The sequence below is a fragment of the Streptosporangium sp. NPDC002721 genome, from assembly GCF_042888905.1.
GTDB lineage: Bacteria > Actinomycetota > Actinomycetes > Streptosporangiales > Streptosporangiaceae > Streptosporangium.
The window spans coordinates 114,808-230,150 of the sequence record NZ_JBIAQI010000012.1; the positions used below are offsets into that span (position 1 = coordinate 114,808).

Annotated in this window: 93 protein-coding genes (2 of these 93 only partly in view); 64 read left to right on the plus strand and 29 right to left on the minus strand. The window is 71.5% G+C overall.

Going from position 1 to position 115,343, the window contains the following annotated elements:
• The 3 genes from ACFYWM_RS18815 to ACFYWM_RS18825 all read left to right on the plus strand — a co-directional run.
• Window positions 1-695 carry the 3' portion of an ABC transporter ATP-binding protein gene (locus ACFYWM_RS18815; RefSeq protein WP_389916256.1) on the plus strand. It extends 91 nt beyond the left edge of the window, so the window shows 695 of its 786 coding nt (coding positions 92-786); the start codon falls outside the window, past its left edge; the stop codon is at window positions 693-695.
• A gap of 122 nt (window positions 696-817) precedes the next feature.
• Entirely contained in the window at window positions 818-2,443 is a 1,626-nt protein-coding gene (locus ACFYWM_RS18820) for a hypothetical protein (protein WP_389916258.1), read from the plus strand.
• Between the two features lie 181 nt (window positions 2,444-2,624).
• Entirely contained in the window at window positions 2,625-5,261 is a 2,637-nt protein-coding gene (locus ACFYWM_RS18825; protein WP_389916260.1) for a phosphoenolpyruvate carboxylase, read from the plus strand.
• Between the two features lie 166 nt (window positions 5,262-5,427).
• Here ACFYWM_RS18825 and fdhD read toward each other — a convergent pair whose 3' ends face one another.
• Window positions 5,428-6,510 carry a formate dehydrogenase accessory sulfurtransferase FdhD gene (gene fdhD, locus ACFYWM_RS18830; protein ID WP_389916262.1) on the minus strand — a complete coding sequence of 361 codons (1,083 nt, stop codon included), beginning with the start codon at window positions 6,508-6,510 and terminating at the stop codon, window positions 5,428-5,430.
• Between the two features lie 153 nt (window positions 6,511-6,663).
• Here fdhD and ACFYWM_RS18835 point away from each other — a divergent pair, with 153 nt between their 5' ends.
• From ACFYWM_RS18835 to ACFYWM_RS18875, 9 genes are all read left to right on the plus strand, one after another.
• On the plus strand, window positions 6,664-7,488 hold the full coding sequence (locus ACFYWM_RS18835) for a biotin--[acetyl-CoA-carboxylase] ligase (protein WP_389916264.1): 825 nt from the start codon (window positions 6,664-6,666) through the stop codon (window positions 7,486-7,488).
• 33 nt (window positions 7,489-7,521) lie between these two features.
• Window positions 7,522-8,040: a PH domain-containing protein gene (locus ACFYWM_RS18840; RefSeq protein WP_389916266.1), complete on the plus strand. Its 519-nt coding sequence runs from the start codon at window positions 7,522-7,524 to the stop codon at window positions 8,038-8,040.
• Between the two features lie 3 nt (window positions 8,041-8,043).
• The gene (locus ACFYWM_RS18845) at window positions 8,044-9,081 is read left to right on the plus strand and encodes an adenylate/guanylate cyclase domain-containing protein (RefSeq protein WP_389916268.1); all 1,038 of its coding nucleotides are present in this window, start codon (window positions 8,044-8,046) and stop codon (window positions 9,079-9,081) included.
• 75 nt (window positions 9,082-9,156) lie between these two features.
• Window positions 9,157-10,242 (plus strand): S-(hydroxymethyl)mycothiol dehydrogenase, encoded by a 1,086-nt coding sequence (locus tag ACFYWM_RS18850; RefSeq protein WP_389916525.1) that lies wholly within the window; start codon window positions 9,157-9,159, stop codon window positions 10,240-10,242.
• Window positions 10,239-10,856, plus strand: coding sequence for an MBL fold metallo-hydrolase (locus ACFYWM_RS18855; protein WP_389916270.1), 618 nt, complete (start codon window positions 10,239-10,241; stop codon window positions 10,854-10,856). The genes ACFYWM_RS18850 and ACFYWM_RS18855 overlap by 4 nt, the downstream gene beginning before the upstream one ends.
• Before the next feature lie 210 nt (window positions 10,857-11,066).
• Window positions 11,067-11,246, plus strand: coding sequence for a (2Fe-2S)-binding protein (locus ACFYWM_RS18860; protein ID WP_329425877.1), 180 nt, complete (start codon window positions 11,067-11,069; stop codon window positions 11,244-11,246).
• 15 nt (window positions 11,247-11,261) lie between these two features.
• On the plus strand, window positions 11,262-11,744 hold the full coding sequence (bfr, locus tag ACFYWM_RS18865) for a bacterioferritin (protein WP_350975370.1): 483 nt from the start codon (window positions 11,262-11,264) through the stop codon (window positions 11,742-11,744).
• Between the two features lie 251 nt (window positions 11,745-11,995).
• On the plus strand, window positions 11,996-12,664 hold the full coding sequence (locus ACFYWM_RS18870; RefSeq protein WP_012888073.1) for a response regulator transcription factor: 669 nt from the start codon (window positions 11,996-11,998) through the stop codon (window positions 12,662-12,664).
• A 3-nt stretch (window positions 12,665-12,667) separates the two neighbouring features.
• Window positions 12,668-13,945 (plus strand): ATP-binding protein, encoded by a 1,278-nt coding sequence (locus ACFYWM_RS18875; RefSeq protein ID WP_389916273.1) that lies wholly within the window; start codon window positions 12,668-12,670, stop codon window positions 13,943-13,945.
• A gap of 58 nt (window positions 13,946-14,003) precedes the next feature.
• Here the strand turns inward: ACFYWM_RS18875 and ACFYWM_RS18880 are convergent, their stop codons facing one another.
• Complete coding sequence (locus ACFYWM_RS18880) at window positions 14,004-14,561, minus strand: GtrA family protein (RefSeq protein ID WP_389916275.1); 558 nt, start codon at window positions 14,559-14,561, stop codon at window positions 14,004-14,006.
• Between the two features lie 295 nt (window positions 14,562-14,856).
• On the opposite strand from ACFYWM_RS18880, the gene ACFYWM_RS18885 reads away from it, so the two are divergent.
• The 3 genes from ACFYWM_RS18885 (at window position 14,857) to purE (ending at window position 18,031) form a co-directional block, all read left to right on the plus strand.
• Window positions 14,857-15,801, plus strand: coding sequence for a hypothetical protein (locus tag ACFYWM_RS18885; RefSeq protein ID WP_389916277.1), 945 nt, complete (start codon window positions 14,857-14,859; stop codon window positions 15,799-15,801).
• A gap of 373 nt (window positions 15,802-16,174) precedes the next feature.
• Window positions 16,175-17,287: a 5-(carboxyamino)imidazole ribonucleotide synthase gene (locus ACFYWM_RS18890; protein ID WP_389916527.1), complete on the plus strand. Its 1,113-nt coding sequence runs from the start codon at window positions 16,175-16,177 to the stop codon at window positions 17,285-17,287.
• A 240-nt stretch (window positions 17,288-17,527) separates the two neighbouring features.
• Window positions 17,528-18,031: a 5-(carboxyamino)imidazole ribonucleotide mutase gene (gene purE / locus ACFYWM_RS18895; RefSeq protein WP_389916279.1), complete on the plus strand. Its 504-nt coding sequence runs from the start codon at window positions 17,528-17,530 to the stop codon at window positions 18,029-18,031.
• Between the two features lie 278 nt (window positions 18,032-18,309).
• On the opposite strand, the gene ACFYWM_RS18900 is transcribed toward purE, so the two are convergent.
• Complete coding sequence (locus ACFYWM_RS18900) at window positions 18,310-18,456, minus strand: hypothetical protein (RefSeq protein WP_389916281.1); 147 nt, start codon at window positions 18,454-18,456, stop codon at window positions 18,310-18,312.
• Window positions 18,457-18,632: 176 nt separating this feature from the next.
• Between ACFYWM_RS18900 and ACFYWM_RS18905 the strand changes: the two genes are divergently transcribed.
• Entirely contained in the window at window positions 18,633-18,869 is a 237-nt protein-coding gene (locus ACFYWM_RS18905; RefSeq protein WP_389916283.1) for a DUF397 domain-containing protein, read from the plus strand.
• A gap of 811 nt (window positions 18,870-19,680) precedes the next feature.
• Here the strand turns inward: ACFYWM_RS18905 and ACFYWM_RS18910 are convergent.
• Window positions 19,681-21,006: a UDP-glucose dehydrogenase family protein gene (locus tag ACFYWM_RS18910; protein ID WP_389916285.1), complete on the minus strand. Its 1,326-nt coding sequence runs from the start codon at window positions 21,004-21,006 to the stop codon at window positions 19,681-19,683.
• 145 nt (window positions 21,007-21,151) lie between these two features.
• Here ACFYWM_RS18910 and ACFYWM_RS18915 point away from each other — a divergent pair, with 145 nt between their 5' ends.
• Window positions 21,152-22,315, plus strand: a complete 1,164-nt coding sequence (locus ACFYWM_RS18915) for an acyl-CoA dehydrogenase family protein (protein ID WP_389916287.1) — start codon at window positions 21,152-21,154, stop codon at window positions 22,313-22,315.
• A gap of 956 nt (window positions 22,316-23,271) precedes the next feature.
• Here ACFYWM_RS18915 and ACFYWM_RS18920 read toward each other — a convergent pair.
• The gene (locus ACFYWM_RS18920; RefSeq protein ID WP_389916289.1) at window positions 23,272-23,520 is read right to left on the minus strand and encodes a hypothetical protein; all 249 of its coding nucleotides are present in this window, start codon (window positions 23,518-23,520) and stop codon (window positions 23,272-23,274) included.
• 12 nt (window positions 23,521-23,532) lie between these two features.
• Window positions 23,533-24,000, minus strand: a complete 468-nt coding sequence (locus ACFYWM_RS18925; protein WP_389916291.1) for a hypothetical protein — start codon at window positions 23,998-24,000, stop codon at window positions 23,533-23,535.
• Between the two features lie 967 nt (window positions 24,001-24,967).
• Between ACFYWM_RS18925 and ACFYWM_RS18930 the strand changes: the two genes are divergently transcribed.
• The 3 genes from ACFYWM_RS18930 (at window position 24,968) to ACFYWM_RS18940 (ending at window position 27,654) form a co-directional block, all read left to right on the plus strand.
• Window positions 24,968-25,363 carry a hypothetical protein gene (locus tag ACFYWM_RS18930; protein ID WP_389916293.1) on the plus strand — a complete coding sequence of 132 codons (396 nt, stop codon included), beginning with the start codon at window positions 24,968-24,970 and terminating at the stop codon, window positions 25,361-25,363.
• Between the two features lie 332 nt (window positions 25,364-25,695).
• Window positions 25,696-26,124 (plus strand): YchJ family protein, encoded by a 429-nt coding sequence (locus ACFYWM_RS18935; protein ID WP_389916529.1) that lies wholly within the window; start codon window positions 25,696-25,698, stop codon window positions 26,122-26,124.
• A 306-nt stretch (window positions 26,125-26,430) separates the two neighbouring features.
• A complete protein-coding gene (locus tag ACFYWM_RS18940) occupies window positions 26,431-27,654 on the plus strand; it encodes a glycosyltransferase (RefSeq protein ID WP_389916295.1) in 1,224 nt (407 codons plus the stop codon).
• A 293-nt stretch (window positions 27,655-27,947) separates the two neighbouring features.
• On the opposite strand, the gene ACFYWM_RS18945 is transcribed toward ACFYWM_RS18940, so the two are convergent.
• Window positions 27,948-30,953 (minus strand): discoidin domain-containing protein, encoded by a 3,006-nt coding sequence (locus ACFYWM_RS18945; protein ID WP_389916297.1) that lies wholly within the window; start codon window positions 30,951-30,953, stop codon window positions 27,948-27,950.
• 366 nt (window positions 30,954-31,319) lie between these two features.
• Here ACFYWM_RS18945 and ACFYWM_RS18950 point away from each other — a divergent pair, with 366 nt between their 5' ends.
• From ACFYWM_RS18950 to ACFYWM_RS18960, 3 genes are all read left to right on the plus strand, one after another.
• Complete coding sequence (locus tag ACFYWM_RS18950) at window positions 31,320-32,669, plus strand: DUF1996 domain-containing protein (protein ID WP_389916300.1); 1,350 nt, start codon at window positions 31,320-31,322, stop codon at window positions 32,667-32,669.
• Window positions 32,670-32,914: 245 nt separating this feature from the next.
• Window positions 32,915-35,401 (plus strand): glycoside hydrolase family 3 C-terminal domain-containing protein, encoded by a 2,487-nt coding sequence (locus tag ACFYWM_RS18955; RefSeq protein ID WP_389916302.1) that lies wholly within the window; start codon window positions 32,915-32,917, stop codon window positions 35,399-35,401.
• A 7-nt stretch (window positions 35,402-35,408) separates the two neighbouring features.
• The gene (locus tag ACFYWM_RS18960) at window positions 35,409-36,458 is read left to right on the plus strand and encodes a LacI family DNA-binding transcriptional regulator (protein WP_389916304.1); all 1,050 of its coding nucleotides are present in this window, start codon (window positions 35,409-35,411) and stop codon (window positions 36,456-36,458) included.
• A gap of 110 nt (window positions 36,459-36,568) precedes the next feature.
• On the opposite strand, the gene ACFYWM_RS18965 is transcribed toward ACFYWM_RS18960, so the two are convergent.
• The 3 genes from ACFYWM_RS18965 to ACFYWM_RS18975 form a co-directional block, all read right to left on the minus strand.
• Window positions 36,569-36,964 (minus strand): STAS domain-containing protein, encoded by a 396-nt coding sequence (locus tag ACFYWM_RS18965; RefSeq protein ID WP_389916306.1) that lies wholly within the window; start codon window positions 36,962-36,964, stop codon window positions 36,569-36,571.
• Between the two features lie 341 nt (window positions 36,965-37,305).
• Window positions 37,306-37,674 carry an STAS domain-containing protein gene (locus tag ACFYWM_RS18970; protein WP_389916308.1) on the minus strand — a complete coding sequence of 123 codons (369 nt, stop codon included), beginning with the start codon at window positions 37,672-37,674 and terminating at the stop codon, window positions 37,306-37,308.
• A 57-nt stretch (window positions 37,675-37,731) separates the two neighbouring features.
• Window positions 37,732-39,174, minus strand: coding sequence for an LCP family protein (locus ACFYWM_RS18975; RefSeq protein WP_389916310.1), 1,443 nt, complete (start codon window positions 39,172-39,174; stop codon window positions 37,732-37,734).
• 129 nt (window positions 39,175-39,303) lie between these two features.
• Between ACFYWM_RS18975 and ACFYWM_RS18980 the strand changes: the two genes are divergently transcribed.
• A complete protein-coding gene (locus ACFYWM_RS18980; protein WP_389916531.1) occupies window positions 39,304-40,335 on the plus strand; it encodes a glycosyltransferase family 2 protein in 1,032 nt (343 codons plus the stop codon).
• A 111-nt stretch (window positions 40,336-40,446) separates the two neighbouring features.
• Here ACFYWM_RS18980 and ACFYWM_RS18985 read toward each other — a convergent pair whose 3' ends face one another.
• On the minus strand, window positions 40,447-41,880 hold the full coding sequence (locus tag ACFYWM_RS18985) for an SDR family NAD(P)-dependent oxidoreductase (protein ID WP_389916312.1): 1,434 nt from the start codon (window positions 41,878-41,880) through the stop codon (window positions 40,447-40,449).
• Between the two features lie 155 nt (window positions 41,881-42,035).
• Between ACFYWM_RS18985 and ACFYWM_RS18990 the strand changes: the two genes are divergently transcribed.
• From ACFYWM_RS18990 to ACFYWM_RS19020, 7 genes are all read left to right on the plus strand, one after another.
• On the plus strand, window positions 42,036-43,790 hold the full coding sequence (locus ACFYWM_RS18990; protein ID WP_389916314.1) for a CDP-alcohol phosphatidyltransferase family protein: 1,755 nt from the start codon (window positions 42,036-42,038) through the stop codon (window positions 43,788-43,790).
• 236 nt (window positions 43,791-44,026) lie between these two features.
• Window positions 44,027-44,650 (plus strand): DUF5941 domain-containing protein, encoded by a 624-nt coding sequence (locus ACFYWM_RS18995; RefSeq protein ID WP_389916316.1) that lies wholly within the window; start codon window positions 44,027-44,029, stop codon window positions 44,648-44,650.
• 106 nt (window positions 44,651-44,756) lie between these two features.
• On the plus strand, window positions 44,757-45,491 hold the full coding sequence (locus ACFYWM_RS19000) for a sugar phosphate nucleotidyltransferase (protein WP_389916318.1): 735 nt from the start codon (window positions 44,757-44,759) through the stop codon (window positions 45,489-45,491).
• Window positions 45,492-45,496: 5 nt separating this feature from the next.
• The gene (locus ACFYWM_RS19005) at window positions 45,497-46,537 is read left to right on the plus strand and encodes an iron-containing alcohol dehydrogenase family protein (protein WP_389916533.1); all 1,041 of its coding nucleotides are present in this window, start codon (window positions 45,497-45,499) and stop codon (window positions 46,535-46,537) included.
• Window positions 46,515-47,282: a CDP-alcohol phosphatidyltransferase family protein gene (locus tag ACFYWM_RS19010; protein ID WP_389916320.1), complete on the plus strand. Its 768-nt coding sequence runs from the start codon at window positions 46,515-46,517 to the stop codon at window positions 47,280-47,282. Before ACFYWM_RS19005 ends, ACFYWM_RS19010 begins: the two co-directional genes overlap by 23 nt.
• A 213-nt stretch (window positions 47,283-47,495) precedes the next feature.
• The gene (locus tag ACFYWM_RS19015; protein WP_389916535.1) at window positions 47,496-48,377 is read left to right on the plus strand and encodes a glycosyltransferase family 2 protein; all 882 of its coding nucleotides are present in this window, start codon (window positions 47,496-47,498) and stop codon (window positions 48,375-48,377) included.
• Window positions 48,378-48,390: 13 nt separating this feature from the next.
• Window positions 48,391-49,266: a sugar kinase gene (locus tag ACFYWM_RS19020; protein ID WP_389916322.1), complete on the plus strand. Its 876-nt coding sequence runs from the start codon at window positions 48,391-48,393 to the stop codon at window positions 49,264-49,266.
• A 151-nt stretch (window positions 49,267-49,417) separates the two neighbouring features.
• Here the strand turns inward: ACFYWM_RS19020 and ACFYWM_RS19025 are convergent, their stop codons facing one another.
• The 5 genes from ACFYWM_RS19025 to ACFYWM_RS19045 form a co-directional block, all read right to left on the minus strand.
• Window positions 49,418-50,155 carry an acetoacetate decarboxylase family protein gene (locus tag ACFYWM_RS19025; RefSeq protein WP_389916324.1) on the minus strand — a complete coding sequence of 246 codons (738 nt, stop codon included), beginning with the start codon at window positions 50,153-50,155 and terminating at the stop codon, window positions 49,418-49,420.
• The gene (locus ACFYWM_RS19030; protein WP_389916326.1) at window positions 50,140-51,216 is read right to left on the minus strand and encodes a glycosyltransferase; all 1,077 of its coding nucleotides are present in this window, start codon (window positions 51,214-51,216) and stop codon (window positions 50,140-50,142) included. The genes ACFYWM_RS19025 and ACFYWM_RS19030 overlap by 16 nt, the downstream gene beginning before the upstream one ends.
• Window positions 51,217-51,316: 100 nt before the next feature.
• Entirely contained in the window at window positions 51,317-53,464 is a 2,148-nt protein-coding gene (locus ACFYWM_RS19035) for an acyltransferase family protein (RefSeq protein WP_389916328.1), read from the minus strand.
• Window positions 53,465-53,970: 506 nt separating this feature from the next.
• Complete coding sequence (locus tag ACFYWM_RS19040; protein WP_389916330.1) at window positions 53,971-55,593, minus strand: LCP family protein; 1,623 nt, start codon at window positions 55,591-55,593, stop codon at window positions 53,971-53,973.
• A gap of 154 nt (window positions 55,594-55,747) precedes the next feature.
• Window positions 55,748-57,118, minus strand: a complete 1,371-nt coding sequence (locus tag ACFYWM_RS19045) for a hypothetical protein (protein WP_389916332.1) — start codon at window positions 57,116-57,118, stop codon at window positions 55,748-55,750.
• Between the two features lie 400 nt (window positions 57,119-57,518).
• On the opposite strand from ACFYWM_RS19045, the gene ACFYWM_RS19050 reads away from it, so the two are divergent.
• From ACFYWM_RS19050 to ACFYWM_RS19070, 5 genes are all read left to right on the plus strand, one after another.
• Complete coding sequence (locus ACFYWM_RS19050; RefSeq protein WP_389916334.1) at window positions 57,519-59,636, plus strand: hypothetical protein; 2,118 nt, start codon at window positions 57,519-57,521, stop codon at window positions 59,634-59,636.
• Window positions 59,637-59,759: 123 nt separating this feature from the next.
• Window positions 59,760-59,909 (plus strand): hypothetical protein, encoded by a 150-nt coding sequence (locus ACFYWM_RS19055; protein WP_389916336.1) that lies wholly within the window; start codon window positions 59,760-59,762, stop codon window positions 59,907-59,909.
• Window positions 59,910-60,095: 186 nt separating this feature from the next.
• Window positions 60,096-60,962 (plus strand): permease-like cell division protein FtsX, encoded by an 867-nt coding sequence (locus ACFYWM_RS19060; RefSeq protein WP_389916338.1) that lies wholly within the window; start codon window positions 60,096-60,098, stop codon window positions 60,960-60,962.
• Window positions 60,963-61,062: 100 nt separating this feature from the next.
• Window positions 61,063-61,956 (plus strand): glycosyltransferase family 2 protein, encoded by an 894-nt coding sequence (locus ACFYWM_RS19065; protein ID WP_389916340.1) that lies wholly within the window; start codon window positions 61,063-61,065, stop codon window positions 61,954-61,956.
• The gene (locus ACFYWM_RS19070; protein ID WP_389916342.1) at window positions 61,956-63,044 is read left to right on the plus strand and encodes a glycosyltransferase family 4 protein; all 1,089 of its coding nucleotides are present in this window, start codon (window positions 61,956-61,958) and stop codon (window positions 63,042-63,044) included. Before ACFYWM_RS19065 ends, ACFYWM_RS19070 begins: the two co-directional genes overlap by 1 nt.
• Before the next feature lie 70 nt (window positions 63,045-63,114).
• On the opposite strand, the gene ACFYWM_RS19075 is transcribed toward ACFYWM_RS19070, so the two are convergent.
• Window positions 63,115-64,059, minus strand: coding sequence for a lysylphosphatidylglycerol synthase domain-containing protein (locus ACFYWM_RS19075; RefSeq protein ID WP_389916344.1), 945 nt, complete (start codon window positions 64,057-64,059; stop codon window positions 63,115-63,117).
• Window positions 64,060-64,267: 208 nt separating this feature from the next.
• Between ACFYWM_RS19075 and ACFYWM_RS19080 the strand changes: the two genes are divergently transcribed.
• From ACFYWM_RS19080 to ACFYWM_RS19115, 8 genes are all read left to right on the plus strand, one after another.
• Window positions 64,268-65,107 (plus strand): methyltransferase domain-containing protein, encoded by an 840-nt coding sequence (locus ACFYWM_RS19080; RefSeq protein ID WP_389916346.1) that lies wholly within the window; start codon window positions 64,268-64,270, stop codon window positions 65,105-65,107.
• Between the two features lie 103 nt (window positions 65,108-65,210).
• The gene (locus ACFYWM_RS19085) at window positions 65,211-66,128 is read left to right on the plus strand and encodes a lysylphosphatidylglycerol synthase transmembrane domain-containing protein (protein ID WP_389916348.1); all 918 of its coding nucleotides are present in this window, start codon (window positions 65,211-65,213) and stop codon (window positions 66,126-66,128) included.
• A gap of 91 nt (window positions 66,129-66,219) precedes the next feature.
• Window positions 66,220-67,341: a glycosyltransferase family 4 protein gene (locus tag ACFYWM_RS19090; RefSeq protein WP_389916350.1), complete on the plus strand. Its 1,122-nt coding sequence runs from the start codon at window positions 66,220-66,222 to the stop codon at window positions 67,339-67,341.
• Window positions 67,342-67,358: 17 nt separating this feature from the next.
• Window positions 67,359-68,453, plus strand: a complete 1,095-nt coding sequence (locus tag ACFYWM_RS19095; RefSeq protein WP_389916352.1) for a sugar phosphate nucleotidyltransferase — start codon at window positions 67,359-67,361, stop codon at window positions 68,451-68,453.
• A 23-nt stretch (window positions 68,454-68,476) separates the two neighbouring features.
• Entirely contained in the window at window positions 68,477-69,373 is an 897-nt protein-coding gene (locus ACFYWM_RS19100; protein ID WP_389916354.1) for a DNA-3-methyladenine glycosylase family protein, read from the plus strand.
• Window positions 69,374-69,792: 419 nt separating this feature from the next.
• Entirely contained in the window at window positions 69,793-72,402 is a 2,610-nt protein-coding gene (locus ACFYWM_RS19105) for a bifunctional FO biosynthesis protein CofGH (protein WP_389916356.1), read from the plus strand.
• A gap of 148 nt (window positions 72,403-72,550) precedes the next feature.
• Entirely contained in the window at window positions 72,551-74,281 is a 1,731-nt protein-coding gene (locus tag ACFYWM_RS19110; RefSeq protein WP_389916358.1) for a substrate-binding and VWA domain-containing protein, read from the plus strand.
• A 95-nt stretch (window positions 74,282-74,376) separates the two neighbouring features.
• A complete protein-coding gene (locus ACFYWM_RS19115) occupies window positions 74,377-75,237 on the plus strand; it encodes a tetratricopeptide repeat protein (protein WP_389916360.1) in 861 nt (286 codons plus the stop codon).
• Between the two features lie 36 nt (window positions 75,238-75,273).
• On the opposite strand, the gene ACFYWM_RS19120 is transcribed toward ACFYWM_RS19115, so the two are convergent.
• Window positions 75,274-76,593, minus strand: a complete 1,320-nt coding sequence (locus ACFYWM_RS19120; protein WP_389916362.1) for a coenzyme F420-0:L-glutamate ligase — start codon at window positions 76,591-76,593, stop codon at window positions 75,274-75,276.
• Window positions 76,590-77,591: a 2-phospho-L-lactate transferase gene (gene cofD, locus ACFYWM_RS19125; protein WP_389916364.1), complete on the minus strand. Its 1,002-nt coding sequence runs from the start codon at window positions 77,589-77,591 to the stop codon at window positions 76,590-76,592. The genes ACFYWM_RS19120 and cofD overlap by 4 nt, the downstream gene beginning before the upstream one ends.
• A gap of 251 nt (window positions 77,592-77,842) precedes the next feature.
• Here cofD and ACFYWM_RS19130 point away from each other — a divergent pair, with 251 nt between their 5' ends.
• From ACFYWM_RS19130 to ACFYWM_RS19145, 4 genes are all read left to right on the plus strand, one after another.
• Window positions 77,843-80,299 carry a hypothetical protein gene (locus ACFYWM_RS19130; protein ID WP_389916366.1) on the plus strand — a complete coding sequence of 819 codons (2,457 nt, stop codon included), beginning with the start codon at window positions 77,843-77,845 and terminating at the stop codon, window positions 80,297-80,299.
• Between the two features lie 228 nt (window positions 80,300-80,527).
• Window positions 80,528-80,788, plus strand: a complete 261-nt coding sequence (locus tag ACFYWM_RS19135) for a WhiB family transcriptional regulator (protein WP_037969494.1) — start codon at window positions 80,528-80,530, stop codon at window positions 80,786-80,788.
• Window positions 80,789-81,184: 396 nt separating this feature from the next.
• A complete protein-coding gene (locus ACFYWM_RS19140; RefSeq protein WP_389916368.1) occupies window positions 81,185-84,058 on the plus strand; it encodes a glycosyltransferase in 2,874 nt (957 codons plus the stop codon).
• Entirely contained in the window at window positions 84,055-85,470 is a 1,416-nt protein-coding gene (locus tag ACFYWM_RS19145) for a DUF5719 family protein (RefSeq protein WP_389916370.1), read from the plus strand. Before ACFYWM_RS19140 ends, ACFYWM_RS19145 begins: the two co-directional genes overlap by 4 nt.
• 111 nt (window positions 85,471-85,581) lie before the next feature.
• Here ACFYWM_RS19145 and ACFYWM_RS19150 read toward each other — a convergent pair whose 3' ends face one another.
• Window positions 85,582-86,037 (minus strand): metallopeptidase family protein, encoded by a 456-nt coding sequence (locus tag ACFYWM_RS19150; RefSeq protein ID WP_329090497.1) that lies wholly within the window; start codon window positions 86,035-86,037, stop codon window positions 85,582-85,584.
• A gap of 240 nt (window positions 86,038-86,277) precedes the next feature.
• Here ACFYWM_RS19150 and ACFYWM_RS19155 point away from each other — a divergent pair, with 240 nt between their 5' ends.
• The 5 genes from ACFYWM_RS19155 to ACFYWM_RS19175 are packed head-to-tail and all read left to right on the plus strand — an operon-like array spanning window position 86,278 to window position 90,307.
• On the plus strand, window positions 86,278-86,646 hold the full coding sequence (locus ACFYWM_RS19155; protein ID WP_389916372.1) for a DUF3499 domain-containing protein: 369 nt from the start codon (window positions 86,278-86,280) through the stop codon (window positions 86,644-86,646).
• A 47-nt stretch (window positions 86,647-86,693) separates the two neighbouring features.
• Window positions 86,694-88,049, plus strand: a complete 1,356-nt coding sequence (locus tag ACFYWM_RS19160; protein WP_389916374.1) for a phosphomannomutase/phosphoglucomutase — start codon at window positions 86,694-86,696, stop codon at window positions 88,047-88,049.
• A gap of 4 nt (window positions 88,050-88,053) precedes the next feature.
• Complete coding sequence (locus ACFYWM_RS19165) at window positions 88,054-88,227, plus strand: Trm112 family protein (RefSeq protein ID WP_389916376.1); 174 nt, start codon at window positions 88,054-88,056, stop codon at window positions 88,225-88,227.
• A complete protein-coding gene (locus ACFYWM_RS19170; protein ID WP_389916378.1) occupies window positions 88,224-89,330 on the plus strand; it encodes an SIS domain-containing protein in 1,107 nt (368 codons plus the stop codon). The genes ACFYWM_RS19165 and ACFYWM_RS19170 overlap by 4 nt, the downstream gene beginning before the upstream one ends.
• Before the next feature lie 47 nt (window positions 89,331-89,377).
• Window positions 89,378-90,307: a cation diffusion facilitator family transporter gene (locus tag ACFYWM_RS19175; protein ID WP_389916380.1), complete on the plus strand. Its 930-nt coding sequence runs from the start codon at window positions 89,378-89,380 to the stop codon at window positions 90,305-90,307.
• Window positions 90,308-90,444: 137 nt separating this feature from the next.
• Here the strand turns inward: ACFYWM_RS19175 and ACFYWM_RS19180 are convergent, their stop codons facing one another.
• Window positions 90,445-90,786 carry a MerR family transcriptional regulator gene (locus ACFYWM_RS19180; RefSeq protein ID WP_389916382.1) on the minus strand — a complete coding sequence of 114 codons (342 nt, stop codon included), beginning with the start codon at window positions 90,784-90,786 and terminating at the stop codon, window positions 90,445-90,447.
• A 222-nt stretch (window positions 90,787-91,008) separates the two neighbouring features.
• Here ACFYWM_RS19180 and ahcY point away from each other — a divergent pair, with 222 nt between their 5' ends.
• Both ahcY and ACFYWM_RS19190 read left to right on the plus strand, forming a co-directional pair.
• Window positions 91,009-92,436 (plus strand): adenosylhomocysteinase, encoded by a 1,428-nt coding sequence (ahcY, locus tag ACFYWM_RS19185; protein ID WP_389916384.1) that lies wholly within the window; start codon window positions 91,009-91,011, stop codon window positions 92,434-92,436.
• Between the two features lie 121 nt (window positions 92,437-92,557).
• Window positions 92,558-93,808, plus strand: coding sequence for an adenosylhomocysteinase (locus tag ACFYWM_RS19190; protein WP_389916385.1), 1,251 nt, complete (start codon window positions 92,558-92,560; stop codon window positions 93,806-93,808).
• A 156-nt stretch (window positions 93,809-93,964) separates the two neighbouring features.
• Here ACFYWM_RS19190 and ACFYWM_RS19195 read toward each other — a convergent pair whose 3' ends face one another.
• The gene (locus tag ACFYWM_RS19195; protein ID WP_389916386.1) at window positions 93,965-94,594 is read right to left on the minus strand and encodes a DUF305 domain-containing protein; all 630 of its coding nucleotides are present in this window, start codon (window positions 94,592-94,594) and stop codon (window positions 93,965-93,967) included.
• Between the two features lie 182 nt (window positions 94,595-94,776).
• Here ACFYWM_RS19195 and ACFYWM_RS19200 point away from each other — a divergent pair, with 182 nt between their 5' ends.
• Together ACFYWM_RS19200 and ACFYWM_RS19205 are read left to right on the plus strand one after the other, a co-directional pair.
• Entirely contained in the window at window positions 94,777-96,195 is a 1,419-nt protein-coding gene (locus ACFYWM_RS19200; RefSeq protein ID WP_389916388.1) for an LVIVD repeat-containing protein, read from the plus strand.
• A 286-nt stretch (window positions 96,196-96,481) separates the two neighbouring features.
• Entirely contained in the window at window positions 96,482-97,876 is a 1,395-nt protein-coding gene (locus ACFYWM_RS19205; protein ID WP_389916390.1) for an LVIVD repeat-containing protein, read from the plus strand.
• A 329-nt stretch (window positions 97,877-98,205) separates the two neighbouring features.
• Here the strand turns inward: ACFYWM_RS19205 and ACFYWM_RS19210 are convergent, their stop codons facing one another.
• Window positions 98,206-99,426, minus strand: coding sequence for an RDD family protein (locus ACFYWM_RS19210; RefSeq protein WP_389916392.1), 1,221 nt, complete (start codon window positions 99,424-99,426; stop codon window positions 98,206-98,208).
• 37 nt (window positions 99,427-99,463) lie between these two features.
• Here ACFYWM_RS19210 and ACFYWM_RS19215 point away from each other — a divergent pair, with 37 nt between their 5' ends.
• Window positions 99,464-100,459 carry a stage II sporulation protein M gene (locus tag ACFYWM_RS19215; RefSeq protein ID WP_389916394.1) on the plus strand — a complete coding sequence of 332 codons (996 nt, stop codon included), beginning with the start codon at window positions 99,464-99,466 and terminating at the stop codon, window positions 100,457-100,459.
• A gap of 66 nt (window positions 100,460-100,525) precedes the next feature.
• Here the strand turns inward: ACFYWM_RS19215 and ACFYWM_RS19220 are convergent, their stop codons facing one another.
• The 5 genes from ACFYWM_RS19220 to ACFYWM_RS19240 form a co-directional block, all read right to left on the minus strand.
• Window positions 100,526-101,908: a DUF58 domain-containing protein gene (locus ACFYWM_RS19220; protein WP_389916395.1), complete on the minus strand. Its 1,383-nt coding sequence runs from the start codon at window positions 101,906-101,908 to the stop codon at window positions 100,526-100,528.
• 2 nt (window positions 101,909-101,910) lie between these two features.
• On the minus strand, window positions 101,911-102,834 hold the full coding sequence (locus ACFYWM_RS19225; RefSeq protein WP_389916537.1) for an AAA family ATPase: 924 nt from the start codon (window positions 102,832-102,834) through the stop codon (window positions 101,911-101,913).
• Between the two features lie 128 nt (window positions 102,835-102,962).
• On the minus strand, window positions 102,963-104,318 hold the full coding sequence (locus ACFYWM_RS19230) for a DUF4350 domain-containing protein (protein ID WP_389916397.1): 1,356 nt from the start codon (window positions 104,316-104,318) through the stop codon (window positions 102,963-102,965).
• Window positions 104,315-104,956, minus strand: coding sequence for a DUF4129 domain-containing protein (locus ACFYWM_RS19235; protein WP_389916399.1), 642 nt, complete (start codon window positions 104,954-104,956; stop codon window positions 104,315-104,317). Before ACFYWM_RS19235 ends, ACFYWM_RS19230 begins: the two co-directional genes overlap by 4 nt.
• Window positions 104,941-106,242, minus strand: a complete 1,302-nt coding sequence (locus tag ACFYWM_RS19240; protein WP_389916401.1) for a hypothetical protein — start codon at window positions 106,240-106,242, stop codon at window positions 104,941-104,943. The genes ACFYWM_RS19235 and ACFYWM_RS19240 overlap by 16 nt, the downstream gene beginning before the upstream one ends.
• 331 nt (window positions 106,243-106,573) lie before the next feature.
• Here ACFYWM_RS19240 and mtrA point away from each other — a divergent pair, with 331 nt between their 5' ends.
• The 6 genes from mtrA to ACFYWM_RS19270 all read left to right on the plus strand — a co-directional run bounded on the left by mtrA (window position 106,574) and on the right by ACFYWM_RS19270 (window position 113,987).
• Window positions 106,574-107,251 carry an MtrAB system response regulator MtrA gene (mtrA, locus tag ACFYWM_RS19245; protein WP_030907316.1) on the plus strand — a complete coding sequence of 226 codons (678 nt, stop codon included), beginning with the start codon at window positions 106,574-106,576 and terminating at the stop codon, window positions 107,249-107,251.
• A gap of 25 nt (window positions 107,252-107,276) precedes the next feature.
• Window positions 107,277-108,998, plus strand: a complete 1,722-nt coding sequence (mtrB, locus tag ACFYWM_RS19250) for an MtrAB system histidine kinase MtrB (RefSeq protein WP_389916403.1) — start codon at window positions 107,277-107,279, stop codon at window positions 108,996-108,998.
• A gap of 124 nt (window positions 108,999-109,122) precedes the next feature.
• A complete protein-coding gene (locus ACFYWM_RS19255; RefSeq protein WP_389916405.1) occupies window positions 109,123-110,871 on the plus strand; it encodes an LpqB family beta-propeller domain-containing protein in 1,749 nt (582 codons plus the stop codon).
• A gap of 433 nt (window positions 110,872-111,304) precedes the next feature.
• A complete protein-coding gene (locus ACFYWM_RS19260; RefSeq protein ID WP_389916407.1) occupies window positions 111,305-112,009 on the plus strand; it encodes a ComF family protein in 705 nt (234 codons plus the stop codon).
• Window positions 112,010-112,528: 519 nt separating this feature from the next.
• A complete protein-coding gene (gene hpf / locus ACFYWM_RS19265) occupies window positions 112,529-113,188 on the plus strand; it encodes a ribosome hibernation-promoting factor, HPF/YfiA family (protein ID WP_389916409.1) in 660 nt (219 codons plus the stop codon).
• 94 nt (window positions 113,189-113,282) lie between these two features.
• On the plus strand, window positions 113,283-113,987 hold the full coding sequence (locus ACFYWM_RS19270) for a response regulator (RefSeq protein ID WP_389916411.1): 705 nt from the start codon (window positions 113,283-113,285) through the stop codon (window positions 113,985-113,987).
• A gap of 263 nt (window positions 113,988-114,250) precedes the next feature.
• Here the strand turns inward: ACFYWM_RS19270 and ACFYWM_RS19275 are convergent, their stop codons facing one another.
• Window positions 114,251-115,343, minus strand: partial view of a winged helix-turn-helix domain-containing protein gene (locus tag ACFYWM_RS19275; RefSeq protein ID WP_389916413.1) — the 3' portion only. The gene runs 104 nt beyond the window's last position; 1,093 of the gene's 1,197 nt are visible here — the last part of the coding sequence; its start codon lies beyond the right edge, outside the window; its stop codon occupies window positions 114,251-114,253.

Sequence of the window (115,343 nt, forward strand, 5' to 3'; positions counted from 1 at the left end):
CGCGGGGCGGTTTCGCCGGGCTGGTCGGCCCCAACGGCGCCGGGAAGACCACCACGCTCAGCATGGTCACGGGCCTCCTGCGCCCCGACGACGGCTCGGTCCACATCGGCGGCGCCGACGTCTGGCGCGACCAGGTCGCGGTCAAGGGCCGCATCGGCGTGCTCCCCGAGGGGCTGCGCCTGTTCGAGCGGCTGTCGGGCAGGGAGCTGCTCTCCTACAACGGCCAGCTCCGCGGCATCCCCAGGGCCGAGGTGGGGCGGCGGGCCGAGGAGCTGCTGAAGGTCATGGACCTGACCGAGTCGGCCGACAAGCTCGTCGTCGACTACTCCACCGGAATGCGCAAGAAGATCGGCCTGGCCGCGGCGCTGCTGCACAACCCCGAGGTGCTCTTCCTCGACGAGCCGTTCGAGGGCGTCGACCCGGTCAGCGCCAACACGCTCGTCGAGGTGCTTCGTCGCTACACCGCCTCCGGGTCGACGGTGGTCTTCTCCAGCCACGTCATGGAGCTCGTCGAGCGCCTGTGCGACTGGGTCTCGGTGATGGACCGCGGGCGGATCGTCGCCCAGGGGCCGCTGGACGAGGTCAGGGCGGGCCGCAGCCTCAACGAGGCCTTTCTCGGCCTGGTCGGCGCCCGCGACGGCGACGGCCCGCAGGGACGGGAGGGCCTGTCGTGGCTGGGCGCGACCCCCTCGTGAGCGCGCCGGACGGGACCGGACGGCAGGGGGACGGAAGGGACGACGGGGTGAGCGCGGGCGCGCGGGGAGAAGCCGCCCCTGCGGGTGCGGTGGGCGAGACAGGCACCGGAGGCGCGATAAGCGTGACAGGCGCGGCGGATGTGGCAGGCGCGGGAGGCGCGGCGGGCGCGGGTGCCGTGCGGGTGGGGCCCATGGTGTTCGTACGGCTCAAGCTGCGGCTCGTCGCCGGGAACCTGAGCGGCAGCACCGAGCGCCTGCTGGGGTTCGTCTTCACGGTGATCGCCGCGTTCCTCTTCGGCTCCATCGGTTTCCTGCTGACGGCCACGCTGCGCCTCGCGCCCGCCGACGTCGCGCTGGACGCCGCGATCGTGGTGTTCACCGTCTTCCTGGTGGGCTGGGCGGTCGTGCCGCTGCTGGCGTTCGGGCTGGACGACACGCTCGACCCGTCGCGCCTGGCCCTGTTCCCGCTGCGGACCGGCCAGCTGGCCGCCGGCATGTTCGCCGCCTCGGTCACCGGCGTGTGGCCGCTCGCCTCGCTGGCCGTGACGGCCGGGGCCGTCGTCGGCCTGGCCACCGGGATCGGCGGGGTGATCCTGGGCCTGGTCGCGGTGCTGCTCCACTTCGCGCTCTGCGTCGTGCTCTCCCGGCTGGTCACCACGTCGCTGTCGGGGATCCTGCGCACCCGCAGGGGCCGCGACGTGCTGGCCGTCTCGGTGATCTTCTTCATCCTGGCGGCCCAGCTGCCCAACCTGCTGCTCAACGGCGGCCTGGCGGCCGACCCGATGGCCGTGCTGCACGGTCTCGCCTCGGTGCTGAGCTGGACCCCCTCCGGGATCGCGGCCCGCTCCGTCGCCGACGGCGGCCTCATGGCGGTCGCGGGGGCGGCCCTGCTCGCCGCCCTGGTCGCCGGGGCCGGATGGCTGTGGATCGCCGCGCTGCGCCGCGCCCTGGTCTCCTCCGACGCCTCCACCCAGGGCGCGTCGGTGCGCAACTCCCAGGGCCTGCTGGACAGGATCCTGCCCGACGGCCCGCTCGCCGCGGTCGCGGGCAAGGAGCTCAAGTACGCCCGCCGTGACCCGCGCGGCAGGGTCGGCTGGTTCGCCGCCGTCGCGGTCACCGGCGTCATGGCCTTCTCGATGCACGGGAACGACGCGGGCGCGACCGGGAGCTTCCTCGCGATCCTCCCCGCCTGCATCGGCGCGCTGATGATCAGCATCCAGGGGTGCAACGCCTTCGGCATCGACGGCCGCTCCCTGTGGACGAACGCCGTCGCCTACGGCACCGACCGCGACTGGCGCACCGACATCGCCGGGCGGCACCTGGCCATGGCGACGATCGCGGTCCCGCTGCTGCTCGTGCTCGCCACGGTCGCGGCGCTGCTGGCCGGGAACGTCACCTGGGCGGTCCCGGCCACGCTCACCGCCTGGGGGGTCCTCGGGGCCGGGCTCGGCGTGGGCGCGCTGACCAGCGTGCTGACGCCGTACACCGTGCCCGAGCGGCTGAACGCCTTCACCGGCGCGGCCCCCGGGCAGGGCGGCATCGCCTTCGCGGCGTCGTTCGCCGCGCTGATCGGCACCGGCCTGCTCGCGCTGCCGATCGTCCTGCCGGTCCTGTTCGGCCTCACCTGGGTCGGCGTGCCGGCGGTGGCGTACGGGCTGCTGCTCTCCTGGGGCGGCCGCAGGGTGGCGGGGAAGATCGCCTTCGCCAGGTATCCGGACCTCCTGAAGGCGACCTCCGCGGCCACCTGAGACCCCGCCCGGCGGGCCGTCCGGACGGCCCGCCGGGGGAGGTCCGAACAGTCCGCCGGGGGTGGTCTGAACGGCCCGTGAACGGCCTCCCGAATGGCCCGTGAACGGCCTCCCGAATGGTCTAGTCCAATGGGTGAGACCGGTCTCCGCTCGACAAAACGGACTGGGTACGCTGGCGGGCATGCCCGCCACCGTGTCCCATCAGGCAGAGCGTTCCACCGCTGTCACCGAGATGCCCGACGAGCTGCGCGCGGACGTGCGACTGCTCGGTGAGCTCCTGGGGCAGGTCATCGCCGAGCATGGCGGCGATGACCTGCTCGCCGATGTCGAACGGCTGAGAAAGGCCGTCATCGGGGCCCGCAGAAAGCAGGTGTCGGTCGACGAGATCACCGCGATGGTGGCCGAGTGGCCGATCGACCGCGCGGTGCAGATCGCCCGCGCGTTCACCTGCTACTTCCATCTGGCGAACCTCGCCGAGGAGCACTTCAGGATCCGCACCCTGCGGGTTCGCGACACCGGCGAGGAGCCGCTGCCCGAGTCCCTGGCCCAGGCGGTCCAGGAGCTCGGCGACGGCAAGGTCGCCGACCTGGTCGAGGGGCTGCGCCTGCACCCCGTGCTGACCGCGCACCCCACCGAGGCCCGCAGGCGCGCCGTGGTCACCGCGATCCAGCGCATCAGCGGCCAGCTCTCCGCGTACAACAGCTCAGACAGGGGCGCGGCCGAGCGGGCGGAGACCCGGCGGCGGCTGCTGGAGGAGATCGACCTGCTGTGGCGGACCGCCCAGCTGCGGTCCACCAAGCTCGACCCGCTGGACGAGGTCCGCACCGCGATGGCGGCCTTCGACGAGACCCTCTTCCGGGTGGTCCCGCTGGTCTACCGCGCCCTGGACGCCGCGCTCGGCGGCGGGGCCGGCACCGGCAGGCCGCGGGCCCGCGCCTTCATCAGGTACGGCAGCTGGATCGGCGGCGACCGCGACGGCAACCCCAACGTCACCTCCAAGGTGACCAGGGACGCCGTGCTCATCCAGGCCGAGCACGTGCTGATCGCCCTGGAGAACGCCACGCTCAGGATCGGCCGCTCGCTGACCCTCACCGCCGACTACACCCCCGCCTCCGCCGAGCTGCGGACCGCGCTGTCGAGCGCGGTGAACGACCACCCCGACGTGGTCTCGGAGATGGCCACCCGCTCCCCGAGGGAGCCGCACCGGCAGTGGCTGATGTTCGTCGCCGCCCGCATCGCGGCCACCCGCCAGCGCGGCCTCGACCTGGCCTACCGCTCCCCGGAGCAGCTCCTGGCCGACCTGCGCACGGCCCAGGACTCGCTGGTCGGGGCGGGGGCGAACCGGCAGGCGTACGGGGAGCTGCAGCACCTCATCTGGCAGGTGGAGACGTTCGGCTTCCACCTGGCCGAGCTGGAGGTCCGTCAGCACTCGCAGGTCCACGCCGCCGCGCTGGAGGAGATCGCCGCCGGGCGCGCCTCCGAGCGGACCGAGGAGGTCCTGGCCACGATCCGCACGATCGCCTGGATCCAGGAGCGGTTCGGGGTGACCGCCTGCTCCCGCTACGTCGTCTCCTTCACCCGCTCGGCCGACGACATCGCCGCGGTCCACGCGCTGGCCGCGCACGCGATGGGCGACCGGGCGCCGCTGCTCGACGTGGTCCCGCTGTTCGAGTCGGGCGCCGACCTGGCCGCCGCGCCGGCCGTCCTGTCGGGGATGCTGGAGATCCCGGCCGTACAGGCCAGGCTCGCCGCCGACCGGCGCCTGGAGGTCATGCTCGGCTACTCCGACTCCGCCAAGGAGCTCGGCCCGGCCGCCGCGACCCTGAAGCTGTACGAGGCCCAGGAGGCGCTGGCCGCCTGGTCGGCCGAGCACGACGTGCCGCTCACGCTGTTCCACGGCCGGGGCGGCGCCCTGGGCCGGGGCGGCGGCCCGGCCAACCGGGCCGTGCTCGCGCAGGCCCCCGGCTCGGTCGGCGGCAGGTTCAAGGTCACCGAGCAGGGCGAGGTCATCTTCGCCCGCTACGGCCACGACGCCATCGCCCGCCGCCACATGGAGCAGGTCACCTCGGCGGTGCTGCTCGCCTCCACCCCCTCCATCGAAGCCCGTACGGCCGAGGCGGCGGGGCGCTTCCGCGGGGTGGCCGAGCGGGTCGCCTCCGCCTCGGAGAGGGCCTACCGGGGGCTGACCGAGGCGCCCGGCTTCCCCGAGTGGTTCTCCCTGGTCAGCCCGCTGGAGGAGATCGGCTCGCTCCGCCTGGGCTCACGCCCGGCCCGGCGTGGCCTCGGCGCGCCCCGCTCCCTGGACGACCTGCGGGCCATCCCGTGGGTGTTCGCCTGGGCCCAGACCCGGGTCAACCTGCCGGGCTGGTACGGCCTGGGCAGCGGCCTGGAGGCGGTCATCTCCGAGGCGGGCCTGGACGAGCTGCGCGCCGCCTACCGCGAGTGGCCGCTGTTCGCCTCGCTGCTGGACAACGTGGAGATGTCGCTGGCCAAGACCGACCGCGACATCGCCGCCCGTTACCTCGCGCTCGGCGCCAGGGACGACTTCGTCGAGCAGGTCCTGGCCGAGTACGACCTGACGCGCCGCCTGGTCCTGGAGATCACCGGCCATACCCGGCTGCTGGAGGACCGAAAGGTCCTGTCCCGCGCGGTGCAGCTCCGCGACCCGTACGTGGACGCGCTCTCCCACCTGCAGCTGCGCGCCCTGTCCACCCTGCGCGCCGACGAGGGGCTGTCGGAGGGCGAGCGCGAGCGCCTGTCCACGCTGCTGCTCCTGTCGGTCAACGGCGTCGCGGCGGGCCTGCAGAACACCGGATGACCCGCGAGCCCGCGGCCGGGACCTCCCCGGCCGCGGGCGGACGGCCCAGAAGCCGTTATGGGCGATTCGTGACAGGAGTGGACTTCCGCCACCTGGACGGACGCCCGGGGGCCTCAGCGGGCCGCTCAGGGGCCGGTACGGGGTGTTCCGGGATGGTCTGAGAGTTTCAGCGGCCGATGCGGTGCGCCCCGGCGTAGAGGTTGAAGCGCTCCTCGCGCAGGAAGCCGACCAGGGTCATCCCGAACTCCCTGGCCAGGTCGACGGCGAGCGAGGACGGCGCGGAGACCGCGCAGACGACCGGCAGGCCCGCGGTGAGGGCCTTCTGCATGATCTCGTAGCTGGTCCGCCCGCTGACCATGAGCACGTACCCGGCCAGCGGCAGCCTCCCGGTCATCATCGCCCAGCCGACCAGCTTGTCCAGGGCGTTGTGCCGCCCCACGTCCTCGCGGACCGCGAGCGGCTCGCCCCCGGCGGTGAACAGGCCGGCCGCGTGCAGCCCGCCGGTCTTGCCGAAGATCCCCTGGGCGCTTCTCAGCCTCTCGGGGAGGCCGTACAGGACCTCGGGGGAGACCAGCACGTCCTCCTGATCAGGCAGTGGTGAGCAGCGGCCGCGCAGGGCGTCGAGGCTCGCGGTGCCGCAGACGCCGCACGCGCTCGACGTCACGAAGTGCCGGTCGAGCGAGGGCAGGTCGGGCAGCCCGCCGCGCAGCCGTACGGTCACCGTGTTGTAGCGCGCCTCCGGTGGCACGTCCTCGTCGACGCAGTAGGCGATGGAGGCGATGTCCGCCGGGGCCGCGACGCCCTCGCCGTACAGGAACCCGGCGGCCAGCTCGAAGTCGTGGCCGGGGGTGCGCATGGTGATCGCGACCGTGCGGCGCTCCTCGCCCGCCTGGACGCGGATCTCCAGCGGCTCCTCGGTGGCCAGGTCGTCGCGGCGCTCGTGGATCGTCCCCGAGCGCATCTGCCCGACCCGCGCCCGGGTGGTCGGCCCCGGCCTCCGCACGGCCTCCACCACCTCGAAGCCCGGCTCCACCGCGGGTCCCGGCTCCACCGCGGGTCCCGGCTCCACCGAGAGTTCCGGGTGCGCCGTGAGCTCCGGCTCCGGCGCGAGCTCCGGCTCCACCGCGGGTTCCGAATTCGCCGTGAGCTCCGGCGCGAGGTCCGGCTCCTCCGCAGGGCGCGGGCCCGCCGCCGGGCCCGGAGCGTCCTCCACGTCGGCGCCGTCGCGTGCGGGGAGATGTCTGCTCATGCGCTCATCATTTCTTTTCGCGGCCGTCCGGACGGTTCACCACCCCGCCCGAAAGCCGTTCCTTGCCCGCCGCCCCGGACTTCGACAACAGTATTCCCTGGCCATTGGATTAATTCGGTAACAGGGGGTCGTTAGCGGAGGCAAGATGGCTAAGTGCTCGACTCGCCCTTCACTGATCTCGACCGCCCGCCGCTCTCCCAGGCGGCGCTCACCCGCGCGCTGGTCCGTCCCGGTGGACTCTGGTCCGGCATCTCCGTGGTCGACAGGACCGGCTCGACCAACGCCGATCTCGCGCACGCCGTCCGCGACGGCGCGCGGCAGGGCGCCGTCGTCGTCGCCGAGTCCCAGTTCGCCGGACGCGGCAGGCTCGGCCGTGTCTGGAGCGCTCCGCCGCGTTCGAGCCTGACGTTCTCGATCCTCCTGCGGCCCGACCCGCCCCTGTCCGAGCAGGGGTGGCTGCCCCTGCTCGTCGGCCTGGCGGTCGCCTCGGCCGTGCGGAAGGTCGCCGAGGTCGACGTACGGCTCAAGTGGCCCAACGACCTGCTGATCGGCGAGCGCAAGCTCGCCGGGGTGCTCGCCGAGCGGATCGACAGCGCGGTGATCGTGGGCGTCGGGCTCAACGTGAGCGTGCGCCCCGAGGAGCTGCCGGTGGAGACCGCCACCTCCCTGGTCATCGAGGAGGCCGCCTGCGTCGACCGCGACCCGATCCTGCGCGCGGTGCTGCGGGAGATCGAGACCCACTACCGCGAGTGGTCGGAGGCGAACGGCGACGTCGAGGCCTGCGGCCTGCGGGCCGCCTACCTCGCGAGCAGCGCCACGGTCGGGCGGGAGGTCAGGGTGGAGCTGCCCGGCGAGCGGGTGCTCACCGGCACCGCCACCGGTGTCGACCGCGTCGGGCGCCTGGTCGTCGACGCCAAGGGGGAGGAGCACACCCTCAGCGCGGGTGACGTCGTGCATGTTCGACCTCACAGTTCATGACGGGGGGCATGAAGGCGTGCCACGATTTGCCCCATGGGTCTACCCGATCACCACATGACGGAGGGGGAGCGACGGATCAGGTCGTTCCACCCTCACTGGAAGCGACTTATCGGCCCGTTCCTCGCGTTGATCCTGATCATCGTGGGCTCCGGTGCCGCTCTTTTCCTCATGCCCGACTTCGAGTACCGGTCCTACGCGCTCGTCGCGGTGGCCGTGGTCGCCGTCGGCCTGCTGACCGTGTGGTCGTTCATCCCGTACCTGCGCTGGAAGAACACCTCCTACGTCCTCACCTCGCACCGTTTCACCATCGGCACGGGGGTGCTGAACACGTCCGTCGACGACATCCCGATGGCCAAGGTGAACACGGTCAGCGCCGACCAGACCCTCGTGGAGAGGCTCTTCGGCTCAGGCACGCTGGTCGTCGAGTCGGCGGGCGACCACGGCCGGATCACGCTGCGGGACATCCCCCGGATCCAGGAGGTGCGGGCCGAGCTGTTCCGCGCGATCGACGACGCGGCCGACGGGGAGCCCTCGGAACCCGGCGGGCGGTGACCCATGGGACCTGATCTCCTGGGCCTGGGGGAGGGCGGGGACGAGGCGGAGGTCCCCGCCGGGCGCCCGACGGCCGCGCAGATCAAGCGTCTCTTCGTCGGCGCCCCGCCCCGCTACACCCGGATCCAGGTGGCGAGCCTCGCCCGGCTGCCGCAGGAGCTCACCGAGCGGATCTGGCGCGCGCTGGGCTTCGCCACGCTCCCCGACGACACCGTGGCCTTCACCGACGCGGACGTGGCCGTGCTGGAACGGGTCCGGGCGATGATGGAGGGCGGCCTGCTGGACGACCGGACCGTCATCCGGATGGCGAGGGCACTCGGCCAGACGACCGCGAGGCTCGCCCAGTGGCAGGCCGAGATCATGATCGGCGCCATGCTCGACCCCGGGCGCCGGCCCACCGACGAGGACCTGGCGGCGGTCATGGAGACCTCGGGCAGGCTGCTCCCCGACTTCGAGCAGATGCTGCTCCATGTCTGGCGCGCCCAGCTCGCCGCCGCCGGGACCCGCCTGCTGACGCTCGCCGACATCAGCGACGACCTCGCGCCGACCCGGATCACCCTCGCGGTGGGCTTCGCCGACATGGTCTCCTTCACCCGTGTCTCCCGCGAGCTGGACGAACGGGGCCTGGCCGAGCTGGTCGAGGGCTTCGAGTCGCGGGCCTCCGACGTCGTCGCCGAGCACGGGGGACGGATGGTCAAGACGCTCGGCGACGAGGTGTTCTTCACCGCGGCCGACCCGAGGACGGCCGCGACGATCGCCTTGGACCTGGTCGGCGCGATCCGCCGGTACGGACCCGACGTGCGGATCGGGCTGGCGTACGGCCCGGTGCTGCCGATCATGGGAGACGTCTTCGGCACCACGGTGAACCTGGCGGCCAGGCTCACCGCCATCGCCCGTCCGGGCACCGTCGTCGCCGACGACAGGCTGGCCGAGGCGCTGAAGGACGCGCCCGGCGTCGAGGTCGGCCGCATCCGCCAGCGCCCGGCCCGGGGCCTGGGGGTGGTGCAGCCGTACGTGTTGCGCCGGGCTGGTAATCATTGAGGCCGGGCGCCCAGGACCGCTCAACCGGTAAGCGGGCCCGCGAGGGCCGAAACCATGACAGATGAGGTGCAGGACATGCCGTACACCGTGCAAGGCGTGGTCGCGCGTGGCAAGGGCGAGCCCGTCTCGCTGGAGACCGTTATCGTGCCCGATCCGGGCCCCGGCGAGGCCGTGGTGACGGTCCAGGCCTGTGGTGTCTGCCACACGGACCTGCACTACCGCGAGGGCGGCATCAACGACGAGTTCCCGTTCCTGCTCGGGCACGAGGCCGCCGGGGTGGTCGAGGCCGTCGGTGAGGGCGTCACCGAGGTGGCGCCCGGCGACTTCGTGATCCTGAACTGGCGGGCCGTGTGCGGCGACTGCCGGGCGTGCCTGCGGGGCCGTCCCTGGTACTGCTTCAACACCCACAACGCCAAGCAGAAGATGACCCTGGAGGACGGCACGCCGCTCAGCCCGGCCCTGGGCATCGGCGCCTTCATCGAGAAGACCCTGGTCGCGGCCGGGCAGTGCACCAAGGTCGACCCGTCGGCCCCGGCGAAGGTGGCCGGGCTGCTGGGCTGCGGCGTGATGGCCGGCATCGGCGCCGCGATCAACACCGGCGGGGTGACCCGCGGCGACAGCGTGGCGGTCATCGGGTGCGGCGGCGTCGGCGACGCGGCCATCCTGGGGGCCCGGCTGGCGGGCGCCTCGAAGATCATCGCGGTGGACGTGGACGACCGCAAGCTCGGCTGGGCCAAGGACTTCGGCGCCACCCACACGGTCAACTCCCGCACCGCCGACGTGGTCGAGACGGTCAAGGAGCTCACCGGCGGCAACGGCGCCGACGTGGTCATCGAGGCGGTCGGCCGCCCCGAGACCTACGAGCAGGCCTTCTACGCCCGCGACCTGGCCGGGACCGTGGTCCTGGTCGGGGTGCCCACCCCGGACATGAAGCTGGAACTGCCGCTGCTGGACGTCTTCGGCCGGGGCGGCGCGCTGAAGTCCTCCTGGTACGGCGACTGCCTGCCCAGCCGCGACTTCCCGCTGCTCATCGACCTCTACCTGCAGGGACGGCTCGACCTCGACCGCTTCGTCTCCGAGACGATCGGCATCGGCGACGTCGAGGAGGCCTTCGCCAGGATGCACCGCGGCGAGGTCCTGCGCTCGGTGGTGATCCTGTGATCGACAAGGTCGTCACCTCAGGCACGTTCTCGCTGGACGGCGGGACGTGGGACGTCGACAACAACGTCTGGATCGTCGGCTCGGCCAGCGAGGTCCTCGTCGTCGACGCCGCGCACGACGCCGCCGCGATCGCCGAGCGGGTCGGTGACCGAGAGGTCAAGGCGATCGTCTGCACCCACGCGCACAACGACCACATCGACGCGGCGGCCGACCTCGCCGCGCGGACGGGCGCGCCGGTCCTGCTCCACCCGGCCGACCAGGTGCTGTGGGAGATGGTCTACACCGACCTGCCGTACACCCCGATCGAGGACGGGCAGGTGCTCTCGGCCGGGGGGATCGAGCTGACCGCGCTGCACACGCCCGGCCACGCCCCGGGCGCGGTCTGCCTGTACGGGGCCGACATCGGCGCGGTCTTCACCGGCGACACCCTGTTCAACGGCGGCCCCGGCGCGACGGGGCGGTCCTTCTCCTCCTTCGGCACGATCATCGAGTCGATCAAGGGGCGGCTGCTGACCCTGCCGCCGGGGACGGCCGTGCACACCGGTCACGGCGACTCCACCTCCATCGGCGCCGAGGCGGGCCACCTGGAGGAATGGCTGGCCAGAGGCCACTGAGTCGCGTCCCGTCACGCCTCACCCGATCATGCGCCCCGGCCCCGGCCGGGGCGTTTTCGTGTGTTCGAGAAGGAATTTCCTAGACGAGCGCTTCATGCTCGTGACGATGAAATTAAGGCTTTGTGTCTTAGTTCACATAGGCAAGCCTTACCAAATGAGCTAATTTAGGTGTGCCTAACCTATGGTAGTCTCCAGAGAGGTCACGCCCCCGTGTACGTATGCGTCTGCCGCGCGGTCACCGAGAACGAGGTGCACGACTGCATCTCGGCAGGTGCGAAGAGTGCGCGCCAGATCCGCGATGCCACGGGTGCCGGCGGCGACTGCGCTTCTTGCGTGCGAAAAATCTGTGCGATCCTAAAGCGGTCCGAAGATTTGATGCCGACCGCATAGCACGAGGAGCCCGCCATGCAGGGCGACAAGAAAATCATCGAACTGCTCAACGAGCAGCTGACCGCGGAGCTGACCGCGATCAACCAGTACTTCCTGCACGCCAAGATGCAGGAGAACTGGGGATATACCAGGCTGGCCAAATACACCCGCGAAGAGTCCATCGACGAGATGCGCCACGCGGAGAAGCTGACCGACCGCATCCTCTTCCTCGAGGGCCTGCCCAACTACCAGAAGCTGGGCACCCTGCACATCGGCCAGACCGTCGCCGAGCAGCTCCGCGCCGACCTGGACGTCGAGCTGGAGGTGGTCACCCGGCTGAAGCCGGCCATCACCCTGATGCGGGAGAAGGGCGACGCCACCTCGGCCCGCCTCTTCGAGGAGATCCTCGCCGACGAGGAGCACCACATCGACTACCTGGAGACCGAGCTGGGTCTCATCGGGAGCCTCGGGGAGCAGCTCTACCTCGCCCGCTACACCGAGCCGCCGTCGGCGTCTTGAGGTGAATCGAGCAGAACACGCCCGCCGGATCCCTTCCGGTAGGGCGTGTTCTGTTTTGTCGGTCCAACCTTTGGTGAGCCTGTGCTTTCCAGGGACTTCCAATGCGGGAGACCTACTCCGTGGCCCCCGGCCGTTGCGGGATGACTATCCGGGATTTATCAGTGTTTGCCCAGGTCAATGGATAGGTCAACGACGAGTCAAACCGCGCGCTGTACCGGGGAAACGATCCCCTAAGGTCCTACGATCGCAACATGACCTGTGTACTACTCGCCGAGGATGACACCTCGATTTCCGAGCCACTGGCGCGAGCCCTGCGCCGAGAGGGTTATCAAGTAGAGGTGAGCCCTGACGGCCCGCAGGCTCTGGAGCGGGCTCTGTCAGGTGGCATCGACCTGATCGTTCTCGACCTGGGCCTGCCCGAGATGGACGGCCTGGAGGTGGCCCGGCGCATCCGCGCCGAGGGCCACGGAACTCCCGTGCTGATCCTCACCGCCCGCGTCGACGAGGTCGACACGGTGGTGGGCCTCGACGCGGGGGCCGACGACTACGTCACCAAGCCGTTCCGCCTTGCCGAGCTGCTGGCGCGCGTCCGCGCGCTGCTGCGGCGCGGCACGTCCGAGACGCCCGTGGTCCAGGGCGTGCGCATCGACGCCGACTCCCGCCGCGCGTGGATGGGAGACAAGGAGCTGCATCTGACCACGAAGGAATTCGACCTGCTCAGGGTCCTGGTCCGCGACGCCGGAAAGGTGGTCACCCGGGAGCAGATCATGCGCGAGGTGTGGGACACCAACTGGTGGGGGTCGACCAAGACCCTGGACATGCACATCTCGTGGCTACGCCGCAAACTCGGTGACGACGCCGCCAAGCCCCGATACATCACAACCGTTCGAGGAGTCGGCTTCAGGTTCGAGCGCGAGTAGGAGATGCGCCGCCGCCTGCTCTCCTCAACTCTCCTCGTCGCGGTCATCGGGGTGTTGCTGCTCGGTATTCCTCTCGGTGTGGCGGTCAACCGGCTCATCGAGGAGGAGGCGACCCAGGAACTCTCCTCCCATGCCAAAAGCCTGCTGGGGGAGGTCGAGTACGCCCGGATCCAGGACCAGCCCGTCGACGAGCAACAGCTGGAACGCAAGTATTCCGATCTCTACATCCAGATCTATGCGAAGGGGACGCCCCCCCAGGTGATCACGGTGGGCACCGAGCCCCCCGAGAGCCAGAAGATGACCGAGGACGCGCAGTCGGAGAACGGCGTGTACGTCGCGGTCAGCCGGGACAAGACGGGAGTGGAGCGTGAGGTCCGCGCGTGGTTGTTCCTCATCCTGGGACTCGCCGCGGCTGCCCTCGCGGTCGCGGTCGGGCTCGCCATAGTGCAGTCGCGCCGCCTGACGTTACCGCTCAGCGACCTTGCGATGATCGCTGAGCGGCTCGGGTCCGGTGACGCCAGACCGAGCAAGCACCGTTACGGCATCCAGGAGCTCGATCGGGTGGCCGAGGTGCTCGACCGCAGCGCGACCCGCATCTCCGACCTCCTGGCCAGGGAGCGGGAGTTCGCGACCGACGCCTCCCACCAGCTCCGTACCCCGCTCACCGGCCTGACCATGAGACTTGAGGAGATCGTCGCCGCCGCCGACGAGCCGGGGATCGTCAAGGAGGAGGGCGAGGCCGCCATCGTGCAGGCCGAGCGGCTCACCGCCGTGATCGACGAGCTGCTGGCCACCGCCAGACGGCAGCGTCAGGCGCAGTCCGAGATCGTCGAGCTCGACGTGCTGCTCGATCAGCAGTTCATCGAGTGGGGCCCGGCGTTCCGCAGGGCCGGGCGGCGGCTGAGCCTGGTCGGCACGCGCGGCCTCCAGGCGCTGGGCACCGGCGGCGGCATCGGCCAGGTGATCTCCACCCTGCTGGAGAACTCGCTGGAGCACGGCGGCGGCACGGTGACGGTCACCACCAGTGCCAGGGACAGGTCCATCGTGATCGAGGTCGCGGACCAGGGGAGCGGCATCCCCGACGAGCTGGCCCCCAGGGTCTTCGAGCGGAACGTGAGCGGGCGCGGCAGCACGGGTCTCGGCCTGCCCCTCGCCAGGGCGCTGGCCGCCGCCGACGGGGGGCGCCTGGAGCTCGTACGGTCGCGCCCGGCGGCGTTCGCGTTCTTCCTGCGGCAGGTGGGCGAGCCTGGCAGGAACCGCGTCGTGCGCGGGCCCGCCTGAGCGGCGCCTTCGCCGGGGCTCCGGGAGCGCGTGGCCCCCGGTCGCGAGCGGGGGAGGGTCAGCGCGGGCCGGGGGGCGGCGCGTTCTCCTCCGAGGTCTTGTTCAGGAGATACATGTGGCCGTTGACCTGGCTGTTCGGTGCCGCCGGCCGGCTCGGCGGGGTGTCGGGGACGGCCTCGGGCGGCGCGCCGGGCAGGAAGACCCACTTCTTGTACGACCAGAACCTGAACAGGGTCCCGAGGGCGGTGCCGGTGAGCAGGGCGATGTTGTAACTCAGCGCGTCCTGCAGGCCCAGGGTGTAGGTCACGAAACCGATCACCAACAGCGAGATCAGTAGGCCGATGCCGTTGAGGACGAAGAACAGGAAGTATTCGCGGGCCAGGCCGCTCTGCTCGCGGTGCCTGAAGGTCCAGTAGCGGTTGCCGAGGTAGGCGAAGGTGGCCGCGACGATCGTGGCGATGACCTTGGAGGTGAGCGGTCCCCAGTCGAGGCCGAACCGGAGCAGGTTGGTGCCACCGGTGTCGATCACGAAGGCGACCGCGCCGATCGTCCCGAACTTCGCCAGCTCTCGGGCCAGCTCGGCGAGCCGCCGGTAGGCGTGTCGGAGAAACTCCACGTTTCCTGCCCGGTCCTTTCGGGGGTCGGCTGCGCGATCCGCCACGTCGGAGGACCTCGAACACTCTTCGGGCCAGGCTACCGGTGAGGAGACGTGATCCGTGCGAGGTTGACTCGCCGACGTCCATAGCAGTCAGCAGGTACTTTTTCTGCAAATGTCGTATAACCCCGGATAAATAGGGGTGCTGGCGTTACGCTGAGCCCGTAGACCACGGGAAGCCCCGGCAACCTCCGCCTCCCGTGATCGGTCCAGACGGACTGCCGCACGCGACGGCCACTACCCCGGGGATCAACCCTTGCGCCGCCGACTCCTCGCCCTGATCCTCTGTCTGTCGATGACGACCGGCTGCGGCGCGCGGAGCGGCACGCCTGACACCGTCCCCGAGACCGGCCCGTCGCGAGAGGCGTCCGCCGGGGTGGAGCTCGCCGAGGCGTCAAAGGCCTTCGAGCTGCTGGGAAGGCTCGACGACGCCTGGCGCGACCGGGACTGCGCGACCGTCGAGAAGCTCACCACCTGGGCGGAGAGAGCGCTGGGCGGTCGTGCCTGTGAGGCGACCCGGAACGGCCGCCCGGCCCCCGCCAGGAAGTCCTACACCGACGTGGAGATGTACCTGCCCGGCGTCGCCGGCCAGGACCGCTGGTTCGTCGCCCTGGCCCGCGAGCCCGACCCGGCCTACTTCCTGTTCCTCCAGGAGGAGGGCGAGTGGCGGCTCGGCGCCGGTCCCATCCCGGTCCGGGGCGAGCCCCGCGAGCCGACCGAGGGCGCGGTCCCCACCGACGACCCCGTGGCGGGGGTCAAGGCCCGGCTCGTGCCGCAGCGCTACCTGGCCTACCTGACCGACCCCGTCGGGGTGAGCGGGGTGACCTTCCCCAAGGGTGACCCGGTCCGGGGTCTCTTCGACGACCTGTTCGAACGTCCGTCGCGCGTACGGCCCGACCGCCTCACCGCCGACGTCCGCCTGCTCGTCGGCCCGCAGCGCGCGTTGATGCTGCCCACCGGGGGCGCCCTGGTCATCCACGCCCTGGAGATCGAGTACCGGCAGAGGGCCCGTCCGGGCCGCTCCTCGCTGGCCCGTCCCATCTACGGCAGGACCGACCTGCGTGGCTTCACCGGCAGGACCAGGACCGCGAAACTGACCGGGACCGAGGTCGTGCTCGTCGCCACCGAGACCATCGGCAGCGGCTCCAAACTCGCCACGGCGGGCATGCGCCGCGGCCTCGCCACCCTCACGGCGGACTGAGCGTCCCCGGACGGCCGTTCTCGGATTCCCTGCCGGTGTTTCGGTCGTCCCTCGCTCCCGGTCGCCTCCGGGCCGGTTCCGCGTGGCTCGGGTCGCTCCTGGGCCGGTCTCCGGCCGGTCTCGGTCGCCGGTCGTTCATCGGCAGGCTCCCGTGGGCCCTGTTCGCTCCTCAGGTCCCAATCGGCCTCGGCCGGTCCCCGGTACGGCGCCTTCCGACGGCCCGCAGACCGCTCGCGGACCGCCTGCGGACGGCCCGCAGACCGCCCGCGGTCGCCCGTCATCCGCCCACCGCCTGGTCCCGTACCGCGTGACAGTAAACTTGACCCCTGTGAGCAGCCCTTCTTTGGCCGGTCCCATCGGCCCCGTCGTCGGCATGATCGGAGCGGGCCAGCTGGCCCGGATGACCCAGCAGGCGGCCATCGCCCTCGGTGTCGAGCTGAGAGTCCTGGCCAACTCGCCCGACGAGAGCGCCGCCCGCGTGATCGCCGACGTGCGTCTGGGCGACTACCGTTCCCTGGCCGACCTGCGCGACCTCGCCAAGGGATGTGACGCGGTCACCTTCGACCACGAGCACGTGCCCACCGAGCACGTCCGCGCCCTGGCCGAGGACGGCTTCGCCGTGCACCCCGGGGCCGACGCGCTCGTCCACGCCCAGGACAAGGCGGTGATGCGCGAACGGCTGACCGCGATCGGCGTTCCCTGCCCGCCCTGGCGGCGGATCGAGACGGCCGCCGACGTCGAGGAGTTCGCCGCGGAGAACGGCTGGCCGGTCGTGCTCAAGGCGGTCCGGGGCGGCTACGACGGGCGCGGGGTCTGGGTCTGCCGCTCCGCGGACGACGCGACCGAGGTCCTGGCCTCAGGCGTTCCGCTGATGGCCGAGGGGTTCGTGCCGTTCGAGCGGGAGCTCGCCGTGCTGGTCGCCAGGTCGCCGCACGGGCAGGGGGTCAGCTACCCGGTGGTGGAGACCGTCCAGCGCGACGGCATCTGCGTCGAGGTGCTCGCCCCGGCCCCCGGCCTCGACCCCGAATGGGCCGCGGTGGCCCAGCGGATCGCCCTGACCATCGCCAAGGAGCTGGGCGTGACCGGGCTGCTGGCCGTGGAGATGTTCGCCACCTCCTCGGGGCTGGTGGTGAACGAGCTGGCCATGCGCCCGCACAACAGCGGCCACTGGACGATCGACGGGGCCCGCACCTCCCAGTACGAGCAGCACCTGCGCGCGATCCTCGACCTCCCGCTCGGGTCGCCCGCGCCGACCGCCCCCGTGGTGGTGATGGCCAACCTCCTGGGCGGCGACGACCCCGACATCTTCTCCCGGTACGAGCACGTGATGGCCCACGACCCGGGCATCAAGGTCCACTTCTACGGCAAGGAGGTGCGGCCGGGCCGCAAGATCGGTCACGTCACCGCGATGGGCACCGACCTGGACGAGGTCCGCGAGCGCGCCCGGCACGCCGCCGTCTACCTCACCGAGGGAAGATACACCTGAGCCGACGGCTCGACTTTCCGGCCCGCCGAGGCGCCGGGACCACCCAAAGTCCGTAAGTCGCCATGCCCCCGAAAGGGCACCGGGCCGTCCGGAGTCCCCGGAGTCCCCGGAGTCCCCGGAGTCCCCGGAGTCCCCGGAGTCCCCTCCGGGGCCCCGTACCACCGAGAGCGCCGCACCGGCGTGACCACGGCACCACCGCGAACGCGCGCGGCCCCCGGGCCGCGAGGCAAAGGAGACGCAATGACCACCGTCGGCATCGTCATGGGCAGCGACTCCGACTGGCCGGTGATGAAACTCGCCGCCGAGGCGCTGGCCGAGTTCGGGGTGGCGTTCGAGGCCGACGTGGTCTCCGCGCACCGCATGCCCGAGGAGATGATCGCGTACGGCGCGGGGGCGGCCGGGCGCGGGCTGAAGGTGATCATCGCGGGTGCCGGGGGAGCCGCCCACCTGCCGGGCATGCTCGCGTCGGTGACCCCGCTGCCGGTGATCGGTGTCCCCGTCCCGCTGAAGTATCTCGACGGTCTCGACTCGCTCCTGTCGATCGTCCAGATGCCCGCGGGGGTCCCCGTCGCGACCGTCGCCGTCGGGGGCGCCCGCAACGCGGGACTGCTGGCCGTGCGGATCCTCGCCGCCGCCGACGAGGGCCTGCGGGCGAGGATGGAGGCGTTCCAGCTCGCTCTCAAGGATCAAGCCCACGCCAAGGGCGAGAAACTTCGGGCCGAGGCCGCCCAGCTCGGCGCCTGATATCACCACTTTTGACCGATAGCTCGACAGCATCGCGGATAGAAGAGGGCACGGCGGGAAGGGGAAGATCTCCAAATAGCTTGGAGGTCGAGAACCATGAGGAACGCTATCCGCGCCATCCTCGGACTCACGATGGCTGTGCTGGCGGTGTGGGGAAGCGTGGGCGCGGGCGAGAGCCCGAAGCCCGTCGACTCCGCGGTGAGCTCCGTGTCGACGCGCTAGCCCTGTCACCCTCGCCCGGAAGTTGCCGGGAAAGCCGGTGATTGCCGGGGAACGGGTCATTCGGGCCGGGCGAAATTTTCGACGACGTCGACGAAGTCGCGGTCTTTGTCGTTGCGGACGTCGCGAGCGGTCCGGATACTGTGTTCGTGGAGCCCGCCGCCGTTCGTGGAGCCGCCGCCGTCCATGAAGCCGGCACCGTCCATGAAGCCGAAGCCGCTCGTGAAGCCGCCGTTGCCTCTCTGGGGCCCGGTGCCGCTCGTGGGGGCACGGCAGGGGTGGTCACGCCCGGGACGTGGCGCGGGCGTGCCGGTGTCGCGGGACGATCCGCTCGAAGACCCCGCCCGTGGGGCGACCGCCGACATAGCGAAGGTGAGACGACGTGGAAGCAGACCTCAGCAAGGCCGTCTGGCGCAGGGCGGCCCCGGAGGGGGACGAGGGCGGTAACTACGTCGAGGTGGCCGTGATCGAGGCCCCCGAAGAGGGACACAAGGCCGGGTCAGGCTCTCTTTACGTATTGCGCGATTCCAAGAATCCCGACGGGCCGAAGCTGTTCTTCACCCGCTCGGAGTGGGACGCCTTCGTCGGGGGCGTGAAGCTCGGCGAGTTCGACAACTGACCGGCCGGACCGGGACCGACAGGGGGGCCTTCGCCGGTGGCGGGGGCCTTCTCGTCGTGGGTCTCCCGAGGGTTCCCCGGACGGCCGCGATCGGGTCGCGTGCCAGGTCAACCCGCTGGAAGGCGCGGGGTTCGCCCTCACGGCCGCCCGCTCCCCGTCGGGGTGAAAGACCTTTGTCGGACGTGCGGGAAGAAGCGGTTTCGCGGGCTGCCCGCATTTGCCACAACGGTAATGCTCTCACCGTAATAACCATCAAAAACGTTCTATAGCCAACCTAGAAGCGCCCAGCCCGCTTTGTGGCGGTATGTCCCATATCGTAGTAATTGTCATATCCGGGAGATTACTGCGAAAGGGGGCGTCCTCATGGGTAACACGATGTTCCCGGGAGGGGGCTGGCCCGCCCACGATCCGTACTGGCGCCGTCGTCGTCGCCGTCGTCGCCGCTGGCGTCGCTGGTACCGCTGGGACTACTGGTGATGTTCGGAACCGGTGACGCGAGAAGGTCGTGGTGACCGATGTGATTCTGAGAAGTCGACGCTTACCTGACGGGTTCCCGGTGTCAACCGGGAACCCGTCGTCATGTCCGGGGTCGTACGCGAAGGGCACGAAGGGCGCGGTGGGCGTACCGGAGAAGCACGGCGGGTGTACGCGGAGGGCCCGGCGCGGCGGGGCGGACCCGGGCTGAGGGGGCGGCCCAAGGTGCGACGGGTCGGGCTCAGGGCCAAGGTGCGGCGGAGCGGGCAAGGCTCAGGGACGTCCCAGGGCAGGGCGGGCTGGGCTCAGGGACGTCCCCGGGGGCCGCGGGTCGGGCTCAGGGGCGGCCCAGGGCGCGGTAGTGCCAGCCGGAGGCCCGCCACGTCTCGGCGTCGAGGGCGTTGCGACCGTCGACGATCTTGCGGGAGGCCACCACGGAACCCAGCTCCTCGGGGTCCATGGTGATGAACTCCTGCCACTCGGTGAGCAGCAGCACGACGTGGGCGTCCTTGGCCGCGTCGAGGGCGGAGGCGCCGTAGGAGAGCCCGGGATGGGCCTTGCGGGCGTTCTCCTGGGCGACGGGGTCGTAGACGGTGACCCGGCCACCCTGCTCGCTGATCTTGACGGCGACGTCCAGGGCGGGCGAGTCGCGGATGTCGTCGGAGTTGGGCTTGAACGCGGCGCCGAGCACCGCGACCGTGCAGCCGCGGAAGGAACCCCCGGCCAGCTCGCGGGCCAGGTCGACCATGCGGGCCCGGCGGCGCATGTTGATCGCGTCGACCTCCCGCAGGAAGGTCAGCGCCTGGTCGGCGCCGAGCTCGCCCGCCCGGGCCATGAAGGCGCGGATGTCCTTGGGCAGGCAGCCGCCGCCGAAGCCGAGACCGGGGTTGAGGAACTTGCCGCCGATGCGGTCGTCGAAGGACAGCGCCAGCGACAGCTGCTTGACGTCGGCGTGGGCGGCCTCGCAGACCTCGGCCATCGCGTTGATGAAGGAGATCTTCGTGGCGAGGAAGGCGTTGGCGGCCACCTTGACCAGCTCGGCCGTGGGGTAGTCGGTGATGACCATCGGGGTGCCCATCTCCAGCATGGAGGCGTACACCTCCCGCATGATCTTCTCGGCCCTGTCGGAGGCGGAGGCGACGCCGAGCACGATCCGGTCGGGGTGCAGGGTGTCCTTCACCGCGAAGCCCTCCCGGAGGAACTCCGGGTTCCAGGCCAGCTCGGCGCCCGCGCCGATGGGGGCCAGCCGGGCGAGCTTGTCGGCGAGGCGCTGCGCGGTGCCGACCGGGACGGTCGACTTGCCGACGATCAGGCACTCGCGGTCCAGGTGGGGGGCGAGCGACTCGATCGCGGCGTCCAGGTAGGAGACGTCCGCCGCGTACTCTCCCGGCTTCTGGGGGGTGCCCAGGCACAGGAAGTGCACGTCACCGAAGGCCGCGGCCTCCTCGTACGAGGTGGTGAAGCGCAGCCGGCCGTTGGCCAGGTTGCGCCGCAGGATCTCCTGCAGGCCGGGCTCGTAGATGGGCAGATCGCCGGCCCGAAGGCGGTCGATCTTCTCCGCGTCCACGTCGAGGCTGAGGACTTCGAAGCCCAGCTCGGCCATGCATGCGGACGTCGTCGCACCGAGGTATCCGGTTCCCACGATCGTGAGGCGGTAGGCCACTGGTGCTCCTTTCGGTTCTGCCCAATTCTTTGCCGACAGGGTACCGGCATCCGACGCATCCACTTTGCCACCAGGGCAAACGCCGGGGGACATATCACATGGGGTGGAGCGCTCCACGTTTTGTTGGACGTCCTAGTATTTGCCCATGAGCTACCCTCTCTACGCGCTGCCCGAAGAGCACGAGATGCTCCGCGAGACGGTCCGAGCCCTCGCCGACGAGAAGATCGCCCCCCGCGCCGCCGAGGCCGACGAGAACGCGGAGTTCCCGGCGGACAGCTACAAGGCGCTCGTCGCGGCGGACCTGCACGCCGTACACGTTCCCGAGGAGTACGGGGGCGCCGGTGCCGACGCCCTCGCGACGGTGATCGTCATCGAGGAGGTGGCGCGGGCCTGCGCCTCGTCCTCGCTGATCCCCGCCGTCAACAAGCTCGGCACCGTCCCGCTGCTGCTCTCGGCCTCCGAGGAGCTCAAGCGGAGGTATCTCACGCCGGTCGCGGCGGGTGACGCGATGTTCTCGTACGCCCTCTCGGAGGCCGAGGCGGGCAGCGACGCCGCCGCGATGAAGACCCGCGCGGTCCTCGACGGCGACCACTACGTGCTCGACGGCGCCAAGATGTGGATCACCAACGCCGGGGTGTCGGAGTACTACACGGTGATGGCCGTCACCGAGCCGGGTGCCGGGGCCAGGGGCATCTCCGCGTTCGTCGTGGAGAAGGGCGACGAGGGCGTCAGCTTCGGGGCCAAGGAGCGCAAGCTCGGCATCAAGGGCTCCCCGACCCGTCAGGTCATCCTGGAGAACGTGCGGATCCCCGCGTCCCGGATGATCGGCGAGCCCGGCACCGGTTTCAAGACCGCCCTGGCCACCCTCGACCACACCCGCATCACCATCGCCGCCCAGGCCCTCGGCATCGCCCAGGGCGCGCTGGACTACGCGATCGGCTACGTCAAGGAGCGCAAGCAGTTCGGCAAGGCCGTCGCCGACTTCCAGGGCGTCCAGTTCATGGTCGCCGACATGGCCATGAAGCTGGAGGCCGCCCGCCAGCTCACCTACGCCGCCGCGGCCAGGTCCGAGCTGGCCATGCACGGCGAGCCGCAGAAGGACCTCACCTTCCTCTCCAGCGCCGCCAAGTGCGCCGCCTCCGACGCCGCCATGGAGATCACCACCGACGCCGTCCAGCTCCTGGGCGGGTACGGCTACACCAGCGACTACCCGGTCGAGCGCATGATGCGCGACGCGAAGATCACCCAGATCTACGAGGGCACCAACCAGATCCAGCGCATGGTGATGGCCAGGCAGCTGCTGAAGTAGGTCGTCGGCCGGCGCAGACCCCGCAGCGGCGCGAACGCGTGCGGGGTTCGTCCTGCTTGCCGCCGTGTTCACGTTGAACAGCGCTGGTACGCCACGCTGTCGCCGACATCGTGCGGGTCCTCGTGTGCTCTGGACCGGTCGGGGGACACGGCTTGGACACGGGCGAGAGACGGATCACATTGTTACGGGCGTGCTCCAGGTTATGGAGGCCCCGAACGGCGAGTGCTGACGAGAGACGCGCCGCGGCGTGTTCGTGCTCTTTCTCTGCCGTACTCCTGCCGGAATTCCGCTCCCGAACGTCACCTGGGAGCGGAACCCCGTTGTCCGTTTTGGAGCGTAGGAGAGGAGGGCCAGGCTCGCCGAGTGCAGGAGGAAAACGGCGGTTCCCGTGATCGATGTCGTGGGCCGGGGCCGGCAGGGTGTCTCGATCCCAGTGGCCGCGTAATTGTGGAACGGGCTTGTGTCGCCGTGGTGCAGGAAGAACTCCAAAGACCACCATGGACGGCCTCTGTATGATCTTCGACGTGACAGGGCCGACCCGGCGTTCCTCCTTCAACGGGTCACCCTGAGATGATTTCCCGCCCTGTCCCGCCGCTACTCCGCAGATCAGGAGGCGTTGCTGTCGCGAGCTAGGGGGTGAGGCTGAGAGAGGTGACGTCGTCCACGATCGGGGAGTCGACGCAAAGTGCCCTCTCGCCGATGAGAGATTCGGTAATGAGGACTGGGGCTTCGAGGGCGTGGCGGAGACGGCCTATAGGCTTACCCGTGCGGCTCGCTGTCTCGATGTTTCCTGAGAGGTTCACTTACGGGTTGTGGACGCCGGTCTTCGGCGGAACAGACGATTATCGGAGCTCTGCCGGCCGACGTCACGGGCGCCGAACGCTCACCGCGGAGGGCGCGCCGGAAAATCGGACGGCGTAACCTGCGGATCGAACGCTGTGTATCGGCTCGCCTTCTCAAGCATCGTTGGCCGACGTGGTGTCTCCAGGCGAGTGCCTCGCTAGGAACTCTCTCAGGTGGGATTCGCCGTCCAATTGATCGCGCGTCAGGGTGATCTCCTGCCCGTCTTCCGTGTTGATGGTGATGACGACCTCGTCCTCGCCTTCGCGCTGCATTTTTTTCCGCAATCTCGCAATGATTGCGGCAGTCAGGTTGATCATGCTTGCGCCGGCCAGTACGGAAACTATTAGCTCGGCAGGTTCCATGGATACCTCCTGCTAGAATTCCGATAGGATCGCGCACGAAGCGCTGGTTATCATCGCTCCAAGCAGCATGTATATGGAAAGATCCATATATCGTTCCGCTTCGGAAGGTGGCGGGGCGCCCCCGTATGACCCTGCGCAAATAATCGCAAGCAAAACCGATATTGAGACCGCGACGGATTTTGATATCTGGATTCCCGGGCTGTCGGGCACCCTGGCCATGGTCTTCAGTTCAAAGAATAACTCACCAATGCCTGCGGCAATGATTCCCGTTGACACTAGGTAGAGTTCGCCTGTCCCGAAAACCGCAACTTCGAATCCGGTGCTGGGCTTTCCATTTGTGTAAAACCGAGACGCGTTTATTATTACCGGGCTAAGGCCTACCATTATGCTGACGATTAACCATTTTGTCATTCTGGCCCAGATCCTGTGGCCCAGGGAATGTGGTGAGCCTGACGCTCCGCCGGGGGTATGGGGGGTCATATTGATCTCCTGTCAACCTCAACCTATGTACATGGTGCCGCTTCTGAATGTTGATGTCTACTGATCGCTCATTGAGTGTCGCTTTGGTCATGAATTGTCCTTTGATGGATCGCTGTTGCGGTAGATGGAGGTGAATATCGATCTACGGTGGACTGCCTGTTTCGGGATCATGTCTGTGACCTGCTGAATCTCGGGTTGCCTCTCGATAAGATCAACGGATCATGATTATGCTTCGTGTCTGCTCTGGGAGAGCTGGTTTTCCTCCGCTCGCAGGACAAAGGGGCATTGCCGTGAGGAGTGCCTCCCTCCTTTTGGAAAGATCGCCGCGGGTGTGATCACAACTCTGACGGAAGTGCTCTTCGGGCGCACTCGCCCTGGACGGAACCGGCGGTCGCCAACGGCGTGCTGAGTGATATGGGGCGGCACGCGGAGGGCCGGCTCACGATGGCCGTGCCGCGATGTTCGGACGATGATCAGGCACAGGAGTTCGCCGACGTGCTGGACGTGCGCGTACCGGGCCGCGGGAGAGGCCACCCGCGAGGCTGGGGCCCGCTCTCGGACGGACCGGAGATCGGTGAAGCGGCGCTTCCGCGGGTGCCACCGGAGTGAGCCGGAAAGAGCGATGACCTCTCCCCGTCGACAAGTGGGTGGCGGGCCCGGGGCTCGGACGAATGTGACCGCCGATCGTACGACTCACGTTGCGGATAAGTCACGATGTCGACTCTCCAGAGTCACGGCGACGGCCTTTCCGGGTTTCAACGCATCCAAGTGGATGAGTGATGCCATGAAGGGGAACTTTATGCACACAAAAGGATTATCGATGGCGACCGGAACACTCGGGTTGGTGTTACTCGCCCCGGTCGCCGGTTGCGTCACGCCGCCGACCCCGTCCTCAGCCCCTGTCACGGCTTCGGCCACACCCGCCGCGGCCGGTACGGCGCCACCGATCGTATTAGGAGGTGGGCGGGTGAGCTTCGAACTTCCTGCCGGGTGGACCTGGAAACGCTGCCAATTCCCGCCCGCCGATTGTGTCGGGTTGGCTCATCCCGGTCTGCCCGAATACAGCGCACCGATCATGGTCGACATCATCACTCCGGTGGAAGGCATGCCGGCCGACCCCTACCTCACGCGGAAACCTCCGGACATTCCCGGGAGGATGCGCACGTCCTGGCGGCAGACGAAGATCGACGGCCTGCCGGCGCTCAGATTCGAGGACACCGGTGGCGTCGACGGCAGCATCTCGGTATACGGCTACACCCGCGCCGGTGACAGGGTGAACCTGAGCTGCTTCCTGCCCAAGCGTGAGGCGAGAACCCGGCAGGCCTGTAACCACGTCGCCGCCACCCTCAAGATTGAGAACTGACCACGGGCGTCCGCGGATCCCGTCGTGCGCGTTGTCTGTCTGGATTAAGCCCTCATGGTGGAATTCGGCTTCGTCGCCGGACCGGCACTCGTCGCAGCCTGGCCGTTGTTCGGCCTGGCGGCCTCCGCCTTCGTCCTAACGACGGGCATCGTTGCGGTACGTAGCCGATGGCGAGGCGGCACGGCGTCGTGGGGTCCCGTGTTCCGGCGTGGGCTCGCGGCCGGGTCGGCTTGCGCCGCATGGGCGACGATCGCTTACGGGCTTGACTCGGCTGCCGTGTCGCAGGGCCGGGGCGGGCGCTGGAAACGGGCCTGGTGGAGGGCGCGGGCATACTGGGGGACGTGCCACGACGTGATCCACGACCCCGAGTCCGTTCCGCGCTCGCGCCCGACGCCTCGTGCCCGTGCGGGCTGCCTGCGACGTACGGGGACTGCTGCGGGCGGCTGCACCGCGGCGAAGCGTCCGCGACGACGGCCGAGGTGCTGATGCGGTCGCGGTTCAGCGCCTTCGGCGTCGGTGACGGCGAGTACCTCCTGCGCACCTGGCATGCGTCGACGCGTCCATCGGTCGTCGAGCTCGATGACTCGGTCCGGTGGACGCGCCTGGAGGTGCTGGAGACAACCGGCGGCAGTTCCTTCCACACCGAGGGCACCGTCCGCTTCCGCGCCCACTACGTCGAGCGCGGCGAGGAGGGCCACATGGAGGAACACAGCCGCTTCGCCCGGCACGGGGGCGACTGGGTGTACGTCGGAGCGATCTAGGAATCGCGTCCCGCGACGCCGGAGCGCTTTGAGCACCGCTCTGAGAAACGGTGTCTCACCACGTCATGGCCGCGGCGGTCGCGCCCGGCCTGCGGAAACACGCGGTCTCCTCGCCACTTTCAACGTATAGCGGACAGGGGGGCTTGCGGCAAGGCCCCGGTGACGGTCCAGAATTCGGGGCCGTGAGCCGAACCGGCGCGTGGCGAGCGGAGACGGACGCGTGTGCGGGCTCACGCCGACCATGGCCCGGCCGACCGTGGCCGCGGCTGTCGCGAGGAGCGAGAAGCGAAAAAAGGGGGAGTTTCGATGCGTGTTCTGCTGTCGACGATCGGGTCGCGCGGTGACGTCCAGCCGGTGGTGGCGCTGGCGGTGCGGTTGAGGGAGCTCGGCGAGGAGGTCCGGGTGTGCGCGCCCCCCGACTTCCGTAACTGGATCGGCGGCCTCGGGATCCCGTTCACGCCCCTCGGCCCCGAGCTGCGCTCGACCGGGAAGGCCGACCCGGCGGCGGCCCCGCCCTCGCCCGAGCAGCGGCGCCGGATGGTGGAGGCCTCGGTCGCCGACCAGTTCGAGACGCTGCTGGTGGCGGCCGAGGGCTGCGACGTCATCGTGGCGGGCGGGTACCTGGTGGTGGCCGCCCGCTCGGTGGCCGAGCGGATGGGGATCCGCTACGTCTTCGCCGCCTACTGCCCGACGGCCCTGCCCTCCCCGCACCACGCGCCGCCGCCGCTGCCGACGGGAGGCGCGCCGGTGGACGGTACGGCCGACAACCGCGAGCTCTGGGAGCAGGACGCGCGGCGCTGGAACGCCGTCTTCGGCGCCGCCCTCAACTCCCACCGGGCGTCGGCCGGCCTGGCCCCGGTCGACGACGTGCGGAGCCACATGTTCACCGGCAGGCCCTGGCTGGCCGCCGATCCGGTGCTGGGACCCTGGCCCGGGCCAGGGGATCCGGACGTGGTCCGGACGGGCGCCTGGATCCTGCCGGACGAGCGTCCGCTGCCCGTGGAGCTGGAGGCGTTCCTCGACGCCGGTGAGCCGCCCGTCTACTTCGGCTTCGGCAGCATCCGCGCCCCGCACGACCTCGGCAGGACGATGATCGAGACGGCCCGTGCGCTCGGCCGGCGCGCGGTCGTGCTGCGTGGATGGGCCGGCCTGGCACCGCCGGCCGACGAGCCCGACTGCCTGTCCGTAGGGGAGGTCAACCAGCAGGCGCTCTTCCGGCGGGTCGCCGCCGTCGTGCACCACGGTGGCGCGGGCACCACCACCGCGGCCGCGCGGGCCGGGGCGCCCCAGGTCGTCATCCCCCAGAACTTCGACCAGCACTACTGGGCGCGGCGGGTCGACGACCTCGGGGCCGGGGTCGCGCACCCGCCCGGCACGCCGGCCGTCGGCTCGCTGACCGAGGCTCTCGGCCGCGCGCTCCGGCCGGACGTGGCGGCCCGTGCCCGCTCCCTCGCCGGCGAGGTACGCGCCGACGGGGCGGACGTCGCCGCGCGGCTGCTGGTGGCCGTGGACGCTCGCGGCTCGTCCTGAGGCGCTCCTACAGGGGCGCCGACCAGGTAGAAGGCGCGGAGACCCGGCCCGGGAGCAGGTTCCGGGACCGGGTCTCCGCGCGTCTCTGAAAGACCGCGCGTCTTGGGAAGGCCGCGCGTCTTGGGAAGGCCGCGCGTCTTGGGAAGGCCGCGCGTCTTGGGAAGGCCGCGCGTCCCGGAAAGGCCGCGCCCCCGTGGGCAGGAGGCCCCCGCCCCCTGCCCGCGGACGCGCCGCCGTGCTCGAAACGCGCCTGGCCGACGCGCCGCCGTGCTCGAAGACGTACCGGAACGCGCCTAGCTGTAGACCCCGAACTCCCAGAGCGAGTAGCCGTACGCCGTGCCGCGCTGGGTGAGGTTCACCCGGACGTACCTGGCCGACGCGGTGAGGTCGACGGAGTCGAACCCGCCGTCGCCGGTCGTGGTCGAGTGGACGGTGGTCCAGGTCGAGCCGTTGGCGGAGGTCTGGATCTGGTACGACCTGCCGTAGGCGGCCTCCCAGCCGAGCTGGACGTGCCTGATCGCGGTGGTCGCGCCGAGGTCCACCTGGATCCACTGCGGGTCGGCCCACTCACTGGCCCAGCGGGAGGCGAAGCTGCCGTCGGTGGCCCGGCCGGGGTTGAACGGGCCGCCGTCGCCGGTCGCCTGGTAGGTGGAGGCGGTGGTCGGCTTGCCGAGCGCCACGTTGGTCCCGGCGACCGTCGGCGGGACGACGCGGAACGACCGCTGCTCGATGCCCGCGTTGCCGTGCCCGTCGAAGGCGTACACGTACACCTTCCAGACGCCCATCTGCTCCGGCGCGGTCACCGTGAACCTTCCGGGGCCGGTCTGGACGAACCTGACGTGGTCGAAGCCACGGTTGCCGTTGACGTGCTTGTTGCTGAACATCAGGTTGTAGCGGATCAGGTCGCTGTTCGGGTCGGTCGCGGCGACCTCGACGGTGAAGGTCTTCCCGGCCTGGACGGCGGTCTGCGAGCCGACCGTCATCGAGGTGATCTCCGGGGGAGTGTTCGCCGAGGGCTGCCCGGTGTAGGCCGCCTTGAGCGAGTGGTAGCCGTGCCTGCGCCAGCCTCCGGTGGTGGTGTTGAGCCACACCCCGCCGAAGTCGTTCTCCAGGCCGTAGTGGAACTCGGTCGCGCCGAGCGCGACGCCCGGGTGGCCCTTGATCGCGTTCCAGCTGGCGGTGTACTGGTCCCGCTTCTGCAGGTCGGTCGGCTCGTCGGGCACGCCGTTGACGTCGTTGGGGACCTCCCACTCACCGTCGGGCCCGGCCTCGGTGACGATGTAGGGCTTGGTGTACCCGCCGCTGATCCAGTCCGGCTTGACGGTGTGGATGGCGCCGTAGGAATTGACCGCCAGCAGGTCGAGGGCGGGGGAGTGCGCCTTGTAGTAGGTCCAGGCGTGGGTGTAGGCGTCGGTCGAGGTGACCGGGTGGTTGGGGTCGGCGGCGTGGATCGCCTGCGCCACCTCGTTGACGAACTTCGCGTACGCCACCCGCCGCTGCTCGACCACGTCGGCCGGAAGGCCGTGGTCCTGCATGGTGAGGATGACCTCGTTGCCGACGTCCCACATCAGCACGCCCTGGTGGTTCTTGAGGGCGTTGACGCGGGCGACGATCTCGTTCTTCACGCTGTTCTTGTACGCGGTGTCGTTGACGTAGTCGGCGCCCTGGTTGAGCCAGTGCCCGACGACGACCTTGATGCCCTGCTGGGCCGCCCTGTTGAGCAGCGTCGGGGTGTGGGTGTCGTCGACGCCCCAGGTGCGGATCGTGTTGACGCCCATGTTCTTGAGGTCGCGCATGTAGCCGTCGGCCGCGGCCTGCGGCGGGCCGTAGGTCAGGCCCTTGACCACGTACGGGGAGCCGTTCACCTGGAGCTGCCAGTTGCCCTGCGAGCCGGTCACCCTGACGACGCTCGGCCCGGCCGGGGTCGCCGGGTCGGTCATCGCGGCCGGGACGGTTCCGGCCTGCCGGGCGACCGAGATCCGGTCCACGCTCAGCACGCCGCCGGAGGTGGTGGCGGCGGTCGGCGTCGTGGTCCCCGCGAGCGCGTTGGGCAGCGAGCCGCCGATGGCGAGGTCGAGGCGGAGGTAGAAGCCGTGGTGCACGGCCGCCCGCCACGCGGTGACGCCGACCTGGCTCTGGCGCACGACCCAGGTCTGCCGGCCGTCGAGGTAGAAGCGGATCTCCTCGTCGGTCTTGGTGCGGTCGATGACCTGCGTGTACTCGTGGTAGCCGGTCTGGCAGCCGTCACAGGTGGCGAAACCGCTGGTGCGGCCGTTGTACTCGTTGCACACGCCCTCGGGCGCGGTGCCGCAGTGCAGGGTGTTGGCCAGCTGGTTGCGGCCGTTGACGCCGGTCATGATGTCGGTCTCGCCCACGGACGGCCAGTTGTTGTAGTTGCCCCGGTAGGCGGCGCCGGTCGCCCGGAAGCCCGGCCAGTAGCCCAGGGCGTTCGCGACGTTGGGCTGCTTGAGCCGGGCGCTGAACCTGAGCAGCTCGCCCGGCTGCGGCGCGAAGTCGGTGCGCTGGGTCTCGATCCGTCCGGAGGTCCAGTTGCCCGCGCCGTCCTTTATCGCCCTGATGTTCAGGTTGCCGGTGCCGTCGAGGGAGACGTTGGCGGTCGAGGCGCTCATGGTCTCGACCTCGCCGGTGCCCCAGTTCGCGGCGCCGCCGGGGTAGGAGGTGCCGGTGCGCAGGATCCAGTCGGCGGCCGAGGGGGAGGTTCCGGCCGAGCCGTTGAAGTCGTCCTTCCACACCTCGGTCCAGGTTCCGGGCTCCTCGGGCTCCTCCGGCTCCTGGCCGCCGGTGCTGCCGTAGACCTGGAACTCCCACAGCGAGTAGCCGTAGCCGGTGCCCCGGGCGGTGCCGTGCATCCGGACGTAGCGGCCCGAGCCCGAGACGTTGAGGGTCTGGGTGCCGCCGGTGCCGGTGGTGGTGGAGTAGACGTCGGTCCAGGAGGAGCCGTTCGCCGAGGTCTGGATCTTGAAGGCCCTGCCGTACGCGGCCTCCCAGGTCAGCACCACCCGGCTGATCGTGGCCGTCTCGCCGAGGTCGACCTGGAGCCACTGCGGGTCGCTGAACGCGCTGGCCCAGCGGGTGCCCGTCAGGTTCCCGTCGACCGCGAGCGACGCGACGTAACCGGCGCCCTCGGACGACGAGGCCGTCGCCGTCTTACCCTGCGACAGCAGGCCGTCGGCCGCCGCCGCGGGGCCGGTGAACGCCAGGCCGGACAGGACCAGTGCCGCCAGGGCGGCGATGACCACGCCCAACCGGAAGCGGCCCGAACTACGAGCTGGATACACGATCTCTCCTCGAAAGGGGGATGCCCGCCAGGGAACGGCGAGGGGGGAGAGCGCTCTCCGTAACCGAGGGTGCTCCCGGTGGTCGAGCGGTGTCAAGGCCCTACTTCTCGCCAGGTCGAAACGCGCTGCTCACGCACCGGAAACTTCTTCCCAATGGACATATGCCGTCAAAGGTCACCTTCTCGCACGTCCGCTGACGCGCCGGCAACGGGAAAGCGGGCGCGCCCCCGTGTCGGTGATATGAACGGCGAGTTTCGGATTGGGTTGTCCGGTGTCTTGACAACTCGCAACAGGGAGGATCAACCTCGTAGGAGAGCGCTCTCCCTGTGCCGTCCCCGACGGCCACCCCCCACTGAAGGAGAGGCAATGCGCCCATCCCGAAGTCCCGTCAGATTCCGCCTGGGACTGGTCGCCGCCACCCTCACCGCGCTGGTCGCGGCCGGTCTGGCGATCATCTCCCCCGCCAGCGCGGCGGACGGCCTGATCTCCCAGAGCAGGCCCGCGACCGCCTCCTCCTCGGAAGGAGGCGGCTACGGCGCCGGCGCCGCCTTCGACGGCAACAACGGGACCCGCTGGTCCAGCGCCGCCGCCGACCCGCAGTGGCTCCAGGTCGACCTGGGCGCCACCGCGACGATCTCGCAGGTCGTCCTCAACTGGGAGGGCGCGTACGGCAGGTCGTTCAAGATCCAGACCTCGGCCAACGGCTCCTCCTGGACCGACGTCTACTCCACCACCACCGGCACCGGCGGCAACCAGACCCTCAACGTCTCGGGCTCGGGCCGCTACGTCCGGATGCACGGCACCGCCCGGGGCACCGGCTACGGCTACTCGCTGTGGGAGTTCCAGGTCTACGGCACCGGCGGCTCCCCGGTCACCCCGAGGCCGAAGCCGACGTTCACCGACGAGGTGACGCACCACGAGTTCCAGGCCAACTGCTCCCCGACGGCGAACCGGCCGGACGACCCGATCATCTATCCCGGCCTGCCCGGCGCCTCGCACATGCACACCTTCGTCGGCAACAGGACGACCAACGCCAACAGCACGCAGTCCTCGCTCCTCGGCGGCGCCACCTCGTGCACCAACCCGCACGACAGGTCGGCCTACTGGTTCCCGAGCTTCTACAAGGGCAACCAGCTGATCGAGCCGACCGGCAACCAGGTCATCTACTACAAGTCCGGCATCCTCAACTACTGGGAGGTCCAGCCCTTCCCGCAGGGGCTGCGCTTCGTCGTCGGCAGCCCGACCGCGACGCTGGCCGAGTTCCGCGACTCCCCCGGCGCGGTCGAGGGCTTCGAGTGCGGCGACATCTCCAAGAGCTGGGACATCCCGACGTCCTGCGTGGCGGGCAGCCAGGTGAACGTCCGCTACCAGGCGCCGAGCTGCTGGGACGGCGTCAACCTCGACAGCGCCAACCACAAGAGCCACATGTCCTACCCCGCCGCGGGCTACTGCCCGCCCAGCCACCCGGTGGCGGTGCCGATGCTGGAGTTCAAGATCGCATTCCCCGCCAGCGGTGACCTGTCGCAGGCGCGACTGGCCAGCGGGCGCGGTTACACCTGGCACTACGACTTCTTCAACGCCTGGGACAACCCCGCCATCCTCGACGCCCTGGTGACCCACTGCATCAACGGCGGCCTCCAGTGCAACCCGCGCGGCTACGACCTGTACAAGCCGCACCGCGGCGCCGCCCTCACGGAGAACTTCGAACTTCCCTGACCCGCCCTGATCCTCTTTGACCGCATGTGCCCGGCTTCGGCCTCGGGTGCCCCGGACTCCGGCACCCGCGGGCCGGGGCCGGGCACGTGCTTTTCCCGCCTTTTCTCGCCTTTTCTCGACACGGGGCTTTTCCGGTAGGGGAAGTGTCCGCTCCCGGACATTTCCCGAACGACTCCCGCACATTGACAGCGCGGGGCCGCCGTGACGTACTGGAGAGCGCTCTCCGACAGCGAAGGGAAACATACGTGAGCATCGACGAGCTCGACCGGCTGGTTGAGAAGCTGGACCTGGAACGCAAGGTGCGGCTGCTCACCGGGGCGACCGTGTGGTCCACCCGCGCGGAGCCGGGCATCGGGCTGCGGGCCATGGTCACCTCCGACGGCCCGGTCGGCGTGCGCGGGCAGGGCTGGGACGAGCGGAGCACCTCCCTCACCCTGCCCTCCGCGACCGCGCTGGCCGCCACCTGGGACGACGAGCTGGTGGAGCTGCTGGGCGGGCTGCTCGCCGGCGAGGCGCGGCGCAAGGGCGTGGACGTCCTGCTCGCCCCGACGCTCAACCTGCACCGCTCGCCGCTCGGCGGGCGCCACTTCGAGTGCTACTCCGAGGACCCCCTGCTCACCGGCAGGATCGGCGCCGCCTGCGTCCGGGGCGTCCAGGCGGGCGGGGTGGCGGCCACCGCCAAGCACTACGTCGCCAACGACTCCGAGACCGAACGGCTCACCCTGGACGCCCGCGTCGACGAGCGGACCCTGCGCGAGCTGTACCTGGCGCCGTTCGAGGCCGCGGTGGAGGCGGGCGTCTGGGTCGTCATGTCCGCCTACAACGGGGTGAACGGGACCACGATGTCGGAGAGCCCTCTGCTGACCGACCCGCTCAAGGAGGCGTGGGGGTTCGACGGGGTGGTCGTGTCCGACTGGGGAGGCGTCCGCTCCACCGCTCCCGCCGCCCGCGCCGCGCAGGACCTCGCGATGCCGGGGCCGGAGAGCGCCTGGGGAGAGGCGCTGGTCGCCGCGGTGCGCGCGGGCGAGGTGCCCGAGGCCGCGATCGACGACAAGGTCCGGCGCCTGCTCCGGCTGGCCTCCCGCGTCGGCGCCCTGAACCTCGCCACCGGCGCCGAGCGGGGAGAACAAGCTGAGCAGGAGGAAGGGCGCGAGGCCGCCCGCGCGCTGCTGCGCCGGGCCGTCGCCGCGAGCACCGTCCTGCTGCGCAACGAGGACTCGCTGCTCCCCCTCGACCCCGCGCGCCTGCGCAGGGTCGCCGTGCTCGGGCCGAACGCCGCCGTCCCCCGGATCCAGGGAGGCGGCAGCGCGGGCGTGTACCCCGTGTCCGTCGTCTCCCCCCTCGACGGCATCCGCGAGGCGCTGTCCGGTACGGCCGAGGTGCTCCACCGCCCCGGCCCGCACCTCGACGACCGGCCGACCCCGCTGGGCACGGGCAACGCCCGCGACCCCCTGACCGGCGAGCCCGGAGTCCTGGTCAGGCTGCTGGACGCCGCCGGAGCCGAGATCCACGCCGAGCACCGGCTCACCGGCCGCATCCTGGAGCCCGCGCGGATCGACGCCGCCGTCACCGTCGAGATCCGCGCGCTGCTGAGCCCGGAGGTGGACGGCCTCTGGGAGCTGGCCGTCGCCGGATGGGGCCACGTGCTGCTGGAGGCGGACGGCCACGTCCTGGTCGACGAGGAGGTGGAGCGTGACACCGACGACCCCGCCGTCGTGCACCTGTCCCCGCCGTACCGGCGCGCCCGGTTCCCCGTGACGGCGGGCCGGGACGTGGAGCTCGTCTCCCGGCGGCGGCTCGACCCCGGCAGCGGGATCGCCTCGGTCCTGGCCGCGGACCCGCCCCGGCGCGCGGACGAGGAGGAACTGGCCGCCGCGGTCGAGCTCGCCCGTACCTGCGACGCCGTCGTCGTGGTGGTCGGCTCCAGTGAGGAGATCGAGAACGAGGGCGCCGACCGTACGCACCTGGAGCTGCCCGGACGCCAGGACGAGCTGGTCCGCGCGGTGGCGGCGGCCAACCCGGCGACCGTCGTGGTCGTCAACTCCGGCGGCCCGATGATCCTGCCGTGGCGCGAGGAGGTGCCGGCCGTGCTCCTGAGCTGGTTCCCCGGGCAGGAGATGGGGCACGGGCTCGCCGACGTCCTGTTCGGCCGGGCCGAGCCCGGCGGCAGGCTGCCCACGACCTGGGCCGACAGGGCGCTCGTCTCCACCGTCCCCGAGGACGGGACGCTCGCCTACGCCGAGGGCCTCGACATCGGGTACCGCGCCTGGCTGCGCAGCCCCGCGCCGCCCGCGTACTGGTTCGGGCACGGCCTCGGATACACCTCCTGGTCCTACGAGGAGGTCTCCGTGTCCTGGGACCTCTCTCCGGAGAGCCCGCTGCCCGTCCGGGTACGGCTGCGCAACACCGGCGGGCGCGCCGGTCGCGAGGTGGTCCAGGTCTACCTGTCCCGGCCGGAGACGGCCGTGGCCCGTCCCGCGCGCTGGCTGGCCGGCTACGCCCTCGCCGACGCGGGGCCGGGCGAGGTCGTCGAGGTCACGGTGGACGTCCCGGCGCGGGCGTTCCGGCACTGGTCGGCCGAGCACCAGGCCTGGCGGGCCGAGGAGGGGGCCTTCACGGTGCTCGCCGGACGCTCGGCCGCCGACCTGCCGCTGAGCGCCGAGGTGCTCCTCGGCACGGAGCCGCCACCCCGGCAGGAGACCTCGGGAGAGCGCTCTCTCGCTGTGCTATAAAAGCCCTATGAGCGAAGGCCTACCGCGAGTGTCGGCACCCCCCACCTTGGAGGATGTGGCGCGGGCGGCGGGAGTCTCCCGCGCCACGGTCTCTCGCGTGATCAACGGGATCCGCAACGTCGACCTCGCGATCCAGGAGAAGGTCAAGCAGGCGATCGCCCTCACCGGCTACGTCCCCAACCAGGCCGCGCGCTCGCTGGTCACCCGGCGTACGGGGACGATCGCCCTGATCGTCTCCGGGGCGGGCAGCAGCGAGGAGAGCCCGTTTCCCGGCCACGTCTTCGCCGACCCGTTCTTCGGGCGCGTGGCCGGGGGGGTCGTCGGTTTCCTGCGCCCGCTGGGCATCTACCCGATCCTGATGTTCGCCGACACCCCGGAGACCCGCGACCAGGTCATCGCCTACCTTCGCCGGGGCAACGTCGACGGGGCCATCCTGGTCTCCATCAGCGCCGAGGACACGTTGCCCAAGCTGCTCGCCGACGCCTCGCTGCCCGCGGTGCTCTTCGCCAGGCCGGCCAGGCCGGTCCCGATCAGCTACGTCGACGTCGGGCACCGGGCCGGGGGCAAGCTGGCCGCCGACCATCTCGTCGCCCGGGGCTGCCGCAGGCTGGCCACCATCTCGGGCCCGCTCGACGTCCCGGCCAGCCAGGACCGCCTGGCGGGCTTCCAGGAGGCGATGGCCGTCCACGGCCATCCCTACATCCCCTGCGCCGAGGGCAACTTCACCCTCCACAGCGGCGAGGTGGCGATGGAACGGCTGCTCGCCGAGCACCCCGACATCGACGGCGTCTTCGCGGCCAACGACCTGATGGCCCAGGGCGCCCTGCTGGTGCTGCGCCAGCACGGCCGCGTCGTGCCGGACGACGTGGCCATGGTGGGCTTCGACGACAGCAGCGCGGCCCTGGCCTGCCGCCCGCTGCTCACCACCGTCCGCCACCCCGTCGAGGACATGGCCGCCGAGATGGGACGGCTGCTGCTGACCCACATCGAGCGGCCCGGCCACCCGGTGACCTCACGGATCTTCGAGCCGACCCTGGTGATCAGGGAGTCGGCCTGACAGGGGCGGACCGCCCGCGTACGGTCCTTGGCGTGTTCGGCCCTTCGTGGGAGCCGATGGGCGGCGGGAGCGGCCCGTGCGGCCGCTCCGGTGGGTGCGGGGCCGGACGCCTAACGGTCGGCGAGGGGGAAGGTCGCCTGGGCGGGGGAGGCGGCCTCGGAACAGCCCGGGGGAGGGGGCATCGCCCCCGTGCGGGAGATCACGGTGAAGGACGCGTCGAGGTTGGTCAGCTTCAGGAGTTTCAGGACCACCGGCGGGGCTCCGGCCAGGAGCAGGGGAGTGTCGTGCTCGCGCGCGTAGCGCTTGACGGCGATCAGCGCGCTCAGGCCGCAGGCGTCGATGAAGGTGACGCCGGCCAGATCGATGATGACCGTTCCGGGGCGGACGTCGATGACGTGCTGGGTGAAGGCCGACAGGTCCGGCCTGGTGGCGAGGTCGAGTTCGCCGGCCACCGTGATGACCACGAAGCCGTGCGCGTGCTCGCTCGTGAGTTGAAGTGCGTTCATCGCCCACTTCCCTGCAGGCTCACGTGAATGTACGTATCCGGCCAGGGGGTGTCGCTCGGATGCCTGGCCTCAGATCGCCGCCTTCCCGGTCGCGTCGTGCGGGCGCGAAGGAGGTTGACGACCTGAAGCCACGATACTCCCTAACGGTGCGAATCATCGCTTTCCGTGATCGTGTAGCTTCGAAGCGAAGTGTAGATGCCAACCTGTATATGTGCCAGCTATTCGAGGAAACAGCTTTGTGGCCTCGCCTGCACAGGGGGCGGACGTGTGGGAGAGCCGGTTCCCGAGTGACGCCGGAGGGACATGATCCGGCTGGGAAAACCGGTCTGAACTGGGAGGAATCAGCCTGAGGAGTGGCTCGGGGCCATGGTGTCAAGCGCCTCACGCAGGTTGTCCCGCGTCTCGAAGTGCCGGTCGAGATTGGTGATCGTCAGCAGATGGGTGATCATTCCGGGGCTCACCACCAGGATGAGGCGGCCGTGGGCCTCCTTGAGGCGGGTGAGCGTGCCCACGAGCACTCCCAGCCCCACCGAGTCGCAGAACGGCACTCCTGTCAGGTCCATCACCAGGTTCGGGGTTCCCTCTTCCTGAAGGACGCGGTCGATCTCCGCGCGGAGCCGGGGAGCCACGGCCATGTCGAGCTCGCCGGTCGCCTGCACGACCACACAGGTGCCGCTACGCCGTGTCTGAACATCGAATGTCGAAATCACGATCATCACCTCCGTGTCCCTTTTGCTGCCCAGACGGAAGGTTGTTATGCGCATAACTCACTTTTTGCAGATGTTGTCCGTTGCTGTTCTTGCCGTCGGGGTTGCGGTGGGGGTGGCGACCGGGGTAGGCGACGCGGGCGCCTCCTTCACGGTGACCTTCTTCGCCGGGGCGTGTTTCCGGCCGACGACCACCTCGATCTTGTCGCCGAGGCTCTCCAGCGGGCGCAGCTCCGCCCCGGGCAGCGCGGCGGCCACGGTGCGCGCCGAGTCCTCGCGGTCGGGGCCGTAGCGGATGACGGTCTTCTCGAAGTCCTTCTGCGGGGTGTTGCCCGGGACCTCCGGCACCTGGAAGCCGACCCTCTGCAGATCGGCCCTGGTCTGCGCGCCCAGGCCCGTGATCGTGGTGCCGTTGAGCACCGTGAGGGCGATCCGCGAGGGCGCGACGGTCAGCGCGGGAGCCGAGGGGGAGGCCGCCGGGGTGGGCGTGGACGCGCCGGGCTTGGCGGACTTGGCGGGCTTGACCAGCGTCTCGTCGGCGGCGATCCTGCGGAACAGCTCCTTGGCCGCCTCCTTGTCCCACAGGACGGCGGACTCGCCGGTCGGCGTCTTGTAGTCGACGTCCGCGAGCGGGACCGTGGCGAAGGCCACGTCGTCGGTGGAGACGTCCTTGAGCTGGTCGGCGAGGCCGAGCAGGTCCCCGCGGAGCGCGTCGTCCACCCGGATCGTGTCGAGGGTGGTGTCGACGAACGAGGCGAGCCTGACCGGGTTGGTCAGCGTCTCGCCGCTGAGCGCCTGGTTCAGCAGCGAGGAGATCACCTGCTGCTGGCGGTCGATGCGGTCGAGGTCGGAGCGGGCGGTGGCGCGGGTGCGGGCGTAGGCGAGGGCCTTGACGCCGTCGAAGGAGTAGGTGCCCGGCTCCAGGTCGAGCGCGGTCTTGGGGTCCCGGATCGGGACCGGGGTGCAGACCGAGATGCCGCCGAGGGCGTCGACCACCTCGATGAAGCCCAGCACGTTGACCTCGACGTAGTGGTGGAGGGTGAGGCCCGTCGCGGTCTGCACCGTGCGCGTCGCGAGTTTCGGGCCGCCGAGCTGGTAGGCGGCGTTGATCTTGTGCAGGCCCTTGCCGGGGACCGTCGTCCAGGTGTCGCGGGGGAGGCTCACCACGGTGACCTTGCGGTGGTCCTCCGACACGTGGATCACCATCATGGTGTCGGTGCGCTCGCCGGTCTCGCGGCCCAGCTTGAGCTGGTTCTGCTGCTTGCGGGTGAGGTTGTCGCGCTTGTCGACACCGACCACCAGGATGTTCATGGCACCGGTGCTCGACCTCGACCCCGGAACCCCCGCGTCGACCGCCTCGATCTTCGTCGTGGCGTAGTTGGTCAGCGCCCACGTCACCCCGGAGCTGCCCAGGACCAGGCACGAGAGCGCGCCGGCGATCACGAGACCGCGCCGCCTGGTGCGGGCGCCCCTCGCCGACCTGCGATCACGCCTCGGGGTCACCCGAACGCTTCCGTAGGCGTCGCCGCCTACGTGCACACCCGAATCCTCCTCCGGGTCGCGCATGCATGGCCCCCTAGGTTCCAGCTGGGTCGATGAGGTACCCGTTCGTACAGTAGCGTGAGCGACGCCATGAAGCAGTTCCCCGACTCGCCCGCGCCGGCGTCGTCTTCCGAGACACGTGTCTGGCCCCCCATCTCCATCGTCATCCCGGTGCTGAACGAGGAGCGCCATCTGCGGGAGGCGGTGCGTCAGGTGCTCTCGCAGCGGTACGCGGGACCGATCGAGGTCGTGCTCGCGATCGGCCCCTCCCGCGACCGTACCCAGGAGGTCGCCGACGAAATCGCCGCCGACGACCCCCGCGTGGTCGTCGTGCCCAACCCGACCGGCCGCACCCCCAACGCGCTCAACGCCGCCATCGCCGCGTCCGGCAACGCGATCATCGCCAGGGTGGACGGCCACGCGATGCTCCCCGACGACTACCTCCAGGTCGCGGTGGAGACCCTTGAGGAGACCGGCGCCGACAACGTGGGCGGCGTCATGGCGGCCGAGGGCGTCACGCCGTTCGAGCAGGCCGTGGCCCGCGCGATGACATCCAAGATCGGCGTCGGCGGCGCCCGGTTCCACACCGGCGGCACCGCGGGCCCGGCCGACACGGTCTACCTCGGCGTGTTCCGCCGCTCCGCGCTGGAGCGGGTCGGCGGCTACGACGAGCACTTCCAGCGGGCCCAGGACTGGGAGATGAACCACCGCATCCGCGAGACGGGCGGCCTGGTCTGGTTCCAGCCCCGGATGCGCGTCTCCTACCGGCCGAGGCCCGATCTCAAGGCGCTCGCCAAGCAGTACTTCCACTACGGCCGCTGGCGCAGGGTGGTCGCCCGCACTCACGAGGGCACGATCAACCTGCGCTACCTGGCGCCGCCCCTGGCCGTGCTGGCCATCCTCGCGGGCCTGCTGGTCTCCCCGTTCTTCTGGCCGGGCCTGCTGATCCCGGGCGGCTACCTGGCGGCGATCCTGGCCGGTTCCGCGGTCACCGGCAGCGGCCTGCCCGCCCCGGCGCTCGCCCGGCTGCCGCTGGTCTACGTCACCATGCACATGTCATGGGGCTGGGGCTTCCTCACCAGCCCGAGAAAGCTCGGCAAGCCCGGCCACACGGGCGGCTGACCCCCCGCCTGAGGCCGGGCGCCCGACGGGCGGGCGACGGCCAGGGACGGGTGACGGTCAGGTCAGGGACGGGCGCGGAAGGCGCGCACCGCCCCGGTACAGGTTCACAGGTCATGGGCGGGCGTCGACCACCTGGCCGGTGACGCCGGAGGCGAGCACGTCCAGCGAGGTGCGGGCGACGGCGCGCGGGGCGGGCGGGCCCGACGGGTCCGACGGTGCCGGGGCCTCGGTCCGCCCGGGAGCCACGCAGTTGACACGCACCCCGTACCCGGCCCACTCCTCCGCGAGCGCCCGGGTGAGGCCGGACACGGCGGCTCCCGCGAAGGCGCGCAGGCCGTCTCCCTCCCCGTCCCCGGCGCGGCAGGGGACGTGGAACAGCAGCTGCCCCCGCGTCTCGCGCAGATGGGGGAGGGCCGCCCTGGCGACGGTGACGGGGCCCAGATGGTTCAGGCTCACGGTCTCGGCGATCGCGGTGTCGTCCGCCGCGTCGATCCTTCCTGAGGGGGCACCCCCGGCGCCGACCACGTAGTCGATCCCGCCCGTCTCCTTGACCACCCGGGCGAGCGCGTCGGCCACCGCCCGGAAGTCGTCGACCCGGACCACCTCGGGCGTACCGGGGAGAGCCTGAGCCTTTGAGGAATCCGCCGGCCCGGGGGAGACCGGTGAGGTGAGGAGGGGGAACACGCGGGCGCCGTGGTGCCCGGCCAGTTTCGCGACCTCGGCGCCGGCGGCGTCGTCCGCGCCGAGGACCACCACGGTCCTTCCCTCCAGCGCCTCGCGCAGGGCGGCGCCGGATCGGGCGGGCACGTCGCTCTCGGCGAGCCGGAGGAGCCTGTCGGCGACGAAGAGGTCCACCGGATGCGTGACCTTCATGTTCCGCTCGCTGCCCGGCACCACGTGGATCGGCACGTCGGGCAGGTAGCGCAGCACCACCCCGCAGTCGTCGGTGGGCGGCCGGTCGCCGAAGCCGGGATCGGCGAAGGCGCGCTCGTACGCCTCGCGGATCACCGGGAGCCGGAAGCACTGCGGGGTCTGGACGCGGCGCAGGCCGGCGCGGTCGGGGACGTCGCTGACGATCTCCCCGTGCGGTCCCTGGGAGGTCACCACGATCGTGTCGGAACTCGGGATCGCCACCTCGACCGCCGAGAAGGTCCTCAGCGCCTCGACGCAGTCGGTGATGATCCTGGGCTCCGCCAGCGGGCGTACGGCGTCGTGCAGCAGCACGAGGCAGTCCCGCGTGCCCAGGGCCCGCAGCGCCCGCCAGGTGGTCTCCGGGCGGCTCGCGCCGCCCTCCAGGATCCTGCCGACCTTCGTGAAGCCGTTGCGCTCGACGATCCGCTCCACCTCCCCGGTGAAGCCGGGCGCCATCAGGACCATGATCTCGTCGATCTCCGGTGCCCCTTGGAAGAGGGCGAGGGTGTGTTCGAGGATCGTCCTGCCCGCTATCTCCAGCAGCTGCTTGGGGGTGTCGTGGCCGACGCGCCGGCCGACGCCGCCTGCCAGGACCACACCGACGGTTCGGGGACGCGGTTCACGTTCGGCCACGATCAGATTCCTTTGACAGTTCGGATATGGCGAGCGTAACGGGTGCGTACCCGATCGTCCGGCGTGCTCCCGTGCTATCCCGTCAAGATCTAGCTACGCTGAGTGCGCACTCCCCGATTCGTACGGTTATCCCGTCGGATACGAAGGAGCCCGGATTGCCTGACTCTCACGCCATCGCCTCGTCCGGCGCCTCACAGGCGGTCGCGGTCGTGCTCGCCACCACCGAGGCGTCCGGCCTGCGGTGTCCCGGCGGGACCCTCCTCGACAGGCTGACCGGCCAGCTCGCCACGCTTCCCGTACGGGACGTGCACGTGGTGGCCCGTTCCAGCGACATCATCCACGCGCCCGGCGGTACCCACATGATCGGGACCGAGGGGTCGAGGGGGCTCGCCGACGACCTGCGCAGGATCGCCAAGGTGGCCCGCTCGTCCATCGGCCCGGTGCTGGTGGTCGCCGGCGACCTGGTGGCGCACACCGAGGCGCTGGCCACGCTCGTGGAGCACCCGGCCCGCGACACCGGCGCGCTGGTGGGAGAAACAGGTGAGGCCCCCGGGCCGGCGCGCCCGCCGGTCAGGATCGACGGCAGGGCCGTGGTGGCCGCGGGCACCTCCTTCCACGAGGCCGGCGAGACCAACGGCACCTTCAGGGGCGCGCTGCAGGTCGGCGTACCCGACCTCGTGAGCTTCGCCGACACCGCCGAGGCGCTCGCCGAGCTCGCCGAGACGGGCGCGTTCGGCCCGATGGACGGCGGCGAGGCCCCCGGCCTGCTCCTGGTCGGACTGGTCCGCTCCGGCGTCCGGGTGCGCGCGGCCAGGCTCGGCCGCCTGCACGCCGACCGGATGGCCGGGCAGGCGGACGCCGACGTGGCCGTGTCCCGGCTGGCCGAGGTCGACGAGGGCGAGGCCCGGCTGGACGCCGCGGTCAAGACCGGCGACGGCTTCTTCGCCACGTACGGGGTGAGCTCCTGGTCCAGATACCTCATCCGGCCGATCGCCGCGTTCGGCCTGACGCCGAACGCGGTCACCGGCATCTCCGTCGGCCTCGCCGCGCTCGCCGCGGTCTGGTTCTCCGTGGGCACCCGGCCCGGCCTGATCGCCGGGGCGGTCCTGCTCTACCTGTCGTTCGTGCTCGACTGCCTCGACGGCCAGCTCGCCCGCTACACCCGCACCTTCTCGCCGCTCGGCGCGTGGCTGGACGCCACCTTCGACCGGGTCAAGGAGTACGCCGTCTACCTGGGCCTCGCCATCGGGTACGCGGCCGGGCTGGACGTCGCGGGCGGCGGCCCGGACGGCATCTGGGCGCTGGCGGTGTCGGCGATGATCCTGCAGATGCTCCGTCACATGATCGATTTCTCGTACGCGGGGGCGCGGGCCGACGCGAGCCGGGTGGGCGCGGCCTGGGCCGGCACGGCGGGCTCGCTGGCCGACCCGGCGGGCGAGGCGGGGCGGCGGGCGTCGCCGCACCGGCCGGAGCGGCGGGCCGCGTTCGCGGGCGCGGGCGAGAGCGGGGGAGGCGGGGCCGGCGCACCGGTCGTCGACGCCGGGGACGAGCCTTCCGGGACCGGTTCTTCCGGGGACGAGCCTTCCGGGGCAGGGAACGCCGGGAACGAGTGGGTGACGGGTGCGGGAGCCGGGCGGGAGGGCTTCTCGCGACGGGCGGCCGCCGAGGACGGCGCCGGACCCGGGGCGGGCAACGCGATCGTGCGGTTCTCGCGGACCATGGAGAAGGCGTCGCCCACCCGCTGGTTCAAGAAGATCATCGTGTTGCCCATCGGGGAGCGGATGGCCCTGATCGCGGTGACCGCCGCCCTCTTCAACGCCCGGGTGACCTTCGTCGCGCTGCTGACCTGGGGCGGGATCGCCGTCCTCTACATCCTCTTCGGCCGGATGGGCAGGTCGCTCAGCCGGTGACCCGCGACGGGGGCCGTGACCGGCGGGGCGAACGACCGGGGACGGCGGGTTCGTGACCGAGGGGCGAACGACCGGGGACGGCGGAGTCGACTTGGGACGGCGAGATCCATGATCGGCGAGACGGGCGACACGAGGCGGCGGGGCTCACGGCCGGTAGGACGCGGGACCCGGGACGGCGGGGTCCGTGACCGGCGGGACGGATCTCCCGCCGGGCGAGTGGGAGAACAGGTGTGAACATGATTTCTGTGCACATGGCGCCGGTGCCGCGGAGCGCCGTGGTCGCCTACCGCGACGACGGGGTGCTGTCGAGGGGCATGGGCGCCCTGGTGGCCGGACAGCTCCCGCCGCTGCCGCCCGTGATCGTCGGGATGTTCGTGACCGGGGTGCTGCTGCTGGTCGGCGTGGCCGGCGCCGACGGGCCGGCGGTGTTCGCCCCCGCGGTGGCGCTGCTGCTGGCCGGTCTGGGGAGCTCCCACCCGCACGACGGCCGCCTCGACTGGCTGGTGCCGCCGATCCTGCGCCTCACCGAGTACGGCTTCGTGGCCTCGGTGGGCTTCGCGCACGACGTGCCGCCCTGGTTGATCTTCATGCTGCTCGGCGCGATGGCCTTCCACCACTACGACGTCGTCTACCGGCTGAGGCAGCGGGTCTACCCGCCGTCCTGGCTGGCCACCTCCGGCCTCGGCTGGGACGGCCGGATGCTGCTGATCGCCCTCGGCGGGCTCGCCGGGCAGGTCACGCTGGTGTTCGCCCTGCTCGCGCTCTACCTGTGGTGCCTTTTCTCCTGGGAGAGCGTCACCTGCTGGCTCGCCGCCCCGCGGGTGGGGGTGGACGCGGCCGACCTCGGAGCACACGATTGAGAACGCCCGGCGAACCCTCGATTACACGATCAGGGCCCGAAGGCAACTAATCTTTGGGGCCTAGGAGTGCCCGCCGGGAGGCTCTCACCCGAATGAGGAGTGCACGTTGCTGGGAATGGTGCTGGCCGCCGGGGCCGGACGACGTCTGCGGCCATACACGGACACACTGCCCAAGGCGCTCGTGCCGGTCGACGGCGAGACCACGATCATGGACATCTCGCTGCGCAACCTCGCGGCGGCCGATCTCCGTGACGTCGTGGTCATCGTCGGCTACCAGGCGCAGGCGGTCCACGAGCGCAAGGCCGAGCTGGAGCGGCGGCACGGCGTGAAGCTCACCCTCGTGCACAACGACAAGGCGGAGGAGTGGAACAACGCCTACTCCCTGTGGTGCGCGCGCGACTACTTCGACCAGGGCGTGCTCCTGGTCAACGGTGACACGGTGCACCCCGTCTCGGTGGAGGAGACGCTGCTCTCCGCCCCGGCGACCACCGACATCCTGCTCGCGGTCGACGACGTCAAGAAGCTCGCCGACGAGGAGATGAAGGTCACCCTCGACGGCGACCGCCACCTGCGGCTGATCACCAAGCTGATGGACCCGGCCGACGCCGCCGGTGAGTACATCGGCGCCACGCTCATCCGCCCCGGCATCGGCGACCGCCTCGCCGACGCCCTCCAGGCCACCTTCGAGCGCGACCCGCAGCTCTACTACGAGGACGGCTACCAGGAGCTCGTCGCCCGCGGCGAGAAGATCGCCGTCGCCCCGATCGGTGACGTCCCGTGGGTCGAGGTAGACAACCACGACGACCTCGCCAAGGCGCGGGAGATCGCGTGCCGATACTAGCCAGGATGCTCCCGGCCCCCCTGTCGATGGAGGTGCGCCGGGGCGCCGTCGCCCAGCTGGGCTCGTTGCTGGCCGACAGCAGGGTGGCGACCTCGGGGCGGGTGGCCGTGGCCGTGGGCGCGGGCCAGGGAGACAGGATCGCCTCGGTGATCACGGCCTCGCTCGGCGAGGCCCAGGTCTTCCGGGTGCCCGACGGCTCGGTCGACGCGGCGATCTCGCTCGGCGCCGACCTGCGCAAGGGCGCGTACGAGGCCGTCGTGGGCATCGGCGGCGGCAAGACCATCGACGTGACCAAGTACGCCGCGTCGCTGGCCGGGATCCCGATGGTGGCGGTGGCCACCAACCTGTCGCACGACGGGATCTGCTCGCCGGTGGCCTCGCTGACGCACGACGGCGGCAAGGGCTCCTTCGGCGTGCCCATGCCGCTGGCCATCATGGTGGATCTCGATTTCGTGCACGACGCGCCCCCCTCGCTGGTCCGTTCCGGGGCGGGAGACGTGGTCAGCAACCTCTCGGCGATCGAGGACTGGCAGCTCGGCGCGAGCGAGCGCGGGGAGCCGATCGACGGCCTGGCCTGCGCGATGGCCCGGACCGCGGCGGAGGCGGTGGTCGGCAGGTCCGACTCGATCGAGTCCGACGCGTTCCTGACCGTGCTGGCCGAGGCGCTCATCCTGTCGGGCATGGCGATGGTGGTCGCCGGCTCCTCCCGTCCTTCGAGCGGCGGAGACCATGAGATCCTTCATGCCGTGGATCAGCTCTTTCCCGGCACCTCCAACCACGGCGAGCTCGCCGGGATAGGTGCCGCATTCTGTTTCTTCCTCCGCGAGGACTCGCGGAGGCTCGACCAGGTCGTCGGCTTCCTGCGCGGGCACGAGCTGCCGGTCACCCCCACCGACGTGGGGCTGTCGCCGGCCCAGTTCACCGAGGCGGTCATGCTGGCCCCGGCCACGCGCCCCGGCCGCTACACGATCCTTGAGCACCTGCGCCTGTCAGAGCCGGAGATTCGCGATCGGGTGGAGGATTATGTCCGGGCCGTCGGTCGCTGAGCTCCGTGCGGTGGCCCAGCCGCACTCGACCATGGACCGCAACAGCGGCGAGCACTGGGCCGGCGCTCTCTACATGCGCAAGCTGTCGATCTACGTCACCTGGTTCCTCGCCAAGACGCCGATCACGCCCAACCAGACCACCTGGCTGATGATCCTCACCGGCCTGCTGGCCGGGGCGGTGCTCGCGCTGCCCGGCCTCTGGGCGGCCGTCCTGGCGGCACTGCTGGTCCAGCTCTACCTGCTGCTCGACTGCTCCGACGGCGAGCTGGCCCGCTGGACCGGCCGCACCTCCATCACCGGCGTCTACCTCGACCGGGTGGGCCACTACTTCGCCGAGGCCGCGATCCTCATCGGGCTGGGGTTCCGGGCGTCGGAGATCCTGCCCGACTGGTACACCGTGATCGGTTTCGCCGCCGCGCTCGGCGCCATCCTGATCAAGGCGGAGACCGACCTGGTCGACGTGGCACGGGCCCGCTCCGGGCTGGTCGCGGCGACCGAGGCCTCGGCCGAGCACTTCCGGTCGCGCGGCCTGGGCCTGGCGCGCAAGGCGGCCGCCGCACTGAAGTTCCACCGGATCGTGCAGGCGGTCGAGCTGTCCCTGCTCATCGTGGTCGCCGCGATCTGGGACGCGATCAACGGGGGGCTGGCGGCGACGAGGATCCTCGTGGTGGCCTGCGTGATCGTCGCCGTGCTGCAGATGATCCTGCATCTGATCAGCATTCTGGCGTCCAGGCGGCTCTCATGAGGAACCGGATGGCGTCCGGGCGCGTCGTAAGTGCGAACACCTCGCTGTTTGGCAGGTGTTCGCCAGCGGTTCCGATACGCTTGTCCCCCGGTATACCAGGAAACTCCGGTACACCAGGAAACTCCAGCCCCGCCAGAATTCCCGGCCCAGCAGACTCGGTGGTCATGAAAGTATGCTCCGTACGTGCTCTCGACGCGTCAGGACGATGACCCGTTGAAGATCTCGTGCGTCATCCTCACCATGGGCAACCGGGTCCCCGAGCTGGACCGGGCGGTCGAGTCCGCGCTGAACCAGCTCGACGGTGACGTCGAGGTGGTCATCGTCGGCAACGGCACGGACGTCCCCGAGCTGTCGGCCACCGTGCCGCCGGGGTCCTCGGCCTCGATCAGGAGCGTGCGGCTGAACCACAACGTGGGCATCCCCGCGGGCCGCAACCGCGGCGTCGAGGAGTGCTCGGGCGACGTCGTCCTCTTCCTCGACGACGACGGCTGGTACGCCGACATGGGGCTCGTCTCCCACCTGCGCGAGCGCTTCTCCACCGAGCACGACCTCGCGGTCGTCTCCTTCAGGGTGAAGGACCCCGACGGCGGCATCGGCCAGCGCCGCCACGTCCCCCGCCTGCGCGCGGGTGACCCCGAGCGGTCCTCCCCGGTCACCACCTTCCTGGGCGGCGCGTGCGCCATCCGCCGCTCGGCCTTCCTCCAGGTCGGCGGTCTCCCCGAGCGTTTCTTCTACGCCCACGAGGAGACCGACCTGGCGTGGAGGCTCCTCGGCGAGGGCTACCGCATCGAGTACGACGCCCAGACGGTCATGTACCACCCGCAGGTCCCCCCGACCCGCCACACCGACTTCTACCGCCTCAACGCCCGCAACCGGGTCTGGCTCGCCCGCCGCAACCTGCCCTGGGTGCTGGCCGGGCTCTACCTCCTCAACTGGATCGTGCTCACCCTGCTCCGCGAGCGCTCCAAGCCGGCCCTGCGCGCCTGGTTCAAGGGCTTCACCGAGGGGCTCCGCGAGCCCGCGGGCGAGCGCCGTCCCATGGGCTGGAAGACCGCCTGGCGCATGCTCCGCCTCGGCCGCCCGCCGATCGTCTGACCCCCGATCCGCGGTGGACGTTTACACTCTCGGCGAGGCGTTCGGCGTCGTCACCAGCGGCCGGATCCGCCACGAGCACGAGGCCAGATTGGACGTCGCCGGGGCCGAGTTCACCGTCGCGGTCGGGCTGTCCCGCCTCGGCCACCGGGTGGGCTGGCTGGGCAAGGTCGGCGGCGACGAGCTGGGGGCCAGGATCCTCACGGCGCTGCGCGGCGAGGGCGTGGACGTCTCCGACGCCCGGGTAGACGAGGGGTCCCCGACCGGGATCCTCCTGAAGGAGTCGAGGCTCGGCCAGGCCTCCAGGGTCACGTACTACCGCACCGGCGTCCGGCTCGCGCAGGGGAACGTCCCGGTGGACCGGATCGCGGCCTCGCGGGTCCTGCACGTCAGCGGGATCACCGCCGCGCTGAGCGCGCGCGACGCCATGCACGCCGCCGTACGCGCCGCGCGGACCGCCGGGGTCGTGGTCTCGGTGGCGATCGACTACCACGACCAGCTCTGGCCCGACCTGCGCGAGGCCGAGGAGATCCTCAGCGTGCTGGCCTGCTCGGCCGACGTGCTGTTCGTCCGGCAGACCGAGCTCGACCTGGTCAAGCCCGCGCTCACCGGGGATCGCGAGGTCATCGTGACCCGCGGGGCCCGGGGGGCGAGCGTGCGGGTCGACGGGGTCCGCCACGACGCCGCCAGTCTCTCCGCGCCCGTGGTCGACCCCAATGGTTCCGGGGACGCCTTCGTCGCGGGCTATCTCAGCGCGCTGCTCGAAGGTCTCCACCCGGCCGACCGGCTGCGCAGGGGCGGCCTGCTCGCCGCCTTCGCCTCCTCGGGGCCCAGCGACTGGCAGGGCCTGCCGACGAGGGCCGAGCTGCCCCTCCTGGAGCTCGACGGCTGATCCCGCACGTGGCTCCGCGCCGGAGGGGGGCGAGGCTCGCGGGACAGGGCCGGTGGGGGTCTTCTCGAGCCCGGGGCTCCAGGAGCTTCCGAGGCCGTCAGGGCTGCCCGGAACCCATGCTTGTCGAGGGCTCCCGGGGCTCCCGGGAAACTCAGGGCTCCTTGGCCTCGCCGAGGGTCATGGACAGGTGGGAGATCGTGCTCGTCACCAGGGCGCGCTTGGGCAGGCCGAGCTCGCTCAGCTCCTTGGCGATCGGATGGTTGCCCAGGCGGATGAGAGCGCCGCCGGGACGCGTGCGGACCCCCCTGGGGGAGAGCGACCAGGGGATGCGGCGGGTGACGCCGTCCCGGTGGGTGTAGACGTCGAGGGAGGTCGTCATGCCGCTGCTCGGCACCGGGACGCCGGACTTGATCAGCAGGTCCAGCACCAAGCGGCCGTCCTTGCGGACGATGCACCGTTTGTACGGGGAGGACATGCGCAGGTCGATGTCGGCCAGCTCCTTGGGGAAGCCCCAGATGGCGCGGCCCGCCTCCAGGGTGAAGCCCTGGTCGACCGGGAGCCAGTGGACGAACGCCCCGGCACCGGTGCGGTGCAGCTCGGACAGGCTCGCGCGCAACCCCCCGCCGGGGACGTGGCCCGAACCGGGGGGCCTGGTCAGGAAGGCGACGCCGAACTCGTGGTAGCGGCCGAGGTCGCCGTCGAGATAGTCGGCGAACACCAGCGTGCACAGGGCCTTGCGGGGCAGCACCTCGGCGACGTCCAGACGCGAGTAGGCGATCACCGCCCGCGCGGCGTCCGCCCGGACCAGGTAGGACGCGCTGCAGACCATGACGTCGCGGACGCGGACCGGCATGGTGACCTCGCGCCCCTGGATCAGATGGCGTGCCATGCCTCCAGTACACCAATCTCCAGGCCGGACGTCACTGGTTTGCCCGCCCATTCCTCCAGCCGCCCGACGAACGCGCCCGCGTGGTCGGGCCAGTTGTGACGGGCCAGGGCCTCGGCGTGGCCGCGCGCGCCCATCCCGGCCGCCCCTTCGGGGTCCTCCCGTAGCCCCAGCACCGCGCGTACCACCGCGGGGGCGTCCCCGAAGGGGACGACGACGCCGCACGCGGCCCCCTCGACCATGGACGCCGCGGCGGGCAGGGGGGTGGTGACCACCGGGACCCCCCGGGACATGTAATCGATGATCTTGGCCGGTACGGGCCGGGGACCGGGCGCGTCGCGCGGGAGCGACAGGCCGGCGATCGCCCCCTCGGCCATCCGCAGCGCGTGCCGGTTGGGCACGTAGCCGTACCAGTCGAGCAGGCCCTCCCGCTGCGCGTCCCGCAGCAGCGGCCTGATCCGGACGTCGGCGGAACCGATCAGGTCGAGCCTGATGCCGTACGGGAGCAGCAGCCGGGCCGTCTCGATCAGCTCGGCCACGCCTCCGGCCTCGGAGAGGTGGCCCACGTGGACCACCCGGTTCCGGCCGGGCGGCACGGGCGGCGCCGAGGGCACGTAGGCGGCGTTGGGCACGACCGGGTGGGGGCCGGAGAACCGCTCCCGGTAGGAGTCCTCGGCCAGGATCAGGTGCAGGCGGTGCTCCGCGCGGGCCTCGACCCGGCGTACCAGCGCGGGCAGGGCCCGGCGCAGGTGGCCGGGGAGGCCGAGGTCGGCGCCCCAGGCGGCCCCGATGTCTCCGCGTACGTCCCAGACCGTGGCGGGGCGGCGCCTGGGCAGGCGGAGCAGCAGTTCCAGGTCGTGCACGACCAGCAGGTCGGCGCCCTCCACCCCGCGCTTGAGAGCCCCCCTGGCGGCCTTCAGCGCCCGCCTGCGGCGCCCGGCGGTCGCCCGGGGCACGTCGACCGCCCTGATTCCGGGATCCGGGGTGACGTTGCAGTCGGTGAAGGGGGCGACGTAGGTGATCTCATGCCCGGCGTCGAGGAGCGACCGGATCTGCCGATGCATGATCCGGGCGTCCTCTGGGTGATGAGCGATTGTCGCGACGCATACCCGCATATCCAGATGCTGAGTGTTCGTTCCGTCATCACCGGATGTGTGGGGTTAATTACCGGGTAACTGACGCTGAACTCTCTTTGGCGGCGGGCGCGGCGTCGGCCGGTGCGGTGGTAGCGGTGGTAGCGGCGGGCGCCGGGGACGGCCGGCGGTAGAGCCATACCAGGCGGGGTTCGAGCATCCACTTGAAGAGCCTGCGGGTCTCCGGCAGGCACAGCACGATGGCCAGGGCCAGCGAGCTGCACCCGATCGCCGCCACGCCCAGCGGGCCGTACAGCCAGGGGAAGCTCAGCCAGCCCTGGTCCTTGGCGATGACCACCACGACGCCGTGGAGCAGGTAGGCGTACAGGGTCCGGGTGCCGAGGTCGGAGAACCAGGTCTCGCCCCGGGGCACCAGCGCGAGCACCGCGACCGTCATGACCAGCGCCGCGACCAGCACGGCGCCGCGCACGCCGAAGCCCAGCCACCAGGACATGTCCATGGCCTTGAAGCTGTAGCGGAAGTAGATCGGGTCGAGCGGGACGCGGGGCGCGACGACGATCGCCACCCCGGCGGCGCCGACGAGGACGACCGCTGAGGTGATCTTCACCCAGAGGGGCTTGAGCAGGTCGAAGTGCTCCGGCTTGAGCAGCAGGCCGAGCACGTAGAACGGCAGCAGGCCGAAGAAGCGGTCGATGCTGAAGTCGCCGGAGATCTCCGAGAAGCCCGCGGCCATGTAGATGACCACCGCGACCAGCAGCGGCTGCCGCATCCGTGTCCAGATGGGCGTGGAGATCCGCCAGAGGACCAGGGCCAGCAAATACCAGTTCAGCCAGGCCGGATCAATTATCGTCAGCGTCCACTTCTGGCCAAGCCCGAAGCGGAGCAGCGCGTAGCCGATCTCCACGACCACGTACGGGATCAGCAGGGTGTCGACCAGCTTGTTGATCTTCGCGTTGGAGTTCCAGAAGTTGCGGCCCAGGTAGCCGCTGATCAGCACGAATGCCGGCATGTGGAACATGTAGATGAACAGGTACGCGGCCTCCGCCGAGTGCGCCTTGAGGGTGGGGACCAGCGAGTGGCCCATCACCACCAGGGCGATCAGGACGAACTTCACGTTGTCGAGGTAGGGCTCGCGCTTCTTCTTCACCGGAGGGGCCGGGGCCTCCTCCTCGGCGACCGGCTCGCGCTCGCGCTCCGCCCGCAGCTCCTGCTCGGCCTGCGGGCCCTGGCTCCAGAACGAGGGCTCGTTCTCCCGGTTGTTGTTCTCCCAGTAGGAGAAGGGACGCTCACCGGCCGGTCGCGGCTCCTGCCGGGGCCGGGGGGCGGACGGCGCGGTCGGCGGGGACGGCGGCCGTGCCGGGTCCGGGAACCGTACGGGAGCCTGGGGCTCTCCGGGCAGCCGGGGCCGTCCGGGAAGGTCGGAGTCTCCGGGGACCCCGGGCCGTACGGGGGCGGGAGCCTGGGGGCGTGCGGCTCCTCCCGGCGGGGGGACGCGCGGCGACGTGGGCGGCGGAGCCCAGTCGGGCCGGGGGACCGGCGCCTGGGGCGCGCCCTGCGGGGCGGGCGCCTGGGGGGCGCCCTGCGGGGGAGTGGGGCCGTCCTGCGCCCACGCCGGCATCGGCGAGGGGGAGCCCTGCCGCGCCCGCGTCGAAGGGGAGTCCTCGCGCGCCCTCGGCGGCGGGGAGTCTCCCCGGGCCCGCGAAGGCGCCTGCGGGGGGGAGTCGTCCCGTGCCCATGACGGCGCCTGCGGGGAGGAGTCGTCCTGCGTCCACGACGCCTGGGCCCACGAAGACTCCTGGGCCCACGCCGGCCCGTCCTGGGACCACGAGGGCTCCTCGCGCATCCACGAGGGCTCCTGGGGGACCGGCTCGGCCGCCAGGGGTTTGGACAGGTCGAGCGGGTCGTGGGAGTCGTGGGAGTCGCGGGCCCCGCCGGTGTGGGGGTCGCGGTACGCCGGGTAGGCCCCCCACTCGGTGACCTCGCCGGGGCTCTCCTCCCGGCCGTCCCCGGCGTCGCGCCGGGACGCCCTGCCGGAGGCGGCCGGGCCCGGGGGCGGCTCCGGCCACGAGGGCTGGGGCCCGCCGGGCGCCTGGGCGTGACCGGGCGCGGGCCACGGGGCGGATCTCCGGCCCTGTCCGCCGGTGGACCCACCGGAGCCGGGGTCGGAACCGCCGTCGTCCTGGGGGGCGGGCACCTGGAAGGGTCGGATGTCGCTCACGAGGGGAAGGCTCAGCTATCTGTCGGAGACCGGGGAGTAGTCGGGCAGACCGGCGGGGCGCCCGGGAAGGGGCCGGGAGTGCGGGCAGGCGTTCGCCTCGCCGCCTTGCCCAACCCTAAACCGACTGTGCGCCCTCTGTCGCACACGTGCCCGCTGATTCGGGCGGTTCTCGGGTAATCGTGACTGTTCACGGCCCGGTGAACGGCCGGTTCCCGCAGCCTCCCCCGGGGGCTGCCTTTCGCCACCCGGGCACTGTGTCCGGTTGGCCAGGTTTCGTAACCATGATCACCGCCGAAGCCGCCCTGACCGCCCTGACCGCCCTGACCGCCCTGACCGCCCTGACCGCTCTGATCGCTTTGACCGCGCTGACCGCCGTCGCCTCCGGCTCGCGCGTCCGGTTCCGCTCGGCCGCGCTGCCAGGTGTGGTCAGGCGCGGCCAGGTGTGGCCGGTCCGATGGCGGGGGGCGGCCGTCTCGCCGGGCCGGTCGGCCCGGCGAGGAGGGGCGTCAGGTGCAGGGGTTGGTCTTGCTGTCGACGACCTTGTCCGTGAGGGCGTCGGGGATCTTCGGCAGGGCGCGGACGCCCGGCCAGTCGGCGCCGATGATCAGCTGGACGACCGGCCCGGTCGGGGTCTTGCCCCCCGGGGTGGGCGGGGGCGCCACGGTCGGGACGTACTTCTCGACGGTGACCGGCTTGACCTTGCCGGCGACCGGGACGCGCTTGTCGCTGGAGAGCCTGGCGGCCAGCGCGTCGCCGTACGAGAGGCCGTCGGCGGCGTCCTTCTTGGCGTAGCGGATCGCGGTGGTGGGCACGTTGCCGCTCGCCGGGCGGGCGTTGCCGACGTGGGTGACCACGAAGCCCTGGTCGGCCAGCTCGGCGGCGACCTCCCTGGCCCTGTTCGGGGTGTCCGTGCCGTTGAACACCTGGACCCTGACCTGCTCGCGCTTGACGGCGGGCTTGGCCTTGGGGTCGGGGGGCGGGGTGACCTCGGTGTCGTTCTTGATCGCGGCGAACAGCTGGTTCGCGTACGGCTGCACCCAGGCGACCCGGTTGGGGTCGTCGGGGTGGGGCCCCCACGGGACGGTGATGAGCTTGACGCCGCCCGCGGTCAGCTTCTGGGCGCTCTTCCCGATCTCGATTAGGGTGCCGGTGTCCTTGGCCAGCTCCGAGTCCATCCGGACGGACTTGGCGGCGGTGTTGATGAAGCTCAGCATCTTGACGGGGTCGGTCAGCAGCTCGCTGCTGGTGGCCTTCTTCACCACCTGGCTGAGGAAGACCTGCTGGCGCTTGATGCGGCCGATGTCGCTGCCGTCGCCGTAGCCGCGCAGCCGGACGTAGCCCAGGGCCTTCTCGCCCGCCAGGAGGTGCCAGCCCGCCGCGAGCTTGAGCTTGGCCTTCTTGTCGTCGACCGGCTTGGTCAGGCAGACCCTGACGCCGCCGAGGGCGTCCACGATGTTCTTGAAGCCGGTGAAGTCGACCTCGACGAAGTGGTCGATGCGGATGTCGGTGAGCGCCTCGATCGTGGTGATCGTGCAGGTGATGCCGCCCTCGTTGTAGGCGGCGTTGATCATCTCGGTGCGGGCCGCCACCGGCGCGCCCGTCTCGGACTGGCAGGCGGGCATCTCGACCACCGAGTCGCGGGGGAAGCTGATGAACGTCGCCTTGTCGCGGTCGGGGGCGATGTGCATGAGGATGATCGTGTCGGTGCGCTTGCCCGCGTCGGCCATCTTCTGGCCGTACTTGAGGTTGTCGCCCTCGCGGGTGTCGGAGCCCACGATCAGCACGTTGAGGGCGCCCTTGACGGCCGCCGGCCGGTCGTTGCCGAGCTTGTTGCCGAGCTCGACGCCGTCGATGTTGCCGAACGCGTTGCGGTAGACCCCGTAGCCGCCCAGGGTGCCGAGCACCAGCAGGCCGGTCGCCGCGATGCCGGCCCAGGCGCCGCCGGTGATCCGCCGCTGCTTGGCGGGACCCTTGCCTCTCGGCGCCGCCTCCTTCGGCTGCGTCGGGAAGTCTCTCGGCGGGCTTTCGGGGGGAGGGCCGTCCCCTCCCGCGCGCCGCGCGCCCCGGCGGCCGTGGGAGGCGGGCTCGCTCCGGCGGTCCCTGACGGACGCCTGCCGGTGGTCGCTCATGCGATCCTCCCGCTGAGCGGCGTCGTCCGGTGCTCGTGCTCGATCATCGAGCCCAAAGAGTAGATCACGAGGTGCGCGCCAGGAGTCGTGATGATGCGAACTTGGCCAAGACCGCCCCCTGACACCGCCATGATGGATCCGGCGGCCAGCATACTCAAATCCGGACATTCGTAGGAATGTTACTGAAATTAGGTTTACGCGCCGCGAGAGCCGCCGCGAGGCAGGCTGCGGGCACGGCCGGCAGGACGTACCGGTAGTCGAACTCCGCCACCGCCGCCGGCATCACCAGCAGCACCACCGCCACCGACCAGGGCAGCGCCCACGCCGTGGAGGCCGGCCGGAAGCGCCGGACACACGCCGCCGCGGGCGGTAGCAGCAGAATCACCAGGACCGCCGCGCCAGGCAGTCCGGCGACTCCCTGGTAGGTACGGATCCAGCCCGCGTACGGTTCGACGATCCGGGTGGAGATCGGGCCCCGCTCGTAGCGCTTGGCGGCCTCGGCGCCGACCGTCGCCGGATAGCGCCCCGGTGGCGGGGGTGGCGTCGCGGGGAACTGGTAGTAGTCGTAGATCTCCTGGTCCGGGTAGACCGGGCGGCCCACGGTGAACGAGCGGGCCAGCTCCGAGGCGACCGAGCCGAGATAGTCCAGCGGCTGGCTCAGGATCGCCAGTGACGCGAACCGCCCGGCCAGCGTGTCGTTCGTCCGGGTGAAGGTGATGCCGGGCAGTTTGACCAGCGGCGAGTCCTGCGCCCAGACGTACTCCTGCGCGGGAGGCCGCCGCGCCGCCGGGCGGGGGTCGCACAGCACGGCCAGGTCGGGCGGCGGGCGCATCACGCCGCAGTCGGCGAAGGTCATCGTCTTGCCGTACAGGAAGACGCCGTTCGCGCCCACGATGCCGATCCGCTGGTACGTCGCGTAGAACCAGGCCCCGTACCCGAGGACGGGCACCGCCGCGGCGGCGATCATCACCCCGGCCATGAGCACCCGGCCCCGCTCCCTGAAGATCAGCCAGCCCGCGAAGAGGGCCACCAGCGGCAGTCCGACGGTCCTGGTCAGCGTCGCCGCCGCGAGCAGCAGCCCGATCCCGCACGCCGTACGCCATCCGACGGACTCGCGCACGGCCAGGCAGGCCGCCGACACGATCAGGACCGCGAACAGGGTGTCGGAGACCAGCAGGTGCTCCAGCTCGATCTGGTAGGCGTCCAGGAGGGAGGGGACGGACGCGAGCGTGGCGGCCCAGCCGGGCGCCCGCAGCCGCCGCGCGGTGAGATAGACCAGCACGCCGATCAGCAGTCCGAGCAGGTGCTGGGCCAGCGTGACGACGGCGAACTCGTGGAACGGTTCGAGCAGCCGCATGAACATCGAATACCCGGCGGGGCGGACCAGGTCGGGCCGGGGTTTCAGGGCGGTGACGACGTACGTGTAGGAGTCGGGGAACCACAGCGCGGGCCGGTAGCCGAGCATGGTGATCACCCGCAGCGCGATCCCCACGGCCAGCACGCCCAGGAACCAGCGATGCTCCATGATCCGGTGACGGTTCATGATCCGGCGACGGCCCGGGATCCGGCGGCGCCCCCGGGGCCCACGGTCATCCCGGGGTTCGCGGTCGCTCAGGGGTTCGCGGTCGCTTAGAAGTTCGCGGTCGCCTCGGGACTCGCGGTCACTCAGGGACTCGGGGTCACTCAGGGGCTCGCGGTCGCCTCGGGGTTCGCGGTCAGCCCGGGGCCCGGGGCGGTCGGGAAACCCGCGGTCGCGCCGAAACCCGCGATACCGCCGCACCCACCCGGTCACTCGTCCCCCTCCTCGCACGCTGCGCGTACGCTACCGGCTCCCGCCGGGCCCCGCGCTTCCGCCGGACCTCGTGCCCGTCCGGGCACGGCGTGCCGGGTACGGGCCGGAAGTGGCACTACGCTCGGTTCGCATCATGACCACCGGCTGGTTGGACCGTACGCGCAGGCCCTCGGCGGGCAGGGTGCTCGCCGTGGTCTCCGTCGCGCCCGCGCTCGTCCTGGCGGGCTGGCTGCTGGCCGGGCTGCCGCTGCTGCTGCTCGGCTGGTTCCGGCCGCTCGTCGCGGTCCCGCTGGGGCTGGCGGCCGTGGCGCTGCTGTGGCGGTACGGCCCGCGCCGCCTGCCGGAGACCGTCGAGGCGACCGCCTGGCAGGTCGCCGGGGTGGTCGCCGCCGCCCTGGCCTCAGGGATCTTCAACGGCCTGCTCCACGGCGAGCAGCTGATCGTCCGCCGCGACCCCGCCACCTACGCGCAGTACGGCGTCTGGCTGGCCCGGCACGGCTCGCTGCCGATCCCCTTCCAGGAGGGGGCCTTCGGCGGCGCCGACCCGGCGCTCCACTTCGACAGCGTGGGCTTCTACGCCTCCGGCGGCGCGGTCGTGCCGCAGTTCATGCCGGGGGCGCCGATGCTCCACGTGGTGGGCGCCTGGCTGGGGGACGTCGCGGGACTGCTGCTGGTGCCGCCGGTGCTGGGGGCGGCGGCCGTGCTGGTCGTCGCGGGGGTCGTCGCCCGGCTCGCCGGGGCCCGCTGGGCGCCCCTCGCCGCGCTCGCCCTCGCCGTCTGCCTCCCGATCCTCTACACCTCGCGGACGACCTTCAGCGAGATCCCGTCCCTGGTCCTGCTCTTCGGCGGTCTCGCCCTGCTGCACGACGCCGAGACCGGGCTCCGCCTCCGTGTCACCGGCACCGGTGGGGAGGACCCGGTGCGGGTCCGCGCCGCGCGGGCGGGGGCCGCCCTGGCGGGACTGGTGTTCGGGCTCGCCGTCCTGGTCAGGATCGACGGGCTGCGCGACGTGCTCCCCGTGCTCGTCTACGCCGGGCTGCTCATCGCGCTGGGCCGGGTGGGGAACCGCGACGGGGGGCGGCTGGGCGTGCCGCTGCTCGGCGGGCTGGTGGCGGGAGCCGGTCTGGGGCTGGCCGCCGCCTACCTGCTGTCCAGGCCGTACCTGGACTACCTGTCGGACTCGGTCGTCCCGCTGCTGGCCATCTGCGGCGCGGTCGGGGTCCTCACCGTGCTGGCGGCGGCGCTCGCCCCGCGTCTCGCGGCCCCGCTGCGGCGGGTGGCCCGTGTCCCGAGGCTGCCCGAGATCGCCGCGGGCCTGGTCGCGCTGGTCGCGGCGGCCTTCGCCGCCCGGCCTTGGCTGGAGACCGTGGTCCGGCCGCCCGTCACGCCGGACGACCGGGTGACCGCGCAGTTCATCGAGGGCGTCCAGCGGATCAACCGCCTGCCGCTCGACGGCTCCCGGCTCTACTACGAGAACTCGGCGCACTGGGTGATCTGGTACATCGGGCTGCCCGCGGCGCTCCTGGCCACCCTCGCCGCGGTCGTACTCGCGCGCAGGCTGGTCAGGGGGACGGCTCCCGGCTGGCTGCTCCCGCTGGCCGTCATCGGCTGGACCACGGTCACCACGCTCTACCGGCCCGGCATCACCCCCGACCACCCGTGGGCCGCCCGGCGGCTGGTCCCCGTCGTCATCCCCGGCCTGATCCTGCTCGCCGTCTGGGGCCTGCGCTGGACGCGCGACAGGGCACGGAGGTCGGGGTACCGCCAGGGCGCGCGCAGGGGTCTCGTCGCGGCCGGCGCGGTCCTCCTCCTCGTCCCCCCAGTGATCACCTCGGGGGGGACGGCGTTCAGCCCGGTGGACCGGGGCGAACTCGCCGCGGTCGAGGACATGTGCGAGGCCCTGCCGCCGCGCGCCTCGGTGCTCGTGGTCGAGCGCGTCACCGCCGCCCGCTTCACCCAGGTCGTCCGGGGCGTCTGCGGCCTCCCGGCCGCCCGGCTCACCATCTACCGCTCCGACATTCCCCGGGCCGCCGACGTCGCCCGCCTGGCCGCCCGCGTCCGCGCCGCCGGGCGCACCCCTGTCCTGCTCGCCGCCGAGTCCCGCCAGCTCTCCGGGTACGGCACCCCCGTCCACATCATGAACCTCCGCACCCGCCAGGACGACCGCTCCCTCGTCGCCCCCCCCAACGGCACCTGGTCCCTGGCCGCCGACGTCTGGATGACCGTCCCGCGAGCGAACACGAACACATGAGGGCCGGAGTTCGTCGGGTGCTACGGGCCGGAGATGTCCGAATGACCGTTTTGGCGGTTCGCTGACACCGGTTGGAGAGGGATTTCCCCGCTGACGCGGCCACTTCGAATTTACGATCGCCGCGTGAGTGAGTCGCTTCTCAAGGACGGGTGCGACGACCACGACCTCCTTCGCGAGTCCGGGAGGATCATGCCCGCGGTGGGCTACGCCGCCGGTGGAGATCCCACCTGGGCGTCTCGTGCCGACGAGAATCTCGACGGATTCGGAGGGTGATCGTCACGGATGGCCGAGGTGATCCCGGCCCTGGTCGCGCCGGTTGTTCGGTAAAGGCCGGCTTCTTTATTAGTGATCAATAAAGGTGCGTCTATGTCAGGATATTGAGCCTTATGCCGGGCCGATACGGTGGAGGACAGATTGAACGCGACGGATCCGGCGGCCGGTTCGGGTGACAGGAGCGTCATGGTCCGCCGTGGGCTGCTGGCCGGGGTGGTGGCCGCCGCCGTGATGCTCGGGGCGGGGGGAAGCGTCGGCTCGCCTCTCGCGGAGGGCGTCGCCTGGGCCGCCACGTCTCCCGGCGGGCCGTCGCCGGGGAACAAGAAGGTGTCCCCGCCGCCGGACGACTGGCCCCAGGCCGTCACGTTCAGCGTCTACCTCTGCCGTGATCAGGACGTTTTCAAGCAGTGTCGCAAGCGGGGGATCACCGCGAAGCAGAGGCGCGCGCTGGAGGCGAGGCTGCGGGCGATGCCCGAGGTGGCGGAGGTGGCGTTCGAGTCCCAGGAGGAGGCGTACGCGAACTTCACGGAGCAGAACGCCGACAACGAGACGCTGCTCTCCGCCATCCAACAGGAGGACATGCCGGAGTCGTTCACGGGCACGCTCCACCGGTGGCGCGACATCACGCGGTTCAGAGCCGCGATGCACAGGGCGCCGGGCGTCTCCAACGTCTTCGCCTTCGGAGGGTCCTTCTGGCAGGGCAAGGCGGACGTCGTCGTCTCGCTGTGCGGGCGCAAGGGGACGATCTTCGCCTGTAAGGGACGGGGGCCGGCCACGGCCGGGGAGAGGAAGGCCGTCGGGGACAGGCTGCTCGCCCTCGAAGAGAGCGAGAGCGTCTACTTCGAGGACGTCGCCCACGCCCGGCGGGTGTACGCATACGTCTGGGGGGAGAAGTCCAGCAAGTCTCCCCTTCCCGAGAGTTACTACGTCAGGCTCGCGGACCCGGGGACCGCCCCACGGGTCGTCGGCGCCGTCAAGGGGATGACGGGGGTCGGATCGGCCGGACGCCTGGACGAGGAGTGTCTGTGGATGGGAGTGGCTCAAAAGTGCTAGCGGAAGCCGTCCAGAGAAGGTGATGTGCGCTCGGGGTCCGTCCGGGCAGAGTATCCTCGCCCGTCGAGAGCATGCCCGAGAGCCCGAGAGTGGATCAGCCGTGGACGCAACGCCGTACGTGACCATCGTCCTGCCGTGTTACAACGAGCAGGACCACGTCATCGCCGAGGTCGAGCGCATCTGCGAGGCAATGGACCACAGCGGCTACACCTACGAGCTCGTGGCCGTCGACGACTTCTCCACCGACGGGACGCTGGCCAGGCTGCAGGAGGCCGCGCCCAGGTTCCCGAACATGCGGATCAGGGCCTTCCACCGCAACGGCGGCTCCGGCACGGTGCGCAGGATCGGCACCCAGGAGGCGCGCGGCGAGATCGTCGTGTGGACCGACGCCGACATGACGTACCCGAACGAGCGCATCCCCGAGCTCATCCAGATCCTGGAGAAGGACCCGACGATCGACCAGGTCGTGGGCGCGCGGACCAGCGAGGAGGGCTCGCACAAGTTCCTGCGGGTCCCGGCCAAGTGGTTCATCCGCAAGGTGGCCGAGCGGCTGGCCGGGCAGAAGATCCCCGACCTCAACAGCGGGCTGCGGGCGTTCCGCAAGTCGGTCGCCAAGCCCTACCTGAGGCTGCTGCCCCCCGGCTTCTCCTGCGTCACGACGATCACGCTGTCGTTCCTGTCGAACCAGCACGACGTCTACTACCTGCCGATCGGCTACAGCAAGCGGGCGGGCAAGTCCAAGTTCAGCTTCGTCTCCGACGCCTACCGCTACATCCTGCAGGTGCTGCGGATGGTCATGTACTTCAACCCGCTCAAGGTCCTCATGCCGCCCGCGCTCTGGCTGGTCGGCATCGGCCTGGTCAAGGGCGTCGTCGACATCGTCCGCTACGGGTTCTACCTGACCAGCAACACCATCGTGATCTTCCTGTCCGGCCTGCTCATCGGCTCGCTGGCGCTGCTGGCCGACCTCATCGTGCGCTCCAGGAGCGAGTAGTGCGGATCGCCGTCGTCGGGCCGACGTACCCCTACAAGGGCGGCGGCGCCGCGCACACCACCGAGCTCGCCCACCGGCTGCGGGCCGCCGGGCACGACGTGGTGATCGAGTCGTGGCGGGCGCAGTACCCCGCCTTCCTGTACCCGGGCAGGCAGACCGCCGACACGCCCGACGGCGAGCCGTTCCCGCACGTCCTGCGCGACCTCGACTGGCGCCGCCCGGACGGCTGGGTCCGCGCCGGGAGGCGGCTGCGGAGCGCCGACCTGGTCGTCCTCGTCGTCCTCAGCCCGGTGCAGGTCCCGCCCTACCTGGGCATCCTGTACGGCCTGCGCCGCCGGACCCGGGTCGTGGCGCTCTGCCACAACGTCCTGCCGCACGAGCGCAAGCCGTACGACACGCCGCTGATGAAGGCGCTGCTGCGCCGGGTGGACACCGTGCTCGTCCACTCCGAGGGGCAGGCCGAGAAGGCCCGCGCCCTGGCGGCCACGCCCGTGCGGGTGGCCGAGATGGCCCCGCACCTCCCGTCGGGGGCCGATCGCCGCGGGCCGGGGGCGGGGGTGCACGACAGGCTGCTGTTCTTCGGCCTCGTCCGGCCGTACAAAGGCCTGGACCTGCTGCTGCGCGCGCTGCCCGAGGGGGTGTCGCTGCGGGTCGCCGGGGAGTTCTGGGGCGGTCTGGAGGAGAGGACCAGGGCGCTCGTCGCCGAGCTGGGGCTGGGCGGGCGGGTGGAGCTGCGGCCGGGGTACGTGGCCTCGGCCGACCTGCCGGGGCTGTTCGCGGACGTGGACGCGCTGGTGCTGCCCTACCGGAGCGGGACGGCCAGCCAGCAGGTGTGGCTCGGCCACGAGCACGGGGTGCCGGTCGTCGCGAGCCGGACGGGCACGCTCGGCGACCACGTCACCGACGGGGTGGACGGGCTGCTGGTCGAACCCGGCTCGGTGGAGGGGCTGCGCGCCGCGCTGGCCGCCTTCTACCGTCCCGGCGAGCCCGAGCGGCTCCGCGCCGGGGTGAAGGCCGTCGACCCCGCGCCCTACTGGGCCTCCTACGTCGAGGCGCTGGTCTCGGGCTCCTCGGGTTCCGTGCGCTGACCCGCGGGGTTCCTACGTCGAGGCGCTGGCCTCGGGTTCCCCGGGTTCCGTGCGCTGACCCGCGTGCCTTCTACGTCGAGACGCTGGCCTCAGGCTCCTCGCGCCGACCCGCGGCGCCGGAGACGCGGCCCCACAGGAAGCCGATCCCGGCCCAGCTCAGGTCGGCCAGGGTGAACATCACCCTCGACACCACCGCGGCCACCAGCGCCCTGGGGGAGTCGAGGACCGGCGCCAGGGCGAGCACCAGGGCCCCCTCGCGGACGCCGATCCCGGCGGGGACGATCACCGTGACGATGCCCGTCGCCCAGGCCAGCGCGTAGGCGCCGACCGCCACGAGATAGAGGGAGTCGCCGGAGGCGCCCAGGTCGGCCATGGGGAGCAGCAGGTGGGGGCCGTACACCAGCCAGCCGGTGACCGTCAGGGCGACCGCGGCGAGCACGGCCCTGCCGCCGATCAGCCTGCCCTGGCCGAGGGGCTCCTGGCGGGCGATCCGCAGGGCCAGGTTGAGCCCGAAGGTGAGCACGGCCGGGTGCAGGCAGACGGCGATGACGGGGATCAGCGCCAGCAGGTACCAGGCCTGGGTCAGGGTCTCGCGCAGGGTCAGCGCCGCGACGAGCAGGGCGCAGCCCAGGGAGACCAGCAGGGCGAGGGAGACGGAGCCGAACATGCGCCGGGGCGGGACGTCGTGGTCGCGGCCGAGCTCCATCATCGCGGCGTACGCCCAGACGCTGCCCGGCACGTACTTGCCGAGCTGGCCGACGAAGAACACCCTCGCGGCGCTCCCGAGCGGGAGCGGCGAGCCCATCCCGGACAGCACCGCCCGCCAGGCCAGCACCATGACGCCGATCCCGGCCATCACCGAGAGGTAGGAGCCGCCGAGCGACCACCACGAGAGCTGCGAGATCGCGGCCACCGTCTCGTCGCGGTTCCTGGCCAGGCCGTAGCCCAGGAAACCCACCGCGACCAGCGCGAGCAGCACCCGGAGGAGGCGGCTTGACCGCAGTCGGCTGAGCATCCGCCCAGGGTACGACGGTCTGCTTACCCGACGGTAGGGTCGCGGGTCACCGGTACTCTTGGGCGGCGTGCTCTTGGACGGCGTGTTCCCGGGCAGCGTGTTCCGGAGCGGCGTGCTCCTGGCGGCGGACCGCGTCACCCGGAGGGGACCGCGTCACCCGGAGGGGACCGTGTCACGCGGAGGGAAGAAGAGGAACGGTGAGCGAGTGATGAGCGCCGAGCGGGTCGCGCAGCTTGAGTACTCCGAGTTCCAGGCGGCGATGCTGGACGAGGAGAAGCGCCGCAGGAAGGCCGCGAAGATCGTCGCGGTGCTCGGGCACTTCCTCGGCCGGGACAAGGACGTCCTCGCCGGTCTGACGGTCGCCGACATCGGCTGCTCGGCGGGCTTCATCGCCGACGAGCTGGCCGCGGCGGGCGCGAGCCGCACGTTCGGCGTCGACATCGACGTGCCGGGCCTGCGCAAGGCGTCCCAGAGGTTCGGCGAGCGGGTCGAGTTCGTGTGCGCCGACGGCACCGCGCTCCCCTTCCCCGACGGCTCGGTCGACGTGCTGGTCTTCAACCACATCTACGAGCACGTGGTCGACCCGGACGCGATCATGGCCGAGATGCGCCGGGTGCTCTCCGACGACGGCGTCCTGTACCTGGGGCTGGGCAACCGGCTCGGGGTGATGGAGCCGCACTACAAGCTGCCGTTCCTGTCCTACCTGCCTCCCTCGCTGGCCGACCGCTACGTGCGGCTCTCCGGCCGGGCCGACAGCTACTACGAGCGCTACCGGACCCGCAGGGGCCTGCGGAAGATGGCTCGCGGCCTGCGGGTGTGGGACTACACCTTCCCCGTCCTCGCCACCCCCGCCGCGTTCGCCGGGAACGAGCTCTTCCCCGGCCTGGTGGGGCGGGTGGCGGGCGGGGTGCTGTCGAGGCTGCCCCGCCCGGTGCTGCGGGCCCTGCTGCCGGTGGTGCCCACCTACCTGTGGGTGGCGACCAAGGGCGACCGCCGCCCGGCCGGTCCCTCCCTGCCCCGGCCGCCGGAGCCGGTGCGTCCCCTGTGAGCTCTCCACGGGCCTCCCACCTGCCCTTCCTCGCTCGCGGTACGACTCCGGCCGGTCCTTCGTGACCGCGGGAACCGGGTCCGGCACGTCCCCCCTGAGGCGCGTGGTCCGCGTCGCCTTCCTGCTCGTGGCGCTCGGGTTCGGCGCGTGGGTGGTGGTGGGCCAGTGGGAGGAGATCCGCGCGGGGTTCGCCCGATTGTCGTGGACGTCGCTCGCGCTGTCGCTGGTCGCGGTGCTCGCCGCGCTGTGCGGCGGGATGATGACGTGGCGGGCGCTGCTGGCCGACCTGGGCTCGCCGCTGCCCCTGCGCGCGGGGGCGAAGGTCTTCTTCGTGGGCCAGCTGGGCAAGTACATCCCCGGCTCGCTGTGGCCGGTGCTCGCCCAGATGGAGATGGGCCGGGAGCTGGGCGTGCCCCGGTCGCGCAGCGCGGCGGCGTTCTTCCTGACGCTGCCGGTGCAGCTCGGCAGCGGGCTGGTGGTCTCGGGGGTGACCCTGCTGGCGGCGCTGCCGGGGTCGGTGGCGCCGTACGCGTGGGTGTTCCTGCTGATCCCGGTGCTCGCGGTGGCCTTCGAGCCGAAGGTGATCAACGCGGTCCTCGGGTTCGGGCTGCGAAAGCTCGGGCGCGAGCCGCTGGAGCGCCCGCTCACCCGCAGGGGCATGCTCACCGCGCTGGGCTGGGCACTGCTCGGCTGGATCGCGTACGGGCTGCACCTGGCGGCGATCGTCCACGACCTCGGGTCCTCCGGGCCGTCCGCGGTCCTGTTCTCGATCGGCGCGTTCGCGCTGTCGTGGTGCCTGGGGATCATGACCTTCGTCGTCCCGGCCGGAGCGGGGGTGCGCGAGGTGGCGATGGTGGCCGTCCTGGCGCCGGTCCTGGACCAGGGAACGGCCATAGCGGCGGCGCTCTGCTCCCGGATCGTGATCGTTCTCGGCGACCTCCTCTGTGCCGGTCTCGCGGGTCTGGTCGCGCGCCGCGCCGAGGGGTCCCGGAAGGACCACGCTTCGGGAAAAGCAGTGTGATTTCCCCCACGATTCGGGAAGCTCTGGCAATAGAGTAAACAGGGAAAGGGGACGATCGTCCCGTTGTGGATCTTGAGGGGAGCGATCCTTCTTGGCGCCGAGAGTGCTCGTGGACGCGGCCGCGGTTCCGGCCGATCGCGGTGCGCTGATCAGGTACGTCGACGGACTCGTCGCCGCCCTGGACAGGGCGGGCGCTGACCTCGCGGTCGTCTGCCAGCGCGCCGACGCCGCCAGATACGCCGGTCTCGCGCCCTCCGCGCGGATCGTGCCGGGACCTCACGGGATCACCAACCGGGCCGCCCGCCTGACGTGGGAGCAGACGGGCCTGCCGTTCCTCGCCAAGCAGGTCGGCGCCGAGGTCATCCACGCCCCTTATTACTCGATACCGCTGAGCTCGGGCCTGCCGACCGTGGCGACCGTCCACGACCTCACCTGCTTCACCGAGCCGCTGCAGCACGACGCGGTCAAGGCGGCGTTCTTCCGCGCCGCGACCCGCACCGCGGTCCGGCACGCCGCCCGGGTGATCGTGCCCTCCAAGGCGACCAGGGACGAGCTGATCAGGATCCTCTCGGCCGACCCGACCCGCATCGACGTCGCCTACCACGGTGTCGACCCGGCGCTGTTCCACCCGCCGTCGGAGCGCGAGATCACGCACGCCTCCGACCGGCTCGGCCTGCACGGCACCCCGTATGTCGCCTTCCTGGGCCCGCTGGAGCCGCGTAAGAACGTGCCAAACCTGATCCGCGGCTTCGTCCGCGCCGTCGGGAACCTCCCGGACCCGCCCGCCCTGGTGCTCGCCGGAGGGATCCGCGACGTCGAGGTGGACGCCGCGGTGGAGGAGGTCCCCTCGACCGTGCGGGTGCTGCGTCCGGGCTTCCTGTCGTTCGCCGACCTGTGCGGTTTCCTCGGCGGGGCGGTGGTCGCGGCCTTCCCCTCGCGGGGCGAGGGTTTCGGGCTGCCGGTGCTGGAGGCGATGGCCTGCGGCGCGCCGGTGCTCACCACCCACCGCACCTCGCTGCCGGAGGTGGGCGGCGACGCCGTCGCCTACACCGAGCCGGACGCCGAGAGCATCGCCGAGGCGCTGCGCACGCTGCTCTCGTCGCCCGAGCGAAGGGAGGCGCTGTCCGTGGCCGGAATCGCCCGCGCCAAGGAGTTCACCTGGGACGCCTCGGCCGAGGCGCACCTGCTCTCCTACCAGCGCGCGGCCGAGTAGTGAGCTAACCTCGCGGAATGATGGAGACCCCCTTGCCCGATCTAGAGGCGATCCTCCTTGTCGGCGGACGAGGGACGCGCCTGCGTCCGTTGACGCTCGGCACCCCGAAACCACTGCTGCCCACGGCAGGGGTTCCCTTCCTCGCCCACCAGCTCGCCAGGGCGAGGGCCTTCGGCGTGCGGCGCATCGTGTTCGCCACCTCCTACCGGGCGGAGATGTTCTCCGAGGCCTTCGGGGACGGCGAGGCGTTCGGCCTCTCGCTCGAATACATGACGGAGGAGGTCCCGCTCGGCACCGGCGGGGCCATCCGCAACGCGGCCAGGGCGCTGACCTGCGGCCCCGACGACCCGGTGCTGGTGCTCAACGGCGACATCCTGTCCGGCCACGACATCGGCGAGCAGGTCGCGACGCACGTCGCCAGGAAGGCGGCCCTGACCCTGCACCTGACCGAGGTGGAGGATCCCTCGCGGTTCGGGTGCGTGCCGACCGACGAGGACGGGCGGGTGACCGCCTTCCTGGAGAAGACCCCCAACCCGGTCACCAACCGGATCAACGCCGGATGTTACGTCTTCACCCGCTCGGTGATCGACACGATCCCGGCGGGCGAGGTCGTCTCGGTCGAGCGCGAGACCTTCCCCGGCCTGATCGAGGACGGCGCCCTGGTGCTCGGCTACGCCGAGGCCTCCTACTGGCTCGACGTGGGCACGCCCGCCGCCTTCGTGAAGGGCTCCCGCGACCTGGTCCTCGGCCGTCTCGCCTCGCCCGCCCTGCCGGGGCCCACCGGTGACTTCCTCGCCCTGCCCGGCGCCATGATCTCGCCCGAGGCCAAGGTCTCCGGCGGTTCCGTGATCGGGGCCCGCGCGATCGTGGAGTCGGGAGCGCAGATCAGCGGCAGCGTGCTCGGGGACGACTGCGTCGTGCACTCGGGCGCGGTCGTGGTCGACTCGGTGGTCGGCATCGGCGCGCGCGTCAACTCTGGAGCGGTCCTGCGGGACGTGGTCCTCGGCGACGGCGCCGTGGTCGGGTCGGGGAACGAGCTGCTCGCGGGCAGCCGGGTCTGGCCGGGGGTCGTGCTCCCCGAGTTCGCGATCCGCTTCTCCAGCGACATCTGACCGTTCGAGGCGCGGGCACCTTCGTGAGGGAACGTGAGTGGTGCCCGCCGCGGCCGGTCGACCTGGCGCTGGCGCTCGACCCGCACCGGCGCGGGACCGGCGACCCCACCCTGAGGCCGGCGCCCGGCGGGGCCTTCTGGCGGACCTCGCGCACGCCCGACGGGCCGGGGACGCTGCGGGTGGCCCCGCTGAACGGCGGGGCGGCCGCCACGGCGTGGGGGCCGGGGGCGGAGTGGATGCTGGAGACGCTTCCCGAGCTGCTCGGCGCGGGGGACGACGTGTCGGGGTTCGTTCCCGGGCACGAGGTCCTAAGGAACGCGGCGAGACGCTATCCGGGGCTCAGGATCGGCAGGACCTCGCGGGTGTTCGAGGCGCTGGTCCCGGCCGTGCTGGAGCAGAAGGTGGTCTCCACCGAGGCGTGGCGGGCGTGGCGGTGGCTGCTGGGCCGCTACGGCGAGCCCGCGCCGGGTCCCGCGCCCGAGGGGATGAGGGTCTTCCCCGAGCCCGGGGTGTGGCGGTCCATCCCGTCGTGGGACTGGCACCGCGCGGGGGCGGAGGCGGTCCGGGCCCGTACGATCGCGAACGCCGCCCTGCACGCGGGGAAGCTGGAGGCGATCGGGGGCAGCGCCGACGCGGACCGGCTGTTGAGGGCGCTGCCCGGGATCGGGGTGTGGACGTCGGCCGAGGTGCGCCAGCGCTCGCACGGCGACGCCGACGCCGTCTCGGTGGGCGACTTCCACCTGCCGTCGCTGGTCGGCTGGTCGCTCAGCGGCGAGCGGGTGGACGACGCCCGGATGTTGCGGCTGCTCGCTCCCTACCGGGGGCACCGGCACCGGGTCAGCCGGCTGCTGGGGTTGGGCGGTGTGCGGCCACCCGCTCGCGGGCCGAGAATGCCCGTGCGCGACTACCGGTCGTTCTGAGCGCCCCCTCGTCGGGGGACGGTTCGTCGCGATGCCAGTCGAGGCTGTCGCGCGTGTCGGCGCCGATCAGCGGGGCGAGGACGGCGACGGCGACGAGGGCGGCGAGGGCGATGAGAAATCCGATCATTTTCGGCTCCTGGAGGGTGGGGTCCGAGGGGTTTCCTCGGGGGATCCGGGTGGGTTCCCCGCGAGTGCGGGGGTTCCGGCTGACCTCTCTAATTTATGCATCTGCAAGCATTTACGTCTATCGAGACTTGCTTGAGTGCATCCTTTAGAAGATCTGAAGTATCGGGTTCCGGGGCCGGCGCTCGCCCCTCGGTGCGGGTCCCGGGGCCGGTGATCGTTGTCCGGCGCGGGGACGGGGCCGTGATCGGGCACCCGCCGCCCCGCAGGCGCGGGGCGCGCCGTACTGTGCCGTCATGAGCGCTAACCCCACCGACAACGCGATGCGCCGGGCTCTGGCCAGGGCCCGCGACGGCAAAGCTCTCGATACCGCCGAAGCCACCGTCCTGCTGCACGCGCGGGACGAACATCTGGAGATCCTCCTCGACCACGCCGGGAGGGTGAGGGACGCGGGCCTGGAGGCGGTAGGGCGGCGAGGGATCATCACCTACAGCCGCAAGGTCTTCATCCCCCTGACCCGGCTCTGCCGCGACCGCTGCGGCTACTGCACGTTCGCCACCGCGCCGCACAAGCTGGAAAGCCTGTTCCTGAGCCCCGACGAGGTGCTGGAGATCGCCAGGCAGGGCGCGGCGATGGGGTGCAAGGAGGCGCTGTTCACCCTGGGAGACCGCCCGGAGGACCGCTGGCACCAGGCCCGCGAGTGGCTGGACGCGCACGGCTACGACGACACGCTGTCCTACGTCCGCGCGATGGCCGTGCGGGTGCTGGAGGAGACCGGGCTGCTGCCGCACCTGAACCCGGGCGTGATGACCTGGCAGGACCTGCAGCGGCTCAAGCCGGTCGCGCCCTCCATGGGCATGATGCTGGAGACGACCTCGCGGCGGCTGTTCGAGGAGAAGGGGCAGGCGCACTACGGCTCGCCCGACAAGGACCCCGCGGTGCGGCTGCGCGTGCTGGAGGACGCCGGGCGGACGAACGTGCCGTTCACCAGCGGCATCCTCATCGGCATCGGGGAGACGGTCGAGGACCGCGCCGAGTCGCTGTTCGCGCTGCGCAGGGTGGCGCGCGAGTACGGCGGCATCCAGGAGATCATCGTCCAGAACTTCCGCGCCAAGCCCGACACCGCGATGCGCGGCATGCCGGACGCCGACCTGCAGGAGCTGGCCGCCGCCATCGCGGTGACCCGGCTGGTGATGGGGCCGAGGATGAGGGTGCAGGCCCCGCCGAACCTGGTCGACTCCGAGTACGAGCTGATGATCAGGGCGGGCATCGACGACTGGGGCGGCGTCTCGCCGCTCACACCCGACCACGTCAACCCCGAGCGTCCCTGGCCGCAGATCGACGACCTCGCCGCCCGTACGGCCGCCGCCGGGTTCGCGCTGCGCGAGCGGCTCACCATCTACCCCGAGTTCGTGCTGGCCGGGGAGCCCTGGCTCGACCCGAGGCTCAACGCGCACGTGGCCGCCCTGGCGGACCCGGAGACCGGGCTCGCCCGCGAGGACGCGGTCCTGACCGGCCGCCCCTGGCAGGAGCCGGACGGCGGCTTCGTCTCCGTGGGCCGCGTCGACCTGCACACGGCCGTCGACACCGAGGGCCGCAGCGCCGACCGCCGCGACGACTTCGACAACGTCTACGGCGACTGGGAGGCGCTCAGGGAGCGTCTGCCCGCCGCCTCCCCGATCGTGCGGGGCGACGTGCGGGAGGCGCTGAGGCAGGCCGAGAGCGACCCGGCGGGGCTGAGCGACGCGCAGGCGCTCGTCCTGCTGGACCTCGCCGGGGACCAGAACGGGGTGGGTGCCGACGACGTCGCGCTGGACGAGCTCTGCCGGATCGCCGACGCCCTGCGCAGGGAGGCGGCCGGGGACGACGTCACCTACGTGGTGAACCGGAACATCAACTTCACCAACGTCTGCTACACCGGCTGCCGTTTCTGCGCCTTCGCGCAGCGCCGTACCGACGCCGACGCCTACACCCTGTCGCTGGAGCAGGTCGCCGACCGCGCCTGGGAGGGGTGGCAGGCCGGGGCGACCGAGGTGTGCATGCAGGGCGGTATCCACCCCGACCTGCCCGGCACCGCGTACTTCGACATCGCCAGGGCGGTGAAGGCCAGGGTGCCGGAGATGCACGTCCACGCGTTCTCGCCGATGGAGGTCATCAACGGCGCCAGCCGCACCAACCTGTCCATCGAGGACTGGCTGGTCGCCGCGAGGGAGGCGGGTGTCGACTCGCTGCCGGGCACCGCGGCCGAGATCCTCGACGACGACGTCCGCTGGGTGCTGACCAAGGGCAAGCTCCCCACCAGGGAGTGGGTCGAGGTCATCTCCACCGCGCACAGGGTCGGCATCCCGACGACCTCCACGATGATGTACGGCCACGTCGACAACCACGCGCACTGGGTGCGGCACATCCGGCTGATCCGCCGCATCCAGGAGGAGACCGGCGGGTTCTCCGAGTTCGTGCTGTTGCCGTTCGTCCACCACAGCGCGCCCATCTACCTGGCCGGGATCGCCCGCCCCGGGCCGACGGCGCGGGAGAACCGGGCCGTGCACGCGCTGGCCCGCGTCCTGCTGCACGGCGCGATCGCCAACATCCAGTGCTCGTGGGTGAAGCTCCAGGACGGGCTCTGCCGCGAGGTGCTGCTGGGCGGGGTGAACGACCTGGGTGGCACGCTGATGGAGGAGACGATCAGCAGGATGGCCGGGTCGGAGAACGGCTCCTTCAAGACGATCAGCGAGATCGAGGCCATGGTCGCCCCGACGGGGAGGCCGATCCGGCAGCGGACCACCTCCTACGGCGTGCCGGACGCCGAGCGGGTGGCCGCGGCCAGGGCGAGCGACGGCGTCTGCCGGAGCGTCCGCCCCAACGCCCTCCCGCTGCTCTCCCTGGAGCCGTCGACGCCCTCGTGAACCGCCGACACCGTCGGTGCTGTCGGCGAAGTTATAACGAGTTCTACATCGGTCCGCCTTTCGTGAGAGGTTCGTTGGCACAATCGTCATTCCTGTGTAGTCATCTGTAGCGGGAGGTCCGGGTTTGTCCTCCTCCGGTCGACACCGTGTGGCCGCGGGCATCGCGCGACGCCGGCGCCAGGCGCGCCTGCGCCTGTCGATGGCGGCGGTCGCGGTCGCGGTCGCCCTGGTGGGCGGTGCCGCCCTGGTGACCGGCCGGGTGGGAAACTCGTGCTCGACCCGCGACCCGGTGCTGGTCGGCGTCGCGGCCGCCGTGGACATCGCCCCGACCGTGATGGCGGCGGCGGGGCGGTTCAACCGGAGCGGGGCGGGCGTCGACGGCCGGTGCGTGCTGGTGCAGGTGACCGAGCAGCCGCCCGCCACCGTGCTGCGGACCCTGCTCGGCGGCACCGCGGGGGTGCTCAGCAGGCGTCCCGACGGGTGGATCTCCGACTCCTCGGCCTGGATCCGCCTCGCCCGCAAGCAGGGCGCCGCGGACCTGGCCGGGACCGAGACCGTCGTGGCGACCTCGCCCCTGGTCTTCGCCACCCGCAAGTCCCTGGCCCGGCGCTTCGCCCTGGGCAGGACCGACATGAACTGGCGGATGGTCTTCCCCGCGACCACCCGCGGCCGGATCCGGCCGAACGAGAACGAGCCCGACGTGGTCCGCGTCCCCGACCCGTCGCTCGCGGGGGCCGGGATCGCCACCGTGGCGGCGGCCAGGGACGTGGTCGGCAGCGGCCCCGAGGCCGACCGGGCGCTCACCGCGTTCGTCCGCTGGGCGCAGGCGGGGTCGGCGCCCGACTACCGGAGCCTGCTCGCCGCCGTCGACGACCGCTCCTTCTGGAAGCGGCCGGTGGTGATCGTGCCGGAGTCGGCGGTGTGGGCGCACAACCGCCTGCCCTCCGACGACCCGGTGGTCGCCCTGCACCCCCGCGAGGGGACGATCAACCTCGACTACCCGTACGTGGTCACCTCCTCCGACGAGGCGAGGGCGAGCGGGTCGCGGGCCTTCGCCGCCTGGCTGCGCTCCCCGGAGACGCGGGAGGCGGCCCGGGGAGCGGGTTTCCGCTCGCCCGACGGCTCCCTGGGCCCGCACTCGCCCGGCCCCGAGATCCCCACCGAGGCGCCCCGCACCCGCCCGACCATCCTGCCCGCCATGATCGACGAGGCGCTGGAGGCGTGGAGCAGGCTCGCCCCGCCGACCAACATCCTGGTCATGACCGACACCGGCAGGCACATGGCGGAACCGATCAGCGGGCAGAAGGGGAAGACCAGGCTCACCGTCGCCCTGGAGGCCGCCAGGCTCGGCCTGCAGCTCTTCCCCGACTCCACCCACATGGGCCTGTGGGACTTCTCCTCGGCCAGGGGCCCGGACCAGCGCGAGCGGGTGCGGATCGGCCCGGTCCTCGAACCCGACGGAGGGCAGGTCGTCCGGCGCGGCCGCCTGGAGGAGCTGACCCGCACCCTGCGCGCCGCCCCCAAGGAGCCCAGCGCCCTGTACGACTCGATCCTCGCCGGGTTCCGGGAGATGACCGAGGTCTACGACGAGAACATGAACAACACCCTCGTCGTCATCACGGCTGGCAAGGACGACGGCAAGGGGATCTCCGGCGCCGACCTGGTGCGGGCGCTGCGCGAGGAGTGGGATCCCGAGGCGCCGGTCCAGGTCGTCGTCCTCGCCTTCGGCACCGACCTCGACCGCGCGGCCCTCACCCAGGTCACCTCCGTCACCAACGGCTCCCTGCACGTCGCCCGGCGCCCTGAGGAGATGATCGACGTCTTCCTGTCGGCCCTCGCCAGGCGGCTGTGCCACCCCACCTGCCGCGCCCCCGCCTGAGCGTCGTTCTCCGACCAGGTATACATCACGAAATATGGTGCCTTATCAGGACGTAGCGCCTACGATCTTTGGTGATCTAGAGAGAGGCTGGGCGTGTGAGCGAGGCGAGTTCCGGGGGCGGCGGGCAGCGGCGGAGGCTGCTCATCGAGCGTGCCAAGACCTACACGGAGATGGAGCGCTTCGAGGAGGCGGCCGCGGACCTGACCGAGGTGCTCGGTCTCGACCCCGCCGACGACGTCGCGTGGGCCAACCGGGGCGAGCTGTACCGGAGGATGGGACGGTTCGAGGAGGCCCTCGCCGACTTCGGTCGCGCGATCGAGATCGACCCCGAGTACGCGTTCGCGATCGGCAGCCGGGGCCAGGCCTACGCGGCGCTCCGGCGGCCCGCCGAGGCCCTCGCCGACTTCGACCGCGCGCTGGAGCTGACCCCGGACCAGGTGTGGCTGCTCGGCGACAGGGCGAGGCTGTTCCGCGGGCTCGAACGGTACGACGACGCGGAGACCGACCTGATGCGGGCCATCATGCTCGCCCCGGAGGACGCCGACCTGTACAACGCCCGCGGCGACCTGTACTACCAGATGGACCGCTACGCGGACGCGCTCACGGACTTCTCCCACGCCCTGAGCCTGGAGCCGAACAACGTCTGGGCGCTCGTCTCGCGCGGGGAGACGCACCGCATGACGGACGCGTTCGACGAGGCGCTCGGAGACCTCAACCACGCCCTCCAGCTGGAGCCCGACAACGACCGCGCCCTGGCGAGCCGCGGGGCCGTCCTGCACGAGCTCGGGCGGAACGAGGAGTCGGTGGCCGACCTCAGCAGGGCGATCGAGATCGACCCCGACTACACCTGGGCCTACATCCGCAGGGGCGAGGTCCTGCGCTCCCTCGGCCGCTACGAGGACTCGCTGGTCGACATCAACCGCGCGATGGAACTCGACGGGAACGGCGAAGCCTGACCCTGACCCGCCGGGACCGGGTCCCGGGCGGCTTCCCTAGCGGACGACGACGAAGTCCGCCGCCTGCCTGGGGGCACGGTCCCTGGGCGGGGCGGCGGGGTGGCCGATGGCGACGGCGCCCATCGGGTCCCAGCCGGCGGGCAGGTCGAGGACCTCGCGGACCACGTCGCGGCAGAACATGGTGGACGACACCCAGGCCGAGCCCAGGCCCTCCACCGCGAGCTGGACCAGGAAGTTCTGCACCCCCGCCCCGGTCGCGACCACGAACATCTCCCGCTCGGCCGCGTTGCGCCGGTCGTCGCGGTAGGTGTGCGAGCCGTCCGTCACCAGGCAGGGCACCGCCAGGTACGGGGCCGCGCGCAGCACGTCGCCCCGCCTGATCCGCCTGGCGATCGACTCCTCGGAGAAGCCGTCCCCCCGCAGGTCGGCGATCCAGGCGTCCCGCATGGCGTCGAGCAGCTTCTCGCGGGTCCCGGCGGACTCCAGCAGGACGAACCGCCACGGGGTCGTGTGGTGCGGGGCGGGCGCGGCGATCGCGGCGTCGACCGCCCTGCGGACCTTGGCCCCGTCCACGGGCTCCGCGGAGAACTCTCGGATGGTCCTGCGGGCGAAGAGCACGTCGCGCGAACCGTACCGGAACATGTCGTCGGCGGACGGGCGCAGCAGCTCGCCGACCCCCGGCCCGTCGTCCTCGGTGGTGTACTCCGCCAGACCTCTGATCACCGCCACCGGGGTCTGCGCGACCTTCCCCTTGACCAGGTCCCCGGCCGCGGCGAACTCGTCGGCGACCGCGGTCAGGGTGACCTCCAGCGCGTTGCCGTGGTCGTCGGACATGCCCCGGTAGTCGAGCGCGGGGGTCACCCCCGCGAGGCCGACGGCCATGTCGGTCTGGCCGTTGCGCCACGGGCGGCCGAAGGTGTCGGAGACGACCACGCCGACCGACACGCCGAGCAGCTCCCTGACGCGAGCCCTGACGGCCGAGGCGGAGGCGTCCGGGTCGGCGGGCAGCAGGACGACCGTGCCGGGACGGGTGTTGGAGGCGTCGACCCCGGCGGCGGCCATGACGAACCCGTGCGCCGTCTCGGCGATCACGGTCTCGCCCCTGCGGGCCACCACCCGCCGCGTCTCCGCGCCGACCGCCTCGGCGCGGGTCACGTCGCGCAGCACCCGGCCCTCGGCCTTGCTGCAGATCTTCGAGGTGACCACGAGGACGTCGCCGTCGCGCAGGTCGGGCAGGGCCGTGGCGATCAGCTCCCCGACGTCGTCGCCCTCGCGCACCTCGGGGATGCCGGGGACGGCGAAGACCTCCACCCTGACGTCGGCGGGCTCCTCCTGGCCGCGCCTGAGCCGGCTCATCGCGCGCCCTCCTCACGGGCCGAGGGTGACTTCTCGTACGGCGCGGGAGGGGAGGCGTCCCGGCCCGCGAGCCGTACGGCGAGGTCCAGGGCGGCGCGGGCGATGGCGGCGGCGGAGTCGACGTCGTGCATGATCAGCGGGCGGGCCTCGACGGTGACGCCGCCGAGGGCCACCCCGGCGTCCTCCTCCGCGACCAGCCAGCCGTCGACCAGCGGCGTTCCGTACAGTTCGAGGACCGCCTGCGCGGTGGTCTCCACGCCGATCGCGGTCAGGCAGGCGTCGGCCATGCCCCGGACGGGGGCGCCGCCGACGATGGGCGAGACGCCGACGACGGTCTTGCCCTCCAGGGCCTCGCGGATGCCCTTGATCTGCAGGATCGTGCCGATGCTGACGACCGGGTTGGACGGCGGGAGGATGACCACGTCGGCGGCGGCGACGGCCTCCAGCACGCCGGGGGCGGGGGAGGCCTGGTCCGCGCCGACCAGGATGATCTGCTCGGCCGGGACCGAGGCGCGCAGCCGCACCCACCACTCCTGGAAGTGGACGGCGCGGCGGCCCCGCTCGTCGGAGATGACCACGTGGGTCTCGGTCCTGTCGTCGCTCATCGGGATCAGGCGCACGCCCGGCCGCCAGCGGGCGCACAGCGCCTCGGTGACCGCGGAGAGGGGATATCCGGCGTCGAGCATCTGGGTGCGCACGATGTGGGTGGCGAAGTCGCGGTCGCCGAGGCCGAACCACTGCGGCTCGACGCCGTAGGCGGCCAGCTCCTCCTTGACGACGTGCGACTCCTGCCGCCGCCCCCAGCCCTGCTCCTCGTCGATGCCGCCGCCCAGCGTGTACATCACGGTGTCGAGGTCGGGGCAGACCCGCAGGCCGTAGAGGCTGATGTCGTCACCGGTGTTGCCGATGACGGTGATCTCGGAATCGGGGGTCGCGGTGAGGAGGCCCCGCAGGAAACGGGCGCCGCCGATGCCGCCGGCGAGGGACACGATGCGCATGGCGTCCAGTGTTCCACTAGGTCACCGAGCCTGTTGGCGGGGTGCCCGCGGGCGGTTCACAGTAGTCTTTTCATGATCGTTATGACGGGTGTCCGTGATGGCTGGATCGCCTGATTGGCCGCCCGATATGTGGGTTTATAGGGTGTGATGGAGCACTTATGGGGTTGGTGGGCTTCCTGGGACCACCGGCAACAAAGTCAGCCATGTGCAAAACTGACCCGGGTTTACCTAAAGACCCTATGGGGGTAGTTGTGATCAATGTCGAGGCAGTCCGGCTCCGGGAACCGGCGGCGTGGCTCATGGTCGCCGTCGCGTCCGCGAGCGTTCTCGTCGGCATCGAACGCATGCTGGTGGGGGGTGGATCGTCCTCCTTCGCCGAGCGCGCGGCGGACTCCATGGGACGGCTCACCTCGCCGGTCACCGTCGCGTTGCTCGTCGGCGGCGTGCTGCTGGCGACCAACCTCGGCCCGGTGATCCAGCGGCTGAGGACGATGGCCCTGGTGGTGACCGGCACGCTCGGGCTCTCCGTGCTGTTCGGCCTGATCTGCGTGTTCGGCGGGCTGTTCGGCGGGGTGGAGGGGTTCCTGGGGAAGGTCGAGTTCCTTCTCATGTACCTGCCCACCCTCGCGCTGAGCGCGGTCGCGCTGCTGTACGTGCTGCCGAAGGCGGTCCCCGCGACCCCGCGCGACGGCGGCTTCGGCCGCTTCCCCGAGCAGCGGCAGGACCAGCGGTACGCCTACGGCCAGCAGCCCGTCCCCCCGCAGGGGCAGGCCCCCTTCCAGGAGCACCCCCAGGGGCAGCAGGGCGCGTACCCCCACCCGCAGGGGCCGCAGGGCCCCGGTGTCCAGGGCTTCCAGGGTCCTCAGGGGCAGGGTCCTCAGGGTCCTCAGGGGCAGATGCCCCAGCAGGGCGTTCAGCACGCGCAGGAGCAGGGCCCGCAGGGTGGCCACGGCTACCCGCAGGAGGCTCCGCCCGTCCCGGCCCCGCAGCCCCCTTACAACCGCCCCGCGCTCCCGCCCGCGCCCGCGCACGGCTCCGCCGGAGCCCCGGAGGGGTACGGCCAGCAGGCACCCTCCCACGCGCAGCCCGCGCCGCAGACCGGTGACCACTCCCAGGCTCCCTACGCGCCGCCCGCCGAGAACCAGCCCTACGCTTCCCAGGCCCCTTACTCGCAGCCGGAGTCCCAGGGACAGGGGCAGCAGGGGTACGCGCAGCCGGAGCCGCAGGGTTACCCGCAGGCGCAGCAGCCCGCCACCCCGGCCGCGAGCTACACCCCGAGCCCGTACGTCGCGGCTGACGTCCAGCCCCCGGCCCCGGCCAAGCCGTACGACCCGCCGGCCGCGGCCTACGACCCGCCGGTCTACGCGGCCCCGGTGGAACCGCAGGCCCAGACGGAACCCCGGCTGCCGAGCTACCCTCAGTTCCCGGACTCCCCGTCCTACGGGCAGCCCGACTCGTCCTACGGCCAGCCCGACTCGTCGTACGGCCAGTCCGAGCCTTCGTACGGGCAGCAGGAGTCGTACGGGCAGCCTGACCCGCAGGGGTTCGGCCAGCAGGCCGAGCCTCCGGTCTCCCCGGTTCCCCCGGCCTCCTCGACTTCCCCGGCTGCCCCGGCCTACGGGCAGGAGTCGCAGTCGTCGGGTTCCGGGCGGCACTCCAGCCCCCAGCTGCCGAGCTACTCCCAGTATTCGGAGTCCTCCTACGGGCAGCCCGACTCCTCCGCGTACGGCCAGCGCTCGGACCGGTCGCAGTCCGACTACGGGCAGAGCGCGTCCCCGGGTTCCCCGGGGCAGATCGACCCGCTCTTCGGCCAGCAGGCCGAGCCTCCGGTCTCCCAGGTTCCGCCGGTCTCCCCGGTTTCGTCGGTTCCCCCGGCGTACGGGCAGGAGTCGCAGCCGTCGGGCTCCCGGCGCAAGCCCGAACAGCCGGAGTACCCGCAGCCCGACTCCCAGAGCTACCAGCGATCCGACGCCCAGGGCTTCGGGCAGCAGGAGCCGCAGTCGCCCGGGTACGGCCACCAGCCCGAGCCGCCGGCCGACGGGCGCCAGGGACGGCCGCTCGACGCCCAGCCCCGCCCGTCGTTCGACGGCCAGCCGTCGCAGTCCTTCCCGCAGCCGCCGGAGAACTACGGCCAGCCGTTCAGCGGCTACTCGGGCGCGGAGTTCGGCCGCCAGGCCGAGCAGGGCCCGGCCTACCCCGCGCCCGACCCGGTGGACCTCAGGTCCCAGCAGATGGCGCAGGCCTACCAGCAGGCCGAGAGCTACCAGCAGCAGGCCCAGCAGGGCGGCACCGAGCCGCAGCCGCACGTCCCCGAGTTCGGCTCGTCGAGCTACGAGAGCCCGTTCGGGCACCCGCAGACTCCGCAGACGCCGCAGACGACCCCTCAGGCACCCCAGCCCGCGCAGAACCCCCAGAACCCCCAGACCTCCCAGGCCCCCCAGTCGCCGCCCTACCAGTCCCACCAGTGGGACCCGCAGTCGGAGGCGACGCTCCGGTTCGATCCGAACGCCTACCAGGGGGACCCGCTGGGCGGTCCCGCGCCCGCCGCCAGGACCTGGGACTCGCAGCCGATAGACCCCACCGCGATCTACAAGCCGGAACAACGCCCAGGTCAGGTCACGGATGAGGAAACCCCGGATAGAGAGAGGGTGGGCCCCGGTCAGGATCAGAACATGTCCTGGTACGGTTCCGACCGCCGAGAGCACTGAGCCCCTGGCGGTCGAAGCGATCACCTGGTGCAATTGCCGTCGTGGCAGGCACACGACCCACAACCGGGGAGAGCAGGTCTTTCCCCGGATACCAGCATGCCGCTTGACGCCACACCAGGCACGCGCGTGTAATTACACACGTGTTGTTACGCCTTCCTCTGGGTGGGTAAGGGGGAGGCGTTCATAGGGGGGCTCCAATTTTGCGGGCGTGCGGCAGGGAGGTGTGCAGTGGCCGACCTGGTCATCGCACAGGAGAGCATCGCTGAAGAGCAGCTTGGCTGGCAGGAGCGCGCCTTGTGCGCGCAGACCGACCCGGAGGCGTTCTTCCCGGAGAAGGGAGGGTCCACCCGCGAGGCCAAGAAGGTTTGCCGCTCCTGCGAGGTGCGTGCCGAGTGTCTTGAGTACGCACTCGAGCACGACGAGCGGTTTGGAATCTGGGGTGGGTTGTCGGAGCGTGAACGCCGCCGGATCAAGCGCGAGGCGGTCTGAGCCGTCCGCGAGCGGCCGGCCGGAAGGCCCGACCGCGCCGGTATCCGGACAAATCGGACATCCGAGCGCCGAACGAACGCCAACGAACACTATGAACACTATGAACGCCGTGAACATCGACGAACACGATGAACGACACGAACACCGGTCGACAGCGACGGGCACCGACGAGAGACACCGGTAGCGGCACACCGGAGGAGTCCCGAAGACGGTCGAGCGGTCTGGCGGAAGTATGCGGCGCCTCTCCGGGGCGCTTGACGAATATGTCCATGGGGTCACGTGACCGTCGGTCGCGTGACCCTTTTTTCGTGCGCGCGACCAGGTGTAAGACATAGGCAGACAGAGGGTGCCGTATCGTTGTCGCGCCGATCACCACCACTCCTGAACACGGGACGTATGTCCATCACCGACCCCCCGCGCCCCCAGCACACCGTCACCGCGATCGTCGTGTCCCACGACGGATCCCGCTGGCTGGGGGAGACCCTGGAAGCCCTGCTCAGGCAGACCCGGCCGGTGGACCGGGCCGTCGGGGTCGACAACGGCAGCAGGGACGGCAGCGCCGCGCTGCTGACCGGCGCCCTCGGCGCCAGGGCGGTGCTCACCCTGCCGCGCTCGACCGGTTTCGGCGAGGCCGTCGCCGAGGTCCTCGACCGGCTCGGCCCCGGCGGCGGCCGGGAGTGGATCTGGCTGCTGCACGACGACTGCGCCCCGGACGTCCACGCCCTGCGGCTCCTGCTCGAGGCCGCCGACGCGGACCCCAAGGCGGCGGTGCTCGGCCCCAAGCTCCGCGACTGGCTCGACCGGCGGCTCCTGCTGGAGGTCGGCGTCACCGTCGACCGTACCGGCCGCAGGGACACCGGGCTGGAGCCCCGCGAGTTCGACCAGGGGCAGTACGACGGGACCAGGGACGTGCTCTCGGTCTCCACGGCGGGCATGCTGATCCGCAGGGACGTCTGGGAGGAGGTCGGCGGGCTCGATCCCGCGCTGCCGCTGTTCCGCGACGACCTCGACCTGTGCTGGCGCGTCAGGACCGCCGGGTACCGCGTGCAGAACGTCACCCGGGCGATCGCCTGGCACGCCGAGGCCGCCACCCGGCGCCGCCGCCGCATCACCGCCAGCGGCGACCACCCCCGCCGCCTCGACCGCCGCAACGCCCTCTTCGTCGTGATGGCGAACCTGCCCGCGCGCCCGCTGCTGTGGGCGCTGGTGCGCAACGCGTTCGGGTCGTTCTTCCGCACGGTGCTGTTCCTGGTGGCCAAGCAGCCCGCCAACGCGCTGGACGAGTTCCTCGCCTTCGGCTCGGTCTTCGGCCACCCCATCCGGATGATCAAAGCCCGGCGGGCGCGGGCCAAGGGCAGGAGGCAGGGGTACGCGGCGGTGAGCAAGCTGCTCACCCCGTCCGGCGCCGGTTACCGGCGGCTCGTCGAACGGGCCCAGAACTACCTGGCCGGGGGCGGGTTCGTGGCCTCCGAGGGACGCCACCACGCCGTGGCCGCCTCGCCGGACGCGCAGGAGGACGGCGAGGAGCTGCTCACCGACGCCGGGGTGATGCAGCGCGTCTTCGGCAACCCCGGCGTGCTGCTCTTCCTGGCGCTCGCCGTGGTCACGCTGGTGGCCGAGCGCGCGGTGACGGGCGGGGCCAGGCTGGGCGGCGGGGCGCTCGTCCCGGTGATCGGCGGGGCCTCCGACCTGTGGAGCCTCTACCGCGAGAGCTACCACCAGGTGGGCCTGGGCACCGACGCGTGGACCCCGCCCTACGTGGCGGTGCTGGCCGTGCTCTCCACGCTGCTGTTCGGCAAGACGTGGCTCGCGGTGTCGCTGCTGCTGCTCGGCTGCGTGCCGCTGGCGGGGATCTCCGCGTACGCGGCCACCCGGTCGATGATCCCCGGCCGCTGGACCAGGGTCTGGCTGGCCTCCTCGTACGCCCTCCTGCCGGTCGCCACCGGAGCGGTCGCGGCGGGGCGGCTCGGCACCGCGGTGGTCTTCGTGCTGCTGCCCGTCTACGCGGCGCTCGCCACCACGGTGCTCACCGGGGAGCGGCGCCGCGCCCGCCGTGCCGCCTGGGGGCTGGGACTCCTGCTCGCCGTCGGCACGGCCTTCGCCCCGCTGGTCTACCCGCTGACCGCCATCCTCGGCGCGCTCGCGGCGCTGGCCTTCCCGCGCAGGGGCGTCGCGGTCTCGATGCTCGTGGCGTTCGCCGTCCCCGTGGCCCTGCTGTTCCCCTGGCTCGCCCAGGTGGTCGCCGACCCCGGGCGGCTGCTGCTGGAGGCCGGGCTGCACCAGCCCGCGCTGGTCGACCCCGCGCTGCCCGCCGGGTCGCTGCTGCTGCTCAGCCCCGGCGGTCCCGGCATGCCGCCGCTGTGGGTGACCGGCGGCCTGCTCGCCGCCTGCCTGTTCGCGCTGCTGATGCGCCGCAACCGGATGGTCATCGCGCTCGGCTGGGGCGTCGCGCTCTTCGGCGTGCTGGTGGCGATCCTGGTGAGCAGGACCACCGTCACCTCGATCAACGGCGACGTCGAGGCCCCCGCCTGGCCGGGCGTGCCGCTCGCCTTCGCCGCCACCGGCATGCTCGTGGTGGCCGCCCTCACCGCAGACCGGATCGTGGAGTTCCGGGCGGCCGGGGGGCTGCGCCGGGTCGCCGCGTTCGGCGTCGTGCTGGTCGCGTTCTCCACGCCGTTGCTCGCGGCGGGCATGTGGATCGCCAAGGGCGTGGACGGCCCCCTCCGCGGCACCGTACGCGACGTCGTGCCCGCCCTCGCCGCGGAGAACTCCGCGGCCGGCGAGCGGACCCTGCTGCTGCGCGCCTCGCCGGGCGGCCTGCTGTTCACCGTGCTGCGCGGACGCACCCCGGTGATCGGCGAGGCCGACATCCCCGTCCCCGACGGTCCCCGGGAGCTGGTCCGGGTCGCCGCGGCCGGGCTGGTGTCGGGCAGGGGCGGTGACGACGCCCGGGTCCTCGCCGCCCACGGCGTGCGGTTCGTCGTGGTGACCGCGCCCGTCGACCCGGAGATCAGCCACGCGCTCGACTCGCAGCCCTCGCTGGCGAGGATGAGCCTGTCCCGCGCGGTCGGGGTGTGGCGGCTGACCCAGCCGGTCGCCCTTCCCGAGACCCCGCCCGGCGACCCCTGGCACGGCCGCTGGCTCTGGGCCCAGGCCGTGATGCTACTGATCGTCTCGGTCCTGGCCGCGCCCGGCTCGCGGACCGAGTCCGACGAGCCCGCCGTTCCCCAGGACCTCCCCGAGCCTCGCAGAGAGCTGGCCGCCCGGTGAAATCCCTGATCGAGAACCGGTTCAGCCTGCTGGTGCTGGTCCTGGTGGCCCTGCTCGCCCTGTACGGGGTCGCCTACGCCACCCAGCCGCCGGCCGTCACCGCCCCCGCGCCCGGGTTCGAGAAGGTGCCCGTCGCCTCGGTGACGGCCGTCTGCCCGGCGCCCGGCGACACCTCCGTCGGCGTGGTCGCCCCGCCCGGCAGCCGGGAGCCGGGCTCGGCGACGCTCGTCACCGGGGACAGGACTCTGGCCACCGTCGACGTCCCCGGCCGCCTCTGGCACGACGAGGTGCCGGCCTCGTCCCCGCCGCTCGTCGTCGCGGCGAACGGGAGCATGGCCGCGGGCCTGGAGGTGGCGCAGACCCGCAGGGAGAAGTCGGGCAAGCACCGGGGACTGGCCGGGACGCGCTGTGCCGAGCCGGTGGCGAGCACCTGGCTGGTCGGGCCGGGACCGGCCGCGGCGGACGTCACGCTGTACCTGACCAACGCCGACCTCGCCCCGGCCATCGCGGAGATCATGGTCTACACGGGTGAGGGCCCGGTGTTCGACGACACCGGTGGCGTCTTCACCCTCAAGCCGGGGCAGAGCCGCACGATCAAGGTCCTGGACCTCGCGCCCTCGGCGCTCGTCCTGGCGATCCAGGTCCGTACCAGCTCGGGGCGGGTCGCCGCCGCGGCGCGGGCGATGATGAACGACGGGCGCGGCGTGGACTGGCTGCCGGTCTCCGCCGCCCCCGCCACCCGCGTCGTCGTGCCGGGCGTCCCCGGCGGCGGCGGGAGGCGTGAGCTGCTCGTCGCCTCCGCCGAGGAGGTCGACACGCTGGTGGAGGTCAGGGCCCTCACTCCCGAGGGGACCTACGCGATCCAGGGCCACGAGCTCGTCGAGGTGCCCGCGGGTTCCGTCGCCTCCCTCGACCTGTCCGCCGGGATCGGCGGACAGCCGTCCGCGCTGGTGCTCACCTCGGAGACCCCGATCGTCGCCGGGCTCGTCGCCACCGGCACCGGTTCGAAGACCGACGTGGCCTTCACCGCCGGAGCGGTCCCCCTCGACCTGGGCAGCGTCGTCGCCGACAACCGGGCGGGCGGCAAGGCGAGTTCCCGGCTGCTGCTGACCGCGCCGGACGCGGCGGGCGCGGTGAGCGTTCAGGTGGTCCCGCGCGAGGGCGAGCCGCACGAGCCGTTCCAGGTGGAGATCTCCGCCTCGCGGACCAAGCAGGTCACGCTCAAGAAGGTGGACGGGCCCTTCGCGGTGGTCGTGCAACCGCTGCCCGGCTCGGGACCGGTCTACGGCGGGCGCGTCATGGACGAGCGGCTGAAGGGCGGCCTGGCGCTGACCGTGCAGCCGCTCGCCCCCGCGCGCCTGTGGGCGCTGGTCCCGCCGATCGCCGAGTCCGCCGCGACCGTCCTGCCCTGAGGGAGCGGCAAAGCCGTCCCCGGTTGAGGAACGGCGGGGTCGTCCCGCCCCGGGGGCGGCCGGGGGCGGCCGGGGCGTTTCGGGCGCTCGCGGGCGGTCCTGGGCGGTGGGTCAGTCGTGGTCGTCGAAGCCGGGGTCGACCGACTCGGGGGAGAGGCCGAACAGGCCCGCGACCTGCTCCACCACCGCCTCGTGCACCATCGCGCCCAGGTGGTCGCGGTCGCGTGCCCTGCTCTCCAGGGGGCGGCGGTAGATGATCACGACGGCCGGGCGGGTCCCCGCGGCGGGCTCCGCCCGCCCGAACGGAATGGGCTCGCCGGTCAGCAGCCCGGGGCCGTCGCCCAGCTCGCTGATCGGCGGGACCTCCTCGACCGCGAACTCCACGGCCGACAGCTGCTTGGCCCACCGGGGCTTGAGCCGGTCGACGGCGTCCAGGACGAGGTCGTCGAACCGCTCGCTGCGGGCCTTGGCGATCGGCACGTGTGAGGGCGCCAGCGGGCCGCGCAGGCCGCGACCGTGTCTGTCGCGCCTGCGGGGAGGACGGGGTCTGCCGGGTGCCGGGCTCACGGCCCCAGCTTAGACGTGACCCGGACGGGGGCGGGAGGTGCCGTGATGGGAGCGCGGACGGGTGGGAGCCGTGACGGAGGGGGTGCGGGTGGGGGGAGGTGTAACCCGGGGGCGTGCGGACAGGGGGCGTAAGCCGTACAGGCGGGTGGAAGCCGGGACACGTGTCCGAATTGTGGCGACACGCTCGTTAAGAGCGCTCAGATAGTGGCGCCCCGGACGCTTACCGGATACGGTCCCACCGTGAGCCCCGTCCGCCGCTGTTCCCGCACCGCGTGCAGTCAGCCTGCCGTTTTCACGCTCACGTACGTCTACGCCGATTCGACCGCTGTTCTCGGGCCCTTGGCGACGTACGCCGAGCCGCACTGTTACGACCTGTGTGCCGAGCACGCCGAGCGGCTCACCGCCCCCCGAGGCTGGGAGGTGGTCCGCCTGCCGACCGACGGCGCCCCACCGAGCACCGACGACCTGGAAGCCCTCGCCAACGCGGTCCGCGAGGCCGCCAGGCCCGCGCCGAGCGGGAGCACCGAGCCGGTCGGCCAGGGGGTCGAGGTCGGCCGCCGAGGCCATCTGCGGGTGCTGCGCTCCGCCCAGCCCCAGCGCGACCGCTGACCCTACTAGGCTGGGGTCACGAACACGACGCAAGGGGTGGAGCTGGAGTGGGCGACCTCGCCAAGATCTTCAAGGCGTACGACGTTCGCGGCGTCGTGCCGGACGAGCTCGACGAGGAGACCGCCGAGGCGGTCGGCGCGGCCTTCGTGGAGGTGACCGGGGCCGAGACCGCCGTCGTGGCGCACGACATGCGCGAGTCGTCGGTGCCCCTGGCCGCGGCCTTCACCCGGGGGGCGACCTCGCGGGGGGCCGACGTGATCAACGCGGGCCTGGGCTCCACGGACCTGCTCTACTACGCGAGCGGCAGCCTCGGCCTGCCCGGGGTGATGTTCACCGCGAGCCACAACCCGGCCCGCTACAACGGCATGAAGATGTGCAGGGCGGGCGCCGTGCCGATCGGCGGCGCCACCGGGCTCGTGGAGATCCGCGACCGGGCCGCCGCGATCCTGGCCTCGGGCACCCTCGGCGGCCAGGGGGGCGGGACGGTCTCCGGGCGCGACCTGCTGCGCGGCTACGCCGACCACCTGCGCACCCTGGTCGACCTGTCCGGCATCCGGCCGCTGCGGGTCGTGGTCGACGCGGGCAACGGGATGGGCGGGCACACGGTCCCGACGGTGTTCGAGGGGCTGCCCGTCGAGCTGACCGCCCTCTACTTCGAGCTCGACGGCACCTTCCCCAACCACGAGGCCAACCCCATCGAGCCCGACAACCTGCGCGACCTGCAGAAGGCCGTCCTCGACGTGGGCGCCGACATCGGGCTCGCCTTCGACGGCGACGCCGACCGCTGCTGGGTGGTCGACGAGCGCGGCGAGTCCGTCTCCCCGTCCACGATCACCGCGCTGGTCGCGGTCCGCGAGCTGGGCAGGCACCCCGGGGCCACGATCATCCACAACCTGATCACCTCCAGGGGCGTCCCGGAGATCGTCGCCGAGCACGGCGGCCGTCCGGTCCGCACCCGCGTGGGCCACTCGTTCATCAAGGCCGAGATGGCCGAGACCGGCGCGGTCTTCGGCGGCGAGCACTCCGCCCACTACTACTTCAAGGACTTCTGGTTCGCCGACTCCGGCATGCTGGCCGCGCTGCACGTGCTGGCCGCGCTGGGCGAGCAGCAGAAGCCGCTTTCGGACATTCTCTCCGAATACACTCGTTACACGGCCTCCGGGGAGGTCAACAGCACGGTCGCCGACCAGGGCGCGGCGACGGAGCGGGTCCGCGAGATCTTCGCCGCCCGCGACGGCGTCACCTTCGACGAGCTGGACGGCCTGACCGTCTCCGGCCCCGGATGGTGGTTCAACCTTCGACCGTCCAACACCGAGCCGCTGCTCAGGCTGAACGCCGAGGCGGCCGACGAGATTCAGATGGCAGCGATCAGGGACGAGGTCCTTGCTGTCGTGAGGAGCTGAACGAGTGAAGATCGACGACTGGCTGCTGGAGATCCTGGCCTGTCCCAACTGCAAGTCCCCCCTGCGAGCCGACCCCGAGGTCGACGAGCTGTCGTGCACCTCCGCCTCGTGCGGCCTGGTCTACCCGGTCCGGGACGACATCCCGGTCCTGCTGGTCGACGAGGCCCGGAAGTCGTGAACTGGGAGCCAGATCGGCTCGACGACCAGAAACGGCTGGCCGAGGGCGATCCGGCGGGCATGCTGCGGGCGGTGGCCGACTCCGCCGCGCAGGTTCGCACCTCCCGCAGGGCCGCCCTTGAGTCGGACCTGTCCTCGCTCTCCAGGCACGGCCGTCCCCGGGCGGTCGTAGTCGCCGGGGTGGGCGGTTCGGGCATCGCCGGCGACATCCTCAACGTGGTGTGCGGTCACGGGGCCCCGCTGCCGATCGTGACCGTGAGGTCCTACCGGCTGCCCGGCTGGGTCGGCGCGACCGATCTGGTGATCGCGGTGTCGCGCTCGGGCAGGACCGAGGAGACGCTCGCGGTGGCCGCCGAGGCCGTCCGCCGGGGCTGCCGCCTGCTCGCCGTCGGCGGGCCCGACTCGCCGCTCCACGCGATCGCCAGGCAGGCGGGAGCGCCGTTCGTGCCCGCCGTGAGCGGCGGGCAGGGGCGCGCCGCGGTGTGGGCGCTGTCGGTCCCGCTGGTCGTCGCCGCCGTCGAGCTCGGCCTGGTCGAGGCCGAGGAGGCGGTGTTCGAGGAGGTCGCCAAGCGCCTGGAGGACCTCGCCCACCGCTGCCGCCCGGCGAGCGAGTCGTTCATCAACCCGGGCAAGTCGCTCGCCATGGAGCTCGCCGAGACCGTGCCGATGATCTGGGGCTCCTCCCCGCTGGCGGCCGTCGCGGCCCGCCGGTGGGCCGGACGCCTCAACACGGACGGCAGGTATCCGGCGATATGGGGGGAGCTGCCCGAGGCCGGTCACGACCAGGTGGCCGCCCTCGACGGCCCGCTCGCCCAGCGCGACATCTTCGCCGACGAGAGCGGCAGGTCGCTCCGGCTGATCGTGCTGCGCGACGTGGAGGAGCACCCCCGGGTCGTACGGCAGCGGGAGGTGTCGGTGCGGCTGGCGGAGGATCGCGGCGTCCCGGTCACGCAGATCGCCGCGGAGGGGGCGCATCCGCTGGAGCGGCTCGCCACGCTGATCGCGCTCGGGGATTTCGCGAGTACGTACCTCGCTCTCGGGTACGGGATCGACCCGGCCGTCGTGTCGGCGATCACAGAACTCAGGGCAAGGGTTTCGCAATAGGATCCTTGTCTCGTCTTTCCCGAACAACAAGCTGAGCGGAGGCTGCCGTGAGCGCGGGCGGCGGTACTAAGGCAATCATCGCGGCGTTGGCGGCCAACCTGGCGATCGCCGTGGCCAAATTCGTGGCGTTTCTCTTCACAGGTTCGTCATCGATGATCGCCGAGTCGGTCCACTCGGTGGCCGACTCGGGCAATCAGGCGCTGCTGCTGCTGGGCGGCAAGCGCGCGCAGCGGGCGCGCACGCCCCAGCACCCCTTCGGCTACGGACGGGAGCGCTACTTCTACGCGTTCGTGGTCGCGGTGGTGCTGTTCACCATCGGCGCGGTGTTCTCGCTCTACGAGGGCATCCACAAGCTCTCCGCCCACGAGAAGCTGGAGTCCCCCCAGTGGGCCTTCGGCGTGCTGATCTTCGCGATCATCGCCGAGGCGTTCTCGTTCAGGACGGCGATCATCGAGTCCAACCGCGTCCGGGGAAACCAGTCGTGGGTGCAGTTCATCCGCCGCTCCAAGTCGCCCGAACTGCCGGTCATCGTGCTAGAGGACCTGGGCGCGCTGCTCGGCCTGATCTTCGCGCTCTTCGGCGTGACCATGGCCGTGGTGACCGGCGACCCCGTCTGGGACGGCATCGGCACCATCATGATCGGCGTCCTGCTCGCGGTGATCGCGATCATCCTGGCGATCGAGACCAAGTCGCTGCTGCTCGGCGAGGGCGCGGGGCCCGAGGTCGAGACCCGCATCGCCGACGCGCTGGAGAGCGCGCCCGAGGTGAGCCGGGTCATCCACATGCGCACGCTCCACCTGGGCCCCGAGGAGATCCTGGTCGCCGCCAAGATCGCGGTGGACCACGACGACACGGCCGCCGACATAGCCCGCGGCATCGACGAGGCCGAGCAGCGCATCCGCGCGGCCGTCCCGGAGGCCCGCGTCATCTACCTGGAGCCCGACCTCGACAGGAGCAGCGTCAACGGCCCCGTCTGACCCGGACGTGATCTCTCGCACGTAGGGCCACCACCGGGCCGTCACGTCACGGATTCCGGACGCGGGACCCCGGCGCACACCGCCGGGGTCCTCGCGTTCTCCAGGGGCCCCGGGCTTCCCGGAGAGCGCGGGCGCCGTCAGCCCCGGGGGCGGCGCTGGAGGAGGCGCAGGGCCTTCTCCTTCTCGAAGTCCAGGGCCCTGCGGGGGGCCTGCAGGCGGCCGATGCGCAGCCCCAGGTCCCGTACGGCCTGCGCGACCGCGGGTTCGCTCAGGGTCCGCAGCGCGAAGGCCAGCTCGGCGGGGGAGATGTCGAACCGTTTCTCCAGCTCGACGCTCTGGGCGACGGCGGAGAGCTCCTCGGGGCCGAACCGGCGGTGCGCGCCCTGGTTCCGGACCGGGGGGAGCAGGCCGAGCGCCTCGCGGTAGCGAAGCATCCTGGGGGACATGCCCAGCCTGCCGGCGGCCTCGGTGATCCGCATCGGTGACCTCTTTCCAGCGGTTTTGCGGGAAACCTTACATTCTTGTGTCAGGTTACCCGTTCAAAAGGTGCGTGGAGTCGTTCCGGCGGCCTAAACTCGATGGACATCGACTGTTCCGATGGAACGGCGAGCCCGGCCCCAGAGCGAAGCACGATCGCGAGACGAGCGCGACGGGCGAGGGTGTGAGGCGAACGCCGCCATCAACCAGAGGGGTAACCACACATGGACTTCAAGGTCGCCGACCTCTCCCTTGCGGCCTTCGGGCGCAGGGAGATCCAGCTCGCCGAGCACGAGATGCCGGGCCTGATGGCCGTACGCAAGGAGTACGCCGCCACCCAGCCGCTGGCCGGGGCGAAGATCATGGGCTCGCTGCACATGACCATCCAGACCGCCGTGCTCATCGAGACCCTGGTCGCGCTCGGCGCCGAGGTCCGCTGGGTGAGCTGCAACATCTTCTCCACCCAGGACCACGCCGCCGCCGCCGTGGTCGTCGGCCCGGAGGGCACCCCGGAGAACCCGCGGGGCGTCCCGGTCTTCGCCTGGAAGGGCGAGACCCTGGAGGAGTACTGGTGGTGCACCGAGCAGGCCCTGACGTGGCCCGGTGCCGACGGCCCCAACATGATCCTCGACGACGGCGGCGACGCCACCATGCTCGTCCACAAGGGCAGCGAGTACGAGAAGGCCGGCGCCGTGCCCAGCACCGGTGAGAACGACCCCGAGGAGTGGGGCGTCGTCCTCGAACTGCTCCGCCGCACGGTCTCCGACGAGGGCCGCTGGACCAAGGTCGCCTCGCAGATCAAGGGCGTCACCGAGGAGACCACCACCGGCGTGCACCGCCTGTACGAGATGTTCAAGACCGGCAACCTGCTCTTCCCGGCCATCAACGTCAACGACTCGGTGACCAAGTCCAAGTTCGACAACAAGTACGGCTGCCGCCACTCGGTGATCGACGGCCTCAACCGCGCCACCGACGTGCTGATCGGCGGCAAGGTGGCGCTCGTCGCCGGGTACGGCGACGTCGGCAAGGGCTGCGCCGAGGCCCTCAAGGGCCAGGGCGCCCGCGTCATCGTCACCGAGATCGACCCGATCTGCGCGCTCCAGGCCGCCATGGACGGCTTCCAGGTCACCACCCTGGACGAGGTCGTCGGCCTCGTCGACATCTTCGTCACGACGACCGGCAACTTCGACATCATCACGGCCGACCACATGGCCCGGATGAAGCACAACGCGATCGTGTCCAACATCGGTCACTTCGACAACGAGATCGACATGACCGGCCTGGCGCGGATCCCGGGCATCGAGAAGACCGAGGTCAAGCCGCAGGTCCACACCTGGCGCTTCCCCGACGGCAAGCAGATCATCGTGCTCGCCGAGGGCCGCCTGATGAACCTGGGCTGCGCCACCGGCCACCCCTCGTTCGTCATGTCCAACTCCTTCACCAACCAGGTGATCGCGCAGATCGAGCTGTTCACCAAGACCGACGACTACCCGGTCGGCGTCTACGTGCTGCCCAAGCACCTGGACGAGAAGGTCGCCCGCCTCCACCTCGACGCGCTGGGCGTGAAGCTCACCACGCTCACCAAGGCCCAGGCCGAGTACATCGGCGTGGACGTCGAGGGCCCCTACAAGGCCGACCACTACCGTTACTGACATCCGCGGTCGAGTTCCACCGGGCCCCCGCGGCTTCGCGGGGGCCTTCGGGCAATTACGGTCCGGAATTCAGGTGATTCCGGACCAGGTGTTCCGGGGTTCGGGCGATCTGGGGAGAGACGTGGACAGCGCCGACAGCGCTCTGGTGGCCGCGGGGGAGCTGCGGATCGGGTGGGCGGCGCGGGCGATGCCGGTGCTCACCGCCCTCGGCGAGCGGTTCGCCGCCGAGCGGCCCTTCGAGGGGCTGCGGATCGCCGCGTGCCTGCACGTCACCGCCGAGACCGCCGTGCTCATGGGCACCCTCAAGGCGGGCGGGGCCGAGATCGCCCTGGCCGCGTCGAACCCCCTGTCCACCCAGGACGACGTCGCCGAGGCGCTCCGTGACTACGGCGTCGTCGTGCACGCGCGGGCCGGGGTGACCATGGACGCCTACTACGGCCACATCCACCAGGCGCTCGACATCGTCCCGGACATCGTGCTGGACGACGGCTGCGACCTCGTCAACATCCTGCACACCGAGCGGACCGAGCTGCTGGAGACGGTCTCGGGCGGGTGCGAGGAGACCACCACCGGGATCATCAGGCTCCGCCAGATGGCCGCGGAGAAGGCCCTCAGGTTCCCCGTGGTGGCGGTCAACGACACGCGGACCAAGCGGATGTTCGACAACCGCTACGGCACCGGCCAGTCGACCATGGACGGGATCATGCGGGCCACCAACACCCTGCTCGCGGGCAAGACCGTGGTGGTCGCCGGATTCGGCTACTGCGGCCGGGGCGTCGCCGAGCGGGCCAGGGGCCTGGGGGCGCGGGTCGTGGTGACCGAGATCGACCCCGTCAAGGCGCTGGACGCCTCGCTGCAGGGCTACGACGTGCGCTCGATGGCGGCGGCCGCCCGCGCCGGGGACGTGTTCGTCACGGTCACCGGCAACCGCGACGTGATCAGGGGCGAGCACCTGGTGGAGATGAAGGACGGCGCGATCCTGGCCAACGCCGGGCACTTCGACGTCGAGATCGACGTCCGGGCCCTGGACGACCTGGCGCACGCCGTCCACCGCGGGGTGCGTCCCAACACCGACGAGTACGTCCTCGCCGACGGCCGCAGGCTCCTGCTGCTCGCCGAGGGCCGCCTGGTGAACCTGACCGCCGCCGAGGGGCATCCGGCCGCCGTCATGGACATGTCCTTCTCCGCGCAGGTGCTCTCGGTGGCGTGGCTGGTCCGCGAGCGGGCACGGCTGGAGCCGGGGGTCTACGACGTGCCGGGGGAGGTCGACGTGGAGGTCGCGCGGCTCAAGCTGGCCGCGGCCGGGATCGAGATGGACGAGCTCACCCCCGACCAGGAGGAGTATCTCCACTCGTGGCGGCTCGGCTCGTAGCCACGCTCTCGGTTCGTGGTCATGCCCCCGCTCGTGAGGGCATCCCCGGTCGTCGCGGGTCTCGCTGTCGCGGCCTCGCCGTCATGCCCGCCGTCGCCGCGGCCTCGTGGCCACGCGCTCTCCGCCGCCGGGGACCCGCGGGCACGCCCGTCGTCGTCAGAGCTCGGCCAGCATCTCCTGCATCCTGCGGATCTCGGCGCTCTGGCCCGCCGAGACGTCGTTGGCCAGCTCCTCGATCCGTATGTGCGAGCCGGAGGTCAGCACCTGCTCGGACATCTTGAGCGCGCCCTGGTGGTGCGTGGTCATGAGCTGGATGAAGAGCCGGTCGAACTCCTTGCCCGAGGCGGCCTTGAGGGCCTCCATCTGCTCGGGCGTGGCCATGCCGGGCATCGCGTCGTGCTCGGCGTGGTGCTCGGGGGCTTTCAGGCCCTGCTGCTGGAGCCAGGAGATCATGAACTGGATCTCCGGCCCCTGCGAGTCCTTGATGCGCGAGGCGAGGCTCTTCAGCCTGACGTGCTCGCCGCGGGTCGGGGCGAGGGAGGCCATGTCGAGGGCCTGGCGGTGGTGGACGACCATCTTCTGGACGTACGTCACGTCGGCCGCGTTGGGGGTGGGCGCGGGCACCATGGTGGCGGCCTCGCTCGGGCTGACGGTCCTGGCTACCTCACCCGGCCTGCCCGGGACGATCACCGGCGCCGACGCCTGGGGGGACGGGGCCGGCTCGGGGTCGGCGCTGCACGCGCCGAGGGACAGGGCTGCGATCACGACGATGAGCGCGACGCGCACCCGGCCTCCTCCGTGAATGTCCAGTGACGAAAGACCGTAACCCCTGTGGGGGTGGCCCGTAAAGACCACAGACCGACAACAGTTGCTGACACTGTGACGGCTTGCCGGATGACCGTACACCATGAACGATTTAAGCATTTATGCACCTTTTATTTGGGTGCATGTGTCAAGGAGGTTCACGAGTGTCCACCCCCCTCAGGAAGGGCCTGACCGGCCGCTTCCTGCTTGTGGCCGGGGTTGCCGTCGCGACGGTGCTGGCTGCGTTCCCCGCGCAGGCCGCCGATATCCCGGCTCCCGGCGAGATCGCCAAGAGCGCGAACATCGAGCACGTCCTGAACGTGCCCAAGCCCGGCCCGCTGACCGACATCAACACCGACATGGCGTTCCAGGGCGATTACGCCTACGTCGGCAACTACAGCGGCTTCTCGATCTACGACATCAAGAGGCCGGACAGGACCTCGCTGGTCAGCTCGGTGGTCTGCCCCGGCGGGCAGATGGACGTGTCGGTCTACGGAGACCTGCTCTTCGGTGCGGTCGACTCCTCGCGCAACAACGACTCCTGCAGCAGCGTCGGCCAGTCCGCCAGCGTCAAGGAGTCGTGGGAGGGCGTCCGGATCTTCGACATCAAGGACAAGAAGAACCCCAAGTACGTCAAGGCCGTCGAGACCAACTGCGGCTCGCACACGCTGACGGTCGTCCCGGGCAAGGGGAGGGACCGCAAGAGCGTCTTCCTGTACGTCTCCTCCTACAGCCCGAACGCGTCGTTCCCCGACTGCCAGCCGCCGCACGACAAGATCTCGATCATCAAGGTGCCGCTGAGCGACCCGGCGTCCGCCTCGGTCGTCGCCACGCCGGTCCTGTTCCCCGACGGCGGCAACCCGGGTGAGACCCTGCCCTACCCGGAGCGCACCTCGGCCACGAGCGGCTGCCACGACATCACCGCCTACCCGGAGAAGAACATCGCCGCCGGAGCCTGCATGGGCGAGGGCGTCCTGTTCGACATCTCCAACCCGGTCGAGCCGAAGGTCACCGCCACCGTCCGCGACGACCAGAACTTCGCGTTCTGGCACTCGGCGACGTTCAGCAACAACGGCAACAAGGTGATCTTCACCGACGAGCTCGGCGGCGGCACCCAGGCCACCTGCAACGAGGCGATCGGCCCGAACCGCGGCGCCAACGCCTACTACGACATCGAGGACGGCCAGCTCACCTTCAAGAGCTACTTCAAGATCGCCCGCCACCAGGCCGACACCGAGAACTGCGTCGCGCACAACGGCTCGCTCATCCCGGTCAAGAACAAGGACATCATGGTCCAGGCCTGGTACCAGGGCGGCATCTCGGTCGTCGACTTCACCGACTCCAGCAACCCGCAGGAGATCGCGTTCTTCGAGCGCGGCCCCGACAGCACCGCCCCCGCGCTCAGCGGCGGCTTCTGGTCCGCCTACTACTACAACGGCCACATCTACGGCAGCGACTTCAACCTCGGCCTCGACGTCCTGAAGATTAACGACAGTCGTATGGGCAGGGCCGAGAGGGTCAAGTTCGACATCCTGAACGCGCAGACCCAGGAGTCCTACCGTGGTCGTGGTCACGATAACTGATCTCTGAGGGCGGTCATGGCCATCGACCTCTGACGACTGCCATGACCACCACCCGGTGACGGCCACCGGGCGCTCGACGGGCGCCCGGTGGCCGTCATGCGTTGTGCGGGGGTGGAAAGCCGGGATGATCACGGAAGAGCCATAGACCGTAAGCTTTTTTCCGGCTGAAGTAAAGAGCTCACCTCATATTTTATTGTGACAAAGTCATACTCTGTCGGCCCGGCTGTCAGGAGGAGCGGTTTGCTAATTTATGCATGCCTTATGTCTGCTCCAAGGAGGCACCCGAGTGTTCGCTCCCCGAAGGACCATCCGGGCGTTGGTGGTGGCGGCGACGGCCGTCGCGATGCTGACGTCCACGGTCTCGGCCCAGGCCGCCGACATTCCCCCGCCCGGTGAGATCGTCACCAGCCCCAACGTGACGCACGTGGGCACCCTGCCCAAGCTCCCCGGCCTTGAGGCCACCACCAACAGCGACATCGCCTTCCAGGGCGACTACGCCTACGTCGGCAACTACGGTGGCTTCTCGATCTACGACATCAGGAACCCGAGGCGCGCCAAGCTCGTCAGCGGCGTCCTGTGCCCCGGCTCGCAGATGGACGTGTCGGTCCACGGCGACCTGCTGTTCGCCGCGGTCGACAACTCCCGCAACAACGATTCCTGCAGCAGTGTGGCCCAGCCCGCCAGCGTGAAGGAATCGTGGGAAGGGGTTCGGATCTTCGACATCAGCGACAAGAAGAACCCCAAGTACATCAAGGCGGTCGAGACCAACTGCGGGTCCCACACGCTGACACTCGTTCCCGGCAAGGGCAGGGACCAGCGGCGTAACGTCTACCTGTACGTCTCCTCCTACAACCCGAACGCCACGTTCCCCGACTGCCAGCCGCCGCACGACAAGATCTCGGTCATCAAGGTGCCGCTGCGCAACCCGACCGACGCGGCCGTGGTCAACGCGCCGGTGATCTTCCCCGACGGCGGCAACGAGACGCAGCCGGGCCTGCTGCTGCCGACCAGCGGCTGCCACGACATCACCGTCTACGCGGAGAGGGACACCGCGGCCGGGGCCTGCATGGGTGACGGCGTCCTGTTCGACATCTCCGACCGGGAGAACCCGGTGATCACCGCGCGGACCACCGACCCGAACTTCGCCTTCTGGCACTCGGCGACGTTCAGCAACAACGGCAAGAAGGTCATCTTCACCGACGAGCTCGGCGGCGGCGGCGCGGCCACCTGCAACGAGGCCACCGGCCCGAACCGCGGTGCCAACGCCTACTACGACATCGTCCGCGGCAAGCTGGTCTTCAAGGGCTACTTCAAGATCACTCGCTACCAGGCCGACACCGAGAACTGCGTCGCGCACAACGGCTCGCTGATCCCGGTCAAGGGCAAGGACATCATGGTCCAGGCCTGGTACCAGGGCGGCGTCTCCTTCGTGGACTTCACCGACTCGTCCAAGCCGAAGGAGATCGGCTTCTTCGAGCGCGGCCCCGAGCCCGACGGCGGAGGCGGCGGCATCTGGTCCGCGTACTACTACAACGGCTACGTCTACGCCAGCGACTTCCGCAGGGGGCTGGACGTTCTCAAGATCGACGACCGTCGCACCGACCCGGCCAGGGGCGTCCGCTCGGACCGGCTGAACGTGCAGACCCAGGAGTCCTACGGCGGTCACGGCCACGGTCACTGACACGTCACTGACACACGGTCGCCCGCGAGGGCGAGCGGGGCCGACGAGAGGGCCCGTGAACGACCTCGCGGGTCGGAGGACCCGGAAGGGTCTCACGGGTCCCGCAAGGGCTCATGAGGTCTCGTGAGGGCTCATAGAGACTCGTGAGAGCTCATGAGGAGAGGGACGGCGGGTCGCCCGCCGTCCCTCTTCGCGTTCCGGTTCCCGCGGGGCCACCGCACCGGCGTCATGCCCGTACGGCACCGCGCCGCCGGGGTGCCCGGTCAAGAGCCGGGGCGTCCGGCGGGAGTCGGGTGTCCGGCGGGAGTCGGGGTGTCCGGTGGGAGGGGTCAGGCGGGAGGGACGAACCCGCCTGGGGTGGGGCCGGGCTCCCGGGCGGCGGGCCGGTCCGCGGGCGGCGGGGGCGCCACCGGGTGCACTGGGTGTACCGGGTACGCCGGGCGCGTCGGCTCCGCCGGGGGAGGGAGGGGGATCCGAGGCTGCGGCGGCCGGGGGGCGGGCTGGGCGTGAGGCCGGGGCCCGCTGTGGCCGGTCCGTCCCTGGTCGGGCCACCCCTGGCCGGTCTGCCCTTGGCCGGTCTGTCCCTGGTCGGGCCCTCCCTGACCGGCCCACTGTCCACCGGCTTGTTGTTCACCGGGTCGCTGGGCATCGGGCTGCTGCGCGGAAGCCCATTGCGCACCGGGCTGCGGCGCGGGGGCCCACTGCCCACCGGGTCGCGGCGCACCGGGGTGCTGCCCACCGGGGTATTGCTCTCCCGCCCACTGCCCACCGGCCCACGGCTCACCCGAGCGCTGCCGGTCGTGCCACTGCTGGGCCAGGCGCGCCTGCTCGCGGCGGCGGCGCTCGGCCAGCACGGCGGTCAGGTAGGCGAACGGCGGCACGCCGGGCGGGGCGGGTGGTGAGACGAAGGCCGACATCTCGGTGGCGATGCGCACGCCCATCTCGTGCTGGACGGCGGGGGCCAGGTCGTGCCAGCGCATGAGGTACTGTCTCGCGGTGGCCGCGACCTGTTCGGGCAGCCGCGACAGCTCCAGCGTGGCCGCCCATGGGGCGAGCGAGGGCGGCATGTCCAGCGGCGGTCCGTACTGCCGGGGGACGCGTTCGGCGATCACCATGGTGCCGGAGAAGAGGTCGCCGAGCCGCTTGCCCTTCTCCGAGATCAGCGAGCTGATCAGCGCGGGGGCGCCGCTGAGCATCCAGAACTCCAGGACTCCCGCCAGCCCGCGGAACAGAGCCTGCCGGAACCGCTCGGGGCCGCCGTCGTCGCTGACGACCCGCAGCCCCAGCGCGAGCTTGCCCAGGCTGCGCCCGCGCGAGAGCGTCTCGAAGGCCACCGGGTAGCCGACGATCACGAGCACGCTGAGCACGATGTAGACCATCGCCGTCAGCGCCGGATCGTCCAGGAACCCCAGGCTGCCGACCAGCAGGGAGGCGCCGAGCAGCGTCAGGACCTGGACCGTCATGTCGATCAGCAGCGCCGCGGCCCTGCTCGGGAGCTGGGCCACGCGGACCTCGACGACCACGGCCTCGCCGGTTACGACATCGGACACAATCAGCACCCTACCTTCGACTGGATAGGCTGCCCGCGTGGACATCGACGCCTTCGTCACCGCGCACCGGCCCGCCTGGGACCGCCTTGAGCATCTGGTCCGGCGGCGCGGCTCGCTGGACGGCGCCGAGGTCGACGAGCTGGTCGACCTCTACCAGCGTGTCGCCACGCACCTGTCCCTCGTCCGCTCGGCCTCCGCCGACCCGATCCTGGTGGGCCGCCTGTCGGCGCTCGTGGCCCGCGCCCGCTCCGCCGTGACCGGGGCGCACACCCCGGCCTGGCGGGAGTTCGTCCGCTTCTTCACGGTCTCCTTCCCGGTGGTCGCCTACCGGGCCCGCTGGTGGTGGCTGGCCACGAGCGTCGCGTTCCTGCTGGTCTCCACGGTCGTCGCCGTCTGGGTGGGGCAGAACCCCGGCGTCCAGGCGGCGATCGCCACCCCCGAGCAGATCACCCAGCTCGTCGAGCACGACTTCGCCGACTACTACTCGGAGAACCCGGCGACCTCCTTCGCCGGGCAGGTCTGGGTCAACAACGCCTGGGTCTCGATGCAGGTCATCATCATGTCGATCCTGCTCGGCCTGCCGATCCCGTACGTCCTGTGGGAGAACGCGCTCAACGTGGCCGTCTCCGCCGGGCTGATGGCCTCGCGCGGCAAGCTCGACATCTTCTTCGGGCTGATCACCCCGCACGGCCTGCTGGAGCTCACCGCGGTGTTCCTCGCCGCGGCCGTCGGCATGCGCCTGGGCTGGACGTTCGTCGACCCCGGCCCGCGCAGGCGCGCCGAGGCCCTGGCCGAGCAGGGCAGGGCCGTGATGAGCGTGGCCCTCGGCCTGGTCGTGGTGCTGCTCGTCTCGGGGCTGATCGAGGGCCTGGTCACCCCCTCGGGGCTGCCCACCTGGGCACGGATCGGCATCGGGGTGGTCGCGGAGGTCGCCTTCCTCGCCTACGTGATCTTCTTCGGCCGCCGGGCCGTGGCCGCGGGCGAGAGCGGCGACGTGGAGCGCGCCCCCGACCTGGCCCCCAGCGCCGGCTGAGCGCGGCGCGATCGCGGCGGCCGGGATAAGCCGGCCGTCCGGCCTGGGCGCGCGAGGGAGACGCGCTCAGAGCCGTCCGGCGGCCTTCAGTGCCAGGTAGGCGTCGGCCAGGGCCGGGGCGATCTGCTCGGGAGCGGTGTCCACGACCTCCACGCCCTGGCGGCGCAGCAGGGCGGTGATCCTGCGCCGTCCCGCCCTCAGGTGCTCGGCCGCCGCCGCGCCGTAGACCAGCTCGGAGGTGCCGCGCCCGGCGGCCATCTCGGCCACCTGCGGGTCGGAGACGGCGGCCAGGAGCACCAGGTGCCGCGAGGACAGACGGGGCAGGACGGGCAGCAGGCCCTCCTCCAGCGCCGCCGGGTTGAGGTCGGTCAGCAGGACGACCAGGCAGCGCCGCCTGGCCCGCGACATGACGGCCGCGACCATCCCCGCGGAGTCGGCCTCGACCAGCTCGGCCTCGATCGGGGCCATCGTGTTGACCAGCGACGACAGCAGCTCCGTACGGCCGGTGCCGGAGACCCAGGCGCGCACCCCCCGGTCGTGGGCCATGAAGTCGACCCGGTCGCCCGCGCGGGAGGCCAGGGCGGCCAGCAGCAGCGCCGCGTCCATCGACCAGTCGAGCCGGGGCCAGCCGGGCACGACCCGCGACGCGGCGCCTCCGGTGCCCCCGATGCCCCCGGCGCCCTTCGGCACCTCTCCCGCCAGCGGGATCGGGGCGGTGCCCACCCGCCCGGCCGAGGTGCGGCCGGTGTCGAGCACGATCAGCACCCGGCGGTCGCGCTCGGGCCGCCAGGTGCGGACCACGACGTCGTTGCGGCGCGCGGTGGCCCGCCAGTCGATCGAGCGGACGTCGTCGCCGACCACGTACTCCCGCAGCGAGTCGAACTCGGTGCCCTGTCCCCGGATCATCGACGGGTGCCTGCCCTCCAGCTCCCTGAGCCTGGACAGCTTGGCGGGCAGGTGCTTGCGGCTGAGGAAGGGCGGCAGCACCCGGACCGACCAGGGCACCCGGTGCGAGCCCTGGCGGGCCGCGACCCCCAGCGGGCCCAGCGTCCGCACCGTCACCGTGACCGCCTCGCGGTCGCCCCTGCGGGTGGGGGTGAGCGTCGTGACCAGCCTGCGGCGCTCGCCGGGAGGCACGTCCAGCGGCAGGTGCCGGGGCGTGGCGCCCGCCGACGGCGGCCAGGCGTCCCTGAGCACGCCGCGCGCCCGGCGCGGGCCCGGGTTCTCCACGATCAGCTCGACCTCGACCGACTCGCCGAGCCGTACCAGCCGCTCGCCCGAGCGGGTGAGGCGCAGCGGGCGTACGCTCCCGGCCAGCAGCAGGTCGACCACCACCAGCGCCACGATCAGCAGCGCCACCCCGGCCAGGGCCGCCCCCGGCTGGGGGGCGAGCAGCACGGCCAGGGTGCCCAGCAGCGCCAGCAGCGCGGCCCGTCCTGTCAGCGCCATGGTCAGCGGGGGACGGGGACGGAGGCGAGGATGGCGTCGATGAGGCCGTCGGCGGTCGCGCCCTCCAGTTCGGCCTCGGGCCGTATCTGGATCCGGTGCCGCATCGCGGGCCGGGCCAGCGCCTTGACGTCGTCGGGCGTCACGTAGGAGCGGCCCGACAGCCACGCCCAGGCCCGCGCTCCGGCCAGCAGCGCGGTGGCGCCGCGCGGGGAGACGCCGAGCTGGAGCGAGGGCGACTGGCGGGTGGCCCTGGCGACGTCCACGATGTAGCCGAGCACCTCGGGGCCCACGTGCACCTGGCCGACCGCCGCGCGTCCCGCGGCGAGGTCGGCGGCGGTGGCCACTGCCTTGACGTACGACAGGTCGCGCGGGTCGAAGCCGAGCGCGTGCCGTTCCAGCACCGCGATCTCCTGGTCACGGGGCGGCAGCGGGACGGTCAGCTTGAGCAGGAACCGGTCGAGCTGCGCCTCGGGCAGCTGGTAGGTGCCCTCGTACTCGACGGGGTTCTGGGTGGCGGCCACGATGAACGGGTCGGGCAGCCCGCGCGCCGACCCCTCCACGCTGACCTGTCGCTCCTCCATCGCCTCCAGCAGCGCGGCCTGCGTCTTCGGGGGCGTGCGGTTGATCTCGTCGGCGAGCAGGAGGTTGGTGAAGACCGGCCCCTCGCGGAACTCGAACTCCGACGTCTTCGCGTCGTAGACCAGCGAGCCGGTGATGTCGCCCGGCATGAGGTCGGGGGTGAACTGCACCCGTTTGAAGTCGAGCGAGAGCGCCGCCGCGAGTGTCCTGACGAGCAGGGTCTTGGCGACGCCGGGCACGCCTTCGAGCAGCACGTGGCCCCGGCAGAGCAGCGCGATCACCAGCCCGGTGACCACGGCGTCCTGGCCGACGACCGCCTTGGAGACCTCGGCGCGCAGGGCCCCCAGCGCCTCCCTGGCCTGGTCGGCACTCCGCGCGACGGGCGCTGCGGGCGCGACGGGCGCGGCGGATGCGCCGGGCGCGGTCCTGACGACGGAGGTCGCCTCGGCGGGACCGCCGTTCCCCGGTGGTGTGGTCACGACTTTCCGACCTGCCTTTCCACGATGTCCAAGTATCCGGCCAGGGCTACCAGCCCGGCCTCGTCGACCGGCGGCGGTCCGTACAGGGCGGCGCCCACGTGTGACGCCGCCTGACCGGTCCGCTCGGCGATCGCGTTCACCAGCGCGTCGGGCCCCGTCCCCGCGGGCAGCCCGAGGCGGGGGGTGACCCGGTCGGTGAAGCCCGCCCGCAGGGCCGCGGCGGCCCGGTCGCGGGACCGCCGCGCACGGTAGAGCCTGGCACGTCCCTCGACGGTCTCCGCCGCCCGTACGACGACGGGCAGCCGCTCGGCCACCACGGGACCGAGCCTGCGGCCCCGCCAGAGCGCCAGCAGCAGCACCGCGACGATCAGTTGCGCCACGGCCCACTTGACCCCTGCGGGGACCAGGCCGTAGAGACCCGCCTTGCCGCCGCCGGCCTGGGCGCCGTTCTCCGGGGGCGTCAGCCAGACCAGGGTGGGCCGCCCGCCGGCGAGGTTCGTCGCCAGCGCGGCGTTGCCGTCCTCGGCGAGCCGCAGGTTGGTCATGAACTGCCCGTCTCCGACGACGGTGACCGTGCGGCCCGCGCCGCTGTGGGAGACCAGGGTGGGCGCCCCGTCCGCCGGGTAGCAGCCGATCGACGGCGGGGGCGCGGTGAGGACCACGCCGCCGGTGTAGGCGCTGCCCGCCCTCTCCGCGGCGGGCAGCCCGCACCGGGGCTCGCGGGAGCGCGCCCGCGCCTCCCGTACCGGAGCCACCCCGGGCGCGAGCACGTCCAGCCGGGCCCGTACGCCCGCCACCAGCAGGTCCGCGGGGAGGTCGGCGAGCCGCTCCGCCTCGTCCTCGTCGAGCGGGACCGTCGGGCTCACCAGCACGGTGCTGCCCGCGGGACCCGCCCGGCCGACCAGCGCGGCGGCCTCGGCGACCGAGGTGACCCGCTCGACCCGCACGCCCCGCGCCTGCAGCAGCCGGGCCAGGCCCTTGCCCCCCGACAGCGAGGTGTCGGCGGGGTCGAGGGTCCTTCCGGGCCCGCCGGAGCCGCCGAGCAGCACGCCGGTGACGGCGACGGCGACCACGAGGAGCGCCACCAGCAGGACGCCCCTGCCGCCGCGCCAGAGGCTTCCCGCGGTCGGCGAGACGGAGGTCGTCGCGAGGTCCTGCCCGCCAGGTCGCGGTTCTCTTGCCGAGTTCTGCCCGCCGGGTCGCAGGTCTCGCACGAGGTCCTGCCCGCCGGATCGCGGCTCTCGCGCGGAGTCCTGCCCGCCGGTCGGCGCGGCCGTCTCGGGGACGCCCCCGGGGGAGGCCAGGCCGGGCTGTCCGGTCTGTTCGGGCTGTCCGGGCGCGGCCGGGGTCACGGCGCCTCCGCCCGTACGGCGGCCGCCGGGCGGGCCGCGCGCAGGTGCTCGTCGAGGTCGCGCATGACCCCGTACGCCTCGGGCGTGCCGGGCACCTCGCCGTAGGTCACGTCGTCGAACACCCGGGCCGCCGAGGCCAGCTCGGCGGCGAGCGCGGGCAGCGCGCGACCGGCCTCGGCGGCCAGCTCGCCGGCGGTGCGGCCGGGGGTGGAGTCGATGATCACGCGGTCCTCCAGGTCGCGGGCGACGGCCCGGAGCCGCTCGCGGACCGCCTCGGCCCACCGGGCCTCCGCCGCGAGCCGCTCGGCGGCCTCGCGGTGCTCGGCGGCGGTGAGGCGGCGGTCACCGAAGATCCCCTCCGCGCGGGAGGCGCGGCCCCCGGTGGTCCTGCGGGCCACCAGGAGCAGCGCGACGATGATCCCGATCACGATCAGGAGGAGGACGGCCCGCGCCGCCACGCTGCCGGCGGCGCCCAGGGACTCCTGGTCGAGCAGGTCGCCGAGGAACTGGTTGACGTTCCGCCAGAGGCGGTCGACCAGGGACTCCTTGGCGTACTCGGATCTGAGCAGCTCCCGGATCGCCTGGCGCCGCGCCTCCTCGCGCTCGACGTCGATGGGGGACGTCAGGAGTGGGGCCACGGGGCTCCCTGGCCGGGGGACCCGTGCGACGCGGGGCCCGAGGGCGTGACGGAGGGGTCCCAGAGGTCGTCGGCCGACGCGTGGACCCATCCCTGCCGCTGCTGCTCGATCGCCGCGGTCTGCAGCACCAGGTCGAAGGCCTCGGAGCGCATCCGCCGGTCGGCGTAGAGCAGGCCGTTGACCCCCGCCCGGAGGGGATAGGCGATCATCGAGCCGAGGGTGACGCCCACGGCGATGAGGATCGCGGAGATGATCTGCGAGCCGGTGGTCCCGCCGCCGAGGAGGGCGAGGAAGCTCGCGCCCAGGACGAAGGGGAAGGCGAGCACCTGGCCGATCAGGAACGCGATGAACTGGGTGAGGATCAGGATGCCGAGCGTCCGCCAGAAGCCGCCCGAGACCAGGTTCCAGGACCTGCGCAGGGAGTCGGCGACACCGCGCCGCTCCAGCACCGCGGCCGCCGGGGCCAGCGCCAGCCGGGTGGAGACGAAGAAGGTGTAGATCACGAAGGCGACCGCCGCCGTCACGCCCACGATCCCCACCACGGCGTTCCCCGCCCCCGAGGAGCCGAGCGCGAGGAGCAGGCCGACGACCAGGGCCAGCGGGACGAGCAGGGCCACGAGGGTGACGACGACCACCCCGAACAGTGTGGGCACCCGGCTACGGGTCAGCTTCCAGGCCTCGCCGGCCGTCATCCTGCCGCCGAAGACCGCGCGGCCCAGGATGCGGGTCAGCACGCCGGTCAGCAGCGTCACCGCGACGAACTCGACCCCGTAGGAGAGCAGGCTGCCGCCGTACTGGGCGAGGAAGCTCTCCTCGGCAGGGGCCGCGTTCGGGTTCTCCAGCATCGGGGCGAGGGAGCCGAGCATGCTCGCCTGCCCGACCGCCAGGGGGATCGCGGCCAGCGCGGCGACGATCGCCGACAGGCCCAGGACGCTCTTGGGGTTGGAGCGCATCAGCTTGATCGTGCCGTCGAGGATGTCGCCCAGGCCGAGCGGGCGCAGCGGGATGATCCCCGGGCGCATCGCGGGGGGCGGCGCCCCGTAGGGGCCCTGGGGGTACGGCTGCTGGTGGGGCGCCTGGCCGTAGGGCTGGCCGGGACCCGGCGGAGGACCCTGCGGGAACCCCTGGGGCGGCGGGCCCTCGGGGGCGCCGGACGCGGGGCCGGGCGCCGTGCCGGGCGCGGTCCACGGCGATCCCGGGGCGTTTCCGTACGGCGGAGGTTGGTTGGACGCCCAACCCGGAGGCGTACCGGGAGCACCGGGGGTGGAGCCGTGACCGTCTGACATATCCCAATCCTGGCATGTGGACCCGCCGTCCGTGGTGATCGGGCGATTCATCCTTCCCCGGAGCGGCGGAGATCCCGGAGGGATGGCCGAGAAGCCGTGGTTTACCGCAGACTGTGACCGTGGTCATCACCGCCCGGCGTCCGCAGTCGCCGGGGCCGGCGGCGGCCGTGGGGGGGCACCACTGCGCGTTTCACGTTGCGTGCGCCTAAAATTCGTCATTTGGACGCCCGGTCGTCGGCCGGTGTCATCCAGTAGGCGGACAAGGGTAATCTTCGACGATCGAGCGGTTTATCCCAATAACTCCCGAACTGCGTAAACCGAATGAGGGGCCATGAAAGGACGCGTGCTGGTCGTCGACGACGACGCCGCTCTCGCCGAGATGCTCGGTATCGTGCTGCGCGGGGAGGGCTTCGAACCCTCCTTCGTCTCCGACGGTGACAAGGCGCTGGACGCGTTCCGCGACACCCGTCCGGACCTGGTCCTGCTCGACCTGATGCTCCCCGGCGCGGACGGGATCGACGTCTGCCGCCGCATCCGGGCCGAGTCCGGGGTGCCGATCGTCATGCTGACGGCCAAGAGCGACACCATCGACGTGGTGCTCGGGCTGGAGTCGGGGGCCGACGACTACATCGTCAAGCCCTTCAAGCCCAAGGAGCTCGTCGCCAGGGTCCGCGCCCGGCTGCGCCGCACCGACGAGCCGACGCCGGAGATCCTGCAGATAGGCGACATCACGATCGACGTCGCCGGGCACTCGGTCAAGCGGGAGGAGGAGACCATCAACCTCACCCCGCTGGAGTTCGACCTGCTGGTCGCCCTCGCCAGGAAGCCGCGCCAGGTCTTCACCCGAGAGGTCCTGCTCGAACAGGTCTGGGGCTACCGCCACGCGGCCGACACCCGCCTGGTCAACGTGCACGTCCAGCGGCTCCGGGCGAAGATCGAGAAGGACCCCGAGCACCCCGAGATCGTCGTGACGGTCCGCGGGGTCGGTTACAAGGCCGGGCCGGCCTAGCCGCCGACCTCCCCCGGACCCCGAGATGCCTCCCGCACCGAAGAGACGCCGCCGCACCCCGCGCCAGCTGCTGCGGGGTGTGCGGCGTCGCACGCGGCGCGTGGCCGGCAGGGCGCGCCGCGTCCTCTGGCGCTCGCTCCAGCTGCGCGTGGTCACCAGCACGATGGTCATCTCCATCGTGGTCGTCGCCGTGCTCGGCGTCTTCCTCATGCAGCAGATCATCAGGACCACCCTGGAGACCAGGGAGAGCGCGGCCAAGAGCGAGGCGCAGGCCGACAGGAACGCGGTGCTCGGCTATCTCAACCAGCCGGCGGCCGAGGCCGCCAAGCAGCCCGTCGACCCGGGCCAGGAGGCGCAGGCCGCGGGGGGAAGCCCGCTCGGCCAGGCCACCGAGGCGCTCGCCCGGCGCGCGGGCTCGGCCAGCCGCTACTCGGTGATCATCCGCAACGAGAACCTGCCGGGGGCCTTCTACGGGACCACCGACATCGACCCCCGCAGCATCCCGGCCAGGCAGCGCGAGGAGCTGTTCAAGAAGGCGGCCGGCGAGGACAGCACCTGGTACACCCCGCTGTACTACAAGGGCCAGCCCGAGCAGCCGGTGCCCGGCATGATCATCGGCACCCGCCTCGACTCGTCGTACGAGATCTACCACCTGGTCCCGCTGGACAAGGAGGAGCGGACCCTCGCCTCGGTGCAGCAGATGATCATCCTCGTCGGCGCCGGTCTCGTGCTGCTGCTCGCCGCGATCTCCTCCCTGGTCATCCGCCAGGTCGTCACGCCGGTCCGGCTGGCCAGGCAGGCCGCCGAGCGGCTGGCCGCCGGGCGCCTGGACGAGCGGCTGAAGGTGCGCGGGGAGGACGACCTGGCCCGCCTGGCCACCTCCTTCAACGAGATGGCCGCCAACCTGGCGTTGAAGATCCACCAGCTGGAGGAGCTCTCCCAAGTGCAGCGCCAGTTCGTCTCCGACGTCTCGCACGAGCTGCGCACCCCGCTCACCACCGTGCGGATGGCCGCCGACCTGCTCTTCGACGCCCGCGAGGACTTCGACCCGATGGCCGCCAGGTCGGCCGAGCTGATGCAGAACCAGCTCAACCGGTTCGAGGCGATGCTCGCCGACCTCCTGGAGATCAGCCGCTACGACGCGGGCGCGGCCGACCTCGACGTCGACTCGGTGGACGTCAGGGACGTGGTGCTGCGCGCCGTCGCCGACTCCGAGGCGCTGGCCGAGCGCCACTCCACCCGCTTCGACCTGCGCCTTCCCGGCGAGCCGTGCATGGCGGAGATGGACAGCCGCCGGGTCGAGCGCATCCTGCGCAACCTGCTGTTCAACGCGATCGAGCACGGCGAGGGCCGCGACGTCGTCGTCTCGGTCGCCGCCGACAGGGACGCGGTGGCGGTGGCCGTACGGGACCACGGGGTGGGGTTGAAGCCCGGCGAGGAGAACCTGGTCTTCGACCGGTTCTGGCGGGCCGACCCGTCCCGGGCGCGCACGATCGGCGGTACGGGCCTGGGGCTGGCCATCTCCCGCGAGGACGCCATCCTGCACGGCGGCTGGCTGCAGGCGTGGGGCTCGCACGGCGAGGGCTCGCAGTTCCGGCTCTCGCTGCCCAGGGTGGCCGGGGCGGTGCTCAGGGGCTCGCCCCTGCCGCTCGTACCCCCGGAGGTGGAGATGCGACGCACGTGGCGGGGGCATGTGACGCCGGTGCTGTCACCGGCGGTGGCCGACGGGGGACGCGATGCGGACTAGGACCGAACGGGCGCGGCGCGGGCCGTCCGGGACCGAACGGGCGCGACGCGGGCCGTCGCGGTCCCGGGCCCGCGCGGGACGGCACGGGCCGGCGGCGGGGAGAGGCGCCCGGAACGCGGGGACGGTGCTGCTGGCGATCGCCCTGGTCTGCGGGATGAGCGCCTGCTCGGTCATCCCCACCGGTGGCAAGTCCGTCGTCGCCGTGGACAACGAGGGCAAGGGCAGCCCGCTGGGCGACCCGTACGCGCGGGTCATCGCCATGGCGCCGAAGGCGGAGTGGTCGCCGGAGGATGTCGTCACCGGCTTCCGCGCGGCGATGGCGAGCCTCGACGACTCCGGGTTCCAGGTCGCCCGCAAGTACCTCACCGGCGACTTCGCCGCCAAGTGGAACCCGCACAGCGGCGTCACGGTCTACCGGCAGGGCGACTACGAGAAGTTCGCCCCCCTGCGGGACGAGGACAAGCAGGCTCAGGTCACGCTCAAGGGCACCAAGACCGCCATCATCGACCAGGACGGTCGATACCGTCCGAGCGGCGGCCCGCTGAACCAGCCGTTCACGCTCGCCAAGGGGGCGAGCGGCGAGTGGCGCATCAGCGCGGCCCCCGACGGCCTGCTGCTGTCCGAGGCCGACGTCGCCCGCGGCTACCTGCCCGTGGACCTGTACTTCCTCGACTCCCAGTGGAAGGGGCTCGTGGTCGACCAGGTGCGCGTGCCGATCGACCCGGGCGCCAACTTCGCCAAGACGACGGTCGAGCGGCTGCTGCGCGGGCCGAGCAGCTCCCTCAAGGGCGCGGTGCGCACCGCCTTCACCGACACCGAGCTCATCGACGTCACCATCGAGAACAACAGGGTCGTCGTCGACCTCACCAGGCGGGTCGACTCCGACCTGATCGACCCGATGTCGGCCCAGCTCGCCGCGACCCTCGCCGCGCTCACCAAGGGCGGCTGGGGCTTCGAGGTCAAGGTGAACGGCGAGTCGTACTATCCCGACGCGCCCCTGCGGATCGACGCCCAGGAGCAGTCGAACTTCGACCCGTGGACGACCCCCGACTCCGTCTACCCGTTCTATCTCGCCGACGGCGCGCTGCGGCTGCTGGACAAGGAGAACGTCGGACGGGTCGTGCCGGGCAGGGCCGGTCAGAAGGGGGTCGGGCTCACCCGCCCGGCGATCAGCGGCCAGCCCGTGCAGCAGGTGGCGGCGCTCTCCTCGGACGGCAGGAGCGTCTCCGTCGCGCCGCTCGTCGCGGGCGGCGAGTGGCGGGTGTGGGCCACGGGCGTCTCCCTCGCCCCGCCGGCCTGGGACCGCTACCACACGCTCTGGACGGTCGACCGGCCCAACGACCACACCTCGATCATCAACCGGCACGACGGCGACAACAAGCACCGCTACCGGGTGTCCGCCCCCGACCTGGAGACGTTCCACATCGGGTCCCTGAAGATCGCGCGGGACGGCGTGCACGTCGCGGTGGTCGTCAGGGACGGGCTGGGGGAGCAGGTCCAGGTCGGCACGATCGTCGGGCAGCGGGAGAGCACCCGCATCGCCAACCTCCAGACCGTGATCGACACCGACGGCAACCGGACGATCAAGGACATCGCCTGGAAGGACGGCAAGACCCTGTACGCGCTCACAGGCAAGTCGGAGCTGCTCGAAGCCTCGGTGACCGCCGCGACCAGGTCCCTGCCCTTCGACTCGCGGATCGATAGCATCACCGCGCTGGACGGCACCCTGCTGGCCGGGGCCAGGGACGAGCAGGGCGCCCGGCAGGTCCTGTTCTGGAACTCCACCAAGTGGGAGCCGCTGGTCAAGACCGAGACCGGGACCACGGACTTCACCGAGAACGGCCCCTCCTCCCCGGCCTTCCCCCTGGGCTGAACCGCCCTTCGCCGAGGAGCCGGCTCCTCACGGCCTGGGCCATGGGGTGGCGTGGTGCCCCCATGGGCTCACCGGGGGAGCGGTTCGTGCTCCGGCGGTGTGCGGTTCCGGGTCGTGTCGGTGGGCTCGCCGGTGGTGTGTGGATTTCCGGGAGTGAGCCGTGCTACGGCGGTGTGCGGGCTTCGGGGGTGTTGTCTCTTCGTGCCGGGGTCGTGTCGGTGGGCTCGCCGGTGGTGTGTGGATTTCCGGGAATGGGCCGTGCTATGGCGGTGTGCGGTTCGGGAGGCGCCGTTCTTGCCCTGGGTCGGGGCGTTTTCCCGACGGGCCGCCCCGGCTCCGGGCGGGCCCGGCCGCGGTCTCCCGGCAGGCACCGAACCCCCCTCCGGTACTCTGGGCTGGGCTTTTTGTCGGTGCCATCTGAAACCTTGGATCCGTGACGACCGCCATGCTCGACCTGATCCTGCCGCCCCGCTGCGCCGGATGCGACGCGCCGGGCGCCCTCGTCTGCCCCCGATGCGCGACGGAGCTTCACGGAGCGCCCGCCCCGCGCATGCCCGACCCCGCCCCGCCCGGCCTGCCCGAGTGCTGGTCGGCGGCCGAATACACCCCCGCCGTGCGGCGGGCGATCATCGCCTACAAGGAGCGCGGCCGCACGGCCCTCGCCCCTCCCCTGGCCGGGGCCCTGGCCCTGGCGGTCGCCACGGCGGCCGGCGAGCGGCCGGTGCTGCTCGTTCCGGTGCCCAGCGCCCGCCCGGCCCTGAGGCGCCGCGGGCACGACCCGGTGGTCCGGCTCGCGGGGCTGGCGGCCGGTTACCTCCGCCAGGCCGGCTGGCCCGCGAGCGTGGCGCGAGTCCTCACCCAGCGCCGCCGTGTCGCCGACCAGGCGGGCCTGAGTTCCCTCCAGCGGGCCGCGAACCTGTCCTCCGCCTTCACGGTCACGGTCGGCCGAAACGCGCCTGTGCCGCGCTCCTGGGGCGGTACGGAGGCGATTGTGCTGGTCGACGACGTCATCACCACCGGTGCGACGCTCGCCGAGGCCGCCAGGGCGATGCGCGAGGCGGGGGTGACGCCCTCCCTCGCCGCCACGGTCGCCGCGACACGCCGAAGATCCAAATCCGGTGATCGTTACGGAGGGTGAGGTGAAGGTCCGGTCCCGGCCTCACCCGGGAGCCACACCTCACTGTCCTGGAGGTGCTCTCCGGGCTGCTCAACGAACGCCGGGGGCCTTCCCCCGTAACGCCCCGACCGGCGGGCGGGGGTGGCCCGAGGGCTGTTTGCCCGGTCGTGAATTACGCAAAGTGATCCTTTGGCCGATCGTCAGGCTGACATTCGGCCGTGATGCGGATAGCGTCTGAGCCATGGCACCCGCTCGGGTCCGTGGTTGCGCCGGACCGACCTCCACCAGGAGGCCGGCCCGGCTAGCCGATGCCAGCCGCAGGCCAAACGGTCCACGTAAGACGACTTTTCGTCGATCGATCACGGTGCGGCTTAGAGGTAAGTCCTGCCTTCCCAGGGAGCCAGATGTTCCTTGCCAGAAGAGAAGGGCATGTAGTGGCAAAGAGCTGCGAAACCCTCAGCAGGCGGATGTGGGGACGAAGACCAGGTCGGCCGAGCGGGTGTCGCAATACCACCGTCGAGATTCGAAGGGGGGCTGTGCATGGAGATCATCGTCAAGGGTCGGCACACCGGAGTGAGTGACCGATTCCGTGACCACGTGAACACCAAGCTGGCCAGGATCGAGCGTTTGGACCACAAGCTCATTCGCGTTGACGTGGAGGTGTCCAAGGAAAGTAATCCCCGTATCGTCGACCAGCGAGAGCGAGTCGAGCTCACCATCCACTCACGTGGTCCCGCGGTCCGTGCGGAGGCCTCGGCCGACGACCGTTTCGCCGCCCTTGACATCGCACTCGGCAAACTCGAAGGACGACTGCGGCGCCTCGCCGATCGCAGGAAGATCCATCACGGGAACCACTGCCCTCCGTCGGTCGCGGAGCTGACGGCCACCGCGCTCGCCGAGTCGTTCGAGAGCGCCCCGGCCCACCTGCTCACCGAGCAGTCACTGGTCGAACCCCCGGCCGAGGCCGACGTCCCTGAGGACAAGAGCATCATCCCGATCCAGATGGACGGGGACGGGCCGCTGATGGTCAGGGAGAAGTTCCACGAGGCCGACCCGATCACGGTCGACCAGGCACTTCTCGAGATGGAACTGGTGGGGCACGATTTCTACCTCTTCCGTGACAAGGAGAGCGGGCAGCCGAGCGTCGTATACCTCCGACAGGGGTACAACTACGGCGTGTTGCGGCTCGTTGAGCCCTGACGAACACGTTCGAAGATCCTCTCCGACCAACCGAGGACCATGAAACCCGTGTAATCATGGCGGTCCACCGGCTCTGGCCCCCCGAGGAGGAGGCGTGACGGAACCCGACGACGCAACCGGCCCGACCGGACGCGGCGAACCGATCCGCGTGCTGATCGTTGACGATCACGCGCTGATCCGCCGCAGTTTGGAGATGGCGCTGGCAGCGGAGACGGACATCGAGGTTGTCGGCGAGGCGAGCGACGGGCAGGAAGCGATCGAACTCGCCGACCGCCTCACTCCGGATGTCATGCTCATGGACGTCCGGATGCCCCGGAGGAGCGGTATCGAGGCCACTCGCGAGATCAAGGCCTCGGTGCCGAGCACGCGGATCATCATGTTGACGGTGAGCGACGAGGAGGAGGATCTCTTCGAGGCGATCAAGGCGGGTGCCACCGGCTACCTGCTGAAGAACGTCCAGCTCGACGAGGTCCCGGAGGCCGTCCGCGGTGTCCACGAAGGACAGTCGCTGATCAACCCGGCGATGGCCGCCAAGCTGATCAGCGAGTTCGCCAACATGAGCCGCAAGGAGGCCGAGCGGCCCCCGCAGCTCCCCGTTCCACGCCTGACCGAACGGGAGATGGAGGTGCTCCGCCTCGTGGCGAAGGGGATGAACAACCGCGAGATCGCCAAGCAGTTGTTCATCTCGGAGAACACCGTGAAGAACCACGTCAGAAACATCCTGGACAAGCTTCAGCTTCACTCCAGGATGGAGGCGGTGGTCTACGCGGTCCGCGAGCGGATGCTTGAGATCACCTGACACGTAGCCGGTGCGGTGACTGTCTGACGGTCACCGCACTTCGGCGTGTCAGGGGCGGAAACGGCCCGGCATCCCGGCCCGGATCCCGAGCCGGCACTCGGATCCGGCGCCTTGACCAGGTGTTCCGGCCCGGTCGCCCGGTTCGGCCTCCTGGCCGGGCCTTCCTGCCCGGCCTTCCTGCCCGGCCTTCCTGCCCGGCCTTCCTGTTCGGTTCTGCTGTCCGGCGATCCGGCTCGGGAGACGGTTCGGCCCGGCGGGGGCCTTCACGCCTGAGGAGCCTCCCGGTTCAGGGCGTCCTGGAGGGGGGCGGCCAGGAGGGGATCGACGCGCTCGACCCGGACGGCCTCGCAGCCGACCCAGCTCGCGGCCTCCCAGAGGGCGTCGGCCAGCGAGGCGGCACCCCTGCCCGGCGCGACGCCGGGTTCGAGGCTCACCTGGCGGGCCACCAGCGCCGCCCCCTCGCGGGCCGGGTCGATCCGGCCGATCAGCCTGCCCCCGGCCAGCACCGGCATCGTGAAGTAACCGTGGACGCGCTTCTCCTTGGGCACGTACGCCTCAAGACGGTGGTTGAAGCCGAACACGCGGGCGGTGCGGGCGCGGTCCCAGACAAGGGAGTCGAACGGGGAGAGCGGGGTCGTGCGGTGGCGGCCCCTGGGCTCGGTCTCCAGCGCGGCCGGGTCGGCCCAGGCGTCGGCGGCCCGCTCGGGCCACCCCTCGACGCGGACGGGCACCAGCCCGGTGGAACCGTCGCGCAGGCACCTGTCGAGCAGCCGCGCCTCGGGCGCCTTCAGGCGCAGGAAGTCGACGAGGTCGGCGCGGGTGGCCACGCCGAGCGCGACCCCGGCGATCCCGGCGAGGCGGGTGACGCACTCGGCGTCGGAGAGGTCCTCGGCCAGCAGGTCCGCGGGGACCGCGCGCTCGGCCAGGTCGTAGACGCGTCGCCAGCCCACCCTGCGCGTGCAGACGACCTCGCCGGTGTCGAGCAGCCACTCAATGGCGATCTTGGAGTCGGACCAGTCCCACCACGGGCCGCCCTTCTTGGCACCGCCGATGTCGGCGGTGGTGACCGGGCCGCTCTCGCGGACCAGGTTCAGCACCTTGCCGACACTGTCGGGCACCTCGTGCCAGCGGAACTTCCTGGCGCGGAAATACCTCCGCCTGAAGGCGTACAGCGCCCAGTCGCCGATCGGGAGGATGCAGGCGGCGTGACACCAGTACTCGAAGGCCCGCGCGGGCTCGTCCCAGTAGGCCCGCTCGACCTCCTGCCTGCCGACGGCTCCGAGGCGGGCGTACGCGACCAGCTCGTGGGAGCGGGCCAGCACGGAGATCGTGTCCAGCTGGACGGCCCCGAGGCGG

What these genes read in the sequence shown, in the direction of transcription:
- ACFYWM_RS18825 (WP_389916260.1), top strand. Translation starts at nt 2,625, where the DNA reads ATGCCCGCCACCGTGTCCCATCAGGCAGAGCGTTCCACCGCTGTCACC.
- fdhD (WP_389916262.1), bottom strand. Translation starts at nt 6,510, where the DNA reads ATGAGCAGACATCTCCCCGCACGCGACGGCGCCGACGTGGAGGACGCT.
- ACFYWM_RS18840 (WP_389916266.1), top strand. Translation starts at nt 7,522, where the DNA reads ATGGGTCTACCCGATCACCACATGACGGAGGGGGAGCGACGGATCAGG.
- ACFYWM_RS18845 (WP_389916268.1), top strand. Translation starts at nt 8,044, where the DNA reads ATGGGACCTGATCTCCTGGGCCTGGGGGAGGGCGGGGACGAGGCGGAG.
- ACFYWM_RS18850 (WP_389916525.1), top strand. Translation starts at nt 9,157, where the DNA reads ATGCCGTACACCGTGCAAGGCGTGGTCGCGCGTGGCAAGGGCGAGCCC.
- bfr (WP_350975370.1), top strand. Translation starts at nt 11,262, where the DNA reads ATGCAGGGCGACAAGAAAATCATCGAACTGCTCAACGAGCAGCTGACC.
- ACFYWM_RS18870 (WP_012888073.1), top strand. Translation starts at nt 11,996, where the DNA reads ATGACCTGTGTACTACTCGCCGAGGATGACACCTCGATTTCCGAGCCA.
- ACFYWM_RS18875 (WP_389916273.1), top strand. Translation starts at nt 12,668, where the DNA reads ATGCGCCGCCGCCTGCTCTCCTCAACTCTCCTCGTCGCGGTCATCGGG.
- ACFYWM_RS18890 (WP_389916527.1), top strand. Translation starts at nt 16,175, where the DNA reads ATGATCGGAGCGGGCCAGCTGGCCCGGATGACCCAGCAGGCGGCCATC.
- purE (WP_389916279.1), top strand. Translation starts at nt 17,528, where the DNA reads ATGACCACCGTCGGCATCGTCATGGGCAGCGACTCCGACTGGCCGGTG.
- ACFYWM_RS18900 (WP_389916281.1), bottom strand. Translation starts at nt 18,456, where the DNA reads ATGGACGGTGCCGGCTTCATGGACGGCGGCGGCTCCACGAACGGCGGC.
- ACFYWM_RS18915 (WP_389916287.1), top strand. Translation starts at nt 21,152, where the DNA reads ATGAGCTACCCTCTCTACGCGCTGCCCGAAGAGCACGAGATGCTCCGC.
- ACFYWM_RS18920 (WP_389916289.1), bottom strand. Translation starts at nt 23,520, where the DNA reads ATGGAACCTGCCGAGCTAATAGTTTCCGTACTGGCCGGCGCAAGCATG.
- ACFYWM_RS18925 (WP_389916291.1), bottom strand. Translation starts at nt 24,000, where the DNA reads ATGACCCCCCATACCCCCGGCGGAGCGTCAGGCTCACCACATTCCCTG.
- ACFYWM_RS18940 (WP_389916295.1), top strand. Translation starts at nt 26,431, where the DNA reads ATGCGTGTTCTGCTGTCGACGATCGGGTCGCGCGGTGACGTCCAGCCG.
- ACFYWM_RS18950 (WP_389916300.1), top strand. Translation starts at nt 31,320, where the DNA reads ATGCGCCCATCCCGAAGTCCCGTCAGATTCCGCCTGGGACTGGTCGCC.
- ACFYWM_RS18960 (WP_389916304.1), top strand. Translation starts at nt 35,409, where the DNA reads ATGAGCGAAGGCCTACCGCGAGTGTCGGCACCCCCCACCTTGGAGGAT.
- ACFYWM_RS18965 (WP_389916306.1), bottom strand. Translation starts at nt 36,964, where the DNA reads ATGAACGCACTTCAACTCACGAGCGAGCACGCGCACGGCTTCGTGGTC.
- ACFYWM_RS18980 (WP_389916531.1), top strand. Translation starts at nt 39,304, where the DNA reads ATGAAGCAGTTCCCCGACTCGCCCGCGCCGGCGTCGTCTTCCGAGACA.
- ACFYWM_RS18995 (WP_389916316.1), top strand. Translation starts at nt 44,027, where the DNA reads ATGATTTCTGTGCACATGGCGCCGGTGCCGCGGAGCGCCGTGGTCGCC.
- ACFYWM_RS19005 (WP_389916533.1), top strand. Translation starts at nt 45,497, where the DNA reads ATGCTCCCGGCCCCCCTGTCGATGGAGGTGCGCCGGGGCGCCGTCGCC.
- ACFYWM_RS19010 (WP_389916320.1), top strand. Translation starts at nt 46,515, where the DNA reads ATGTCCGGGCCGTCGGTCGCTGAGCTCCGTGCGGTGGCCCAGCCGCAC.
- ACFYWM_RS19025 (WP_389916324.1), bottom strand. Translation starts at nt 50,155, where the DNA reads ATGGCACGCCATCTGATCCAGGGGCGCGAGGTCACCATGCCGGTCCGC.
- ACFYWM_RS19030 (WP_389916326.1), bottom strand. Translation starts at nt 51,216, where the DNA reads ATGCATCGGCAGATCCGGTCGCTCCTCGACGCCGGGCATGAGATCACC.
- ACFYWM_RS19040 (WP_389916330.1), bottom strand. Translation starts at nt 55,593, where the DNA reads ATGAGCGACCACCGGCAGGCGTCCGTCAGGGACCGCCGGAGCGAGCCC.
- ACFYWM_RS19045 (WP_389916332.1), bottom strand. Translation starts at nt 57,118, where the DNA reads ATGGAGCATCGCTGGTTCCTGGGCGTGCTGGCCGTGGGGATCGCGCTG.
- ACFYWM_RS19050 (WP_389916334.1), top strand. Translation starts at nt 57,519, where the DNA reads ATGACCACCGGCTGGTTGGACCGTACGCGCAGGCCCTCGGCGGGCAGG.
- ACFYWM_RS19060 (WP_389916338.1), top strand. Translation starts at nt 60,096, where the DNA reads ATGGTCCGCCGTGGGCTGCTGGCCGGGGTGGTGGCCGCCGCCGTGATG.
- ACFYWM_RS19075 (WP_389916344.1), bottom strand. Translation starts at nt 64,059, where the DNA reads ATGCTCAGCCGACTGCGGTCAAGCCGCCTCCTCCGGGTGCTGCTCGCG.
- ACFYWM_RS19080 (WP_389916346.1), top strand. Translation starts at nt 64,268, where the DNA reads ATGAGCGCCGAGCGGGTCGCGCAGCTTGAGTACTCCGAGTTCCAGGCG.
- ACFYWM_RS19095 (WP_389916352.1), top strand. Translation starts at nt 67,359, where the DNA reads ATGATGGAGACCCCCTTGCCCGATCTAGAGGCGATCCTCCTTGTCGGC.
- ACFYWM_RS19105 (WP_389916356.1), top strand. Translation starts at nt 69,793, where the DNA reads ATGAGCGCTAACCCCACCGACAACGCGATGCGCCGGGCTCTGGCCAGG.
- ACFYWM_RS19120 (WP_389916362.1), bottom strand. Translation starts at nt 76,593, where the DNA reads ATGAGCCGGCTCAGGCGCGGCCAGGAGGAGCCCGCCGACGTCAGGGTG.
- cofD (WP_389916364.1), bottom strand. Translation starts at nt 77,591, where the DNA reads ATGCGCATCGTGTCCCTCGCCGGCGGCATCGGCGGCGCCCGTTTCCTG.
- ACFYWM_RS19140 (WP_389916368.1), top strand. Translation starts at nt 81,185, where the DNA reads ATGTCCATCACCGACCCCCCGCGCCCCCAGCACACCGTCACCGCGATC.
- ACFYWM_RS19180 (WP_389916382.1), bottom strand. Translation starts at nt 90,786, where the DNA reads ATGCGGATCACCGAGGCCGCCGGCAGGCTGGGCATGTCCCCCAGGATG.
- ahcY (WP_389916384.1), top strand. Translation starts at nt 91,009, where the DNA reads ATGGACTTCAAGGTCGCCGACCTCTCCCTTGCGGCCTTCGGGCGCAGG.
- ACFYWM_RS19220 (WP_389916395.1), bottom strand. Translation starts at nt 101,908, where the DNA reads ATGGCGCTGACAGGACGGGCCGCGCTGCTGGCGCTGCTGGGCACCCTG.
- ACFYWM_RS19240 (WP_389916401.1), bottom strand. Translation starts at nt 106,242, where the DNA reads ATGTCAGACGGTCACGGCTCCACCCCCGGTGCTCCCGGTACGCCTCCG.
- mtrA (WP_030907316.1), top strand. Translation starts at nt 106,574, where the DNA reads ATGAAAGGACGCGTGCTGGTCGTCGACGACGACGCCGCTCTCGCCGAG.
- mtrB (WP_389916403.1), top strand. Translation starts at nt 107,277, where the DNA reads ATGCCTCCCGCACCGAAGAGACGCCGCCGCACCCCGCGCCAGCTGCTG.
- hpf (WP_389916409.1), top strand. Translation starts at nt 112,529, where the DNA reads ATGGAGATCATCGTCAAGGGTCGGCACACCGGAGTGAGTGACCGATTC.